This is a genomic window from Allorhizobium sp. NPDC080224, assembly GCF_050281005.1.
Classification (GTDB): Bacteria; Pseudomonadota; Alphaproteobacteria; order Rhizobiales; family Rhizobiaceae; genus Allorhizobium.
Genome location: NZ_JBNNWJ010000001.1, coordinates 3137834 through 3246034, shown reverse-complemented (window position 1 = coordinate 3246034; position 108201 = coordinate 3137834). Strand labels below are relative to the sequence as shown.

The window sequence follows — 108201 nt, the reverse complement described above, 5'->3', positions numbered from 1 at the left end:
ACGGGCTTCCGCTTCATTCCCATTCACAGGGAAAGTGTCGTAGGTCCGGCCGCCGGGATGGGCGACGTGGTAAACGCAGCCCCCGATCGACCGGGCAGACCATGTATCATAGATGTCGAATGTTAGCGGTGTGTTGACGGGCAGGACCGGATGCAGACCGGAGGCCGGCTGCCAGGCCTTGTAACGCACGCCGCCGACGGCCACGCCATTGACGTCGGATTTGCGCAGCGGCACCTGGCGCCCGTTACAGGCCACGACGAAGCGTTCCGGATTGGCTGTCTCCAGCTGCACCTGCAGGCGCTCGACGGATGAGTCGACATACCGGACGGTGCCGCCGATAGCCCCTTCCTCGCCCATGACATGCCAGGGCTCCAGCGCCTGGCGCAGCTCGAGCTTCGAGCCCTCGTAGGTGACTTCGCCAACGAAGGGGAAGCGGAATTCGAGCTGGGCGGCAAACCATTCCGGCTTGAAGTCGAAGCCGTTTTCCCGGAGATCCGCCAGCACTTCGAGGAAATCGAGCCAGAGGTAATGCGGCAGCATGAAACGATCGTGCAGGCTGGTGCCCCAGCGGACGAAACGGCCGCCGATCGGGTTCTTCCAGAAGCGGGCAATCAGTGCACGGACCAGCAATTGCTGGGCAAGGGACATGCGCGCATTCGGCGGCATCTCGAAACCGCGGAACTCGACGAGGCCGAGGCGTCCTGTCGGGCCATCGGGAGAGAACAGCTTGTCGATGCAGATTTCCGAGCGGTGGGTGTTGCCGGTGACATCGATCAGAAGATTGCGGAACAGCCGGTCGACGAGCCAAGGGAGGGGAGCTGCAGCACCACTGGCCGGCATCGGCACCTGGGCCATGGCGATTTCCAGCTCGTAAAGGCTGTCGTGACGGGCTTCGTCGAAGCGCGGCGCCTGGCTGGTCGGGCCGATGAACATGCCCGAGAACATGTAGGAGAGCGACGGGTGGCGCTGCCAGTGCAGGATCAGGCTCTTCAAAAGATCGGGACGTCGCAGGAAGGGACTGTCGCCGGGATTGGCGCCGCCGACCACCACATGGTTGCCACCGCCGGTGCCGGTGTGGCGGCCATCGATCATGAACTTGTCGGCGCCGAGTCGGGTCTGGCGGGCTTCCTCATAGATGGCATTGGTGGTGGCGACGCAGTCGTCCCAGCTGGATGCCGGATGGATGTTGACCTCGATGACACCTGGGTCCGGTGCAACGCGGATAACGTTGATGCGCTCGTCCTGCGGCGGCGCATAGCCTTCGATGTGCACCGGCAAGCCAAGCCCACGGGCGGCCGTTTCGGCCGCTGCTACCAGTTCCAGATAGTCCTCGATGGCTTCTACCGGTGGCATGAAGACGCAGAGGCGGCCGTCGCGGGGTTCGACGCTCATCGCGGTGCGCACGGCCCCTCTGATGTCGCCGGCAGAGCCCGTAATGTTCTGCTCGTTTCGGTCTTGCTGAGCCTCGCCGGTTCTGCGGGAGGCCTCGGGCATGGCGCGTCCTTCGCGGATCTGCGGGCCGAAATCCGGCAGGGGTGTGCGTGGGATCGAGGGGTCCGTGGTGTGGATATAGGGATATTGCGACGGCGGCACGTAAGGCAGGGTGCCAAGCGGCATGCGAAAGCCGATCGGGCTGTCGCCGGGGATGAGGAAAATCTTGCCGCGACGGGTGCGCCACTTCTCGCTCACCCAGCGACGGCCACCTGCCTTGGCGTTCCAGGCCTGGACCGGCAGGATATAGCCGGTCGGCTTGGTCAGACCGCGTTCGAAGACCTTGGCGATGCGGGCGCGTTCTTCTGCGCTTTCAAGCTTGGAATTCGAGGGATCGACATTTTCCGGCAGGCTGCCTTCCTTGATGATCCACTCGGCCGGATCCTCATAAGCCGGGATGATCATGTCGGTTTCGATGTCGAGCTCGGCCGCAATCCCGGCCATCAGCGCTTCGGCCTGTTCGTGGGTGACGCCGGTGTCCTTGTGTTCGGCGGCAATCAGCGCCGGATCATGCCAGATCGGCTTGCCGTCCTTTCGCCAGTAGAGCGAGAAGGTCCAGCGCGGCAGGCTTTCGCCCGGATACCACTTGCCCTGGCCGTAATGCAGGAAGCCGCCGGGGGCAAAGCGCTCGCGCAGGCGCCGGATCAGCTTGTCGGCGAGATCGCGTTTGGTCGGTCCAACGGCATCGGTGTTCCATTCGGCGGACTGGAAGTCGTCGATCGACACGAAAGTCGGCTCGCCGCCCATGGTGAGCCGCACGTCATGAGCCTCCAGATCGGCATCGACCTTCTGGCCGAGGGCATTCAGAGCCTCCCAGCTGTCGTCCGAGAAAGGCTTGGTGATGCGCGGATGTTCGGCAACGCGCTTCACCTGCATGTCGAAGGCGAATTCGGTATTGGCCTGACCGATATAGCCGCCGGAGATGGGCGCGGCGTTCTTGTAGTGGGGGGTGGCGGCGAGCGGAATGTGGCATTCGCCGGTCAAGAGCCCCGAGGTCGGATCAAGGCCGATCCAGCCGGCGCCGGGGATATAAACTTCTGTCCAGGCATGCAGGTCGGTGAAATCGACTTCGGTGCCGGAGGGACCATCGAGCGCCTTCAGGTCCGGCGCGAGCTGGATAAGATAACCGGAGACGAAACGGGCGGCGAAACCGAGGCGGCGCAGGATCTGGACGAGCAGCCAGCTCGAATCGCGACAGGATCCGCGTGCGGAAGTTAGCGTTTCCTCGGGCGTCTGGACGCCCGGCTCCATGCGAATGACATAACCGACGTCGTGCTGCAGGCGGGCGTTCAAGCCGACCACCATGTCGATGGTGCCTTGGCCCGGCGTCGTGTCGATGGTCGCCATGAAGGCGTCGAGCGCCGGGGACGAGGGTTCCGGCGTCATGTAGATCTTCAGGTCGTCGCGCAGGTCCTCTGGGTAGTCGAAGGGCCATTTGACCGCGATTTCCTCGGTGAAGAAGTCGAACGGGTTGTAGACCGTCATGTCGGCGACGAGGTCGACCTCGATCTTGAATTCGGTCACCGGGTCCGGGAAGACGAAGCGGGCGAGGTAGTTGCCGTAGGGGTCCTGCTGAAGATTGACGAAGTGGTTCTCGGGCGTGACCTTCAGCGAATGGGAGAGAACCTTGGTGCGGGAATGGGCGGCAGGCTTCAGCCGGATGATCTGCGGTCCGAGCTGGACCGGGTTGTCATACTTGTAATGGGTGAGATGATAGATGCTCGCCTTGATCGCCATTCGTTACCGCTTCGCTGTTCGCCCTGCCGGTTTTTTCCGGCTTGCACCGATCTTGTGCAATGCAGCGCCATAAAGCAAGCGGCCCGGACGGTGGAAGCCGCCGGGCCGCGCAGATGCGGTGTATGACCTCAACTCAGCTTCTGCCGAATTCGTCGACCAGGCGGATGATGTCGTCCTCGCCGAGATAGGAGCCGGTCTGGACCTCGATCACTTCCAGGCGGATCTTGCCGGGATTGGCGAGGCGGTGGACCGAGCCCTGCGGGATGTAGATCGACTGGTTCTCGTGCAGGACGGTCACCTTGTCGTCGATCGTCACTTCTGCCGTTCCCTTGACGCAGACCCAGTGCTCAGCGCGGTGGTGATGCTTCTGCAGCGACAGCTTCTTTTCCGGATGGACGAAGAGGCGCTTCACCTGGAAGCGGTCGCCGTTGAGGATCGAGGTATAGCCACCCCAGGGGCGAAGTGCCGTCGGGTGGTTTTCGGTGAGATGCGCCGTTTCCTTGTTGGCGGCGAGCATCTTCACGAGATTGCCGACATCTTGGGCGCGGTCGAGGCGGCCGACATAGACGGCATCTTCCGAAGCGATCACGGCGACGCCTTCCATGCCCTGGACGGCGAGGTGGGCGTTGCGGGACATGATCAGGGAATTGGTCGTATCGGAGACGGTGGCATTGCCATTGACCACATTGCCGTTTTGATCGCCTTCCGCGAGCTTCCAGATCGCATCCCAGCTGCCGAGGTCGGACCAAATGATCGGAGCCGGCACGACGGCGGCGTTCGGCGTCTTTTCCATGACGGCGTAGTCGATGGAGATGCTCGGGCTTGCCGCGAAGCTCTCCGCGTCGAGGCGGGTGAAGTCGAGATCGCTCTTGGCCTTTTCGATCGAGGTCCGGACGGCTGCAAGCACGTCGGGCGCCAGCGTCTCGAGCTCAGCAATCATCTGGCCGGCGGAGAAGACAAACATGCCGGAGTTCCAGGCATAGTTGCCGCTCGCCAGCATCTTTTCGGCGACCTCGGCCTTGGGCTTTTCGACGAAGCGCGAGACCTTGTGGACGCCACCTGCGAGATCGTCGCCGATCTCGATATAGCCATAGCCGGTCGCGGGCTCGGTCGGTGTGATACCAAAGGTAACGATCTTGCCGTTTCGGGCGGCACGGGCGGCTTTTGCCACACAGTCGCGATAGGTTTCGTCGACGGTGATCTCGTGGTCGGAGGGCAGGATCTGGATCAGCGTTTCGCTGCCATGGCGCTCACCGACGATCAGGGCTGCGGCGGCGACAGCAGCTGCGGTGTTGCGCGCCTCTGGCTCGAGGATGATGCCGTCGAGCGCTACACCGATCTCTCGGGCCTGTTCGGCGACGAGGAAGCGGAAATCCTCGTTGGTGACGATGATCGGGGCGTCGTAGATCGTCTCGTCCGAGACGCGGGCGAGCGTCTTTTGCAGCAAGGTCTCATCGCCAAGGAACCGGATGAACTGCTTCGCAGCGGCTGCGCGCGACAGAGGCCAAAGCCTTGTTCCCTTGCCGCCGGCCATGATGACCGGCACGATCTTGATGCTCATGTTTAATGCCTTTCGATGTCTTGCTGGGGCGGATCCGTCCCGGCTGATGTCGGAGCGACCACTTGATACCTCACGGGCAGGTGAACGCAGCTGCGGCGGATTTGTTACATGTTTGGCGGTTTGTTCCAAGCCCGGTCGACCATCCAGCTTTGACGATCAAGCCGGATGCATTGCCGCGCCTGGCCGGTTATGGTGGTGATCCCGCCGCCATGATTGGCGGGCTCGAGCCAATCAATCCAGAGAGAATGTCCTTGTCCGTCACCCGTCCGCTGTTTTCCGTTCCGACCGCCCCGCTTATCCCAGTTCATGGCATGGCGGAGGGCTTTCCTATTCACCGGATCTTCTGTGTCGGGCGAAATTACGCCGCCCATGCCGCCGAGCTCGGCAACACCGTCGATCGCGTCGCGCCCTTCTACTTCACCAAGCCTGCAACGGGTCTCGTTCTTGATGGAGGCGCGATCGCCTATCCGCCCGGCACGGCAGATTATCACCACGAGATCGAACTCGTGATTGCCATCGGAAAGCCGGTCTTCCGGGTCTCGACCGATGACGCGATGAAGGCGGTGTTCGGCTATGCCGTCGGGCTCGACATGACGAGGCGCGATCTGCAGAACGCCATGAAGGAAAAGCAGCGTCCCTGGGACATTGCGAAAGCCTTCGAGGAGTCGGCCGTCATCGGCGCGATTACCCCGGCCTCTGAATTCGCGCCCGATGCACAGCGCATCTCGCTTGTGGTCAATGACAGCCTGCGCCAGGAAGGCCATCTCAACGAGATGGTCTGGTCAGTCCCCGAGATGATCAGCCATCTGTCACGCTACTATCACCTGACGCCCGGCGACCTGATCTTCACCGGCACGCCGTCCGGCGTCGGCGCGCTTCAGCCGGGGGACCGGCTGACGGGTGCGGTTGAGGGCCTCTCGCCGATCTCCGTCACCATCGGTCCGGCGGCCTGAATGGCCCTGGCAGAGGCGGAGCAGGGGATGGGGGCCGCGCCCGCGCTCGTGCCGGGGCGCGACTGCGGAACCTGTTCGCTCTGCTGCATCCTTCCCGACATCGCAGAATTCGACAAACCGGCCAACGAACCCTGTCGCCACTGCCTCATCGGCGGTGGCTGCGACGCCTATGATGTCAGGCCTTCGACCTGTCGCGACTTCTTCTGTCTTTGGCGCACGGATGCGACTCTCGGGGCCGAATGGGAGCCGCGCGTCAGCCGCATGATGATGTATGCGCAGGGGCCGCAGCTGACGGTGCTGGTGGAGCCGGAGGCCGGCGCGATATGGCGCGAGGCGGCTTATCTGGGCTGGCTTGAGGCGCGGGCGCGAGCGCTGAAGCTGCAGGGTGGCTATGTGGTGGTCTATGCAGGGGAAGAGGTTTCGGTGGTGAAGGCGTGAGATCTCAGAGACCTGCCGCCTTCTTCAGGATGTCGTCGATCCTGCTTTGCCAGCCGGGGCCGGTCGCCCGGAAGTGATCGACGACCTCGGGCGATAGACGAATCGAAACAGGGATTTTTGTCGGCGCCTTCTGGGTGCCCCGTGTTTTCGGGAAGAAAGCGCGCAATTCTTCTGGCAGTTCCGATCCCGGCCGGGCGCGAGCGAAATCCGCGGCCGTCCATTCGGGGTTTTCAGGGTCATCGATTGCTTTCGACATAGCGCTCAAATTCCTTCTTGTGGGCACGGCGTAGGCTGATTGCTCTGACGTGGCCGTCGCGATAGGTGAAAGCCAGGCGGTGAGGCTGACCGTCAATCAGTCCCCAAGCTCGATAGCGGATTTCGCCATACGCGTTTCGATCATCCTGAAGCAGGGCTAGAATATCGAGTTCGCCAGCACGTTCGAGCGAGATGCCGTGCTTTTGCCTGTTGGCTTCTTCCTTCACCTGATCATATTCGACGATCATCAAATTGTATATGCGATTTGATGTGAATGATGAATTCCACCATCGATCGCATTGATTGAAATTGCAACCAAGCAAAAAGCTTTTTTGGAGGTTGCTGAAGGTCGTCTGATTCGACTGTCAAAGTGAGCCGTTCCGGTTCGAAATCCCAGAAACCAAAAAGGGCTCGCCGTTTCCGGCAAGCCCTTGAAAGAATTCGAATGGTGGGCGTGACAGGGATTGAACCTGTGACCCCTACGATGTCAACATTCCGCGCCCCACGGGAAAGCCCGGAATTCTGGGAAGTCTCCGCTTCGTAAAGCGGCATTTCCGGCATCATGTTTCATCTCCGTTCTCATTTTCAGGTTTGCCGAACCTCGGGAGCACTACGTAAAACGCTCCCTGTTTTCATTCAGGTTTTCGCTCTCGACGGGTCAACGGTTCGATACCTACGAGTTGCACCAGTTTGCGCAAGGTCCAAGGTCTGGGCCAGGTCCCTCAGATGGTCCGGCGAATATCGGGCGTAGACCTTCTCCGTGATCCGGCTGTTGGAGTGCCCGAGGAACTGCGCGATCCTCGTCATGTCGTGTCCGTCCTCTGCGAGCCACACTGCTGCCGAGTGGCGGAGCATGTGCGGCGACACCTCGTCGAGGCGAGCAGCCTTTGCAGCGGCCTTCAGGCCCTTCTTGATCGACTTCACCGGCGTCCCGGCCCACTCGATCACAAACGGTGACAGCGCGGCCTCCTTGGCTTCCAGAAGCGCGCCCTTCAGTGACGGGTTCATGGGCACGGTGGCCCGGCCTTTCCGCCTGGTGCCGTTGAACGGGTTCCTGAGGTTGATCAGTCCACGGTTGAAGTCCACCCGGTCCCACGTAAGCTCGAGAGCCGCCGCATTCCGCGCGCCGGTGCCGATCATCACCATGATCGCAAGCTTGATGTGCGGAACCTTCGCCCCTGCAATCAGGCGTGCCACTTCCTCCCGCTTCAGATACCCTTCCTTCGGGTCTGGCTTTGCCGGCCGCTCCACATGCGGGGCACGATTGATTAGGCCGTTCTTTTCCGCCCAGACCAATACAGTCCGCAAATGGCCGAGCTCAGTGTGGATCGTGCCGTCCTGGATGCCAGCCTTTCGCCGCTCTGCCGTATGCTCGCGGCAATCGATCACCGTCAGCGCCGATCCCTCCATCTGCCCGAAGCGGTCCTCGAGCGCCTTCCATGTGAATTTCATGGTGCCGAGGACCGCGCGTCCCTCGCGGTCGATCGTGTAGGCCTTCCAGAGGTCGGCTATCGTCGTGCCGCGCGGCCGGGTCAGTTCCGCGTATCGAGACGCGGCGAGGCGGGCCGCCTCTTTCGGGTCTGAGGTTCCAAGGCGATAACGTCGGCGGACGCCATCTGCTTCGTCCCATGTGACACAGAACTCTCCTCGGAGCCTGGTAAGTCGCCAGTCAGGCATTCGAACTTCTCCACGTCTTCGTGTTTGATCCTCAGAAGCTTTCCGCCAAGACGGAATGCGGGGAGCTTCCCGCTCGCAATCAGCTTGCGGATCTGACGTTCCGAGCAATCCCAGCGATCGGCTAGGCTTTTCGGGGTGAACGGCTTGGTCATGCGGCCTTCCCCCCGTTATTCGACTTTTCCACAGGCTCCTGCCCCAGCAGTGAGCGTAGCAGCACGGCAAGCATCGGCTCGCCCCCGGGGCCATAACAGCTCTCGACGCTGTCGAAAGCCATGTCGTCATCCAGCAGGAAGGCGACCTTCTCTCGAACCTCCTCGAGGCTGATGCATGGGTGCTTCTGGATCGCGTAGTCTGCCGCCTCATAGGCCTGCCAGAGCTCGGCGTTTCGCGGATCCTCTTCGTTGATCGCCCGATAGGCCGCCTGAATGGCGCGATAATCGTCGATGAGTTTGGTCAGCGTGCTCATCCGGCGACCTCCTCGATATTGTCGACCACTCCCAGAGCCTTCACGACTTCTTCCAGAGCCTTCGTGGCGAGAAGGTCCATTGCCGCGACGTCGTCCGTGCGCTTGAGGCCGTTGGAGGCGAGGCGGATCGCATGCAGGTAGCTCATCGCGTCGCCGAGCATGTCCGAGAGCATCACTCTCTCTGTCGTCTTCATGTCCGGATCCCCTTCTGGTCGGTCGCGCGTGCGGCGCTGAAGTTGTCGTTGACGTTGTCGGCGATATCGCGGGCGATCCAGGCCAGCGCCGCGATGCGATCGAGCTCGCAGTCTCGGCTGCCGTTTGGCTTCACGAAGTCGAGGTCGTTGATCTTGCTGACCAGCTCGTCGAGCAGGTGGCCGAGGTTCGTGACGTCACCCTGAATGGTGTCGAGGCTGATGGCTTCCCGGCTCATTTTGACACCTCTGCATTCTCGGCCTCGACGGTGGACGTGTGTGTCAGGTCGAAGACGTTGCAGCGATAATCCTCGACCATCTGCCATTGGCTCTGAGCCAGCGACACAAGGCGCTGCAGCGCGCCAACGTAATCGGCGTCGGCGTTCATGTTCGGCGCCATCAGGTCGATCGCGGTCAGGATGTCCTTGATCGTCCAAAGCGGAGTTTCCATTCGGCCGACGTGGAAGAAGACTTCCTTCTTGATCTGTGAAGTCATGTCCGGATCTCCCCGCGTGAGCCCGCATAGAAGCTGTCGCGCAGACGTTGGGCCCGGACCGCGACGTCATTGAGCAGGAAGTCGAAGCAGTCGCGCTCCCGCTTCGTGCAGCGGTAATAGATCGCGTCGCCTTCGATCTTTTGCGGTGGGCCGATGTTGTCCCATGCGTTTGCCGCGATGTCGGATATCAGCATGAGTTCGTGAACCTGGTTCTCGAGAGCAAGCAGCGCCTCTGCGATCTGCTCCCGTGTCGCCGCGGCGGGCATAGCTTCGCCGCCGGCCGTAATCGGTCGTTTCATGGTCGTTCTCCAATGGCTTAAATTGGGTTTGGGTTGGCCTCAGGTCTGAGGCTTATTCACTCGCGCCGCATTAGTTTAAACCGGCGGTCGATGTCGGGATGTGTTGCAGTTGTCGCCGTTGCGGCCCGGCATTCGCTGACGAAGCGCTTGAATAGCTTCGTGACCTCAAGGATCTGATACACCGCGAAGCTGCTCCCTTGAGCGTTCTCGTGGCTGTTCTTCACCATCGCAAACACTGGGGGTCGATAGGGGAAGCTGGTGAGGACGAGATCGACAACCCAAGGCGGGAGACCGTATTTTTTGCCTATCCGCGCCTTCGCTTCCGATTTAGTTTCGGTGTGCTGCGGCTTGATGGTCAGAGGAGCAGTCCGCTCGACGTGCGCCACCCGCGCATCCATTGCCTCGATCGCCCTCTGATGCTCCGCCTGCCGCCGCTCAAAGTCAACGAGGGCTTGAGCATTCTGGAGCACAATTTCCGCCGTCGTCATCTGCCGAGGCTGGCTTACAGCTTCCTCGATCGAGAGGAAGTATTTGCGGATGGCTCGGCCTCGCTCTGAGCGATCGACCATTCCCAACTCTTTACCCATGCCGATCGTGAGGAAGTATTCGCTGGTCGTCTGGGCGCGAGCTTTTGAGCTCCCCGATTTTGGGGAGCTCAAAACTCCGACCTTCACGTAGTCGACGTTTTCGACGAAGCCGAACCTTTGGATCCGATCCTTGATCCAAGTGGTGTAATCCTTCTTCGCACCGAGGAAGCGGTGAACTTCACGCGCGTCGACAGTTTTTACAACCTGCCCGGCGAGCGGCTTTTCCGTGATAGCGGGGAACTGGTTATGCGCGTTCATCGATGGCTACTCCGATATGTTGGGAGTAACCTTAATGCGAGATAAAAAGCCAGTCAATGGCAATGAGAGAAATATCCTACATATCAAGTTGGCGCGTCAATTGAACTACGACGCCCTCGATTAAGACGTCGCCGCCCTCAACCGTCTTGTATCGGTCGAACTGCTCTGATCTTTCCGCCACTTCGATGTCGGGATAAGTTGGGCCGCCCCAGTCGCTAGGGACGGTTGACAGGGCAAAACCCTTGACGCGCCGTTTTACCTTCCGAGCGCTTAACTCTTCCACTCGCGTGCCCGGCAGCCTGTGAGCAACGATCACCAGTGCGCCGTCTGGGGCGCTATCCGCATTAGGATCAGAAACAGCGGTAAGGAGGTCTCCCTTGGTGATAAAGAGGCCTTCGAGCGACTGGTCTCCCATCTTATAGAGATACAAGTCCCGATACATATATCGGTGTTCACTACGCAGCGGCTTTCGCTCTCGCTGCCCGAAGTCGTGGGCAAAGACGTTCTTCTCCACCTGTGGCGGTAGCTGCCTATAGACGCCGGCTTCAAGAATTCCGCTAATGTCGCTGGTTCTGGCGAAAACATCGATCAAGATGTCCGTCGGCTCTGCCAGGTGGAGCTTGTCGCTCTCGCCAGTAAGGTAACTGTAGCTGCACTCCAGCACGTCAGCTATAGCATGGATCGTCAGCATGCCGGGGTTTTTCGCCTTACCTGACAAAATGTCTCGGACCGCAGATCGGCTTAACTTTGCTTCTATGGCAACTGAGGACGGGTTTTTGCCCATCGCATCCATGCGTTCTCGAAGCCGCTCTTTGAGGGTGTCAGTCGTGAATTCGTCCATGCCGCAAATATCCATCACTTGAAGCTGTTTGCAAGCGAGACATATCACGCATTAGCCGTTGCAAATGCGAGAAATATCCATATACTTAACGAGCTATGGAAAACGAGCTCCGCAAAACACTCCTTGAGACAGCTGCTGCGTTCGCGAAAGCGAGCAACTGCGCCATGTCCACTGTCGGCCGCCGTGCGAAGAAAGATCCGAATTTCTTTAACCGCCTTGCCGACCATGAAAACACATTCACCGCACGTACCTTTGATGAGGTCATGCGGTGGTGCTCCGACAACTGGCCCGCCGGCAAGCAGATGCCGTTTGGCCTAATGAGGTGGATGGCCGACACAGGCCATCAGCCGGAGACGCTCTCCCTATGAGCGCCCCGATCAATGACACCACAACCAGCAGCGCGACGTGGAAATTCCAGTTCGAGAACACGGTCAATGCCGATCCCCGGGCCAAGGGCGCTTGCCTGAAGGTTTTGAGGGTTTATCTCGACTTTGCCAGCAAATCCGACCCTCGTGCTTTCGTGACCATGCCCGAGCTGATGCTGGCAACTGCCTGCACCCGACCGACGCTCAAGAAGGCGCTGCAGACAATGGAGCGTCTTGGCTACATGGTGCCTCTGTTTACCACAGAAGGGGGCGCTACCATGTACCGGTTGGTCAATGCTCGGCAGGAGCTCGTCGCTGATCACATTGGCATTGCCAGGACGTCCCTCGCGTTCGATCGCGCTGAACAGAAAAGGCGTTACCGGCTCCGCAGGAGGATGAAAGAAACTTTCTCCCCGCGCCCTTCGGAAGGTGAAAGAAACTTACCCCCCAAAGTGAAAGAAACTTTCCCCAATACCGTGGAAGGAAACCGTAGAGTTTCTTGCTCTGAGGGAAGAGGAGGATTGATAGAGGAAGATGCTCTGTCTTCATCCAGCTTCTATGGCCCTATTCCTGATGAGGTCCCCTTCGATATCCCATCGGACGAGCAGGAAGCCGAAATCATGCTCGACGAGATCCGGCCATTCATCGGGAATGTGAACGGCCCGGTGCTGGCATCGCTGAAGCGCATGCTCATGAGCGGCGAGCTCAGCCCGGCCTACCTGTCCCAGCAATTCGGAGGCGGCCATGGCGCAGCCTGAACAGCTCGACCTCCTGGAATGGGCGGAGACGCGGCCCACCGCAGAAGTCGTGGACATCGTCGATCAGATTGCCCTTCGCATCTGGTACCGGCGATACTGGCCGAAGCCGCAGAACCCATGCCAACAGCCCATCAATCTCCCAGAACGGAAACGAGGTGCAGCATGACGGATGAAATCAGCGACGACGAGCTCGAGCGCCGTATGCGCAAGAGCCTTTTCAACTCGACGAAAGTTGAAACACGGAAAAAGGGCGATCGGGAAAAGTCAAAGATCGACCCCGCGACGCTCGCAGCGCCTGGCAGCACCGAGGTAGTCCGGCGCCGGTCGAAGCTCAAGACCCACTACGAGTATTACCTCTACAGCCCGGAGTACGACGAGCCCTATTGGCTGATCCAGCGAGTTACCGGCGACAAGCGCGAAATTTACCGGAAGTGCGCCGACGAGGACGATCTCAACAGCGAAATTCGGGAACTCGAGGCGATGAGGCAGGAAGTGCGGAGGACCGATCATGGATGACCACATCGCCATCAGCCCGGGCCAGTGGGTCTTGGCCTGCGAGCGCTTCACGGGCCCAATAGACACGACCCTTGCGGAGCACCTGGAGCGCTTCGCTTTCCATCACTGGATGGACACGACGCCAGTCGATGATTTGTTGGCTGTCCTTCAGGTGGACAAGGTCATGCCCAACACTTTCACGGCAAAAGGTGGTAGCCGCCAGACCAGCGCCGGTCAGCGGCTTCCTCGTGCGTATGTTGTGGCGAGTTTCGAAACGGAAGCCGAAGCGGTAGCGCTCAGGGACAAGCTCTTTGGGATCGGTGATGAGGCCGGACGAAAGATCGAAGCGGAGATGTATCGACGCGTCGAGAAGTTCGCCGAACGGGAAAAGGCGAAAGCGCTGAAGAAGATCCACCGCGCCCTGCCACAGATTTTCGGGAGGGAGCTGAAATGATCCTCCTCAACATCATCAAGCTCCGCTTGCGCCTCCGCCTCTCACAATGGAGGGCAGGTCGATGACGCAGATCCTCAACGTCACCCGGAATGATGACGGGCAGTACGAAGTGACCGACCAGCGCGGCAAGCTGGTGGACGGACCCTTCGAAACGAATGCGGCCGCCTGGCGGGCGATCGATCGGCTCGACAGCGAAGCAGCAGTGCCGAAGCCCCGGAGCAACAAGCGCGTTCTGTGGGGCAAGCCCGAAGCGCCGGCCAAGGGAAAAAAGGCCCGAAGGAAGGAGAAGCAGCGGAGTGCAAAACAGGCGGAGCGTGACGAGCATCGTCTCAAGGTGAACGCTGCCAAGGCTCCGGGGTGGGTGCGTAGCGTGGCCGCGGCGAAGTTCGACCCAGCGGGGCAGCGGGCTTACCGCGACCACAAGCTCGGCACCTTCGGCGCGGCGTCCGAGGTGAAGCGGATTGACCCGGCCGAATACCTGGCGGCTCAGGCGCGAGGTGAGCGTTGATCAGAAGGAATGGCATCAACGTCCACGCCTTCTGTCAGGGGTTGGGCATCCGTGTTCGGCGACCGGCGGCGCTCAAGTTCCGTCGCGAGCCGAACACCATTTATGGCGGCCGAAACATCTCGCGCATGATCGCCTCAACGAGCGAGGAGCACGTCTACTGCGTTCTGCGCTGCATCCAGGCCTCGTCGCCGGATGCCTTCTATGGTGACGTGCTCTATGCGGTCCACCGCTACATCTCGAGCCATCGCTCGGCAGAAGCCGCTGGAGCGCTGGCGCAGTCGTTTGCGGGCATCGACCTTCTCCACCTCCGCAATCGCGCTCAGCGGCTCGCTCTGGGGCCGCACAAGGCCATGACGAAGCGAGCCGACGCGCTCGCAATCCTGATCGCAGACCATCTCGAGCATCGCGAGGACGCCGCATGAAGTTGACCGACAGCCATTCGATGATCCTTGAGCGCCTGATCGAGGCCATGGAGACGGACGACGCGCTACCGGTCAGCATCGGGCCGAAGATGTTCGGATCCTCGATGCCGGAGTATGTCCACACGGTCGCCGAGGAGAATGAGCGCAAGCGCGAAGACTATCGCCAGACCGGGGGCTTCCGTATCCGCGAAGACGAAGCAGCCGAGCGCCGGCGGACTGAGCGCCGCGCACGCTGCAGCCGGGCCCGGATCTCGCGCATGGAGGAGGCTTTCGCATGGGTGCAGGACGCAGTGCCCAACCAGCGGAACCGCAAATGTCTGCTTGCCTATGCTCTCGTGAAGGCCCGCGGCTGGGACTGGAGCCGCTACGTCACCAACCGGAACCGTCGCTTTTCCCGCGAAAAGGCATGGGTTCGCCAAAAGACATACGAATGGATTGCCAAGGCACTTCAACAGATTGAGAAAAAATTCCTGCAGACGAGCCTGCCGTGCATGGAAGGGGCCGATTTACAAACGGGACAGATCGGGCCAGAAAACACGGGCAAATCAATAAGATCGGATTTGCGTTCGTGGATCGCACCTGATGGAAAACCCTCCTATCGGAGGACGGCATAGCCAGGGCGGCCCAACTGGACACAAGCGAAGGCTACCGAGGCGCAATGCCTTCGTTTTGCCATGCCTCATAGATCTCTTTGATTTGCGGGAAGTCTACATGCCCGCAATCTTCCACCCACACCCGAACCACATAATGCTTGCCAGACGCTTCGGCGTCGATCGCGGCAGCAAATGCTTCAAGGGCGGTTGGAAACCTCGTCTCATCCATGCCGGAAAACTCCGCTGTGGATGCTGTGAGCATCTTGGCGGAGGCTTCTGGCAAAACGTCTCTATAGGCGATGATCTGGTTCATGTTCCTCTCCGTGCGGCTCTTTCGCGTTATAGCGGTGCTAGCCAGTATTCGACATAACGACTATCTGACTGTCTGTGCTCAAAGCCCAAAACCTTGAACCACTTGGGGACAGACGGGTGTGGCGAAAAGCTGGTCGAACAAACTGGCAGATTGCCATTGTCCGCTTGGATTTTTCTTATGTGTTCGAAGCAAAATCGCACACTGCGACTTGAGAAGAAGCTCTCTTTGGCCGCGAACGAAGTGTGAATGGCTACTTCGTCTATCGACCAACTGATCACCGCCAGTGCTTCGTTACCATGTGTCAAGGTGTGCGCTTGGCCCGCGTCTGCAAGCTGGGTGAAGATGCTTTTCACTTCTCTCAAGTTGAAACCAGCGTTCTCATACTCCGTGCGCATTCGTGGCGCACTGTCGCGAAACACTTTGGCCAGATCGCTCCGCGTCGTTGATCTGAATTGCATACGGTCCCCCATTCTCACCGGCGTCCTAATCAGCTGATTTGCTCGTAGCCATGCAGAGCCAGAAGGCAAGCCGCTTTTGCCTCGGATGTGGTCGGGGCAGAGCAGACAAACCACCTATCCCCTATCGCGTCCTCATAGGTTGGGCCGAGTTTGCAGCCTAGTAAAAGCAGGGTTTTCTGAAGCGCTTGTCGCTCTGATGAAGGGATCCGGTAATGGAGGTCAGTTTGAGGCTGCATTTAGGTACCTGCAATGCCGCAAATCCGGCGGAAATCGTGCTTTCTCTCCGCACTGGCTGAACCGTCGCCTACGACTGCTTCAAAAGCAATACCCTTCGCTTTCGCCCCATACTGCGTGCCGCGCCTCTGAGCGCTTTGTCTTTCCACAGGTGCACTCATGACAACCATCGCTTTCCGCGACGGCATACTTGCCGCCGATCGGGCAATCTTTGACCGCGACACCTATTGCGGCGAGACGCTGAAGATCCATCGGGCGGGCTGTGGCGCTATCGGTGGCGTTGCTGGCTGCTTCGGTGACGCCTCGACCTTCCGGGAATGGATGACTTCACTCGATGGCGTCGACCTTAGCGGCCCGCCGAATTTCGAGCACGAGAACAGCGAGGCCCTATTTCTAACGCCGGACGGGCAGTGCTTCTGGATCGGCCCCGGTAAGCGGTGGGTGCAACAGCATGGACCGTTCTTCGCCATCGGCTCAGGCTTCAGGATCGCAATGGGTGCGCTTGCTGCTGGTGCTTCTGCAGAGCAGGCCGTCAATATCTGCTGCGACCTGGACAGCTATACGCGCGGCCCGGTCGACACGCTAAAGCTGGAGGGCTGAGACAATGCCGGCTGGCCGCCCGAGCAAATACGACCCGAAATACTGCGAGATGGTCGTCGACCACATGAGGGAGGGCGCAAGCCTCACTTCCTTCGCCGCATCGATCGGCGTTTCGCGCGACACGATTACCGAATGGGGCAATGTTCACCGCGAATTTTCCTTAGCCATAAAAGAGGGCAAGGCTGTTTGCGCCTCTTGGTGGGAGGAAGTGGCGCGCAAGAACGCCAAGGACGGTGGAGGGAACGCGACGCTCGTGATCTTCGGGCTGAAGAACATGGCGGCGGACGACTGGCGCGAGCGCGCTTCTGTGGAGGTTTCCGGGCCCAACGGCGGAGCCATTCAGACGGAAGAGAAATCTGTCACTCCGCGCGCTCTGGCTCGTGAAATCGCTTTCGCCCTCGCGGCAGGCCAGAAAGAACAGCAGGGCGAGTGATGGGCTCCGCATCTGCCCTCGACGAGATCCTTCGGGCATATAACGCGCTGCCAGAGAATGAGCAGGCGAAGATCCTTTCAAACGCTCACACGATCCGGAACGGTCGGCGCTGGGTGCCGAACCCGGGCCCGCAGACCGATGCCTATTTCTCGGAAGCTGACGAGCTCTTCTATGGTGGTGGGGCAGGGGGCGGGAAGTCCGCTTTGCTCTGCGGTGTTTCCGTCAATGAGCACAAGAACGCGCTGATCCTTCGCCGGATCTCGAAGAACCTGAAGGGCATCAAGCGTGAGCTGCACACGATCCTCGGCAGCCATGACGGCTTCAACGATCAGGCGGGCGTTTGGCGTCACTCAAATGGCGTGATTGACCTCGGCCATTGTGAGCACGAGGGCGACAAGGAGAACTATCAGGGGGTCCCGCACGACCTGAAGGGCTTCGACGAGCTGACGCAGTTCACGGAAAGCCAATACACCTACATCATTGGCTGGAACCGCTCGGCCGATCCGAACCAGCGCTGCCGTGTGATCGCTACCGGTAATCCACCTACGACGGCTGAAGGCCAGTGGGTCATTAAACGGTGGGCGCCGTGGCTTGATCGCACGCACCCGAACCCGGCCAAGCCCGGCGAGTTGCGGTGGTTCACGACGATCGACGGAGAAGACACTGAGGTCGAGAGAGACTACGTCGGCCCGAACGGCCAGCGCCCGCGGTCGAGGACCTTCATCCCGGCACTGCTCGAGGACAACCCCGATCTCGCCGAGACTGGCTATGCTTCGGTAATTGAGGCGATGCCCGAGCCGCTGCGCACGATGATGCGGGAAGGCCGCTTCGACGTGGCCACGCAGGATGACCCGTGGCAGGCGATCCCGACGATGTGGGTTCAAGCCGCAATGGCGCGCTGGACGATCGATCCGCCGGACGGGCTGCCGATGACAGCAGTCGCCGCCGACGTCGCGCAAGGTGGCCCAGACAGAACGCAGATCCAGGCGCGCTATGAGCACTGGTATTCGCGCTTTGACAGCTACAAAGGGCACGAGACGCCAGACGGGCCGACTGTCGCAGGGCTCATCATCAAGAAGATGCGCGATCGGTGCCGCGTCGTAGTGGACGCCGGAGGCGGGTATGGCGGGGACACGCTGACCCAGCTCGCGCATGCCGACATTGATTGCTTTGGCTTCAAGGGTGGCGACGGTTCGCGATCATCGACAAGAGACGGGCTCTACCGGTTCAAGAACCTGCGAGCACAGGCGGTGTGGCAGTTCCGTGAGCAGCTGGACCCGTCATATGGCAGCAGGATCGCCTTGCCTCCTGATCCGGAGCTCCTAGCCGATCTCTGTGCCTTCCGATACGAGATCCGGCCCTCAGGCGGCGGCGAGATGATCGTGATCCTCCCGAAGGAGGACATGAAAGAAGCTCTCGGACGGTCCCCGGACAAAGGTGACACGACAATTATGCTTTCGGCGTCCTCACTGGGGGGGCTGAAGCGCCCGAAGGCCGCGCAGGAGCGGCGCGAACAATCCCGAACAAGGCTGCAGGCAGTGACCTCAAACGCTGCACTCAAGGCCAAACTGCGAGGTAAACGCTGATGAGTAAGCTATTCGGTGGCGGCAAGTCGTCAACGCCTGCACCACCAGAACCGGCGCCGCCGGCAACCATGCCTGACCCGGAAGACCCGATGGCCAAGCGCGAGCGCCGCAAGACGACCACGCTATCACCTTCCAGAACAAGCAGCGCGGCGGCTGATCGGCTGACGACTGTGCCTGGTACGATTGGCCGCGAGTTTTCGCGCGGAACTCTTGGGGCTTAACTGATGGCTGATCAAGCTGGCCGCGACCTGATGGATATCGATGCGCGCCTCTTCTCTGCGAAGGGGTCGCTTGATCATCTCTATCAGGAGTTGGCCGAATTCCTGTACCCCGAGCGGGCAGAGTTCACGACCGATATCATTCTCGGGCAGGAGTTTGCTTCGCACCTGACGGACGCTACGCCCGTCTTGATGCGTCGTGAGCTGGGCGACCAGATCGGCGGCATGGTACGGCCTGACGGTCGCCAGTGGTTTAAGGCAACGGCTGCAAACAAGTACGTTTCCCGTGACCGCTCGGCGGCTTCCTTCCTTGAGTTCATGACCGACGTTAATGCGGCCATCCTCAATTCGAAGGACAGCGGTTTTCGTCGTGCTGCTCAGTCCGTCGAACATGACTTCGTGACGTTCGGCATGGGCTGGCTTCAGGTCAGCTATAACAAGCGCCGCGATAACCTGCTTTTTCGCTGCCATCATCCGAAGCATATGGCGGGGCAGGAGGGACCGGACGGCCTCACCAATCACGTTCACCGCAAATGCAACATGGCTGCGCAACTTCTGGCGCACCTCTTCGGGGAAGAGAAGCTGCCGCAGAAGATCCGCGACGCGCTGAAGAAGAAGGATTTCAAGACGACCTTCGGCGCGCGTCATATCTTCGTGCCGCTGGATCTCTATGAGCCTTATCGCAAGTTTCCGAAGGGTGCTAAGTGGGCGGACATTTATCTGCTCGATGACGGCACCATCCTTCAGGAACTGCCGGCCTTCACCTTTGACTACGTGGTTCCTCGCTGGCAATTGCTGCCCGGCAAGTTCTATGCGCTCTCGACGGCTGCAAGCATCGGACTTGCTGAAAGCCGCATGCTCCAGCGCATGAAAATGACCATCATCGAAGCCGGGGAAAAGCAGGTTGACCCGCCGATGATTGCCACACAAGACGCGGTTATGTCGCCTGTGGACCTGACACCGGGCGGCGTGACCTACATCGACAGCGAATATGACGAGCGCCTAGGCGCTGCACTTCGCCCGATCGACCTCGGCAAGAATGTCGGTCTCGGTGTGGATCTGATCAACGACCAGCGCCGGCAGATTGCGGACGCTTTCTTCCTCAACAAGCTGCAGCCGATCGGCATGGCCGACAAGCAAATGACCGCTTACGAGGCTTCGCAGCGGGTAACGGAGTGGATCAGGAACGCTCTGCCTCTCTTCGGCCCGATCGAACACGAATGGACGGGCGCCGTCCTCGATCTGGCCACGGAAAAGGTCATGCGCGCCGGCGGCTATGGCCCGATTGATCGCAATGGCATTCCGGTGGACATGCCCGACGCGCTGCTCGGACAAAACATCACATACGAATTCAACAATGCGCTGAAGGAAGCCCGCGACCGGCAGACGTTGAACGCCTTCCAGGAAAGCGCCGGATTGCTACAGGCTGGCATGTCTCTTGATCCGTCGCTTGCCGGTGATGTGGACGCTCGGACCATGTTCCGCGACGCCTTCGGTGCGGTCCCTGGCGGGCGTGCTGACTGGCTTGTCGATGCTGAACAGGCCGTAGCCGCTCGCCAGCAGTTGCAAGACAAGATGGCACAGCAGCAGCAACTTCAGCAGGTCGGTCAAGTGGCGGACGTTGCCGAACGGGCAGGCGGCGCCGCTCAAGCAATCCAGCAGGCTTTGACCGCCTGACGCCGGCTGACCCGGTTTTCCATTTGAACGGTGATCCATGAAGAAACCACGCTATCGCCCGTGGCTACCCGTCACAGTGCGCTCTGACAATGAACTACCGGCCAATGATCTGGAGATCCGCAAGGCTGATTGTGTGGCTATCCAGGCAGTCGCGACCGGGACGGCCAACGAAGACCAGCAGAAACGGGCATTCGCCGCGATCCTGCACATTTCCGGCCTCGGCGGGCTCGCATGGATGCCGCACGAGCACGGCGGCGATCGAGACACGACCTTTGCAGCGGGCAAGCAGCATGTCGGGCACCAGCTCCGCAAGCTGACGAGCTTTTCCCTTTCGATTTTAACAGGTGAGAAACGATGACGGACCCAATCATGGCCCCGGATACGGGCGCACAGCCAACCGACATGCAGGCCCCTGTAGCGGCTCCCCCCGCTTCGGAGACGCCAGCACCCGTCGCAGGTGCTGAAACCGCTCCAGCGCCTCCCTCTGGCGGTTCTGACGCGGATCTTCAGGCTCTCCGCGAGAAGCTGGCCGGCGGTGACGCTGCATTCCTCAAGCAGCTCGAACGCTACAAGAGCGAAGAGGACATTTCGAAGGGCTTCCGGGAAGCCTACAAGGCGGCAAAGGCTGGCGGCAAGCCTGTTGAGTTGACGGACAAGTCCACGCCGGAAGAGGTCAAGGCCTACCGGGAAGCCATGGGCATCCCTGAAGACCCAACGGCCTACCCGGTTTCGTTCGCTGAAGACTTTGGCGCCTCAGAGTACGACACGGCCATCCTCGATGACTTCAAGGCCGCGATGCACGAAAAGAACGTGCCGCCGAAGGTCGCTGCCGCTGCCCTCGAATGGTATCAGGATTTTGCGACGGTCCAAGCTCAAGAGCTGAATGCGCAGCTCGCCAGGACTGCGAAGGAAACGCAGGCCACGCTGCGGGCTGAATGGGGCGGTGACTATGACGGTAACATCGGCGCCGCTCAACAGCTCATGAAGCAGCACCTCGGCGACGATGGGTTCATGTCCCTCATGGAAATGCGCCTGATGGATGGCTCACGCCTCCAGGACAATTTGCCGTTTGTGAAGATGATGGCCGATCTGGGCGGCGACTACTTCGGCTCGACGGCCATCTTTACCGGCGACGGTGAAGCGACCGGCAAGACATTGGAGCAGCAGAAGACTGAGCTTCTCCAGCTCCGCGTTTCAGATCCCGAAAAGTTCAAGTCTGACGATGTTCAGTCGAAGCTCACACGGATCTATTCACAACTTGAAAAGGTGAATGCCCGGTCTTGATCGGGCACACTAAACCAGCGGCACCCCGGCGACGGCCCCGCAACCTCTCGACAATCGAAGCTGATGCGACGCCCCGGAAACGGTGAATAGCGGCCCCTTGCTCACGCTCGGCACCCCGCAAAAGCCACGACCGGCACCCTGACCACGGCTGAAGGCAACCCCTCCCAAAATCAATCTGAGGAACTGTTACGATGGCTTACGTCATTACGAAACAGCAGTACCGGGATGAATGGGTCGTCGCATTTCAGCGCGGCGAAACCTATCTCAAGGACTGCACCACCCGCGAGCTGATGATCAACGGCCTCACGGCCAATTTCTCGGTTCAGGGTTCCGCTGACCGTATGACGGAACGCGGCACAAACGGCCTGATCCCCTCGCGCAACCGCACGGACAGCAACGTCCCTGTGACGCTCAAGGAGAAGCATTCGAAGGAAACCCGCACGGGCTTCGATGTCTTCACGGCCCCTGCCAACCTCCGCGAAGCGATGCAGAACGCCTCGGCAAAGACTGCCGCGCGTGAAATCGACTTCACCATCATCGATGCGCTGACCGCTGCAACCACGTCCTACGCCAGCGGCGCGGCTCAGACCCTCACCTATGGCAAGACCGTTGACGCGCTGACTGAGCTTTTCGAAGCCGATGTCATGTCCGGCGACGAAATCACTTGCCTGTGGACCCCGAAGGCTTGGGCTCGTCTCCTGACGTTCCAGGAATTCAAGTCGGCTGACTACATCGATGAAAAGCCGCTGGTCGGCCTTGCTCTCGACCGCCCGAAAATCTGGCTGGGCGCGAAGCACATCATGCACAACGGCTTGCCGGGCAAGGGCACGGCGACTGCATCCAACTTCATCTTTGCAAAGGGCGCTCTTGGTCATGCCGTGTCGAACGACATGGTCCAGGTCGCTGCCGGCTACAACGATGAGGATGACTATTCGTATGACCGCGCGACCCTCTACGACGGCGCGGCCATCCTGCAACAGGCCGGCGTGATCAAGGTCGTCACCGACGACACCGCCGCATTCACGTAAGGAGGCCGAACGATGGCTTATGTATCTGATGGCCTCAAGCTCCTGTCCGGCGGTCTCTCCGGCCCGGGCGTTTGCAATACCTGGCTCCTGGACACGACTGACGCAATTGCGACGGTCAACACGTCCAACTATGTCAGCGATGGCGTCACCAAGGGCATGCAGCAGGGCGATATCGTATGGGTTCGCACCCGTACCAGCACGCTCGCTGGCGCAATCACGGCGGTTCATATCTGCTGGGTGATCGATGTCGGTACTGGCACCGGCGCCAAGGGCATCGACCTGACAGATGGCCTCGCGGTCACTGCGACCGATACCGACTAATGGACGCGGGGAGGCGGCTGCGTGGTCGCCTCCCTTTTCCTTTTCCCTTTGAGGTAACTCACGATGAACAAGACCAAGCTTTCCGGCTCGCGTTTTGCGCAAGCTGACTATTCGATCGGTCGTTGTGCCGCTCTCGTCCCTGCTGAAACGACGCTGGAAGACGTGACGCACCCCGAATATTTCAACAACTTCCTCAACCTCCTGCGCCGGGGAATGACAATCGAAGTCCTGTCGGATGACGACAAGCTTGATTGCACCTTGAGAGTGCTGCGTGTGACAAAAACGTCTGCAGATGTCCGCGTGATCCGTCTGTTTGACGAGGCCAATGCGCCCAAGGTCCAGAAGGCCGAACTGTCGCCGGTGGAAGTCGGCCACGGCGGACCAATCCACAAGTGGCGTTTCATCCACAATGGCGAAGTGATCGAGAAAGGCTTCGAAACCAAGGCCGAAGCCGAGCGCGCCGCTGAGAAATACACCGAGCTGCTGAAGGGCGAATGAGCCGATGGCGACAAAGCTGCAAATCTGGAAGCAAGCGCTGGTCCACTTGGAAAAGGCGACCATTTCCACACTGACCGACGACGTCGAGGCTGTGAACGTCTTCACGAATGCCTGGGCTGGGTCTGTGGAAGAGGCGTTCAACTCCGGCGACTGGAATTTTGCGAAAGCATCTGTGGCTTTGTCCGCCAATGACGCGCTGACGCCTTCGATCGGTTGGAACTATGCGTTCAGCTACCCTGGAACGTGGCTGCGAACCGTGGCTATCAATGACCGGGCCGACTTCTCGACGCGCTTCTACGACTATGCGGACGAGGGCGGGCAACTGAGTGCCAACACTCCCACGCTTTATCTGCGCTACATCAGCTCGACCAATATGGTGGATGCCAATATCTCGACCTGGCCGACGATGTTCTGGCGCTATGTGGCGCTCCTCCTGGCCTATGACACCTGCGGCAAGCTGACGTCTGGCGACACGCTGGAAGAGAAGATCCGCCGCCGGCTTGAGATTGCCCGCAACAAGGCCAAGAGCATCGACGCGCGCAACGAGAACAACAAGGTTTTGGGCACGGGCTCCTGGCTGGCTGCGCGCCACGGAACCGGCACGGGTCGCGGACGCAATGGCGGAACGCTTGTCGGTGGCGAAATCACGTTCTCTGAAGGTGACGTCTAATGCCTCGGGTATCGGCTCCTCTTTATTCGCTCAACGGTGGCGAGGTAGGCGAAGAGGCTCTGTCTCGGCTCGATCTGGAGCGCCTGCAGTTCGCGGCAGCACTAGCTTCCAATACGCTGCCGCGCGTTTCTGGCGCTCTGACGCTGCGGCCAGGGCTTGAGCACATCTCTGATATCGACCTCGGGAATACGATGCCGCTGGAATACTCGTTTTCTGGCGGTGACGGCTCCGTCTTGGTGCCGGTTTTGTCGAATGGCGAAATGCGGATCATGCGGGACAACGCCTTTGTCTCGCGTGTCTCGGTTTCAACATCGATCACCAACGGCGCTTTCTCCTCTTTCACCGGCTGGACTGATGCGAGTGGTGGCGGCGCTAGTGCAACGGTTTCCGGCGGAAATCTGGTCCTGACGGGCACCACGCAGGCGCGCGCAGAAGCTCGCCAGACTTTCTCGGTCTCCGGGGGTGATCAAGGAAAAGAACACGGTCTGAGGGTGGTCGTCACTCGCGGTCCGGTTCTTGTCCGTATCGGCTCAAGTAGCGGCGGCGAGGATGTGCTTTCGCAGCAGATCCTTGACGATGGGGTTCACTCGCTCGCCTTCACGCCTACTACGTCCAGCGTCTTCCTGCAGCTAATTGCTGACGTGCCTCGGCAGGTTCTGATTGATAGTTGCCAGATAGAGGGCGCGGGCATTGTCATCTTACCAACGCCCTGGACCTCTGCAGATCTGCCCGAGCTCATCAGGTACAAACAGAATATCGACGTCATCTATGTGGCTTCTCGCGTCTACCAGCAGCGGCAGATCATGCGCCGATCGAACACAAGCTGGAGCGTTCAGCGCTACAAGGTGGACGACGGCCCCTTTATCACTTCGGACGGCACTGTTGCGCTCACCAACAGTGTCTACACTGGCAACGGTTCCCTGACCGCAAGCCGGGCGTATTTCACAGCCGGCATGGTGGGACGCCTCTTCCGTATTGTGCAGAGCGGGCAATCAGTCCAGGAAATCTTCACATCGGCTCCGGCTCAGGGTGCCTTCATCCGTATCGCAGGCGTTGGTGCGGATCGCTGGTTCAGCGTCTCAGTGACGGGCTCATTCACGGCGTCCGTTTCATTGCAGGTGGCGCTTGATAGCGGCGGCTCTCCGGGGTCGTGGTCTACTGTGGCGACCTACACCAATACGACTACCAGTTTTGTCTACCAGGACACGGACAACAACGTCGTCAAATACTTCCGGTTTGTCTGCACCTCGTTCACGAACGGATCTGTAACCGCGACACTCGCCTACGCTGGTGGAAGTGCAACTGGGGTTGCAAGGGTTACCGGCTTTAACAGCGCCACCTCGGTCAGCATTGAGGTTCTGTCGCGCTTCTATAACCTGACGTCCTCCTTCGAATGGGACTATTCAACGTGGTCCGATCATGACGGCTGGCCCTGGGCGGTCGAGACGTTCGGCGGGAGGCTCTATTGGGCCAAGGGTGACTTCATCCATGGTTCAGTGCCGGATGCATACAAGAGCTTTGACAACGAAGTGGAAGGCGATAGCGCGCCGATCTATCGCTCGGTCGGGTCTGGCACGGATCGCGGCATTTTGTGGCTTCTCGGGCTTCAGCGCCTGATCGCAGGGACGGATGGTTCTGAAGTATCCGTGAAGTCATCAAGCTTTGACGAGCCGTTGACTGCTGCGAGCTGGTTCCCGGTGGAAGGTTCCACGCAAGGCGGGTATGACCTTCGCGCGGTCAAGTGCGACAAGGACGGGATATTCGTTCAGGCAAGCGGCACGGCTGTTTTCTCTCTGTCCCCCGATGCTGGGACGCTTGATTACGGCGCGATGGATCTCACGCAGATGCACGAACGCATTTGCGACGGGTCGCCAGTGGTCAGCATTGCGGTGCAACGCCGCCCTGACAGTGTGGTGTGGTTCATCCTGGAGAATGGCGAAGCGCGCGCGCTGACCTATCGCCCTGTTGAAAAGGTCATCGCTTGGTCTCGGGTCCTGACCGACGGACAATTCAAGCAGGTCATTGCCTGCCGTGGCGCGGGTCAGGATAACGTCTACTTCGCCGTGGTCCGCAATGGGACACAGCGGATTGAACGCCTGGCGGATCTCAAGGACTGTCGGGGCGGTGCGCTCAACTGCCTGGCTGACGGCTTCTCTCGCTTCACGGCGACCAGTGGTCAGACGGCATTTTCCGTTCCTCACCTCGACGGGCTAGATGTCGTCGTTTGGGCCAACGGCGTGGCGCTGCATGATCAGGATAACCTTTATACGGTGACTAGCGGTCAAGTCGTTCTGCCGGCGCAAAGCCTCGGCAACCGCGTTGTCATTGGCCTGCCGTATGTCGGGCGCTGGAAGTCCACGAAGCTGGCATATGGGGCGGCGAACGGGACGGCTCTTTTCAAGAAAAAGCGCGTTTCGCAGCTCGGCCTTTATCTGATCAACACGATGCTAGACGGCTTGCGCGTCGGTCGGGACTTTGATGAGTTGCGGCGCCTGACGACGACGAAGGACGACAAAGCCATCCCGGCAAACACGCTCTGGGAGAGCTTTGACGCGGACATGATGAGCGTTTCCAGCGACTGGAACACTGACAGCCGTTTGTGCCTCGAGGCCCGTGCGCCGTATCCCTTCACTGCTGCCTCTCTTGTCATGGATGTGCAGACGAATGGCTGAGATCCGAAGCGCCGATGACGAAGATTTCGCCCGATTTTACGGCGGTGTTCAAGTTACGTCTGATTGGGTCGGTAAAGGCCTTTGGAAGCGCAGGAAGCTCGCCGCGTTCGGTTGCCTGATCGATATGGGCGACGGGGTCTGGCACGGCTTCCTTGACCTTCCTGTGGGTGTTCGGCGTCCATCGCTCTACCGGCATATCCTCGGCGCACTTTCCGAAGCCAAGAGCAAGGGCGCCCTTACCATCAAGGCGGCATGCCAGACGGATATCCCGCGCGCCAAAGAACTGATGGAACGGCTGGGCTTTGAGCCGACAGACGAGGAATTCCAAGGAATGAGGGTTTGGGTATGCCGCAATTAGCACCGGTACTGACCGCAGTTAGCGCCATCGCGACCGTGGGCGGAACTATACTTTCCGTCGCCGGGGCGATGGAGCAGGGCCGCGAGGAAAAAGCGCGCTTCGAATATCAGAAAAAGGTGAATGAGCAGCAGGCGGACGAAGCGCAAGCTGCAAGCCAGCGCGAGGCCATTGCACGCAACCGGGAAGGCCGGTTGCTCATGTCGCAGCAGCGGGCGGCGCTTGCCGGATCGGGTGGCAATCTGACTGACCCGTCCGTGATCGATCTGATGGACGACACCAAAGAGCAGGTGACGCTTGCCAGCCAAACAGACCTTTACAAGGGTGAGCAGCAGGCGAGGGGCTACAACGACGCGGCCAAGGTTGCGGGGTACGACGCAGGCGCAGCCATGCGTAAAGCCCGGCTGAATGCCATGTCCAACCTTTTCAGTGGCGTGTCCTCAATGTTTGACCGCTTCGGCCAGTCTTCCATGAAGCCGAAAGCCGGCGGGTCTTCCGTCGCTATGCCTTACGGGTGATCTGATAGATGGTGACCATCCCAACTTCCCGCGATGTCGGTTTCTCTAACCCGCGCTCTGGTCGGGTCGCGCCGTCTGGTCCCACGCCGATGGTGGGGCAGGCGATGCAGGGGCTTGGCCAATCGATCGTACAGGCCGGCTACAGCCTCCAGGCGCTTCAGGAACGCGAACAGAAGGACTTGATGAATAGTCGGTCCAACGACGTTTCAACCGCGCTCACGCGCTTCCAGGCGGAAGAGGAGCAGCGTTTTCTCAAAGCTCGAGAAGAAAGCAGCGAAAGCGGGATCGGCTTCACGCGGCAATTCATGGAAGGCTATCAGCAGCGTGCGAACGACTTCGCGAAGCAGAACTTCCAGGGGCTGTCTCCCGACGCCCAGACCAACTACCTCAACAATATTCTGTCGCGCGGTAACTCGCTGTTCGAAAAGGCCAACGCCTACGAGACGCAGGCGAAGACGAACTATTACGACCGCACGACAAACGGGAACTTGGATACATACCGGACGCAGATCAAAAGCAACGCTGCGAACTTCGATGATCTGAAGCGACAGGGGCTGGAAGCCATCAACTCGGCTGACATGCCGGAACCGTGGAAGGCAGAGCGCCGCCAACAGTGGGAAGCGGACGCAGCCGAAAGCAAATGGCAGTGGAAATATCAGCAAGACCCGCAAACGGCTATTCGCGATATCAAAGGCGTGAAGGTCGACGCGACGGGCCTGTCCTCGGCAATCCAGCAGACCGCGCAGCAGCTCGGGATTGATCCGCTCGACCTCGCCACGGTCATGTCATACGAAACCGGCGGCACGTTTGACCCATGGATCAAGGGGCCAACGACCAAATGGGGCACGCATCGCGGCCTTATCCAGTGGGGTGAACCTCAAGCCGCAAAGTATGGCGTGACGCAGGACATGCCGATTGAGCAGCAAGTCGCAGCGGCTGGCCGCTACCTGCTTGATGCTGGTGTCAAACCGGGTATGGGCCTGATCGATATCTATTCGGCAGTGAACGCCGGGGCTCCTGGCCGTTATGACCGATCGGACCACAAGGCCGGCGGCGCGCCGGGCACTGTGGCTGACAAGGTCATGTTTCAGATGGAAGGCCACAAGAAGAAAGCGGCGGCTCTTCTTGGGGGCTCCTATACTCCGGCGCCCGGCGATCCTGACCTAGACGCCATCCCGTTCGAACGACGGGAACAGCTCGCGGCCTGGGGCGAAACTCAGTACAGCCAACAGGTCACCCGCGAACGAGCCGCAACCAAGGACAATTACAGTCTCCTGATCGCCACGCAGCCGGAACAGGTGAAGGAAAGCGTTATCCTTGCCGATCCGGTGCTAGACAATGGCGAGAAAGCCGAACTGGTCAAATCGCTCCGATCGGCGGTCAAAGACAGTTCTGCCGTCAATGCCATGCTTGGGGCTATGGGCGCGGGCAATGTCTCGGTTAATCCATTTGATCCTGAGCAGGCGAAGGTTGCCGATGGGGCTTACAAGCGGCTGTCAGATGGTGCGCAGTCGGATGACGAGCGCGAAGCTCTGACGCGTGATTTCGTGGGGCGGACTGGCTATGTTCCGAAGCGGGTTCAGCAGGATCTCCGCAACGGCGCGATGTCAAACGATGCCAGCACGCTCGCTGCAACCATGGAAAGCGGTCTGGCGCTAGAGCGGGCGGCGCCTGGCGCTTTCCGTGCCTTTGAAGGCTCCGAGGCCGTGCGCAATCGCATGGACCTTTACCGGGCTTACACCCGCGATATGGGTTATTCGCCAGAAGAGGCGGCGGGCAAGCTGGTGAAAGCCAATGACCCGGAATATGCAGCGCGTCGCGAAACCCTTCTGAAGAGCGAAACCGTCAAGGAAGAGCTTAAGAAAATCGACGCCTCGACCATTTCGGCAAGCTTCGACACAAGCCCGCTCGGACTTGGTCGCAATCCGAAGCTTGGGCCGACGCCTGCGGCTGAAGCTGTCATGGTGTCGGAATATCGGGCGCTCTATCAAGAGGGCTTGGTTGACGCTGATGGCGATACCGTGGCGGCGAAGAAGTTCGCGGACGCTCGCTTCCAGCGCTCCTATGGCGTCTCGTCCTTCTCTTCCATGGGCCGAAACGTCGTGGTCAAGAACCCGCCGGAGAAGGCCTATCATCCGGGGCCTGATGGAACCCATGAGTACATTCGCACGCAGGCAAGCGAGGCGCTGCAGTCGGTCGGAATTCAGGCCGATGAAGTTTACTTGCAGCCCGACCTTGAGACTGAACGAGATATCCGCGCCGGCCGTCCTGCCTCCTATCAGGTCTTTTATTTGAAAGACGGCCAGATCGAGCGGCTTAACGGTCAGTTTGTGGCCGATCCTGCAGAAGCCAAGGTGAAGGCCGAAGCAGAGAACGCGGCGGCGTTGGCCGGCTCTGAAGCCCGCATGATCGACAATCGCTCCCAAGCTATCCAGGAAGGGCAGGCGGTTGACAATGCGCTGGCTGAGACTGTCGGGCCTGACTGGATGAAAGCGCGGGCGGCTGAAACTGCCGTTGACCAGATCCAGCAGCGACGCACGATGGAAGAACGCGGGGCGGCGAGGTCAAATCCCGGGCCAATTGGCGGCATGACCACGGAACAGCAGATTAACGACATGATCAATTCGGGGATTGCCAACTGATGCCATTGATCAATTATCAGCCCGGCGTTGGCATCCCTGCTGTCTCGGACTATGACGCTCCAGATCCGTCTTTTCTGGAAACGCTCGGCGCTGCTTTCCGGCAGGACAATATCATCGGATCGGCTGCAACGCTGGTCCGAAACAATATGGACGCGGGCAACGTCTCGGCGGTTGATCCGTCGTACAATGTCTACGATGACGCGGACATGGCCGATTATCTGCGCGAAAATCCGGCCCTCGGGGAAACTATCTTCAGCAAGCCGGCGGCGGATGCCAAGCGCGCACAGATCGACCAGGAGCGCAAGGACAAACAAACGCTAGAGGCAAGCGGCTGGACGGGCGTTGGGCTCTCGATGGTTGCCAGTGTGGCCGATCCTACTGTCTTGCTCCCTGGGGGCGCTCTGGCCCGTTCTGGCCGTGTCGGCTATTCGGTTGCTCGATCCGCTGCCGCTGTCGGTGTTGCTGCCGGTGCCGGTGCTGCGGTCCAGGAAGCGGCTTTGCAGGCCACACAAGAGACGAGAACGGCGGGGGAAACCGCTATGGCCGTGGGTGGCTCTGTCATCCTTGGCGGCATCATTGGCGGCGCTGCCTCTCGCCTGTTCTCGGGTGCCGAATGGTCGCGCGTGTCAAAGCAGCTTGAAGCCGATTTGGCCGATGATGTTCCGGACCCGACCGAAGTCACGCGAACGATTGTCCAGCGTATGCAATCGGCGGGCGCTGCTGCCTCGGATGATATCGATATGTCGGATCTGGGCATTGGCGGACCTCGGGCGGCTGATCTGGTCGCGCGGGCAACCGCTGCAGCTCGGATCAATCCCGGCGTCCAGACCATGCTTTCCCCCTCGGTGAAGGTGCGGGAAACCTACGGGCGCCTTGTCGATAACCCGATTTACACGACCATGAACATGGAAGGCCGCTCGCTCGGGGCCGACGTTGAAAACTCGGTCAAGCTCTACGAGCGCGGCGCCGTGGCCAAGTGGCTGCGGTCCTCGTCGGATCTCTACCGGAAAGCCCGGAAAGAGGGGTTCACCGGCTCGCGTGCTGAGTTCAATAAGGCGGTGGCCTATGCCGGGCGACGCGGTGACACGGATGTAAACGGCAACCAGTATGTGACGCAGGCGGCACAAGAGGCGCGCGCCGTGGTGTTTGATCCGCTCTTGGCCCGCGCGAAAGAGCTGGAGCTACTGCCGGAAGACGTGAAGACCACAACGGCTGCAAGCTATGTCACGCGCTTGTGGAACCGCCAAAGGCTGATTGGGGAGGAAGAGCGCTTCCGCCGGATCGCTCGCGACTACTTCGCCAAAGAGCTAGACCGTGCCGTCATCCGTCAGGAAGAAATCCAGGTCGGCAACAAGATTATCAGCGCCAACGTCGTTGACGACAAGTTGACGCGGGCAATGGACAGACTGTCGAACCTGGAAGAGCGCATGGCAAAGCGCACGCGGACCCGTGGCGCCATCCTGGGACGCGTCAAGGGTCTTGAGGCTCGCCGGTTCGATGTTCTCAAGGAACGGGCTCCCAAGCCTGTTCTTGAGGCGCTGCGTGAAGGTTCGGAGAATGACAATCTCGTCCGGTTTGTGCGTGAAGCTCGATCGGCTGAAAGGATCAAGGGCGCGAAAACTCCGGTGCTGTCTTTCCTGCGCAAGCGTGGCGGCGTGCGGATCGGCTCGCCGCTGGCCGGTGAATTGAACGCTATGGGCATTCAGCCGCAAAGCTTCCCTGGCCTGTTCAAGAAGGGTGGCGGGCGGGGCGCGGTTGACAACATCGTCCGCGAAGACTTCGACCTGTTCGACACGCTGCCGGTCGATGATAACGGCTATGTGGACCAGGGCGCCATTCTCGACGCCATCCGGGCCGAGGTTGCGGGAACCCCGCTTCGCTCCGGCGCCGATGAAGGCGCTATGGCAAACGCTGAAGCCATGGGCGAAAACGCTGCCGTCTGGCTGAAGTCTCTAGGCCTGAACGAAAACGCGACCATCAAGGAAATCCGGGAGTTTTTGGCTAACTCGCTGAAGGCTGAAAAGGTCTTGGACGAAACGGACGCGCAAATTGCCAAGCTCAATCAAGAGCTGGAAGAGTTCGACAAGGTCACGGACGCAATCACGAACGAACGGATCATCTCCGACGCTGAGACACGCAAGCTCGCTGCAGAACTGCGCGCGTTGGAAGACGAGATAAACGCCTCGGATGGGCTGACCAATGCTTCGCCTGCTGTCTCGCGAATGGTCGATTATGCCAAGGCTCGTCGGGACTTCGGCAAGGCTCGATATGATCAGGTGACCGCAAACAAGCGTTATGAAAAGCTCCGTCAGGTGGACAGTGAAGGGCGGTTGACGCCTGAGCTGGAAGCCGAAATGAACCGGCTTGATATCGAGATGCGGGAGATTGGCGCGCGGGTAAACAAGGCGCGGGCTAAATCCGAAAAGCTCAAGCCGATGCTGCCGAAGCAAAAGCAGGAAATCCCGGACTTTGTCAGCCCGGAAGACCGCGCGGACTATATCGAAGAAATCGTTACGTCTGTGTTCAACAATCTGACCGGTCGCGGCGTGGGTGATGTCCCTGAATGGCTTGTCCCTGTCACTCGTGGCCCGCTCAAAGACCGCGTCTTCAACATTGCTGACGACCAGGTGGAAGACTTCCTAGAAAATGACATGGAACTGGTCTTGCGGCGCTATGCCCGGACAATGGGCGCTGAAGTCGAGCTAGCCCAAAAGTTCGGGCGGGCCGATATGCGCGACCAGCTCGAAGAAATCACCGCTGAATATGACGCGCTGCGCAAGGCCGCGAAAACCCCGGAAGAGCGCTTGAAGCTGGATGCTGCCGAAAAGCGGGACATGACGAACCTGAAGGCATTCCGGGACATGATCCGGGGAACCTATCGGGCTTCCGACGAGGGCACCAGCTGGAGCAAGATTACGCGCACGGCTTTGACCTTCAACTATGTGCGCCTTATGGGCGGCGTTCTCCTGACGAGCATCACCGATACCGCCAACATTATCGGCAAGCATGGCGTGCGCGCCGCGATGCGTGAGGGCTTGCCGGCGCTGGTCAAAGGCACAAAGGCTGCGAAGCTCTCCAGACAGGAAGCCCAAGACCTGGGCGTTGTCGTTGACCGCGTGCTGCAGTCACGCCTTGCCACGCTCTCCGAGCTGCAGGACCCTTACCGCATGGGCTCGCCCTATGAGCGCTTCCTCTCCAATGCCTCTAACCTGTTTTCAAAGGCCACGGGCCTGGCTCTGTGGAATGACACGCTGCGCACTGTCTCGGCGGTCATGACGCAAAACCGGATCTTGAGGAACATCACCGAAGCGACGCGCGGGAACGCGATCGATTTCGCCAAGCTCGACAAATACGAGCGGGCCTATATGGGCTTCCTCGGCGTTGACGAGCAAATGGCGGCGCGGATCTCGTCACAGTTCCAGCGGTACGGCATTGATGACGGCGGCATCAAGGGCGCCAACTCTTCGCGGTGGGATGACGACGTCGCGCGGCGTGCCTGGGCGGCTGCTCTGAACAAGGATGTTGACCGCACCATCATCGTCAAGGGCGTCGCTGATAACCCGCTCTGGATGAAGACCAACACGGGCAAGTTGATTGCACAGTTCAAGAGCTTCGCGCTCGCCACGCATCAACGCATCTTGATTGCCGGGCTCCAGGAGCGACCGCACCGACTGCTCGAGGCGACGGCATGGGCTACCGGAATGGGTATGCTCATCAGTTACCTGAAGTATGCTGAACGCGGCGACATGGAAGAGGCAAACAAGCTGCTGGAAAATCCGGGCTTGTGGGTCGCCAACGGGCTCGATCGGTCGGGCATCCTGGCTATCCCGTTCGAAATCTCCAACACGCTGGAAAAATGGGGCTCGCCTGTTGGGATAACCAAGGGCATTTCGGTGCTCGCGGGTGATGGGGACCAAAGCGGCGGTGCCTCTCGCTATGCCAGCCGTAACAAGCTAGGCGCCATCCTTGGTCCGACTGCCGGTATGTTTGAGGATCTGGTTGAAATCGCCCGGCAGATGGGAACGGGCGACCTGAAGGAAAGCGGCGCAAATGCCATCATCCGGCAGGTTCCGGGGGGGACCCTCCCAGGCTTCCGCTCGGCGCTGCAAATCGGGGTTAAACCGGCCTTTGCAGATGCAGTTCAGTAAGTCTCTGAAGCGGCTTTGAGTTGGTCTACGTCGTCACGCAATTCGCGAACTTTGCGTTCCAGTTCATCAATGTACCGCTGTTGGCTCAGCATCTGTGAGGCCATGGCCGAGCGGGCTTCCTCCTGCTCGCTCACGACACACTCAACGTAGTACTGAAGCACCTCCACTCTCGCCTCCAGATCGCTGAGAGGCAAATAGTTACACGCCAGCGCGGGCGTGGAAGTCAGGCTTACGGCTACAGCGGCTGCAAAGACTGCGCGCATTCGATCTCTCCACATCATCTGACATCACGAAAGCACAGGGCTCGCCCCAAGACAAGGCAACGTCTTGGGGTTGTCCGCGAGGGACCGCACATGGCAACTGAATTTGATGACGGCGAACATTGGGGCTTCTTCCTTACCGGGCAGAAGCTCACCAGCGAGACAGGCAAATATGTGCGCATGTCGTCGCTGGTTCTGGCGGCTCTCCGATCGGCTGGTGTCTTCTCGACGATGGAAGACGGAACAGCGGCGCCAGCAACCGATAAGCTCTGGCTGGACAAGAACACAGACCCGCCAACGCTGAAGGAATGGGACGCAACAGGCGCCTCTTGGGTTCCCCTAACCTATGGCCGGCTGTTCGGGCGCGCTGCAATTGATAAGCTTACGGTGACCGGTGGAACGGAGAACGCCGTTGTCACATCGGCGCCTTCTGGCTTCCAGGCAAGCCGTTTGTATCTAATAACCCCGATAGCTACCAACACAGCTGCAACGACAATACAGGTGTCCGGTGTCGGCACGTTTGGTGTGAAATATGGGAGCGGGGCAGACATTGATGCCGGCGAGTTCACTGCAGCCCGCCAGGCGGTTCTCTACTTCACCGGCACGAGGTTTGAGGTCGTCTTTCCGGTTGGCGACCTGAACGCAGCTGTTACAGAGGCGCAGGGGTATGCCTCGGCAGCTTCCGGATCTGCGACGGCTGCTAACACCTTCGCAGGGGCTGCGGCACAGTCCGCGGCAGAGGCGGAGCAGGCAGCAGTAGGCGAGCTGGTAACGAGGAGTGCCAATTACACAGCCGTTGCGGGCGATATCAATACGCACATCCGGTTTACCGGGGCCTACACGCTTGCGCTCACGGCAGCCGCAACGCTCGGCGCAAATTGGAAGTGCTTCGTTCAGGCAGACGGCGGCGATGTCGTCATTGATCCGAACGGTTCAGAGACCATCAATGGCAGCTCGACACTGACCGTCCCCAACGGGACGTATGTAATTCTCTGGTGCAACGGCACGACCTTCTATGCGGCAGGGATTGCAAACGGCTCTCTTACAAATGCGAAGCTCGCCAACATGGCGCAAGGCACGGTTAAGGGGCGGGCATCTGGTGCGGGAACAGGATCCCCAACGGACCTATCTGCATCCGAACTGTTCACGATCATTAGCTCGCTGGTCACGCCAAAACCGCAGACGACGTCAGGCGTCGGCCAGGTTGTTGCGTGGGCGACCCCTACGAGCGGCGGATATAGTGCGCCCAGCAGCGGCAGTTGGCTGGTTATATGGTCAGGTTACGTCGCATCTAACGCAACATGGGCGGCGGGCATCAATGCGACAATCGTAGCGGGTGGTGCAGTGGTGCAGGGCGGACAAAGCGGGGTCGTCTTCACCGGCATTTCTTGGAGGATCGCATGATTACTCTTCAATACCGCAGGGCAGATGGGACGTTTGTCGCTTTGGTGGACGGCCTGCCGTATCACGTTGCGGAAGGAGACGCATTGCTGGGCATAGCGCAGGAAATTGCAGACGAATTAGGCGACAATCTGCAATTTGAGCCGGCGCCACCGGAACCGGAAGATCCAGGCCCTGTCGAGGTCGAACCGGTCCGCGTTGCTTGCGCGCTTCGCATCCCCATCATTGATGGCGAGGTACAGCAGATCGGCGGCGCCTTTCGCGTCATGGCAATGGTGCTGATGAATGAAGGCACGTTCCTCGCCATCTTCAGCCAAGACCTCGGCGCTGAGCCATATGTGATCCCGAACAATGGTGTCTGTGTCGACATCACTGATTGGGGCGGCGATTACGCCATGCTGGAAGTTCGCGACCATGCCGGAGGGTCGCTTATCACGCCCGCTTCTTTCGGCTTTTCCCTATATCAAATCTGAGGTCTGGAGATATGACCATGAGCCATCTCGTGCTTGAACGTACAGTCAACGGCAATGCATCCATTGAAAAGCTCACCTGCGTTCCTGGAACTGAGGGCGCGGTTGCCTTTCAGCGCCTCAAGAATGAAGTCGGCGGCGCTCCGGGGAAGCCGGTCTGGTGCTGGAACTCGACACCTCCCGGCCAGCCGATCGCGGTTGACTTCACCGGGGCAATCATCTGCGGCGCGACCGCTGCACAGACACAGGCGTTGATCAATGCCTTCAAGGCAAACCCGACCGTCGCACCGGAAGATGTGCTGACCTACGCCGAGTAAGCCCCTCCCGGCGGCGAGGTATAGCCGCCACACCAATCACAAGGACATCGCTATGAAGACCAGCACCGAAGGGCTTATGGCCCTGATCGCGCATGAAGGCATTGTGCTATCTCGCTACAAGGACAGTGTCGGCGTTTGGACGATCGGCGTTGGCCATACAAAGGCGGCTGGCGGGCTTAACCCCGAGACGTTCACCGGAACGCTCACGATGACCCAGGCTCTCGACATGCTCCGCGAGGACATCGTCAAGTACGAGGCCGGCGTCAACAAGGCCGTGAATGTTCCGCTGAAGCAGCACGAATTCGATGCGCTTGTATCCTTCCACTACAACACAGGTGCGATCGCGAAGGCTTCCTTCGTCAAGGCCCTGAACGCTGGCGACCGTGCTGCGGCGGCAAAAGGCATGATGGCATGGAACAAGCCCGCCGAGATCATCAAAAGACGGCAAGCCGAGCGCGATCTGTTCGAAAAGGGCATCTATCCAGCGCCCATCGCCACGATTTACCCAGCCACGCCAGCCGGCCAAGTTCTATGGGGCAAGGGCACCCGCGCCAATCTCCGCGATTTGCTGAACACCAAACCCGTTGTGGTCGATGATCCCGGCCCCAAGCCAGCCGTCGTCACCCGGCAGCCTGTCCAGTCTGGTAACTGGCTTTCCGCTCTTCTCGAAGCAATCATGAAGGCTTTCAAACGATGAACACGAACCTTCTGCACAACATCATCAACATTCTGCTGATCCTCATCCCTGCGCTCGAGGTGTTCGACTGGACGCCGTTTTTCTCACAGCAGATCGCGCTTCAGATCGTCGGCGGGCTCGGCCTGGCAAAGATCTTGATCAACCTCATTCGCGACGGGGTCACAGGGCTGGCCAAGCAACAGCCACCGGTGCAGTGATGCTGTCCGCTCTTCTCGCACAGTTCGCGCCTTATCTCGTCGGCGCGCTTGCCCTGATTGGCGGCATCGCCGCCGCCTACCTCAAGGGCCGTAGCCGCGGCTCCACAGACGCGAAGGCGAAGCTGGCCCAAGCAGACGCCAAGGCCGTAAAGACAGCTCGAAAGGTTGAAGACGATGTGCGCAAAAGCAGCGATCCTGATGTCGATCGGCGCCTTTCTCAGTGGATGCGCGACAAGCGGTAGCTACTGCGACGTAGCCCGCGCCATCCGTCCCAGCGTTGAGGACAACCTCACGACCGAGACCAAGCGGCAGATCCTTGCCGAGAATGAAAAGCTTGCCGCGCTCTGCGGCGTGAAGCCCTGACGGCCAAGGAATGCCACGTTGCACAACTTCCCCGACCTGAAGTTCTGGCTGGCTGTGGCCGGCGCGATCGTCCTCAAGCTCCTGACCAGCACCTGGCATTCCCCATTGCGGGCGCTGATCACGGTCATTGCAGCCGTCTTCATGGCGTGGATCTTCACTGACCCGCTGCTCGAGTTCATGAACTGGCCGAAGTCCTATCGGGAACCGGTCGCAGCGCTTCTTGCACTGACGGCTGACGGAACCATCAAGTGGATCATCCGCGTTACCCCTGAGAACATCCTCGACACTTGGAAGGATTTCAGGAAATGAAAACCGCTCTCTCCGAAAAGCAATGGGCTGCCATTATCGCGGTCGGCTGGGTGCTGGTCTCTGTTCATGCCAGCATGGCGAACTCAATCCCCGGTGAATTTATCGGTGAAGGGCGCCCCCTGGAACATATACGCCAAGTCAGAGCAGCCGATCCTGCAGGGCCTTTTCTCATCGCCATCCCTCGGACAGTTGGCCACCATCCGCATGAAGGCGTTCATGGTCATGTCTGGCCCATGACGCTCGATCGCTCGCTCGCGATTGTATCGGCCTCGGCGTCCGCATTCTGAACAGTCGATCTCGATCACCGGCAGCTTGAAGATGCCGAGGGTAGGGGTAACGGTGGTCACTGGCTTAATGCGGCTCATGAGAAAAGCCTCCAGATCTGCCCGCCGGCAGTGGATTTCGCACTTCCGACACTGAACATGGATCTTGCGGCCGGCAAAATAGGCGAGGGTGCGCGCCCTTTGGAAACTTGAATGGGCGGTCTCCACGGGCCGCCGCATAGGCCCGGATGTCTCAGTTCGCCGCCACCGGCTCTTTCGCATGGAATGCCGGTCAATTCCACCCACTAGAATGCGAAATCATCCGGAAGCTCGCCGTCATCCTGCGCACCAGTTCGGCGACTTTGCCGAGGCTTCAGATTTCGCTGGCGGCCGGCAGGTTCGTTCCCTCTTTCACTTAGCCCCTCCAGAGCATCAGCCCCAGCCTTCAACAGGCGAACGTGCTTCAACGACCGGCCGAGTTCAACCTCCGCTCGGGGGAGGGTTTCCTCCGTTTCGATAAAGCCTCGCGCCTCCAGCTTATCTTGGGTCTCCGAGCCGAGGCCTTTGACCGAATGCGCCGCAACCGTTGTGCCCACCCCGATAAAGCAAAGCTGCTCGAGGCAGGCCAACTCGCGTTTCCCGATCTTGGTGCCTGGGATCGATGCAATCCATTCGCGGTGAGCTTTTTCGCTCAAACGCTTCATGTCGGCGTCGCCCATCGTGTGTGGGTCGAAGCCAAGGCTGTCGTACCACTTCTGCAGAGGATGGTTCGGGTCGTCGGGTATGGCATACCCCGTCTTGCCAGTTAGCACTGGAAGAGCGGTTGCGCCGTCGAAATACGAAGACTTTGACTGTGTGGGGCGCTCCACTGGTTCTGCCTGGTCAGCTTCAGGGATGATGCGAATGCTGACGCCGTCTTTTACGACCTCGATCTGCACGCCTTCGCTCTTTGCAATAGCGGCGAACCGCCTCAGGTCTGCTTGAGATACGATCGATTTGCGGGTCATTTTTTGTTCGCCTTGCATTGGGTCGCCAACTGCATTGCCGTTCCAAAAGCCGCATCGTCGATGTCCGGGTTTTCCTCCGTCTCTGTCCTTTCCCAAGAAATCGATGAGCTGAGGAATTCCGCGTGAACAGCCAGGCCCTCCTTTGAGGCAATCTTTTCGACAACCAGGGTCCATCCGCGCCACTCGCTGAGGTCCACGGTGAAGTATCGCTGTTTGACCTCGAAGCAAGCCGGCTCCCAGTCAGGCGGCACGTCCTTTGTGATCACGTCGCCAACCGTTGGGCAGCATCCAAAATAGCCTTCTTCCGCATCGAACATATTCTCAAGCTTGCCGCTCTTGCCTCGAATGTAGAGCCGAATTTCCAGCGCCATTTCCGTGCCTCCGGTCGTCCCGTTGCGCCTTCATCGGGATATCTTGGCAGCGGGCGAGAGCACGCGCAATTGGGAAGTCTCAGGTTCGATGAACCTGCGGATCACAACGTAAAAAGGGCTCACCGTCACCGGCAAGCCCTTGATATCACTGAATTCGAATGGTGGGCGTGACAGGGATTGAACCTGTGACCCCTACGATGTCAACGTAGTGCTCTCCCGCTGAGCTACACGCCCATCCGATGAGCGGCTTAAGACCACAAAACCTGTTCGCCCGTCAATAGGCATTTTGCAGTTTTGTGAAGAGATTTTTTCGACCCCTTCGGCAGGCCTTACGCAGCAAGGAGTTTGTTCACTTCGTCGACGAGATCGCGAAGGTGGAAAGGCTTGGACAGGACCTTCGCGTCTTTCGGCGCCTTCGAGTCGGCGTTCAAGGCAACGGCTGCAAAGCCGGTGATGAACATGACCTTCAGGTCCGGATCGAGTTCGGTGGCGCGGCGCGCGAGCTCGATGCCGTCCATTTCCGGCATCACGATGTCGGTGAGGAGAAGGGAGAAGGGTTCTTCCCGCAGGCGGTCATAGGCTGAGGCGCCGTTGTCGAAGGAGGAGACCTTGTAGCCTGCCTTTTCGAGCGCCTTTACCAGGAACCGGCGCATGTCGTTGTCATCTTCGGCGAGAAGGATTTTCTGAGTCATTTAGGGACCGCTGTACTCGATTGCATAGGGAAGCTTGCAGCCGCTCACTTTAGGTTCGGCTCAGTAAAGAACCGGTGAACAACGAAAAAGTGAGCCTGCTCCGCCATTTCCGGGAGTATGGACTTTGCACCGGGCGACTGGCAACATGAGAGACGCAACAAGTTTGTGACTTGGTAAAGAAGAGGCCCTGGGAAGCGGATGACCAACGAAATCGAGCTGTTTGAGGTTCGAGAGCCCGCGATCCAGACCATTCCATTCGTCTATAATTCCCCGCATAGCGGCCGTCACTATCCGACGACCTTCCTCGGCGAGTCGCGACTCGACGAAATTTCGATTCGCCGGTCGGAGGATCATTATGTCGACGAGCTGTTCTCGGCTGCGCCCGGATTCGGCGCGCCGATGCTCGTTGCGCATTTCCCCCGCGCCTATGTCGACGTCAACCGCGAGCCCTACGAGCTCGATCCGCGGATGTTTTCCGATCCGCTGCCGCCCTTTGCCAACAGCAATTCCGCGCGTGTCGCCGGCGGGCTCGGCACCATTCCGCGCATCGTTGCCGAGAACATGGAGATCTACGAGCGGCGCATGCCGCTGTCGGTCGCCATGGAGCGGATCGAGAGTTGTTACAAGCCCTATCATGTCTGTCTGCGCCGGCTGATTGCCCGGACCCATGCGATGTTCGGTTTCGGCGTGTTGATCGACTGCCATTCCATGCCCGGCAATATCCGGGTCGCCGGAAGCGGGCTGAAGCCCGATTTCATCGTCGGCGACCGTTACGGGACGAGTGCTTCCGCCGAGCTCAGTCAGGCCGCTTTGCAGTTCTTCGAGGATCTCGGCTTTACGGCCGTGCGCAACAAGCCGTATGCAGGGGGCTTCATCACCGAGCATTACGGCCGTCCGGCCCGTGGGCTGCACGCTCTGCAGATCGAGGTCAACCGCTCGATCTATATCGACGAGACGACGCTCGAAAAGCGCTCGGACTTCGATGCGCTGGCCGGCTCGCTCGCGGTGTTCATGGAGCAGATGGCAGACTTCGTCGCCGACTATGCCGGCGACCGGGCCCTCGCTGCCGAGTAAGTTTTTCCCATTCCCGGATGTTGCGGCTCTCGGCGCTCTGTGCCGGGCAAAAAAAACCGCGCTCGTGGCGCGGTTAAGTCTAGGGAGGAAACACCCAAGGAGGGTATTTACAGTCAGAAGACTGTGATTGAGACGTTAGATGTTGCGGTGCACCATTGTCAAGTTGAATCTTGGTGCTTTTTTGAGCAGGGCCAAAATTTACGCAATTTTGCGATCGAGAGCCCTTCGGCGATTGGCCGCGAGGGGCGAAGAAGGCGGTCCTCGGTGGTTTTCTTTCCTTGCGACTGGCGTTAAGACGGAACTCCCTCCAGACGACGGATTTTCCCATGCGCCCTGATCGTGATTTCTTCTTTCGCTTGGCCGATGCCGCCAGGGCCGAGACCCTGCCGCGCTTTCGCTCGGGCCTGTCCGTGGTCAATAAGGAGAAAGCCGGTTTCGACCCCGTCACCGCAGGCGACCAAGCGGCCGAAATCGCCATCCGCAAGCTGATCGAAGCGGAATTTCCAACCCATGGCATTCTTGGCGAAGAGCACGAGAATATCCGCATGGACAGCGATCATCTCTGGGTCATCGATCCGATCGACGGCACGCGGGCCTTCATTTCCGGCGTTCCCGTCTGGGGCACGCTGATCGGCTTCCAGGAAAAGGGTCGCTCGGTCATGGGGCTGATGGAGCAGCCCTTCACCGGCGAGCGCTACTATGCCGATGGCGAGCGCTCCTGGTACTCAGGTCCCGATGGCGAACGGCAGAATCAGGTGCGCGATTGCGGATCGCTCGAAAACGCGATCCTCTTCACCACTTCGCCGCATCTCTTCAAGGATTGGGAAGTCGAGCGCTTCCAGGCCGTGCAGGACAAGGTCAAGCTCTTCCGCTACGGCGTGGATTGCTACGCCTATTGCCTGCTCGCAGCCGGTCATGTCGATCTCGTCATCGAGACGGTCCTGAAGCCCTATGACGTCGGCGCGCTGATCCCGATCATCGAGCAGGCCGGTGGCGTCATCACCACCTGGGACGGCGGTCGTCCGGAGGCTGGCGGTTCGATCATTGCGGCCGGCTCCAGGGCCGTGCATGCTGAGGCCATGGACATGCTGAAGCGCGGCTGAGCCCTTTCACTCAGGCTTCCAGGGTGGAGACTGTCAGTTCATCGGCTGGATCTGCCGCGTCGGGCTCGCCGCCCGGCATGAAGGCAAAGATCGCGGCTAGCGCCTGTTTGCGGTAGCGATCCTGCTCCTGCAGGATTTCGTGGCGTGCGCCGGGGACCGGCACCAGCTGGCCGGCGCGAAAATATTGCGCCATGGACTCCTGATAGTGATACGGCACGATCGGGTCATTGCCGGGCGCGATGATCACCGTCGGCACCGTGATCGATGCGAGATGGCCCGGCTTGCGGATGGCGTCGATCGCCTTCTGGCTCTCGTAGAGCCAGCGCGCGGTGGGTGGGCCAAGGGCCAGTTCCGGATGGTCGAGCATGATCCGCTGGTTGCGGGCAAAGCGCAGGGCATCCGATGTCAGCGGATTTCCCTCGAAGGGCTTCAAGGGCTCGTCCTTCGTCAGCGAAATGCCGCCGAAACCGGTAAAGCTTGCGAGGGTCGCAATCCGGCGGATATTCTCCGGCGATGTCTTCTGGCCGCCGAGGCCGACAAAGGGGGCCGCCAGCACCATGCGCTCGATGCGGTTGGAAAGACGTGGAGCCGCCTTCAAGGCGATTAGGCCACCGGTGGAGTGGGCGAGCAGGAAGAAGGGCAGACGGGTGTCGGGCAGCACGATCTGTTCGAGGAAGATCTCGAGGTCGCGGACATAATGGTCGAAGCGGCCGACATGTCCTCGGCGCGGATCCTTCTTCAAAAGCCGTTCTGATCCGCCCTGGCCGCGAAAATCATAGGTCGCAACCCAGAAGCCACTTTCATTGAGTTCGCGGATCGTCTCGAAATACTTTTCGATGCTCTCGTTTCGTCCATGCACGAGGACGATCGTGCCCTTGATCTTCGGGGCACTCGACCGGAAGACCGCGTAACGCAGGCGGATACCGCGATGGCCCTCGAAGTAGCCGACCTGCGGCGTGCCGGGAATCGGGTTTCCGGGGGTGGCGTGAAGAATGGCGTCCATGCCTGCAACTGCCTGTCGGTTGAAGCCGCGTCTCGTTTCTTGGGGATAGGCCGCAGCCCCTGCCCAAGTCAAAGAAAAAAGCCGGAACCGCAGACGGAGGGCTGCGGTTCCGGCGAAGTCCGGCCGAAGTGGAAGGGACGATATCTCCGGCCCGGTCGGTCGAGACAACCGATGATCCAAACCTAGATGAGTATGCTTGAACCCGGCTTGAACCAGGCGTTCATCCGCAGTTCATCGCGGGATGAGCGGCGCTTGAACGGAAGATCTTGAATTCGATCTAGGCATTTCCCACATCGGTTCTGCGGACGCCAGAAGGGTCCGCAGACCGCCGCCAGCATCGCCCCAAGCGGGATGCCAGCGGCCTCAAGAGAACGCCAACGTCGCTTCAAGGAGGACACAATGCGTCACGTCGATTTTTCCCCGCTCTACCGTTCCACCGTCGGTTTCGATCGTCTGTTCACCATGCTGGACAGCCTCGGTCAGCCGGAGCAGGCCCAGAGCTATCCGCCCTATAACATCGAACGCACCGGCGAGAACCTCTACCGGATCACCATGGCCGTTGCCGGCTTCGACGAAAGCGAGCTTTCAATCGAGGCGCATGCCCATGTGCTGACCGTCAAGGGGGAGAAGGCCGAGGACGAGAAGGCCGAGCAGAGCGAATTCCTCTATCGCGGCATTGCCAAGCGCGCCTTCGAGCGCCGCTTCCAGCTTGCCGATCATGTGGAAGTCACTGCAGCCTCGCTGAAGAACGGCCTGCTGCACATCGATCTGCTGCGCAACATTCCCGAAGCGATGAAGCCGCGCCGGATCTCGATTGCCGCAGAGCCCCTCGGCAGCGCGCCCAAGGCGATCGAGGCGCATGTGAACTGATCGTCTCCCAGACTATCTGCCTCCCAGTCAGGCGGTCGGCGAAAGCCGGCCGCTTTTTTCATGCGCAGCCATCCGTTGGGTCCAGATTGTGCAAAGCAGCTTGTCGAGGGAGAGCAACCCCGCACCCTTTACGACAAGGTAGGCCAGCGGAAAGATCCAGAGCAGGCGCTGATCAAGGATGACGCTGTCGGGAAAGCGGTCGAACAAGGCGCCGATCGTGCCGGCATCGACACTGTGGACGAGGATGTCGGTCAAGCTCTGCACCACGATGAAGGCGATCATGCCAAGGGCGGCCATGCGGGTGAAAAGGCCGGCGACGAGCAGCAACGGCAGAATGATTTCGCCATAGGAGCCGACGAAGACCATCAGCCCCCAGGGGAAGAAGGATACGGCCGAGACATCGCCGCCGGCTGCGTCCACGGCCGGCAGGGCGATCTGGTAGTAGGCGCTATCGGCAATCGAGAAGGGGCCGTCGAACTTGGTCAGGGCCGAGTTGATGTAATAGGGCACCAGCACTGCCAGGAAGACGAAGCGCGCGAAGAGCCCGAGCAGCCAACGGTCGAGCATGGGCTCCATCCGACGGATCGTGCGGCGGTAGTATTCGATGATTGTGATGGCAGATGTCATGGTCTTTCGCTTTCCGGGAGAAGGTCGATTGCGGCAAATGCGCCAGAGGTGAGGGCAATCCCGATAAGTGCGGGGATGTCGGCGGCTTGGTCTCCTGCCGCGAGACACGCGTCTCCGAGCGCATGGCCGTCGAGAAGTTTTTCGAAGAAGGTCGCGCCGCCCGAGGGCAGGATTTCGATCGAAACATCGAAGGCGGGGCGGGTGATGAGAACGGCCTCAGGCAGAAATGGGTTCACGCCGTCCAGCGGCATGCCGGCTCGGTCAAGACGGCATATGGTGCCGGCTGCGTGTCGCAGTCGGATCATGCGGGTGGCCGGATGAGCTTGGAGCCGGGTGCTGGCGAGATGTTCGGGGGAAATCTCTCCAAGCGCTGCCGGGTCGAGCGGGGTGGCGTCCGCTGCGTGATAGGCATCGAGCCAGAGGCGCTCGACGCGGGCGACATCCGCGAGGAAGGGCAGGTCCGCCGCCGGCTGGAAGCCCTCCAGGAAAGCCGGAAAGCTTTCTCCATAGCTAAAGAGCAGCGGAGATGTTGGCGGATGCGCGGCCACGTAGAGGCGCGCCATGGCGCGGAAGAAGTCTTCGCCGACGAGGTTCTGAACGGTTGGGAATATCGAAGCGAGGGCATCGACCAGCGAGACCGTGACATTGTTGCGGTAGACCGAGAAGCGGCGTTGCGGTCGCGTCTCTTCGCGACCCTTCAGCCCTTCCGGCGACGGCAGGTCCGGTGCGAAAAGCGCCTCGGCGAAGGCGCCGCTGGAGACCGGGTCAGGACGCATGGCGAAGTCCCAGATCGGCCGCGACATGGCGGTCGAGGATCGCCTCGGCCAGTTGCGCCTCCCGTTTGAGGACGGACCAGTCGGGCACTTCGTTGTCCCACTCGATCAGGGTCGGAAGGGGGCCGAGCTTGCCGATGACATGGGCGTAGAGATCCCAGACGAGATCGTCCACGGGGCGGTCATGGCTGTCGATCAGCAGCGGGAGACCGGCATCGTCGAAATCTTCCGCATGGCCCGCGAGGTGGATTTCCGCCACCTCAGAGAGTGGGAAGTCAGCGAGATAGTCGCGGGCCCCGTAACCATGGTTGGTGGCCGAGACATGGACATTGTTGATGTCGAGCAGCAGGCCGCAGCCGGTGCGGCGGGCAATCGCTCGGATGAAGTCCGTCTCTGACATGGTGGAGGCTTCGAAGCCGAGATAGGTCGATGGGTTTTCGAGCAGGATCCGGCGTCTGAGCGTCTCCTGCACCTGATCGATATGGTCACAGACCCTGTTCAGCGTCTCGTTGTCATAAGGTATGGGCAACAGGTCGTTCAGGAAGTGGCTGTCATGGGTGGACCAAGCGAGATGTTCCGAGACTTGTTCCGGCTGATAGCGGTCGACGACTGTTTTCAGGCGTGCGAGATGCTCCGGGTCCAGGCCGGTCGGGCTGCCGATCGAGAGGCCGACGCCGTGGATCGAAAGCGGGAAGTCCTCGCGCATGCGGGTCAGGATGCGGTGTGGATGCCCGCCGGCGCCCATGTAATTTTCGGCATGGACTTCGAGAAAACCAATTCGGAAATCGTCCGCAAGGATTGGGTCGGCATGCTGAGGCTTGAAGCCTGCGCCTGCACGGCTAGGGAGGCGGCCGGCAGTGCCGTGACGGTTGGTGATCTCTAAGGCGTGGTGGACAGACACGGCCGGCTCCTCAAGCATTCGTCCTGGAAAGGAAAGCGGGACGGCACCTGCGGACGAGCCGCAGGTGCCGTGCTGTCTCAAGCCTTCGGAAGGTCGCGGTCGAGGGCTTCGAGCGAGCCCATACGGCCATCCGGAAGCGCCATCGCGGTGCAGGTGCCCTTGGCGACATAGGTCCAGGCATTGCCCTGATAATCGACCTTGGAGGTGCCGGCGCAGGTGGTGCCGGGGCCGGCGGCGCAATCGTTCTTGCCGGCCATGGAAACGCCGAAGCACTTTTCCTTTTCCTGGGCGACGGCCGGGCCGGACAGAAGGGCGGCGCTGCCGATGGCCATGGTGACGGCGGCGGCGAGCGCGGCCGTATTGATGGTGGTCTTGGTCATGAAATGTCTCCTCGGATCGTGATGCGTGGTGTCGTTGAAGCCCTCAACGGGGCTGGCAAACGCATCATGTCGAGGAGTTGTGTCTTTGAAAAATCAAGGTTTTTTGTGTAAAACGTGCGCGATTTATTTGTAAGAAACCTTGGGCTCAGACGACTTCTAAGAATTGATCTACGTCTTCTACTGTCGTTGCAAAGCTGGTCACCAGTCTAACTAGGACCTCGTTCTCGGCCGGCAAGGGAAGCCATCCGTGCGGGGGCTGCCATTCATGGAATTTCGCCCCCTTGGCACGGGCACGTTCGGCAGAGGATTTTTCGATGACGGCAAAGACCTCGTTCGCTGTGGTGTCCCAGGCAAGGCGAGCGGTGTTCTTCGCTGCGAGACCCGATCGCAGGCGGTCGGCCATGGCATTCGAATGGCCCGCGAGATCCAGCCAGAGGTTGCCGTCGAGATAGGCCTCGAGCTGGGCCGAGATGAAGCGGCTCTTGGAAAAGAGCTGGGCGGAACGCTTGCGGATGAAGGGCATGTCGGCCGCCATTTCGGGATCGAAGAAGACGATGGCTTCGGCACACCAGCAGCCGTTCTTGGTGCCGCCGAAGGAGAGAATGTCGACCCCGCGCTTCCAGGTCATCTCTGCCGGCGTTGCATCAAGTGCGACGAGGGCATTGGCGAATCGCGCGCCATCCATGTGCAGCGGCAGGTCACGCGCTTTCGCGATCGCGGCGATCCTGTCGAGCTCGTCGAGCGTGTAGACCGTGCCGACTTCGGTCGCCTGGGTGACGGTGACGGCCATGGCACGGCCATGATGGGGAGACGCCGGCTCGAAGCGCGCTATCGCCGCCTCCAGTGCCTGTGGATCGATCCTGCCTTCTGCGCCCTCCACGCCGAATAGCCGTGTACCGCCTGTCAGGAATTCCGGCGCGCCGCCTTCGTCGGCGTTGACGTGGGCATCGGCGTGACAGAAGCTGACGCCACCAGCTTTGGCGACGCTTGCGAGCGCCAGCGAATTGGCCGCGGTGCCGGTTGCCACGAAGAAGACGGCAACCTCGCGTTCAAAAATGGTGCTGAACTGGTCTTCCACTGCCTTGTCCAGGTCGCTCGTGCCATAGGCGGAGGCGAAGCCCTGGGCATGGCGGGTGAGGCTTTCGGCGATCCTGGGATGGGCGCCGGACCAGTTGTCTGAAGCGAAGTGCATGGCATTATCCTGAGGGGGGAGATGATCGGAGGGACTTTAACGCTTTCCGCATCGCTATCAATCCGGCCCGGACGCAGGGCCGACAAAGAATGTCAACTCCGCAAGAAGGTGATGTGGCTTTGATGGTTGGTGTAATAAAATTTCGCGCTCTGCCTCTGTGTCGTAATTTCGCATCCTTTGCCCGGTTAATTTTCCTGGGCATCTCTTGCATGAGCGTTTACTTTCTGTCATAGGAACAACAGAAATTAGGTCAGATTAGTTGACCTAATTCCGGTTTCGAAGGCGATGCGTTTTCGGGCGTCATGGGGTGGTCAAGCGATCCGCGTAGGATTGGGTGGCCGTCGCTGGCGCCCATCGGTGCCTGAAATGGGTCCAATCAGCCCGGCCAGTCCGGCTTCAACGGAGGTAAAGGTCATGACGAAGGTTCCGTCATCCGAAGAGATCATGCGGTCCGCCAGTGCGGAAGCAGTCGCCGAGACGGCGATCGCGCGCGCCGGTCTGCCTCCGAAGCAGGGTCTTTACGATCCGAAAAACGAACACGATGCCTGTGGCGTCGGCTTCATCGCCCATATGAAGGGGCAGAAGTCGCATCAGATCGTCAAGGACGGCCTGTTCATCCTGGAGAACCTCACCCATCGCGGCGCCGTCGGCGCAGACCCGTTGATGGGCGATGGCGCCGGCATTCTCGTGCAGATCCCCGATCGCTTCTTCCGCGAAGAGATGGCCGCCCAGGGTGTCACGCTGCCGAAGGCGGGCGAATATGCCGTCGGTCACTTCTTCTTCCCGCAGGACGAAGAGCAGATCGCGCATTTCAAGCAGGTGATCGCCGAGGTCTGTCAGTCCGAAGGTCAGCGCTTGCTCGGCTATCGCGACGTGCCGGTCGACAACTCGTCGCTGTCCAAAGCGCCCGAGATTGCTGCAACCGAGCCGCGCCAGATCCAGGTCTTCATCGGTGCTGGTCGTGATGCCGCAACCCAGGACGCCTTCGAGCGTCGCCTGTTCCTGCTGCGCAAGGTGATCTCCAACCGCATCTACGACCAGTATGGCGGCCAGGAAACCGGCTTCTATCCGGTTTCGCTGTCGTCCTCGACGATCGTCTACAAGGGCATGTTCCTCGCCTATCAGGTCGGCGCCTATTACAAGGATCTGGCCGATCCACGCTTCGAGTCTGCCGTTGCCCTCGTGCATCAGCGCTTCTCGACCAACACCTTCCCGTCGTGGAAGCTTGCGCACCCCTACCGCATGGTCGCCCATAACGGCGAAATCAACACGCTGCGCGGCAACGTCAACTGGATGGCGGCGCGTCAGGCGTCCGTGTCCTCGCCGCTGTTCGGTGATGACATCTCCAAGCTCTGGCCGATCTCCTACGAAGGCCAGTCGGACACTGCCTGTTTCGACAACGCGCTCGAGTTCCTGCAGCGCGGCGGTTATTCTCTCGCGCATGCCGTGATGATGCTGATCCCGGAAGCCTGGGCAGGCAACCAGCTGATGAGCCCTGAACGGAAGGCCTTCTACGAGTATCACGCCGCTCTCATGGAGCCGTGGGATGGCCCCGCTGCCGTCTGCTTCACCGATGGTCGCCAGATCGGCGCGACGCTCGACCGCAACGGCCTGCGTCCGGCCCGTTATCTGGTGACTGACGACGATCGCGTCATCCTGGCTTCCGAAGCCGGTACTCTGCCGGTGCCGGAAGAGCGCATCGTCAAGAAGTGGCGTTTGCAGCCGGGCAGGATGCTCTTGATCGACATGGCGGAAGGTCGCATCATCTCGGACGAAGAGGTGAAGTCGAGCCTTGCCAAGAGCCATCCGTATCGCGAGTGGCTGGATCGCACCCAGCTGATCCTCGAAGACCTGAAGCCGGTAGAGCCGCGCGCGCTTCGCCGCGATGTGTCGCTCCTCGATCGCCAGCAGGCCTTCGGCTACACCACCGAAGACACCAAGCTTCTGATGTCGCCGATGGCCACCACCGGTCAGGAAGCGATCGGCTCGATGGGGACCGATACGCCGATCTCGGCGATGTCGACGAAGTCGAAGCTGCTCTACACCTATTTCAAGCAGAACTTCGCCCAGGTCACCAACCCGCCGATCGATCCGATCCGCGAAGAGCTCGTCATGAGCCTCGTCTCGTTCATCGGTCCGCGCCCGAACATTCTCGACCATGAAGGCATGGCGAATGCCAAGCGTATGGAAGTGCGCCAGCCGATCCTGACCAATGGCGATCTGGAGAAGATCCGCTCGATCGGTCATGTCGAGGATCGCTTTGATACGAAGACGCTCGACTTCACCTATGATGTCAGCCGTGGTGCCGAAGGCATGCCGGAAATGCTCGATCGCCTGTGTGAGCGGGCGGAAGCGGCTGTGCGCGGCGGCTACAACATCATCGTGCTCTCCGACCGTCAGATCGGCCCCGATCGCATCGCCATCCCGGCGCTTTTGGCGACCGCTGCCGTCCACCATCACCTGATCCGCAAGGGTCTGCGCACCTCGGTCGGCCTCGTGGTGGAATCCGGCGAGCCGCGTGAAGTGCATCATTTCTGCTGTCTCGCGGGCTTCGGCGCCGAGGCGATCAACCCTTATCTCGCCTTCGACACGCTGCTCGACATGCACAAGCATGGCGAATTCCCCAAGGAAGTGTCGGAAGACGAAGTCGTCTACCGCTACATCAAGGCTGTCGGTAAGGGCATTCTGAAGGTCATGTCCAAGATGGGCATCTCGACCTACCAGTCCTATTGCGGCGCGCAGATCTTCGACGCGATCGGTCTCTCGTCCGAACTGGTCGACAAGTATTTCTTCGGTACCGCGACGACCATCGAGGGCATAGGCCTCGAAGAGATCGCCGAGGAGACCGTTGCCCGTCACCTCTCTGCCTTCGGCAAGGATCCGGTTCTCGCCAGCACGCTCGATGTCGGCGGTGAATATGCCTACCGCATGCGTGGCGAAAACCATGCCTGGAGCCCTGACTCCATCGCGTCGCTGCAGCATGCCGTGCGCGGCAACAGCCAGGACCGATACCGCGAATTCGCCGAAATGGTGAATGACAGCAATCTCAGGATGAACACCATCCGTGGCCTGTTCAAGATCAAGAAGGCCGAAGACCTCGGACGCAAGCCTGTATCGATCGACGAGGTCGAGCCTGCTGTCGATATCGTCAAGCGCTTCTCGACCGGTGCCATGTCCTTCGGCTCGATCAGCCGCGAGGCGCATACGACGCTCGCGGTTGCCATGAACAAGATCGGCGGCAAGTCGAACACGGGTGAGGGCGGGGAAGAGAGCGATCGTTACCTGCCGCTCGCTGACGGTTCATCGAACCCCGAGCGTTCGGCGATCAAGCAGATCGCGTCAGGCCGCTTCGGTGTGACCACCGAATACCTGGTCAATGCCGACGTGCTGCAGATCAAGGTCGCGCAGGGTGCAAAGCCCGGCGAAGGCGGCCAGCTGCCGGGCCACAAGGTCGATGCGACGGTTGCCAAGACCCGTCACTCGACCCCGGGCGTCGGCCTCATCTCGCCGCCGCCGCACCACGACATCTATTCGATCGAAGATCTGGCGCAGCTGATCTACGACCTGAAGAACGTCAACCCGGTTGCCGACATCTCGGTCAAGCTCGTCTCGGAAGTCGGCGTCGGGACGGTTGCTGCCGGTGTCGCCAAGGCGCGTGCGGATCATATCACAGTCTCCGGCTTCGATGGCGGCACGGGTGCATCGCCGCTCACCTCGCTGAAGCATGCCGGTAGCCCATGGGAAATCGGTCTTGCCGAGACCCAGCAGACGCTGGTGCTGAACGGTCTGCGTTCGCGCATCGCGCTGCAGGTCGACGGCGGTCTGAAGACTGGCCGTGACGTCATTATCGGTGCGCTGCTGGGTGCCGACGAATTCGGCTTTGCGACGGCTCCGCTGATTGCGGCCGGCTGCATCATGATGCGCAAGTGCCATCTCAACACCTGCCCGGTTGGCGTCGCCACCCAGGATCCGGTCCTGCGCAAGCGTTTCAAGGGCACGCCCGAGCATGTGATCAATTACTTCTTCTTCGTTGCCGAAGAAGTGCGCGAGATCCTGGCGTCGCTCGGTGTTAACAAGCTCGATGAGATCATCGGCGCTTCGGAGCTTCTCGAGAAGGACGAGATGCTTGCCCACTGGAAGGCCAAGGGGCTCGATTTCTCGAAGATCTTCCACAAGGTCGATGCGCCGAAGTCCGCCACCTACTGGACCGAGCGTCAGAACCACCCGATCATCGACATTCTCGATCGCAAGCTGATCGAGAAGGCGATGCCGGCGCTGGAAAGCAAGCAGCCTGTCGTCTTCGACGTCGATATCAAGAATGTCGACCGCTCGGCCGGTGCCATGCTGTCCGGGGAAGTCGCCAAGCGCTACGGCCACAAGGGTTTGAAGGATGACACCATCCATGTCACGCTGAACGGTACGGCGGGGCAGTCCTTCGGTGCCTTCCTGTCGCGTGGCATCACCTTCGACCTCGTGGGCGATGGCAATGACTATGTCGGCAAGGGGCTTTCGGGTGGTCGAATCGTGGTGCGTCCGCCGGAGAATGCCCGGATCGTCGCGGAGAACTCGATCATCGTCGGCAACACCGTGCTTTACGGTGCGATCTCGGGCGAATGCTATTTCCGTGGCGTGGCCGGCGAACGTTTCGCTGTCCGCAACTCGGGTGCGATCGCCGTCGTCGAAGGCGTGGGTGACCATGGTTGCGAATACATGACCGGCGGCGTCGTCGTCGTGCTTGGCGAAACGGGCCGCAACTTTGCGGCCGGCATGTCGGGCGGTGTGGCTTACGTGCTCGACGAGAGCGGTGACTTCGCCAAGCGCTGCAACATGGCCATGGTCGAACTCGAGCCGGTTCCGGAAGAGGACGACATGCTGGAGAAGCTGCACCATCACGGCGGCGACCTCATGCACAAGGGTCTGGTCGATGTATCAGGTGACATGACTCGGCACGACGAGGAACGCCTTTACCAGCTGATCTCGAACCATCTGCACTACACGGGCTCGAACCGCGCCAAGCAGATCCTCGATAGCTGGGCCGAGTATCGCCCGAAGTTCCGCAAGGTCATGCCGGTCGAGTACCGTCGTGCGCTGGAGGAGATGGAACGCATGCGCATGGGCGTGGCTGCGGAATAGTTCTACAGGTCCAAATGGTGTGATATGCTGTCAGCATATCACAAACGTGGGGTCCGATATGAACGAGCATGTGAAAGACGCTGGTGAAGGTGGCGAGGTTGCAGTCGCCATCTTCAAGAATGGTCGAAGCCGGGCTGTTCGCATCCCGAAGGAATTCGATCTTGAAGGTGATCGCGCCATCATGGTGCGGCAACCGGATGGTTCAATCCTGATGCGGACGGCAGTGACTGCCGGGTTGATCGAGTATCTCAAGCAGGCGGAAGCCTGGAACGGAGAAGACTTCGTCGAAAATAACGATGATCTGGCACCGCTCGGCGAGGTCGAGATCTGATGCGGTACATGCTCGATACCAACATCGTTTCGGCGATCGTGAGGGATCCGCGTGGAAAGGTGCTCGAACGGCTTCTCGAGGTTGGCGAGGAGAACGCCTTCATCAGCATCATCACCCATGGTGAGATCTGGTACGGCGTGAAGAAGAATGGCTCCGAGGAGCTATCACAGAAGGTGTCGGCGGTAACGCGGCGCCTCTATGTGGCGCCCCTTCAACTGCCGACAGACCAACGGTATGCCGATGTCCGGCTGGCGCTGCGGCAGGGCAAAAATATAGGTCCAAATGACCTTTGGATCGCGGCACATGCGCTGGCGCTGGATGCTGTGCTGGTGACGAACAACGAAAGTGAGTTTTCCCGGGTTCCGGGATTGCAGATCGAGAACTGGCTGCGATAGCGGCGGAGATTGAGGAAAGTAGACATGGGCAAGGTTACAGGTTTCATGGAAATCGACCGGCAGGTGGCGAAGTATCAGCCGGCCTCCGACCGCATCCGCCATTTCCGCGAATTCACGATCCCCATGTCGGATGCCGAGGTGACGAAGCAGGCGGCGCGCTGCATGGATTGCGGCATTCCCTATTGCCACGGTCCGACCGGCTGTCCGGTGCACAATCAGATCCCTGATTGGAACGACCTCGTCTACAACAACAAGTGGGAGGAGGCGATCCGCAACCTCCACTCGACAAACAATTTCCCGGAATTCACCGGTCGCGTGTGCCCGGCGCCGTGCGAGGAAGCCTGCACGCTGAACCTCGAAGATGCGCCGGTCGCCATCAAGACTGTCGAACAGGCGATTGCCGACAAGGCCTATGAACTCGGCTTCATCGTGCCGCAGCCGGCAACGATCCATACCGGCAAGAAGGTGGCGATCATCGGCTCCGGTCCGTCGGGTCTCGCCGCTGCCCAGCAGCTCGGCCGCGCCGGTCATGAGGTGCATGTCTACGAGCGCGAGTCGAAGCCCGGTGGTCTGCTGCGCTACGGCATTCCGGACTTCAAGATGGAGAAGAACTTCATCGATCGTCGCGTCGAGCAGATGCAGGGCGAAAACGTCACCTTCCAATGCGGTGTCAATGTCGGCGTCGACGTGACCGTCGAGAAGCTGCGCGCCGATTACGACGCAGTCCTCTATTGCGGTGGTTCGGAAACGCCGCGCGAGGCGGGCATTCCCGGCGTCGAGTTCCATGGCGTCCATGATGCCATGCCCTATCTCGTGCAGCAGAATCGTCGCGTTGGCCGTGAGAACATCGACAGCGTCGGCTGGCCGGCCGATCCGATCCTCGCCGGCGGCAAGCATGTCGTCGTCGTCGGTGGTGGTGATACGGCCTCCGACTGCGTCGGCACCGCCTTCCGCCAGGGCGCCGTCAAGGTGACCCAGCTCGACATCCGTCCGCGTCCGCCGCAGACGGAAGACAAGCTTGCGATCTGGCCCTTCTGGGCGACCAAGATGCGCACCTCGTCCAGCCAGGCCGAAGGTGCCAACCGCGAGTTCCAGGTGGCGACGCTCGAATTCGTCGGCGAAGACGGCGTGTTGACCGGCGTGAAGTGCTGCCAGGTCGATGAGCGTCGCAAGCCGATCCCGGGCACCGAGTTCATCATCAAGGCCGATCTTGCCTTCATCGCCATCGGTTTCTCCGGCCCGTTTACCGACAGCGTGCTGAAGGAACTCGACGGCAAGCTCGAACTCGCCACTGACCGCCGCGGCTCGACCAACGTCGTTGCCAACGACAAGGACTACCGTTCTTCGATCGACAAGGTCTGGGTCGCAGGTGACGCCCGTCGCGGCCAGTCGCTGGTCGTCTGGGCGATCCGCGAAGGACGCCAGGCCGCTCGCGCCATCGACGAGGCGCTGATGGGTGAGAGCGTGCTGCCGCGCTGAGCCTTGGCAAAGTCGCGATAGTTTAAAAGGGGCTGCTTTCGGGCAGCCCCTTCTGCTTTGGATGTTTTGATTGGATCAGGGTGTCGCCGTAACCGGTGTGGCGGAGGCTGAAGGTGTCGCCTCAGCTGGCCGCTTCACATAGTCCACTCGACCAACCGGTGGATCCGGCAGGCGGCCGTTCTGGACGAGCTGGTCGCGCGGCGTGGGGAAGGTCGAGGATGCCGGGACAGTGCCGCCCAGCAGTTCGTCGGCGCCGTCGAGCTCGGGGTCGAAGAGATCGATCGGCGGGGTGGTGACGATGGCCTTGTTTTCCGACGGCGACAGGGTTACCAGCTCGGGCAGATTGCTGGCATCGAGGCGGACGAGATCCGGGCTTGTCATGTCGCCGAGATAGCGGCGCAGGGATTTTTCGACATAGAAGGCGAGCTTGCGTTTGCCGGGGCCGGTAAAGCCGATGCCGTCATTGCCGCGCAGGCGGACCGGCTGCCCGTTGATGTCGGAGCCGGTGACGCCCGTCGCGGCCAGTCGCTGGTCGTCTGGGCGATCCGCGAAGGCCGCCAGGCCGCGCGCGCCATCGACGAGGCGTTGATGGGAGAAAGCGTGCTGCCGCGCTGAGCCTTGGCAAAGTCGCGATAGTTTAAAAGGGGCTGCTTTCGGGCAGCCCCTTCTGCTTTGGATGTTTTGATTGGATCAGGGTGTCGCCGTAACCGGTGTGGCGGAGGCTGAAGGTGTCGCCTCAGCTGGCCGCTTCACATAGTCCACTCGACCAACCGGTGGATCCGGCAGGCGGCCGTTCTGGACGAGCTGGTCGCGCGGCGTGGGGAAGGTCGAGGATGCCGGGACAGTGCCGCCCAGCAGTTCGTCGGCGCCGTCGAGCTCGGGGTCGAAGAGATCGATCGGCGGGGTGGTGACGATGGCCTTGTTTTCCGACGGCGACAGGGTCACCAGCTCGGGCAGATTGCTGGCATCGAGGCGGACGAGATCCGGGCTTGTCATGTCGCCGAGATAGCGGCGCACGGATTTTTCGACATAGAAGGCGAGCTTGCGTTTGCCTGGGCCGGTAAAGCCGATGCCGTCATTGCCGCGCAGGCGGACCGGCTGGCCGTTGATATCGGAGCCGGTGACGATGAAGCGCCCTTCCTGGTCGACGAATCCTTCCCAGATATCGACGAATTCGCCGTTCACCTTCTCGATGCTCGATCGATAGATGGTGTTCAGGCGCAAGGCGTCTGCGGTCATGTTTTGCGGGCGGAAGGCCGGCAGCCCGACCCAGATGATCGGGACACGCGTTTCCGCAGCGACGCTGGCCAGGCGCGCGACCCGGTCGCCATAGGCGGTGAACCAGGGATCGGTCCGGAAGTCGAGGCGGCCCGTTGGCGTCACCAGCTGCTGGCGATCGTTGGCGCCGATCTGGATGACCACGACGCTTGGTTTGAGATCGTTGACGAGTGCCGGCAACTGGCCCGGCCAATCGTAGAAATCGTCACGCACCAGGCCGGAAGATCCGTTGGTGCGGTTTTCCACGACGACGCCGGGTGACTCCTCGAAGGCGGTCTTCAACCCATCGCCAAGGGCACTTGCCACGAAGTCGCCGAGGACCAGGACCGTCTTTGCATTGTCGAGCTTGGGCGGCGGTGGGAGGGCTGCGACCGCGCGGGTCGATTGCGGCCGGGTGTTGATCGTGGTCACGCTGCCACTGGTCTTCTTGCGGGTATTAGTTTCGCGCGGCCGCTGCACGTTCTGTGGCGGGACATAGGCCGGCTGGCGTTCGCCGAAGAGCAGGTCGAGGAGGGTGCGGCGGCGTTCCGGCTGCTGGGCTTCGGCAGACGTGGTAATGAATGCGGTCGCGACGACTGTCAGCGCCAGACCGAGCGTCATGAGGCGGGCGAAGGTTCCGCGCGGGCTCGTCAAGTCACACTCCATGGGCGAAAGCGGCGGGCACAAAATGCATTCGCCGCGCTCTCCTGTTTGTGGAGCGCGGCGGATGCCAAGTCAACAGGTGCGCTTGCTGCGGACCCCGGATCAGTTGCGCAGCTTGTCGAGCAGGACGCGTGAAGGCTGGCCGTCCACGGACATGCCTAGCCGCTGCTGGATGGCGGTGATTGCAGCCTTCGAGCCAGAGCCGAAATTGCCGTCGATCTTGCCATCGTAATAGCCAAGCGCCTGAAGACGGGTCTGGAGCTCGAACTTTTCCTTGACGTCGAGCGAACCGTCGGGGCGCGGCCAGCGCTGCTGCATGCCGCCATAGCCGGCAATCTCGTCCGCCAGCAGTCCGACACCAAGGGCGTAGCTATCGGCGGCGTTGTAGCGCTTGATGACGAAGAAGTTCTTGGTCATCAGGAAGCCCGGCCCGTTGGCGCCACCGAGCATCTTGAGCTCGGCGCGTTCGCTGCCGTTCCTGAAACCCTTGCCGGATGGACGGGCGAAGCCCAGCGCCTGCCACTGCGCAACCGTCTTGGTCTGGCCCGCATATTTGTGGCCCCCTCTCGGGACGGCGATCTCGTAGCCCCAGGTGCGGCCGGTCTGCCAGTCATTCTTGGCAAGCAGATTGGCGGCAGTGGCGAGTGCGTCCGGGATCGAATGCCAGATGTCCTTGCTACCGTTGCCGTCGGCGTCAATGCCGTAAAGCAGGTAGCTCGTCGGAATGAACTGGGTATGGCCCATCGCCCCGGCCCAGGAACCCATCAGGTTTTTGTTGGTAACGTCACCGTTCTGCAGCATCTTCAAGGCGGCAACCAACTGGGTACGCGCGTATTTTGCCCGTCTCTTGTCCGCATAAGCCAGTGTCGCCAGGGAACGCGGCACGTTGTGCAGTCGATCGGGACGCTCCAAGGCGGCGCCGTAGTTTGATTCCATCGACCAGATCGCCAGCAGCACGTGCTTGTCGACGCCGAAGTGGTTTTCCAAGGCTGTCAGCAGGCGCCCGTGCTTGGCCAACATCTCCTGGCCGACCTTGACCGTGTAAGGGTTCACGCGGCTATCCAGATAGTCCCAGATCTGGGACCTGAACTCTGGCTGGTAGGCAGCCTTTTCCAGTACAAACTGGTCTGGTTCGGTCACGCCGTTGAATGCCTGGCGATAGGTCCGCTCGGTGATGCCTTCCTTGGCGGCGACGGGATAAAAGTCGCGGATCCACTTCTGGAAACCGGCGTCCGCGAAGGCTTCCATGGGGATGAGCGCTGTCGTCAGCGTCAGCGCGATGGCGCCGAGCAGGCTGGGGCGGTGTCTTTTCATGGGCATCTCCCGTGCATTCTTGAGTTAGCAGCCGGAACAAGGCTGTTCACCACAGGTTAATGCTGTTCAGTCAACAAACCCTTTACCACGTTGTCCGACCAAGCTTTGCCTTTGCCATTTTGAAGCAATTGTATGTTACTGGGCGTGACCGCGTTATGAAGACGTTAATCGATTTAGATCCTCGAGGAGGAATGAGTGGTTCAGACTAAAAAGCTCCGTAAAGCCGTTTTTCCCGTCGCCGGTCTCGGTACGCGTTTTCTTCCCGCCACCAAGGCGGTTCCGAAAGAAATGCTTACCGTCGTCGACAAGCCGGTCATCCAGTATGTGGTTGACGAGGCCATCGAAGCCGGGATCGAGCACTTCGTCTTCGTGACCGGCCGTGGGAAAGCGGTCATCGAGGACTATTTCGACATTCAGTTCGAACTCGAACAGACCCTGAAGGCCCGCAACAAGAACGCTGAACTTTCGCTTCTCGACTCACTCCAGCCGACCGCCGGTCAAACCAGTTTCACGCGACAACAGGAGCCGCTGGGCCTCGGACACGCCGTCTGGTGTGCTCGCGACATCGTAGGGCACGAACCCTTCGCGCTTCTGCTGCCTGACATGATTATGCGCGGCGAAAAGGCTTGCCTCAAGGGCATGGTCGAACTTTATGAAAAGACCGGCGGCAACATTGTGGCGGTCGAGGAATGCGCGCCGGATCAGGCCCACAAATACGGCATCGTTGGCGTCGGTGACGCGCTCGAAGGCGGCTTCAAGATTACGCAAATGGTCGAGAAGCCTGCCAAGGGGACTGCGCCCTCCAACTTCTTCATCAACGGTCGTTACATCCTGCAGCCGGAAATCTTCGAGATCCTGTCGACCCAGGAGCGTGGCGCCGGCAACGAGATCCAGCTAACCGACGGCATGCTGAAGCTTGCCCAGAACCAAGATTTCGCCGGTTACCACTTCAGGGGGCAGACCTTCGACTGCGGTTCCAAGGACGGCTTCATCCTGGCAAACGTCGCCTTTGCCATCGAGCGAGCCGACATTCGTCCGGCCATCGAGGACAATTTGAAGGCACTGCTCGCCGCACTGAAGTAAAATGAAATCCCTGACCGCCGGGCTCAGCGCTTGGCGGTCAGGCCCACTAATGCCGTCACCGTGCTATTGTCGGTGCCGGTCTTGTAGTTCGTCCGCTCGTAAGCGAGATCAGCCGTCGCATCGAGATAGCGATTGACCTTCCAGGTCAGGCCAGCGCCCGCGAGATAAGCCGTCGTATCGCTCGCACTGGCATTCCCGTCATAGTTGGTGAAGGTTGTCCCGCCGGTCAGGCGTGCGACGAGATTGGTGCGCAGGTCGTGGGAGAGGGCGGCGTTGACACGATGGATCGTTGCGCCGTTGACGCCCGCCGTGGTCGATGGATCGATGCTTGTGTCGAGAGAGAGATCGATGCTGGTGCCGTCTCGCGGCGACCAGAAGATGTTGCCATCCACCGTCATCGCTGACAGTTCCGCCAGGCGCGCGTCCTCGAAGGTCTGGTGCTCGTAACCCAGGGCGATTTCGCCGCGCAGCTTCTCTCCCAGATCGACGGCCACCCCCGCTTTTGCGCCATAGAGATCCGCCGAGCGCCGGTACCCTGACGAATCCTCCGCTTCGTCATAGTCGATCCGCCCGATCGTGCCTTCTATGAAGGGCGTGAGAGCCGGCGAAATCTCGTACCCGAGACGGCTGCTGAGCGTATAGCGATTGCGATCGCGATCACTGCGTTCGAGGATGCTGCCATTGGAAAGCTTGGCATCGGAATACTGGAAGCGGGTGAAGTCGCCGGCGATCGAGCCGCGGATCACACCGAAATCCCGCTCGACAGACAGGCCGGTCCCGAACTGGTTGACGCCGGACTGGACCCTGGCGCCTGATACGGCGTTCGGATCGTCGCTATCCTCGCGGCTGAAACTGTAGGAGCCGGAAAGTGTGGCAATGGTGTCATCGGCCAGATCGAGACGCAGGCGCGCGTCGATATTGGCGCGGGGCTTGTCGTTGTCCGCACCAGACAGCGTTTCCTGCCAGGCCCCTTCGGCTCCGACATTCAGCTCATGTCTCGACCAGTCCGAGGTCAAAGTACCCTTCAGCCCGGTTTCGGAGAATGTGCGGTTGGCTTTGACACCGCCGGATTTTTCCCGCTCGGTCCCCAATTTCTGGCTGATCGACGGCCGCAGGATCATGCTGCCGAGGCGAATGCCGGTGCCGTCTTCGGCGTCCAGTGCATCGCGGCGAATGCGGGCGGCCGTCGGGTCGTCGAGCCGGGTCTCGCGCATGTTCTGGCGACCGATGTCGTCGTCCAGCGGCACGGCATCGGGATCCGCAAGCGGTTCCATGGCGAAGCTGTTCGGCGCGATCGTGGCTGTCGTGGTCGGATCGGTCGCCACTGCGGGGGCTGATGTCGACATCTCGCTCGCGCGCGTCGCAATGCCTTCCGGGCCGATCCCCAGTGGCTGCGTGCCGCTTGCCGACATGCCTTGAGAGGATTGCGCCGTGGGGCGTGTCTCTTGGGCAGCGAGCAGCGAGGGATGCACGAGCGCCGACAGCGCAAGGGCGCTGGCGAAAGCGCGCAGTCCCAGGCGGCCTGCGCCGCGCGTGTCCCGATTTTCGACTGAAGTCATGCTTGCGCCTGGCGATCTGTAATGCTTACCCAATCGTAAAGCCTGGTGGTTAATGATTGGTTTCGGCGGTCTTTGACGACCGGGCACGCTTTGCCGCAGGGGCGGCATGCGCCACAAGAATTTACAGCAGCCGACAAACGCAGTATGGGACGCCATGATCAAGCGCGCAGTCAATCTCGTTGAAGCCAGTGCCACCGAATCCGCTCTTCGCGTCATCTCGACCGAGCGGGAGGGGCTACGTGTCCTCGAAGAGGCCTTGGCCGGGCCGCTCGCCGCTCCCTTCTGCAATGCGGTCAAAACGATCGGCGGGATCGGCGGTCGCGTGATTGTCACCGGTGTCGGCAAGAGTGGCCATATCGGTTCGAAAATCGCGGCCACCTTCGCCTCGACCGGCACGCCCGCCTTCTTTGTCCACCCATCGGAAGCCAATCACGGCGATCTCGGCATGATCGCGCAGGATGATGCGATCCTGGCGATCTCCTGGGGTGGCGAAACGACCGAACTGCAGGGTATTCTCAGCTTCTCCCGCCGTTTCTCGATCCCGCTGATTGCCATCACTGCGGGTGAAAGCTCCACGCTCGCCCGCAATGCCGATGTCGTGCTTCTGATGCCGAAGGTTCAGGAGGCCTGCCCGCACGGGCTGGCGCCGACGACCTCGGCTATGCTGCAGCTTGCGGTCGGCGACGCGATTGCGATTGCGCTTCTCGAAGCGCGCGGGTTTTCGCCGTCGGACTTTCGCACCTTCCATCCGGGCGGCAAGCTCGGCGCGGCACTCACCCATGTGCGCGACATCATGCATACCGGCGATCGCCTGCCGCTGGTGGCGCTCGGTACGCCCATGCCCGAGGCGGTCAAGACCCTGTCGCACAAGCATTTCGGCTGTGTGGGGATCGTGGATGAAGCCGGCAAGCTCTGCGGCATCGTGACGGAAGGCGACATGGCCCGCAATCTCGCGCGGGATCTGTCGATCCTGAACGTCGATGACGTGATGACCCGCAATCCGAAGGTCATCAAGGGCGATGCCCTCGCGACGACCGCCGCGGCGATGATCAACAAACATGGCATTGGTGCACTGATCGTCGTCGATGACGAGAACACGCCCGTCGGCCTCATTCACTTCCACGATCTGCTGAGGATCGGGGTCGCCTGAGGGGGACTCAAGCCTCTTCTACTGTCAGATCGCGACCATCGCTGGAAACAATCCGCACGCGAGCGCCACCGGGCAGGTCCGGGCCGGAGACCAGCCAGAAGGTGTCATCCAGCCGGATGCGGCCGCGGCCCTCGCGGATGGGCTCGGCCAGCACGGCGGTGCGGCCGACGAGGCTTGCACCACGCTGATTGAGCAGTGGTTCATCGCTCGATGTCTCGAGGCGGGTGAAGAGACGGCGACCGGCGAGGGTGAAGGCGACGGCGCTGGCGGCGAAAACCAGCGACTGGATTTGCCACGACCAGAAGCCTGCATCCCAGAGCAGCAGAGACAGAACGCCGGTCAGGATTGCGCCGAGGCCGATCCAGACCAGGAAGACGCCAGGCACAACCAGTTCGGCCGCAAGCAGCAGCATGCCGAGAACCCACCAGCTCCAGGGACCGAGTTCGGCCATGATGCGCGCCAGCATGGCGGTCACTCGCCGTTCGGGTTGAACGAGCTGATCGGCGGCGTGGTGCGGGGTGCTGCGGCCGGACGCGGCGGGGCAGGGCGCTTGTCGTCGCCGAAGACTTCCCGCGCAATCGCACCGATGCCGCCGAGCGAGCCGATCAGGGATGTGGCTTCCATCGGCATCAGCACCACCTTGGAATTGCTGGCGGTGCCGATCGCGGCCATGGCCTCGGTGTATTTCTGGGCGACGAAGTAGTTGATGGCGTTGACGTCGCCAGCGGCGATCGCTTCCGAGACGAGGCGGGTGGCCTTGGCTTCGGCTTCCGCCAGACGCTCACGGGCTTCGGCCTCGCGATAGGCGGCCTCACGCTCACCTTCGGCCTGAAGGATGGCGGCCTGCTTGGCGCCTTCGGCTCTGAGGATCTGGGCATTTCGGAAGCCTTCGGCTTCCAGGACCTGAGCGCGCTTCTCACGCTCCGCCTTCATCTGGCGACCCATGGCATCCACTAGGTCGGCCGGCGGCTGGATATCTTTGATCTCGACGCGTGTGACCTTGATGCCCCAGGGGCGGACGGCCTCGTCGACGACGCGCAGCAGGCGATCGTTGATGACCTCGCGGTTGGAGAGCAGTTCATCGAGATCCATCGAGCCCATCACCGAGCGGATGTTGGTCATGGTCAGGTTCAGGATGGCATTCTCGAGATTAGAGACCTGATAGGCGGCTTCTGCGGCGTTCAGCACCTGGTAGAAGGCGACGGCGTCGGCGGAAACCGAGGCATTGTCCTTGGTGATGACTTCCTGGGTCGGCACATCGAGTACCTGTTCCATGACGTTCATCTTCGCGCCGATCCGTTCGAAGAACGGGATGATCAGATTGAGGCCCGGCTCGAGCGTGCGAGTGTAGCGGCCGAAACGCTCGATCGTGTAGCGGAAGCCCTGCGGCACGGTCTTGATACCGGCAAAGAGGACCAGGATCACGAGCAGTACGAGTGCGATGACGACGATGTCCGGACCGGTGACGGGCATGAATTCCTCCAGCATTGGCGCAAACGGAGATTGCGCCCCCTTCGTCTAACATCGTGGCGTGACAGGGTAAATGCAAGGGATCCGGGTCACACACGGCGTGGTTTGCATTCGGACTGGTGGACTGCAAGAAGAAGAAAAGCGGCGGGATCTCTCCCGCCGCCCCGGTTTTCAGGCTGATCAACCTGAGCTTAAAACTCTTCCCAGTTGTCCTGGGCCACTGCCGCGTTGCCATGGCTGCGTGGTCCGGGGGCGGCATGCCGGGCGACTTCGGCGGCGCGTGGTGCAGGAGAGCGGCTTGCCGATACCGAAGGCTGGGCCATGACACGGGCGGTTTCGCGGAGTGCTGATGCCTGGGTCTGCTGCACGCCGTCGATGCTGAAGTGCGAGATCAACTCGCGTAGCTTGGCGGCTTCGCTCGCAAGTGCTGCGGAGGCAGCGTTGGATTCCTCGACCATGGCAGCGTTCTGCTGGGTCGTCTGGTCCATCGAGTTTACCGCATTGTTGACTTCCGAGAGGCCGGTTGCCTGTTCCTTGGCGGAAAGGGCAATCGCATCCATGTGGGTGTTCATCTCGGTGATGAAGCCACCGATGGTACGCAGTGCTTCGCCGGTCTTGCGAACGAGATCCACGCCGCCGGCAACCTCGGTCGAGGAGTTCTGGATGAGGGCCTTGATCTCCTTCGCAGCATTGGCAGAACGCTGGGCGAGTTCACGGACTTCCTGGGCAACGACGGCGAAGCCTTTGCCCGCTTCCCCGGCGCGCGCTGCTTCAACACCCGCATTGAGCGCCAGAAGGTTGGTCTGGAAGGCGATTTCGTCGATCACGCCGATAATGTTCGAGATCTGCTGCGACGAGTTTTCAATCCGGCGCATGGCTTCTTCGGCGCGGGACACGACTTCAGAGGATTGGTTGGCAGAGGTGTTGGCATGGGCCGCCACACCGCGGGCCTCTTCTGTCCGCTTGGTCGAATTGACGACGTTGGCGGTGATCTCTTCGACTGCGGCTGCCGTCTGCTCAAGGGCGGCTGCCTGCTGCTCGGTGCGCTTCGACAGGTGATCGGTCCCCGACGCAATCTCGCGTGTGCCGGTCTCCATGGTCGCGACGCTGTTGTTGATCGAGGCCATGGTCTGGTTCAGCTGGCGGACAGACTGGTTGAAGTCGTGGCGGAGTGCCTCGAAATCGGGCGCGAAAGCTTCGTTGATCTGGAAAGCGAGATCGCCGGAGGCGAGGCGCTTCAGGCCAGCGGCCAGACCCGACGTAGCGATGCGAAGACGTTCGGCTGCATCGGCTTCGGCACGCTGCTGGGTCGCAATGCGCTCGGCTTCGGCGCGCTGGCGATTGCCTTCCGCTTCCGATTCCAGACGCTTGTTGGCGATGGCAGCCTCACGGAAGATCTGCATCGCGGCGGCCATCCGGCCGATCTCGTCCTTGCCACCCTGATCGATCGTGACGTCGAGGTCGCCATTGGCGAGGCGCGTCGTGTTGTCGGCGAGCTTGCCGAGCGGACGGGAAACGAGCTGGAAGTTGAGGAAGCCGAGCAGAACGGCAGCGATACCGACGACGATCGATGCGCCGAGGCTGACCGTTACCACAAGCGAGAGGGCTGCGGTCTGGTTTTCAGCGGCTGCGGCGGCGCGCGCCGAAAGAGCAGACTTGATCTCGCCAAGGCGGGCTTCGAAGGCCTTGACCAGGGCCTCGCCTTCACCCGTCACTTCGATGGCGCGGGCCAGTTCAACCGTTGCGGGGTCTCGCATCAAGAGAATCTGCCGTTCCATGAAGTTCGTCTTCCAAGTCTCAAAGGCGTTGATCGCCTCCTTGAACTTCGAGAGCTCACCGGGAGCAGACGTCGAGAGCATCGCTTCGATATTGGGACGGTCTGCGCCCATTTCCGCAGCGACCTCCTTTGCGCCATCCGCGTAATCGCGGTTGCCAGTCAACAGGAAGGTTTTCAGTTGGAGGTCCGCGATGTAAAGGTCGGCGGAGAATTCTTCGATGACCTCCAGGGCGCGATTCATCGTTGCGGTTTCCGCGACCTGCTCACTCGCCGTGATGGCGCGGTTGTGCATGAAGGTGGAGGCTGCGATCGCGATAGCGGCAAGGAGTCCGAAAGCGAGGAAGCCTTTGGCGCTTACGGATAAATTCTTGAGCATGGTAAAATCCTGTCCCGGTCGGGGTCGAATTGGATCATGGTTTACAGGACGGCCGCCATCATGGAGCCGTGTCGACGGATCAGCTGCCGGCTAGCGCCCGGCGCTCGAGTTCCGTCAGGTTGAGTTCGACGGTGACGGCGCCGATCTTCTTCTTGGCGCTGTCGACCAGCGTCAGGCTCACCTGGTTTCGCCAGATCTTCATGTCGTCGTCCCACTCGGCTTCATCGATGAAGATCGCGTCCTCCGAGACGTCATATGTCTTCTGGAACTTCGCCTCGTCGCCCTGCCAGAAGTCGCTGGTGATCGAGCTCTGGCCGACGTTCAGGCCGTTCTGGTCCATGACGAAGATTTCGGGATAGAGGCCGAGCGACTTGCCCTGGATGCGGGCGAGATAGACGGAGAGCGGGTTGGAGAGCGTGGCGGCAATCAGCGGCTTGTCGGTCGCTTCGCGCTCGGCCTTCCATTGATTGTCCAGCTCGTCGATCTTCTCCTGGGAGAGCTCGGTCAGCCGGGCGTTTTGCGCTTCGACCGATACGGTGACGATCTCGGCGGAAATAAATTCCTGGATCTGCTTGATCAGCTCTGGCGAGACGAGCTTGGCGACATCAGGCTGTGCCGGTTCTGCATGGGCAGTGGCGAGCGACGCGACGAGGAATGTCGATGCCAATGCGGTCGTGACGAATTTCATGGTGGTCTCCTTCAACTCCCCCTAATTCTAGGGATCATTACTAAATGGAACCTTAATATAAGAAATCGCCTATCTAAAATTATATTGAAATCCAACCATTTAGGGAATTTTTCCCATTCTAGATCTGCGCGGGTGGGCAGCTTGAGGTTGTCTCTGCGGTTGTGCTACTTCGGAACTCCGGCGCGCTAAGCAAATGAAAAGATGCACTAAAATTGAGCACATGTACCGAAAATTGGGCTTTTTCTCATCGGCTCGCCATGCGTGTTCATCGTCTCGGTTGTGTCGCTGCCGTAGCTCAAATGCCCCTCTAGAGGGCACGGCTATGCGAAGAGACATGGATACAAAGGAAAAGGGGACCGCCTTCCGGCAGCCCCCTTCATCATCTCGTATGTCACTTAGCCTATTGAGCTTCAGGCCCAGCCCTGGAGTTCCCGGCGCACGACGTTCTCGATGACGCGCATCCCGTCGTCGCTGTCGTTGAGACAGGGAATATGGGTGAACTTCTCGCCGCCATTGTGGAGGAAATCCTCGCCCGCTTCACCGGCGATTTCTTCCAGCGTCTCCAGGCAGTCGGAGACGAAGCCGGGGTTCATGATGGCGATGCGCTTGACGCCGTCCTGGGCCAGCTTTTCGACCGTCTTGTCGGTATAGGGCTGCAGCCATTCCTCGGGCCCAAAACGGGACTGGAAGGTCACCATCAGCTTTTCCTTCTCCCAGCCCAGATGCTCGCGCAAGAGACGCGTCGTCTTGTAGCACTGGCAGTGATAGGGGTCTCCCTTCATGAAGTAGGACTTCGGAATGCCGTGATAGGATGTGATCACCAGTTCCGGTTCCCAGTCCAGGGTCGCAAGGTGTTTGTTGATCGAGTTGGCGAGCCCCTCGATGTAAACAGGGTCGTCGGCATATTGCGGCACCGTGCGCAGCGCCGGCTGCCAGCGCATCTTGAGAAGCGCCTTGAAGGCCTCGTCATTGACGGTTGCCGTCGTCGCGGCTGCATATTGCGGATAGAGCGGATAGACGAGAATGCGCTCGCAGCCCGCCTTCTGCATCTCGTTCATCTTCGCCTGGATCGCCGGCTGGCCGTAGCGCATGGCCCAGTCGACATGCACGTTCGGCAGATCCTTCAAGGCAACCGCGAGCTTTTCTGCCTGGCTGCGGGTGTAGGTGCGCAGGTAGCTTTCGTCGAGATCCTTGTTCCAGATCTCTTCATAGGCCTTGCCGACCTTCTGCGGGCGGCGGTTGAGAACAATCCCGTATAGAATGGGGTACCAGAACCACCGCGACCACTCGATGACGCGCTTGTCCGTCAGGAACTCTTCGAGATAGCGGCGCATAGACTTGTAGTCCGTGCCATCAGGCGTTCCGAGATTGACGAGCAGCACGCCGACCTTGCCGAAATTGACGGGCGGATGGTCGGAGGGCCAATGGGCAGGCAGTACATTCATCTTGATATCCTGGTGATGAGATCTCGACCGTTACGTGGCGAAGGCCAGTTGAGATCATCTGATAAAAGCAAAAGCCGGCCCGGGGAAGCCCGGACCGGCTTTTGGGATGCGTCAAACGGTCTTACTTCGGCGGAAGCTGCAATTCCCGGCCGATCGAGATGACGTTCGGATTGCGCAGCGCATTCGCCTCGGCAATCTTGCTCCACATCATGCCGTCGCCATAGGTGGCCTGAGCGATCTTCCAGAGGCTGTCGCCGGCAACTACCTTGTAGACGGTTTCGGCCGTCGCCATGGCCGCATCCGTCGCGGTAGCAGCCGGAGCTTCTGCCGCAGCAGGCGTTTCTGGAGCCGCTGGCGCCTCGGTTGCAGCCGGAGCCCGGGCTGCCGGTGCTTCCGTCGCAGGTGCTGCCGGAGTAGTCGCGTCAGCCTGTGGCGCGGTCGTGTCGTCTGACGGAGCTGCGGTCGCCGAGATCACGGTGATGCGACCGTCGGTGTAAGGCGTGTAGGGGCTGTTCTTGGCGATGTAGTCGGCCACCACGGTCTCGAGGCCCGGGCCGAAATCGTAGGCGTTCTGTCCGCCGCTCTCGAACACGCCATAGCCGTCACCACCGGTGCGCATGTAGTTGTTGGTGGCCACGCCGTAGAGCTTCTCCGGGTCGATGGCGACGAAAGCGTCACCTTCCTTGACCTCGACGGAGGAGATGCGGCTGCCGGCCGGCTTGCTGAGGTCAGCGGTGAACTTCAAACCGGATACCTGCGGGAAGCGGCCAGCCGCTTCCTCGACCTGGCTCACGCCATTCTCGAGAGCTGCAACAATGTCGGAGCCCTTGAGCTGGAAGGAGGCAAGTGTGTTCTGGAAGGGCAGGACTGTCAGGACTTCGCCCATGGTGACCGTGCCGGCATCGATCGACGCGCGCAGACCGCCGCCGTTCTGGATGGCGATGGTGATGCCCTGATCGCTCAGGCGGTCCACCATGGCATCGGCCACGAGATTGCCCATGGTGCATTCGACTGCACGGCAGGTTTCGCGCGAGCCGTCGATGGCCTCGGCAGTCTCGCCGATTTCCTTCAGCTTCAGCTCTTCGATCGGTCCGCCGAGTTCGGCCACCTTGGCGACGAAGGCTTCATCCGGGGTTACCGAGGCGTCAAGCAGCTTGGGTTCGCCGGTCGCGGTCTTGACGACGCCTGCATCATCGAAAACGACCGTCAGGTCGCCGAGATACTTGGAATAGGCATAGGCCTGGACGATCGGAACATCCTGGCCGGCTGGGTTCTTCACCATGGTCGGGTAAGGGCCCGCTGCCTTTTCGTCGGTGTTGGACAAAAGCGTGTGGCTGTGACCGCCGACGATCACGTCGATGCCGTTAACGGCTGCCGCGATTTCCTGATCCTTGACGTAGCCGACATGCGAGAGCAGCACGATCTTGTCGATGCCCTGTCCTTCGATTTCGGCCACGGCTTCCTTCAGATAGGTGATCTCGTCGGCAAAAAGGATCGTGTCACCAGGCGAGGAGGTCTCGTCCGTGTCGGTTGCGAGGACCGAAACGATTGCGACCTTCTCCTCGCCGAATTCCTTGACGATGTAGGGCTTGAACTTGTCGGCGACCGGAGAGTTGAGGCCGGCCAGCGTGTTACCGGAGATCAGCGGGAACTGCAGCGCATCGATGAACTTTGCGAGCTCTTCCGGGCCGTCATCGAATTCGTGGTTGCCGATGGCCATGGCATCGAAGCCGATGGCGTTCATGAACTCGGCAATCGGGGCGCTCTTGTAGGTGGTGTAGAACAAGGAGCCCTGGAACTGGTCGCCAGCGTCGAGTGTCAGTACGTTCTTGCCCTCAAGTTCGGCACGACGGGCGTCGATTGCGGCCTTCACGCGGGCAATGCCGCCGAAGCATTCGTTCTTGGCAGCATCATCTGCCGAGCAGGTGGAATCGGATTTGCTGATGGCTTCGATGCGGGAATGCAGGTCATTGATGTGCAGGATGTTAAGTTCGAAATCGGCCAGAGCGGTTCCGGCGGTCAGGGCCAGCACCGAGGCGCTGAAAAGGCCAATCTTCAAATGTCTGAACATCTTATCTCTCCTGTTGCAATCGATCACCCACAGTCTGGCATGCATTGATGACAGTCACGCGCCAGAATTCGGATGGCGGATGTTTTCATCTAGACCGGGAGAGGGCAAGCAAAAATCACTTGAGGTCCGCATGTTAGCAGGGCCAGAAACGAAAGAAGCGGCCGCTTGGGCCGCTCCTTAATCCGCATATCGTGATGCGCTGCTCAGCCGCGTCGGGCGAGCGAGAACTGGGCGCCGCTGTCGGAGGTGCAATTGAGCTGCGACGGCGTCACGAGGGCGCAATTCACCTTCTGCTGCGTGTTGCGAACGAGCGATGTCATGTTGATCTCGACCAGGCGATCGTTGACGAGCGTATAGGTGCCGGATGCGAGGATCTGGTTGGTGTCGGTCGTCCGTGTGGTGAAGGTGCCGCCCTGGAATGTCGAGGAGATGCCGTTCGGATCAACCCATGCGCCTTCGATCGACGGGCCCTGCTGAACGGCCGGCAACTGGCGGGGAGGGCTGGAATAGCAGGACGAAAGGGCTAGGCTCATCGCCGTTACAGCTACCAGGGATCTGATTTTCATTCTTGTCTCCCACCATCTCGGCGGTTCGGTCCGGCCGCCCACCGTTTGCGTTGTCGTCGAGAACATGCCGTGAAGCCTCGGCCAAAGCAAGGCGAAAGCCTTGTATTGCCGGGGTTATCCCGTCCTTGCTTGCAAGGAGAAAGGCCCGCCGCAGGCGACGGGCCTTAAGTTCATTCCTGAAACCGTTTAGCGGACCAGGATGTTCCGGAACTGCCACGGATCCTTTTCATCGAGATCTTCCGGGAAGAGGCCCGGGCGACCGTCGAGCGGGGTCCAGTCGGTGTAGTGGCCTTCGACCGGGCCGAGATAGGGCGTCTGCACTTCGAGGCAACGCTTGTAGTCCATCTCGTCGGCTTCGACGATGCCGGCCTTCGGGTTCTCGAGTGCCCAGACCATGCCGGCGAGCACAGCCGAGGTTACCTGCAGGCCGGTTGCGTTCTGATAGGGCGCGATGCGACGGGTTTCCTCGAGCGACAGGCGCGAACCGTACCAGTAGGCGTTCTTCTCGTGGCCGTAGAGCAGCACGCCGAGTTCGTCGACGCCGTCAACCAGTTCGTCTTCGTTCAGGACGTGCAGCACCGGCTGCTGCGTGCCGCCATTGCCGAACATCTCGTGCAGCGACAGCACGGCGTCGTTGGCCGGATGGTAGGCATAGTGGCAGGTCGGGCGGTAGACGACTTCGCCATCCTTCTCGACGGTGAAGTAGTCGGCAATCGAGATCGACTCGTTGTGGGTGACGAGGAAGCCGTATTGCGGACCTGGCGTCGGGCACCAGGTGCGAACGCGGGTGTTGGCGCCCGGCTGCTCCAGATAAATCGCGGCCTTGCAGCCCTTCTTGTGCTTCTTGGCGTTTTTCGGCATCCAGTTTTCATGGGTGCCCCAGCCGAGTTCGGAGGGCTGCAGGCCTTCCGAGATGAAGCCTTCGGCCGACCATGTGTTCCAGAAGACGTTGAGCGGCTTCGGGTTCTTCGTGCGCTGGGTATCGCGTTCGGCGATGTGGACGCCCTTGACGCCAACCTTCTTCATCAGCTTGGCCCAGCCGTCGCGATCGTTCTGGTCGGGCTCTTCGAATTTCAGGCCGATTTCATGGGCGAGGTTGACCAGGCCCTGCTTGACGAACCAGGAGACCATGCCCGGGTTTGCGCCGCAGGTGGAAACGGCCGTCGTGCCGCCCGGATTCTTCGCCTTTTCCTGGCGCACGGTTTCGCGCAGCGCATAGTTGGTGCGCTCGGAATTCTTCATGCTCTTGTCGAAGTAGAAGCCGAGCCAGGGCTCAACGACGGTGTCGATGTAGAGCACGTCGAGCTTGCGGCAGAGCTTCATCAGGTCGAGCGAGCCGGTGTCGACCGACAGGTTGACGCAGAAGCCCTGGCCTTCGCCTTCGGTCAGAAGCGGCTTCAGGAGCTTCTTGTAGTTGTCCTTGGTGACATGCGCCTGGATGTGCTTGATGCCATGCTTGGCGAGAAGTTCAGCCTCGTCGTTGCGCGGGTCGATGACGACCATCCGGCTCTTGTCGAACTTGAAGTGGCGTTCGATCAGCGGCAGGGTGCCGCGGCCGATCGAGCCGAAACCGATCATAACGATCGGGCCGGTGATCTCGCCATAAACCGGGTAGGTCATTTCGCTCATTTCCGTCTCCTTGGAGGCCCGGTCATTATGCCTGGGCCATGTTTCCGGCCTGTGTTTTGCGGCCGGAGCGATACTGCCGGTTCTAGATCACAAAACTCTGACACAATAAAGGGTAGGGACATGGGGGTGAGCGGCGTCACCGCTGATTTTCGAGTGCTGTATCTTGCCGCAGATAGGCGACGAGCCGCTTGCGCTGGATGTCGAGCCCCTTGTATCGGAGCTGATCGTTGGCCAAACCCTCCAGCTGCTCGGCCAGGGCTGCGCGGAGCCTCGGGCCGTCCGGGTGGTTCCTGAACGCCGTCACTGGATCCAGATAGATGCGGATCGTGAAGACGATCGCGCCGGTTTCCGGCAGTTTCGTCAGTGTCTGGCGCTCGACGCGCACCACGGCCTCGTCCGGTTTCGCGGCGTCGTTACGGCCGGTTTCCGGGTGAAAGAGCTTCTCTTTCCAGTTGATCGACCAGTTGAAACGTTCTGCGGGCAGGCCGGGCGCGAGATTGTCGAAGATGCGGTTGATCATTGCAGCGTTGCGCGTGCCGCCCTGGAAACCCGGCACATGCTCGTGGACCGCTTCCATCGGCCGGTCGAATTTCTCTGCAAGCGACCAGGAGGAAGGGAAGGAGAGATGGGCAGCGGCGATGGACCAGCCGGCCTCGCGCTTCATCATGATGACGAGATCGTCCTGCACGAGCATGCCGGCCCGCAGAAGCGGCGGGACAGCCTCGTCCGCAAGATCGACCGTGTGACCGGCGACGTGGATGGTCTGGTGCTTTCGGCGATAGAGCCCGGGTTGATGCTTTGCGAGATGCGCGAGGAGAGCCGCGAAGCACTCCCGCTGGGCCTCAAGGCTGTCATCGGTGGCCCGGAAGACATCGCCCAGCCGGGTTCTCGCAAGCTCCTGCTTTTCCGTGAGGTACCGGCCGAGCGCCGCGTCGGGCTCGATCCAGCGGCGAGGGTCGAGCGCCGACAGGCCGATGGTGAAGGGGCGGGTGGCGCCGGCATAGGGCGTATGGGTGAAGGGCATGGGCTCAGGCTCCAGCGGATCGCCGTCCGTGTCAATCTCGGCCAGCCATGAATACGCAGTCAGTCACCGCTTCAGGTAGTCCACAAGGGCGCGCAATTTCGGGGCCATGTTTCTGCGGCTTGGATAATAGAGGTAGAAGCCGGGGAAGGTCGGACAGTAGTCCTGGAGGACGCCGACCAGTTCGCCGCGCGCGAGCGGTTCCGCAAACGAATCCTCCATGCCGAAGGTGATGCCCGCACCGGCGACGGCAAGCTTTACCATCAGGGTCATCTCTGTCGTGGTGATGCTATCTGCAACGGCCACGGAAAACTCCTTTCCGTTCTCGGCGAATTCCCAACGATAGGGTGCGACGCGCGGGCTGGTTCGCCAACCGATGCAGCGATGGTTTGCAAGCTCGCGCGGATGGGCCGGCGTTCCGAATTCCTCGAGATAGGCCGGCGAAGCGACCGCCAGCTGTCTCAGGTCCCCTGAGACGGGAACCGCGATCATGTCCTGTGCAATGACCTCACCGAGCCTGACACCGGCGTCATAGCCTTCGGCGACGATGTCGAACTCCTCGTCGGTGACCGTCACATGCAGTTTGACCTCGGGATGTTGCCTGGCGAAGCGCGCGAGCAGAGGTCCGGAGAGAAAGCTTTCGGCAATCGAGGAGACCGCGAGATTGAGTTGTCCGCGCGGTCTTCTCTGCAGATTGGCCGCGGCCTCCAGAGCATCGGTCATCTCGACCAGCGAGGGGGCGATCTGGGTATACAGGCGTTCGCCGGCTTCCGTGAGGGCGACGCTGCGGGTGGTGCGGGCCACGAGTGCGATGCCGAGCGCTTCTTCCAGCTTGCGGATCGACTGGCTGACAGCCGATCGGGTGACCCCGATGCGATCTGCTGCCGCGCGGAAGTTCTTTTCCTCTGCAACCAGGGCGAAGACGGAAAGTGCGTTCAGATCGTGCAGCATTGGTTAGTGTTCCTTCCCGGTGAGGAAAGTTTTCAGCAGCTTATCGCGACAATGGCGCAGCCTTATCTTCCTGACAAGCGCATCAGGCGCGAAGCAAGAAAGGAAATGTCATGGATAAGGTCGTCTTGATTACCGGCGCATCGAGCGGGATCGGGGTGGGCATCGCCCACGAATTGGCGAAAGCCGGAGCAACCGTGGTTCTCGGTGCGCGTCGCATCGACAGGCTGGAGAAGGTGGCGGATGAGATCCGCTGGGCCGGCGGTCAGGTGATGACGCGCAGCCTCGATGTCACCGATCGCGCCAATGTGGCAGCCTTTGCCACGGCCGCGCGGCAGGAATACGGACGCGTCGATGCGATCGTCAACAATGCAGGCGTCATGCCGCTTTCGCTGATGTCGTCGCTGAAAGTCGACGAATGGGACCGCATGGTGGACGTCAACATCAAGGGCGTCCTCTACGGGATCGCGGCCGTGCTGCCCGAAATGACCGAGCGGGGTTCGGGCCATATCGTCAACATCGCCTCGATCGGCGCGCTGACGGTCTCACCGACGGCGGCCGTCTACTGCGCCACGAAGTTTGCCGTGCGGGCGATCTCCGATGGCCTTCGCCAGGAGAACGACAGGCTGCGTGTCACCTGCATCCATCCCGGCGTGGTCGAGAGCGAACTGGCCGATACGATCTCGGACCCTGTGGCTGCCGAAGCGATGAAAGGCTTTCGTGCCATCGCCTTGACTCCCGACGCCATCGGCCGGGCTGTCCGCTATGCGATGGAACAGCCTGACGACGTCGATGTCAGCGAAATCGTCGTGCGCCCTGTGCGTTCGCCTTACTGATGGAGGCCAAAATGAAGCGTTTTCACCCCATTGCTCTTGGCACCGTCATCGCACTGGCGACGGCGCCGGTTTATCTCCTCAACGTTCTGGCAGAAGAAAACATGGCTCAAACATCGAAGACCGAGCAGTCCCATCCTTACGTCGGCATGTGGGTTACCGAAGACGGCAGGATCCGGCACGAACTCCTGCCGAATGGCCGTTACGATGAGGCCCGAGGACCCAGAGAGAGCGCCTATCAGGGACGATATGTCGTCACCGGCAATCACATCGACTATTGGGACGATACGGGCTTTACAGCCGACGGTACCTTCGTCAGCCAGGATGTGCTGCACCACGGGGGAATGATCTTTTACCGACGAAAGTAACCGGGCTCAGCCGTCCACTAGTTCCGCGCGGATCAGGCCGCGCAGAGAGTTGCCGACAAAAAGCTTGCGCTGGCGAAGGTCGTCGAGTTTCAGCACTTCGCCACGCGCCTTGCGCTCCCGGATCAGTTCGGCGCGCAGCACGCCTGGCAGGAGACCGCTGGTCAATGGCGGGGTGAGCAGCATGCCGTCGGCGGCTTCGGCAAACAGGTTGGTGATCGTGCCTTCGCAGACTTCTCCCCGCTCGTTGAGCAGGAGTACTTCGTCGGCCTCATCCTTGGAAAATTCGGCGCGGGCGGCCTCGTAAGGCTCGCGCCGGGATGTCTTGTGGCGGAAGAGGCTGTCCTCGGACTGCAGCCTTGTCTTTGCGACCTTCAGCCGCCAGACCGTTTCTTCCGGGATCGGCTCGAAGGGCGTCGCCGTCACCTCCATCTTGCCGCGATAGGTCATGACGAGGCGCACGCGCAGTGGTGTATCGCCGGACACTTCCCTCTCGAGTTTGCCTTTTGCGTCCTGCGGCTGGCGGAAACCCAGCGCATCGGCAGAACGGGAGAGACGGCGCAGATGCTGGTCGAGCCGCAGGAAACCTGCGTCCGGCTGCCAGCGCATCGTCTCGATCAGCGAGAAATCCATTGATCACCCAGGGCAAAACGCGCCTTCAGCAGGCATTCCTCGTATTCGGCCTCAGCCTTCGAATCGAAGACGATGCCGCCGCCGACATTGAAGACGGCGCGCCCCTCGTTGAAAAGGGAGATGGTGCGGATTGCCACTGAAAAACGCATGGGGCCTGCCGGGTCGAACCAGCCGATTGCCCCGCAATAGACGTCGCGCGGGCCGGCTTCCAGTTCATGCAGGATGCGCATCGCCCACATTTTTGGTGCGCCGGTCACCGAGCCGCAGGGAAAGAGGGCGGCCATGATCTCGGGCAGTCCGATATCGGGCAAGAGCTTGGCGCGCACATAGCTGACCATCTGGTGGACCGTCGGATAGGTCTCGATGGCGAAGAGCTTGGGGACCGAGAGCGTGCCGACCTCCGTGATGACGGAAACGTCGTTGCGCAGGAGGTCGACGATCATCCGGTTTTCGGCTTGCGTCTTCTCGTCGGCGAGCATCGCTTCGATGATCGCGTTGTCTTCCTCGGGACTTGCGCCGCGTGGCGCGGTGCCCTTCATCGGCCGGGTTTCGATCCAGCCATCCTCATCGACGGAGAAGAAGAGCTCGGGCGAGCGGGAGAGGATCACGGGACCGATGCCGTAGTCGATCAGAGCGCCGTAATGCACGGGCTGGCGACCGACGAGCGACCAGAAGGCGGCGCGGGGATCGCCCTGCCAGCGGGCTTCCACCGGCATGGTCAGGTTCGCCTGATAGCAGTCACCCTTGCGCAAGTGATGATGCAGGCGGTCGAAGCGGCGGCGATAGTTTTCAAGATCCCAGCCCGCGCGCGGGTCGCTCAAGAGCGGCGCGTTCGGAATGTTCGAGGGCGCTTGTGCCAGCGGGTGCTCGACTGATGCGGGAGCGTCGAAGACCCCCATCGCGATCAGCGGTGTTTCGCGCCCGTCCTCAACAAGCGGCCTCAGCTTCGGTTCGAAGACGAAGCCTGCTTCATAGGAAATATAGCCCGCCAGCCACTTGCCGGACTTACGGTGCGCTTCCAACTTGGCGAGCGCAGGCTCGACCTCCTCCGCCGACCGGGCGACGACGAGCGTCTCCGGGTCGGCAAAGAGGAGGCTCGTCCCCGCGCGGTCGTCGCGGAAGAGCGCATAAGGCGCGTGGTCACGCATGGGATGTCGGCAGCTCCGGTTCAGGCGGCCTTATCTAGCGCTTCCAGCTCGTCGATAAGCCCCTCGATCATCGACAGACCCTTGGCCCAGAACGACGGATCGGTGGCATCGAGGCCGAAGGGGGCGAGCAGCTCGGAGTGATGTTTGGTGCCGCCAGCCTTCAGGAGCTCGAAATACTTGTCCTGGAAGCCCTGGTCGGCGTTCTGGTAGACGGCATAGAGCGAGTTCACCAGGCAGTCGCCGAAGGCATAGGCATAGACGTAGAATGGCGAGTGGATGAAATGGGGGATATAGGCCCACCAGTTCTCATAGCCTTCCGAGATCTTGATCGCCGGCCCCAGGCTTTCCTGCTGCACGGAAAGCCACAATTCGCCGATCTTCTCGGCCGTCAATTCGCCCTCCTTGCGGGCGGTGTGGATCTTACGCTCAAACTGGTAGAAGGCGATCTGGCGTACGACCGTGTTGATCATGTCCTCGACCTTCTGGGCGAGCATGGCCTTTCGTTCGCGTTTATCGGTCGTCTTGTCCAGAAGCGCGCGGAAGGTCAGCATTTCGCCGAAGACGGACGCGGTTTCTGCGAGCGTCAGCGGGGTCTGGCACATGAGGGCGCCCTGGCCGCCGGCCAGCACCTGGTGCACGCCGTGGCCGAGTTCATGGGCAAGCGTCATGACATCGCGCGGCTTGCCGAGGTAATTCACCAGAACGTAGGGGTGAGCCGAAGGCACTGTCGGATGGGCGAAGGCGCCAGGGGCCTTGCCGGGGCGGGCAGGCGCATCGATCCAGCCGCCGTCGAAAAAGCGGCCGGCGATCTCGGCCATTTCGGGCGCAAAGCCGCCATAGGCTGACAGCACCATGTCCTTGGCTTCATCCCAGGAGATCAGTCTGTCAGGCGTTTCGGCAAGCGGCGCATTGCGGTCCCAGAAATTCATCTGGTCCATGCCGAGCCACTTCGCCTTCATCTTGTAATAGCGATGTGACAGGCGCGGATAGGCTTCGCGGACCGCTTCGGCCAGCGCATCGACGACTTCGCGCTCGACCCGGTTGGCGAGGTGGCGACTATCGGCGATGTCCTCGAAGCCGCGCCAGCGGTCGGAGATGTCCTTGTCCTTGGCGAGCGTGTTGGTCACCAGAGTGAAGATGCGGATATTGTCCTTGAAGGTCTTCGACAGGGCTTCGGCAGCGAGCTTGCGCTTGGCCGGGTCGGCATCCTGAAGAAGCGTCAGCGTCGGTTCGAGCGGCATCTCGTCCTCGCCGACCTTGAAACGAAGTGCGGCAAGCGTCTCGTCGAACAGGCGGTTGAAGGCCGCAGCACCCGTCTGCGACTTCTCAAGGAAAAGCTGTTCGATGCGGTCGTCGAGCTGGAAGGGCTTGTCCTTGCGCAGGTCGACGATCCAGGGGCGGAAGTGGCCGAGAGCCTGATCGCGGTCCATGGCCGCATCGACAGCGTCGTCGGGCAGGCGGTTGAGTTCCAGCGGGAAGAAGAGAAGGCGGGACGACATGTCCGTCAGCTTCGCCTGGATATCACCGAAGAACTTGCCATTCGCCGGATTGGTCATGTCGGAATAATAAGTGAGGCCGGCATAGGAGGCGATGCGACCGAGCAGGTCTTCCAGTGCTTCCATCTCCCGCAGCGCTTCGGCCAGCGAGCCTTCCCCGACAGTTTCGAGAGATGCTGCAAGCTTGCCCTTCCACTTCGTCTCAAAGGCAAGCGCATCGGCGCCGGCCTTCTCGACGGCACCGAGAAATTCCGACGAGGTCTGGCCGGGATAAAGGTCTTCGAGTTTCCAGACGGGAAGGTCGCCGAGGTTTTGATCCCTGCTCGCGGAGGCCTGGGTGAGGGAGCTTAAGGCTGGGCGGCGGTCGATCATCATGGTGACGTCCTTTCTCTCGTTCGTTCGGGAGATGTAGTCAGTCGTCTGCCGATGGGCAAGCAGCCGGGTGTGCCGGTGTGGGGCGACCAGAGCGAGCCGATTGCCGCAGTGCCGCTGTGGATTGTGCCATAAACGGTTAAGGACCGTTAAAATGTTAGGTTTTCTCCCAAGAACATCTTCAGGCCTTTCTGCCAGTCTGCCCGCGATAACCCAGGAGCGCGAACGCGCCGAAACAGCCTCGGGGAGCGCAAGTTGACCGCACAGATTCTACTCATCGATGAAGATGCCGCCGAGCGCCGCAGCATGAAGGCTGCGATCGAAGCGCACGGCCATGCCGTTCATGTCGCCGACACCGCGCCTGCGGGTGTCGAACTCTTCCGCCGTCACGCCGAGCAGATCGGTGTCGTGGTGCTGGACGTGACAGCCGCAGACGGCCTAAATCCCAGCGTCATCCCGATGCTTGCCGAGATCAATGCGGGCGTGCCTGTCATTGTCTGTACGACGGAAGGCGCGACCGAAACCGCGCTCAACGCCGTGCGTGCGGGTGCTTTCGACTTCCTCGTCAAGCCGATCGCCCAGGAGCGGCTGATCGGTGCGATCGAATCGGCTTTGAAGATCCATCGCACCAGCCAGCAGGGCCGTACGCCGCGCCGGGCCCGGAGCGGTTCGGTCAGCTTTTCCGACGTCGTTGCGGCCAGTGCGGCCATGTCTCGCGTGGTGGAGCTCGGCCGCCGTGCAGCACAATCGATGATCCCCGTGATGCTCGAAGGCGAAGCAGGCGTCGGCAAGGAGCTCGTGGCACGCGCCATCCATGCCGCCAGCGATCGGTCGTCCCGTCCCTTCGTTTCGGTTAATTGCAATGCCATCACGCCTGCGCAGATCGAAGACGTGCTGTTCGGCAGCGAAACCCAGATGGGCAAGGTCGCCGAGGCGGAAGGAGGCACGCTCTTCATCGAGGAAATCAGTGAGTTGCCACCGGTCGGCCAGATGCGCCTGCTTGAAGTCGTCCAGTCCGGCGAGGTGCATCGTAGCGGACAGGCGAAGCCCTTGAAGGCCAATGTGCGGCTGGTTCTGGCGACCAACAAGGATCTGATCGAGGAGGTCAAGGCCGGACGTTTCCGCGAGGACCTCTATTACCGCGTCAACGTCTTCCCGATCACCATTGCAGCCCTGCGGCGCCGCAAGGAGGATATCCCGCATCTGATCCGGGCCTTTGTCGAGCGCTTTTCGCTCGAGCAGCGCCTGCCGCGGACCCTGCAGATCGAATCCTCCGCACTCGCCCTACTGACCTCATTCGACTGGCCCGGCAATACGCGCCAGCTTGAGAACGCGATCTTCCGCGCCGTGGTTCTGGCCGAGGGCTCTAGTCTCAAGGAAAGCGGCTTTCCGCAGATTGCAGCGCAGGTCACCGGCCATCGAAGCGCGACTGTCGGTAGCGAGGCGCAGGCCGCTGTGTACGAGCCGAGCCCGATCGCCAAGGTTCAGGCCGCCCTTGCCGAGCGTGCAGCGAGCTTCAGCGGCGGTCCGTCGGCTCCATCCACAGGTTTCAATGGGTCGGCCTCCGGCAATGTCATCGTCAGTACCGACGAGGCCGGCAATGTGCGCAAGCTGGCGGAGATCGAGGAGGAACTGATCCGCTTCGCGCTGAAGTTCTATCGGGGCCAAATGAGCCAGGTCGCCCGAAAGCTCGGTATCGGGCGGTCGACGCTCTACCGCAAGCTCAAGGATTACGGAATCGATCCCGACGATCCGCAGAAGGATGCCGCTTGATTTGCCTCAACCGTTCGATGTTAACTCTGGGGTAAGCTTAATCGCTTACCCAAGGAGCTAAGCATTTGTTAGGCAAGCGTTCACCATAAAGTGACAGCTTGTGCGGATGTGGCAAATTTGCCATGGTATGACCGCATTTGACGTTCATTTCGGTTGGCGTGGGACGTAGTCTTTCGGACGGGGATTGCATTGCAGGCATCGCAGGACATCAGCGCGCTCTATGGACAAAACGAGCGCAAAATCCGGCTTGCGTCTGCGCAGCCGGTGAACCGGCTGTTGTCTTCGCTTTTTGCCGCCCTTCTCATGAGCTTATGCTTCCTGTTTGGAAATGCCGCCGCTGCGCGTGCTGAGACCCGTACGCTCAACATTGAATTCGTTCATACCGGCGAGAAGGCATCGATCACGTTCAAGCGCAATGGCCGCTATGACCCCAAGGGTCTGAAACAACTCAATTATATTCTCCGTGACTGGCGCCGCAACGAGCCGACGAAGATGGACCCGCGCCTCTTCGATCTTGTCTGGGAAGTTTATCGCCAGTCGCGTGCCAAGGGATACATCAAGGTCGTCTCGGCCTATCGTTCGCCTGCGACGAACAACATGCTGCGTTCGCGCTCCCAGGGTGTCGCGAAGGAAAGCCAGCACATGCGCGGCACGGCGATGGACTTCTACATCCCCGGTGTTCCGCTGAAGACGCTGCGCGAAATCGGCGTGAAGATGCAGGCTGGCGGCGTTGGCTTTTATCCGAATTCCGGCTCGCCTTTCGTTCACATGGACGTTGCCGGTGTGCGTGCCTGGCCGCGCATGAACCGTCAGGATCTCGTGCGTCTCTTCCCTGATGGCAAGACCGTCCATATTCCCTCCGACGGCAAGCCGCTGCCGGGCTACCAGCAGGCGCTCGCCGAATACAAGCGCCGCGTCGCGTCCGGCAATACCGTCATGATCGCCGAGGAGAAGACCCGCGGGCGTCCGCGCAATTTCCTCGCCATGCTGTTTGGCGGCGGCGACGAGGACGAGGTCGAGGATGTGCCGCAACCCGCAGCCCGTCCGGCCACGGCGCAGCCAGCTCCGGCCGCGCCGCGCCAGGAACCCGTCGTGACGGCGTCCGAGCCTGTGATGGTCGCCAATACGCTTCCTGGCGTCGACGCCGCGGATGCGCCAGTTCCCCAGGCGCGGCCCTCGCTGCGTCCGGCCGACAACAGCCTTGCCGTTGCGCTTTATCAGCCACCGCGCAACGCCGCCGAAGATGCGCTGCAACAGGTGGCAAGCGGCGTGCCCACAGCGCCGGCGAGTGAATTCGCCGACCTTGCGGCCCTGAACGTACCGGTTCCGACGCTCCTGCAGGCACGGCCGCAGGCTGGCGCAGCGGAAGGCGTCATGACTGCCTCGATCGATCCGAATACGGCAAATGCGATGATGCTTGCGGATGGTATGACTGTTCCTGTGCCAGCAGCCCGCCCGCAGGTCGCCGAGGCGCTGCTCGCCTCCGCCCAGGCGGAAGCCGAAGCGGAAGTGGATGAAGTCGAGCAGGCGATCCTGTCGCCGGAAGCCGCTGCCGCCCTCGAAGACAGCACCATGCCGGAAATGGCCGCTCCGATCCCGTCGAGCGCGCCCGCTCAGGCCGAGCTCCGTGCCGCACCGGCGCCGGCTGCAAAGCCTGTCGAAATGGCGTCGATCCCGTCACAGCAGGAAGCCAGCGTCGAGTCGACCACACAGTTCGGCGACATGTTCGATGCACCGTCCGAGCCAGTGGCAGACGCCGATGCAGTCGTGCCGAAGAAGGGCGGTCGTCCGGGACAGGAAGATGCAGAGCGCGCACACATGGCCATGTATGGTGGCACCCAGCTCACCAAGAACATGATCGAGCAGTGGGCGCTAAACCAGGGCAAGTTTGAATCCGTCGCCAAGCCGGTGAAGGCCCCGCGCGTCGTGTCGCGTTCGCTCGTGGCACCCCCGACCGCTGTTCCTGACGGTTTCCGCCTCGATGCCACCACGGTCGATCCGAGCCGCTTCGGCGCTCCCTGATCCCAGGCTTTTCCAGATTGCAGGCAAAAAGAAACCCGCCGGATCGGCGGGTTTTTTGTTGGTCGCGATGCGCCTGCCTCAGCCTTCCGGCGGGCTTTCGATCATGCCGAGCGCGTGAAGGTAGGTGTCGAGGATCAGATCCTCTTCCATGCGCTCCTGGTCGTCCTTCTTGCGAAGCGCGATGACCTTCTTGAGGATCTTCGTGTCGAAGCCCATGGACTTGGCTTCGCCGTAGACATCCTTGATGTCGTCGGCGATGGTTTTCTTTTCTTCTTCCAGGCGCTCGATGCGTTCGACAAAGGCACGGAGCTGGTCGCGGGCGACGCCGTGAGCGGCATCAGTCATGGGCAATCTCCTTCATTGCGGGGATGGCATTCTCGGGATGGTTTTCGTGGCGTCCACGTGCCGCGAAGCAGCGTCCGCGTCAAGTCCCAAAGCTTGTGGAGCGCGTCATTCATTCGGGCGGTTCTCTTCGAATGCTTGACGCTGCTCGGCGCTTGCTTCGCGCTGATGGAGCGACTTCCAAGCGTCATAGGGCATGCCGTAGACGATCTCGCGGCTTTCGTCCTTGGTGAGGTCGATACCGCTTTCCTTGGCGGCGTCCAGATACCAGTTCGACAGACAGTTTCTGCAAAAGCCGGCGAGGTTCATCAGATCGATGTTCTGCACGTCAGGCCGATTGCGCAGATGGGAAACGAGCCGGCGAAAGGCGGCCGCTTCGAGTTCGGTCTGCTGGTCCTTTGTGGGGAGCGTCATGCTGTCCTCCTTCAGGGCGTGATGGGCTGCGCGGGGTAGGGGCCGGTCCGCGAGGCGTGGATTTCATACTCGTGCAGCTTCGGGTCGGCATTGAGGCGTTCGAAGATCGGTGCGAGGCGATCGGCCCAGGCGGTGACGCCGGCCTCATCTGCAATCAGATCCTGCCGCACTTCGAGAAGCGCATGCGGAATCCCCGTGATCATGCAATGGCGATACATGGTGTCGCCCTTCAGGGCGCCGTCATAGGGTTCGTTGTCGCCGACTAGAATGTCTCCTGCGGCTTCCAGTCCGTCAATCAGGGGGCGGACAGCCCGTCCATCTGTGTCCCAAAGGACGGCCGCATGCCATGGGCGAGGCACGCCCTTCCAGGCTGGGGTATAGGAATGCAGCGAGAGAACGAGCGGCGCCTTGCCCGACGCTTCGGCGACCTTGGCGATCACATCGGAGACCGCACCGTGGTAGGGCCGATGATAGGTCTCGATGCGGTGCTGCCATTCCTCTGACGTGATCGGATGGTTCCCTGGCACGATGGCGCCGTCAGAGATGCGCATGATGATCGTCGGGTCATCCTCGCCGCGATTCGGATCGATCAGCAGGCGGGAGAAGCGCGACATGACGGCGGGGACGCCGAGGCGGGCGGCCAGCTGCCGCGTCAGCGGCTCGATACCGATGTCATAGGCAATGTGACGGCCGAAGGCGCTATCGGGCAGGCCAAGTCTGCCATAGGGCTCGGGCACGATATTCGTCGCGTGGTCGGCGAGGAGCACCAGGCCGGCGTCTAAACGGCCATCCAAAATCTCGAAAACGGAGGAAACATTCATCAGTTTGAAGCCATCGTCTGGTACAAGCGCTTGATCGCATGGGGAATGGGGGAGCGCAAGCTTTCATGGCTGTCACGTTTGTGCCAAGATCGAACATATAGGTTTTGAGACTGGCCAAAGGCAGAAAATATAATCGATTAGAGTTGCGTTGACATTCTCTGGTCAGCATCGCAAGAAGGCATCCCATGCGCATTTTTGGAGTTCCGGCGGCAATCGTGCATCACCCGATCAGACAGACTTTTGACCGTGCTGCGGCACGTTTTCTGAAGCCCCTCCTGATCGCGGGTGCGCTATTTTCGCCCATGCTGGCAGCCTCTGCTGCCCAAGCCGAGTTTCGTGTCTGCAACGGCACGCAGAACTTGGTCGGGGTCGCAGTCGGCTACCGGGCAGAAGAGGGCTGGATCACGGAAGGCTGGTGGCAGGTCCCTGCCGGCACCTGTGCATCCCTCATCGAGGGCGAACTCCAGTCGCGCTATTATTATCTCTATGCTGAGGATGCCGCTCGCGGTGGTCGCTGGACCGGTGACATCAACATGTGTGTCGCCGAAAACGAGTTCAAGATCGTTGGTGTGAAGGACTGCTTCGCACGCGGCTATCAGCAGATGGGATTCAAGGAATACGACACCGGCAGGCAGGGGAGCTGGATGGTCCAGCTGTCTGATACGTCGGGCACCCAGGAAAGCCAGAACTGATGAAGCGAAACCGCAAAGTAAAGATCCTCGCCACGCTTGGTCCCGCCTCTTCCGATGAGGCGATGATCCGGAAACTGCACGAAGCAGGGGCCGATCTTTTCCGCATCAACATGAGCCATTCGAGCCATGAGATGCTGCGGACGCTCATCCAGCGCATTCGTAACGTCGAGGCCGCCTGTGGTCGCCCGATCGGTATCCTTGCCGACCTGCAGGGTCCGAAACTGCGTGTGGGCAAGTTTGCCGAAACGACCGTCGAGCTGAAGCCCGGCCAGACCTTCACGCTCGACAGCAACGAAGCGCCCGGTGATGCAAGCCGCGTCTACCTGCCGCATCCGGAAATTCTCGAATCGGTCAAGGTGGGGGACCGTCTGCTCATCGATGACGGCAAGCTGCATCTGAAGGCTGTCAAATGCGACGGCAAGACGATCGTCACGGAAGTCGTCTCGGGCACGAAGATTTCCGACCGCAAGGGTGTGAGCCTGCCCGACACCATTCTCGCCACCGGTGTTCTCACCGACAAGGACCGCGCCGACCTTGATGCCGTGCTCGCCACCAATGATGTCGACTGGGTGGCACTCTCCTTCATCCAGCGTCCGGAAGATCTGGCGGAAGTCCGCAAGATCGCCAAGGGACGTGTTGGCTTGATGTCGAAGATTGAAAAGCCGCAGGCCATCGAGCGCATCGACGAGATCATCGCGCTCTCCGACGCCCTGATGGTCGCCCGCGGTGACCTCGGCGTTGAAATGCCGCTCGAGCGTGTGCCCGGCATCCAGAAGCAGCTGATCCGCGCCTGCCGCCGCGAAGGCAAGCCGGTTGTCGTGGCCACCCAGATGCTGGAATCGATGATCACGGCACCGGTCCCAACCCGCGCCGAAGTCTCTGACGTCGCGACCGCCGTCTTCGAAGGCGCCGACGCCATCATGCTGTCGGCTGAGTCTGCCTCCGGCCAGTATCCGGTCGAGGCTGTCGCCACCATGGCGTCCATCGCCCACACTGTCGAGCGCGAGCCTCACTATCCGGGCATCATCTATGCCCAGCGCGCCCAGCCGGAAGCGACCGGCGCCGACGCCATCTCGCTGGCTGCCCGCCAGATCGCCGAGACGCTGCGTCTGCAGGCGATCGTCTGCTACACGTCATCGGGCAATACCGGTCTGCGCGCCTCGCGCGAGCGTCCCGAAGTGCCGATCATCGCGCTTTCGCCGGTCATCCACACCGCGCGTCGCCTGTCGGTCGTCTGGGGCCTGCATTGCGTTGTCTCTTCCGAGCCGACGGATCTCGACGACATGGTCAACCGTGCCTGCCGCATCGTCGTTGAAGAGGGTTTCGGCAAGCCGGGTGACCGGATCATCATGTCGGCCGGCGTGCCGCTTGGTACGCCCGGTTCGACCAACATGCTGCGCATTGCCTATATCGGTTCCGACGGTCAGTCGGGCGTCTGAGCCCGACCGCTCCCTGATCTGGAAAAGCCGCCTTCGGGCGGCTTTCTTCATTGCGGCTACTGGCCAGCCTGAAGGGAAGGGGCGGCTCCCGTCGGTTCCACGCGTGTCGCGGCGAGCCTCGGCTCGGCTGCGCGCGCCATGGCTTGCAGATCGCGTGTTTCGCCTGCGATCTTTTCCAGGGCAGCGATCGCGATATCGGTCACGATGTAATCCGGCTTGTGGCCGAGGCCTTCGATCCAGACCAGTTCAGAGCCCGAGATGTCGCGAGCGAGGCCCTTCGAATGGATCTCCTCCAGTACGATTTCGTCAGCGTCGCCGGTGATCACTACCGTCGGCTTGGCGATCTCGCGGTAGCGCGGGGCGAAGGTGCTCACATAGGCATGGAGGCCGGCGACATCCTTTGCGTTGGATCGGAAGGTTGAGGGGCGCAAGACGAGGGCCGGGCCGCTGTCTTCGAGATAGGTGTCCGGGCGTGGATTGGGTGCGAAGACATGCTCCGTCGCCGGCTCGATACGCATCATGCCCGCATGCAAAGCCAGCGTGTGGCAGAAGATCTGTCCGATCACGGGTGCAGAGGCGAGGTGGTAATACCAATCGACGCCGCCCGGCCAGGGATGCGTGGCCGCTGCCAGGAAGACGAGGCCTTCAACCTTGTCGGGATGCAGAACGCCGAAACTTGCGGTGATCGCGCCGCCGAAGGAGTGGCCGACGATGATCGCCCGCTCGATGCCCTTTTCCTCCATCAGCCGCGCGATGGCGTTGGCTTGTCCGTCCGGCGTGTCGTTCTCCTTGCCGCCGCGCTCCGAATAGCCGTGACCCGGGCGATCGACGAAGAGAAGCTCAGCGCGGCCCCTCAAGGGCTGCAGGAAGGCGCCCGCCTGATCCCTGAGGTTTCCTGAAGCGCCGTGGATGAACACGATCGGCGGCAGGTCGGCCTCGGGGCTTGCGGGCACGTGAAGAGCGTTTAGACGAAAGCCGCCGACATCGATGAGCTCACCGATGTTCGGTGTCTTCGCCTCAATGGCTCGGGCACGGAGTTGCGTGGCAATGGCGAGCGCCGCGAGCACGGCGATGAGGACCAGAAGGATGACGAGCAAGACGAAACCGATACGGGGGAGGAGCAAGAGCGAAGCTTCCGGGCTGGACGATATGGCAACAAGATCGTGCGGCTGTGCCGTTCGTCAAGGGAGGTCGATGCTACCTCACGTCCGCTGGCCGGCCAGTTCTTCCGACAGCTTGGCGACGATCTCCTGGGCCTCGCGGTCGGCGGGGAAGACTTCGAGATAGCGTTCCCAGGCCTTGAGTGCTGCATCCTTGCTGCCGCGTTCGGTGAGGATGCCGGCAAGGCCGGCGATGGCGCCGAAGTGGCGGGGCTCCAACTCCAGCACCTTTTCAATATCGGAGACGGATTTCTTGTAGTTGCCCATGGTGAAATGCAGCGTTGCGCGCTGATTCCACGCGCCGACGAAATCCGGTTTCAGGATGATCGCCTGGTCGATGAAGTCGAGGGCGGCCGCGTTGCGCTTCTCGGCGGCGGCCTTCGCAGACCACTGCATCAGGAGGTTGACCGTCGGGCTAGACGAGTCGCTCCAGGTCGCCATCGTGGAATTGGCGATCTGGCGGGCCGCCTGCGGGTTGCGCTCTCTTTTCAGTTCGGCGAGCAGATCATCGACAGTCTTCGGCTTTGCTGGCGGCCTGAGCGGGATCTGTTCGACAGGCATCTCATTTGCCTGCGTGCTCCCTTGCTCTTCCGGCGCCTGTGCGGCGACGGTGCCTGCAAAGAGCAGGGCGGGCAGAAGCGGGAGGGTGAGGGCGAGTCGCAAAGAAAAACGGCGCATGAAGGGAAGTTAGTCCCTCAGCGCCGTCTTTCAAACTCAAATTTCCGATATCAACACGCCGCAGATGCAGCGGGCAGTCCGTCCGGCTCATGGGATCCGGAGATCCCGGGGCATCAGCCCTGGCGAGCCTTGAAGCGCGGGTTCTGCTTGTTGATGATGTAGATACGGCCCTTGCGGCGAACCAGACGGTTGTCGCGATGACGGGCCTTAAGCGCTTTCAGCGAGTTCTTGATCTTCATTTTTCTGGTCCACAACGATTGTCGGGGAATGTGTCATTCACCCACTGTTCTAAACAATCAAAAGCGCGCCGCTGGGCGCGCCCCTGAAGAGTTGGCGGCAATTAGCCCGAGGGAGGCCGCCATGTCAACATCTCAGGCCGAAAATGCGGGACGCATCCTGCTAAAAAACCGGGAAAATCAGTCGCGAAACGGCAGGATTTCGGTCACATGACCCATCTTGCGGCCAGGGCGGGCTTCCGTCTTGCCGTAGAGATGGACGAGCACGTTCGGCTTTGCGAGCCATGCCGGCACAGAATCGATGTCGTCGCCGATCAGATTCGTCATCACGCAATCCGAGTGGCGCACGGTGTCGCCGAGCGGCAGACAGGCGACCGCGCGGATGTGCTGCTCGAACTGCGAGACGATGCAGGCAGCCTCCGTCCAGTGGCCGGAATTGTGTACGCGGGGCGCGATCTCGTTGGCGATCAGGCTGCCGTCTTCAAGCACGAAGAACTCCATGCCGACGACGCCGACATAGGCCAGGGCGTCGAGCAGCCTGGTCGCGGCCTCGCGGGCGGCCTTGGCCGTGTCCTGCGTGATCGCGGCAGGCTGGGTCGAGGTGTGCAGGATGCCGCCCCGATGAACATTCTCGGTCGGGTCGTAGCAGCGGACTTCGCCATCAGTGCCGCGGGCGGCGATGATCGAGATCTCGCGAACGAAGGGCACGAAGCTTTCGAGAATGAGCGGTACCGAGCCGAGTGCCTCATACCCGCCGTCTGAGCTGTCGCCCTTGCGATAGACCCTCTGGCCCTTGCCGTCGTAACCGAGGCGGCGGGTCTTCAGCACGCCTTCACCGCCGAAATCGGTGAGGGCCGCTTCGAGGTCGGCCTGGCTGTCCACGGCGTGGAAGCGGGCGGTCTCGATGCCGGATGCGTTGAGGAAACGTTTTTCCGTCACACGATCCTGGGCAACCTCGAGAGCCTTTGGCGGCGGATAGACGGGCACGCTGGCAGCCAGCGTCTCGGCGGCCGAAACGGGGACGTTTTCGAATTCATAGGTGATGACGTCGCAAAGGCGGGCGAGTTCTGCCAGCGCTGCCGGATCGTCATAGGCGGCCGTGATCTGCTGATTGGCCACCTGCTCAGCGGGGCTGTCGGCCTGCGGCTCGAGAATCACGGTGCGGAAATTCAGCCGGGCGGCGGACATGGCCAGCATGCGGCCAAGCTGGCCCCCACCGATGATGCCGATGGTGCGGATGGTCATGGGGCCTCGTCCACGGGGTATTCAGCGACCGATGCCGTTTGGCGCTCGACCCATTCGTCGAGGCGGTCGGCCAGTTCTTCGTCGAAGGCGGCGAGCACGCGGGCGGCGAGCAAGGCGGCGTTGACGGCGCCAGCGCGGCCAATGGCAAGCGTTCCGACGGGAATGCCGGCGGGCATCTGGACGATGGAATAGAGGCTGTCGAGGCCGGACATCGTTTTCGACTGAACGGGCACGCCGAAGACGGGCAGATTGGTCATCGAGGCGACCATGCCCGGCAGGTGGGCAGCGCCGCCGGCGCCGGCGATAATCACCTTGAAGCCCTCGTCGCGGGCGCCCTTGGCAAAGGCCACCATGCGATCGGGCGTGCGATGTGCCGAAACGATGCGGGCTTCATAGGAGACGCCGAGTGCGTCGAGCGTGTCGGCGGCATTCTTCATGGTTTCCCAGTCGGACTGGCTTCCCATGATGATGGCGACGGGCGGGCACTCAGCTGTCATCTCGTATCCTTGTGCCTTCAGGCGATGATGTCGGGAATGATCTGGTCTTCCAGCGCGGTGATCTTGTCCTTGATGGATAGTTTCTTCTTCTTCATGCGCTGAATCCGAAGGGCGTCGCAGCCGGTCGTGATCATGGCATTGATCGCCGCATCATAGTCTTCATGTTCCTGGCGAAGCCGTGCCAACGAAAGCCTGACGTCGGCCTGTTCCTGATCGGCCATGCTTGTTCCCCATTATCGCCGTGTGGCCCATCCTTTAAGGATGCCCCGAAGATTCGCGCAAGCTCCTATCACCAAATACCGGTAACGGGAAGTTATCCTTGTCTCCGATTTTCGAGGTCGTTTTTGGCCAATTCGCCTTCGACAAACCGCATTTCTCGTGTCACATTATCTTCGCAAAGCCTGAAACTCCAGCGGATGAGGGCTGGAGGTAGGCGATAAGGAAGGACGCATCAAATGACCATACAGGCTCATCTTGAATCGCTGCAGAAGAAGCATGGAGCCCTCGAGGAAAAGCTCCATGACGCGCTTGCATCCCCCTCCATCGATGACCGGCACATTGCCGAACTGAAGCGCCTGAAACTGCGTCTCAAGGATGAAATGGAACGCCTGAGGGCCTCCACACGCCACTGATCCCACCCTTCCGGCTGCGCCGGGATCTGGCGGACCCAAAGACCGATCCCGATGTATTCATGAAGCAGCCAAGACAGCACCCTCAGCCCCGGAGTTCACATGACTTCGGGGCTTTTGTTTTGCGTTGAAGAGTGTTTTCTGAGTTTCAGGACCAGAACTGGTCGAGCCACATGTTCATGCGGTCGAAGCCGGGTCGATTGATCACATAGATCCGCCGCGTGCCTTCGGAGCGGACATCGACGAGGCCGCTGTCGAGCAATGCTTTCAGATGTTGCGAGACCGCAGGGCGGCTGATCGGCAGCTGCGCGGCAAGTTCGTTCACGGTCTTTTCCCCCCGACGCAGATCCTCGAGGATATGCCGCCGGTTCGGGTCTGCGATCGCCATGAACGGGTCTGCGTTCGTCATGCCGGAAAGGTTATGTCAAAGGCCCCTCCGCGGCAAGCGCCGATGTGCGCTGCAGCAAGCCATGGCCGAACACGAAATCGCGTGTCAAATGCCGAAAAGCCCCCGGGTGCCGTCCCAGGCCAGCTTGCTGCCGGCGATCAGGACCATGCCGTACATCAACGGATAGAAGATCGCCGGTCTCAGGTAATGCACGAGGCGGGCTCCGGCGAGCGTCGACACCAGCGCAATCGGCAAGAGGGCAGCCGACAGGCTGAGATTGGTCGCGTCCAGTTCTCCGAGCGCAAAATAGGGGATGACCTTGATCGCGTTTAGGATGGCGAAGAAGCGTGTGGAGGTTCCGGTATAGGTCAGCGGATCGAGCTTCAGCGGCAGGACATAGATCTGGAAGGGCGGGCCGCCAGCATGGGCAACGAAGCTCGCATAACCGGCAAGAGAGCCCCAGAAGGAGCCCGCGACAGGGCGCTGGGCTGCGGGTGCCGTTTCCTGTCCCTTGTAGGCCGCCCAGCTTTCGAGGAAATATTTGAGCGAAAAGACGATCGAAATGCCGCCGAGAACCAGGCGCATCGCATCCGCCGAAACATAGGTCGATGTCGCCCAGCCAAGTCCGATGCCGATGACGGCACCCGGCAGCATGGCAACGAGCGTTGCGCGATTGTTGTGATGGCGCCAAGCCCATAGTGCGACGGCATCCATGACGAGAAGGATCGGCAGGAAGATGGCGGCGGCCTGCATCGGCGGTACGGCGAAGGCGAGGAGGGGCACGCCGATCAGCGCAAAAGCGCCGCCAAGGCCGCCTTTCGACAGGCCGACAAGGGCAACCGCGGGAATGGCGACGGCATAGAAGTTCGGGTCTGTCAGCATTGCGCGGTTGATCCTTTCGGAAGAGCGGTCTATCGGATTTGTCTAGAGAAAACGAGGACGAAATCCTGAGAAACGGACCTGTCCCGCACACGGAAACACCGCGCATGATCGATAATCGCTGCCGCCTGGTCCTCATCGTTCCCGATATGGCGGATCCCGCCGAGCGCGCCGAAGTGCTCGGCAATGCGCTGCGCGGCGGCGATGTCGCATCGGTCATCATCCCGCAATACGGGCTCGACGACACCGTCTTCCAGAAGCATGCCGAGATGCTGGTTCCGGTCATCCAGGAGGCGGGTGCTGCAGCGCTCGTCGTCGACAACAGTCGCGTCGCGGGTCGGGTCAAGGCGGATGGACTGCATGTCAGCGGCAATGCCGAAGCCCTTGCCGAGGCCGTCGAGAAGCATGCGCCGAAGCTGATCGTCGGCGGTGGCAATGCCATGGACCGCCACCATGCGCTGGAAATGGGCGAGATCCAGCCCGACTATATCTTCTTCGGCAAACTCGACGGCGACATCAAGCCGGAGGCGCACTCGAAGAATGTCGCGCTCGGCGAATGGTGGTCGTCGATGATCGAGATCCCGGCCATCGTCATGGGCGGAACCGACCCCTCCTCGGCCGTCATCGTTGCCGAAAGCGGCGTGGAATTCGTGGCGCTCGGCAAGGCCGTCTTTGCCGATCCGGCACAAGCTGCCGCGATTGTGACCCGGGTGAATGCCGAGCTTGACGAAAAAGCGCCACGGTTTGAAGATTGAACCGCCTCATGCGTTCAATCTCGTCCCATCATCGCCTGATTCTCGCCGCGCTCGCCGGGGCATGCCTTGCCTTGGCCAGCCCGGTGCTCGGACAGGAGAGCGAGGATGGTCTGGAGATCGGCGACGCACCGGCGATCCTGCCGGCCGATCCCGACGAAGCGGGCGAGATCGAACGCGGGGCACGACCCAGCAGCAGCGCGGGCGACGCCAACACGCTCGATCGCGGTGACCGGGATTCCCTGCCGCCTGTCACCAAGGGCGGCAAGCCGACCGCGGACGATAAGCCGGACGAGTTGCAGGGCATCAATATCTACCTGCGCATGGGTGCACCGCTGCCGGAACTGCCGCCGGAAAAGCCCTATGATGGAAAGCCCGACGAGGCCTATGGCGCTTTCCAGCGCGGGTTGTTCCTGACGGCCGTCGACAAGGCGCTGCCGCGCGCTCAGCTCGGTGATCCCGCGGCGCAGACACTGCTTGCGGAAATCATGTCACGCGGGCTCGGTGTGAAGCGTGACCTGAAAGGCGCTGCTTTCTGGTATGGTCAGGCTGCCCAGGGCGGCGATCCGTCTGCCATGTTCAAATATGCGCTTCTCCTGATGGAGGGTCGCGAAGTGCCGCAGGACAGAGCCAAGGCCGATGATTACATGCGGCGCGCGGCCGATGCCGGCAATGCCTCGGCGCAGTTCAACTGGGCGCAGATCCTGGTGTCGGGCACGCCCGGCGTGCGCGGCCTGACCGCCGCCATGCCCTATTACGAAAAGGCTGCCGAGCAGGGGATTGCCGATGCGCAATATGCGCTGGCGCAGGTCTATTCCGCGTTGAAGGACGTGCCTCCGGAAAAGAAGGCGCGCGCTCGCGAATGGATGATGCGGGCGGCTCGCGCCGGTTTCGACACCGCCCAGCTCGACATGGGGCTATGGCTGGTCAACGGCTATAACGGCCCCCGCGACTACGAGGCCGGCTATCGCTGGCTGAGCATTGCAGCTGCGCGTGGGAATGTGGTTGCCCAGAATCGGATCGCCCATCTTTATATCAATGCGCTCGGAACTGGCCCCAATCCGGTCGAAGCCGCCAAGTGGTATGTGCTGTCGCGTCGCGCGGGGCTGAAGGATCCGGCGCTTGAGGACTTCTATCTGGGACTGAACGAAGAACAGCAGAAGCAGGCGATCGATCTCGCCAACCGCTTCCGTCGGATCTGACGAGACCAGGTTCTGCCGCTGTATACCAAGTCTCTATAATAGATGCGTATAGGATGGCCGTCAGAGGCCATCGGCGAGGTGCGGCGCGCCTAGCCGATCTCTCTTGGCCTGCAGGATAGGTGGGGCCGATCCCATCGGTTCCTGCTGTCGAGATCTGGTATCAAGGGAAGGGCGGCGGTCATGGATCTCATCGATGTCTTTCAACGTCTCGGGCTTGCGATCGCCATCGGTGCCGCCATCGGCGTCGAACGCCACTGGCGCGAGCGCGACGAGCCCGAGGGGGCGCGCATCGCCGGGATCCGTACCTTCACGCTAATTGGAATGACCGGCGGGATCGGCGGGCTTCTTGATCAAGGCATGACGCCGTCCGGACTGTCCGGGCTCATTATTGCGAGCTTCCTGATCGTGATTGCCGTGGTTCTCCTGCTGTTTGGCCTGATGGAGGCGCGGGCCGAAGGCTCGTTCAGCGCGACGACCGTCATTGCCGGCATCACCACGTTTGGCCTCGGTGCGCTTGCTGTTGCGGGCGATATGTCGGTTGCCTCTGCGGCGGGCGCTGCCACGGTCACGATCCTTGCCAGCCGCGAGTTCCTGCATGCCGCGATCCGGCGGCTGACGTGGATCGAGCTCCGCTCGGCGGTCGTGCTGCTTGCCATGGGCTTCGTGCTCCTGCCGCTCATTCCGGCTGATCCCTATGGCCCGTTCGGCGGGGTCTCGCCCCGCAGTCTCGTGATCCTGGTCATCATGCTCGCCTCCATTTCCTATGTTGGCTACGTCGCCGTCCGGCTGATCGGTGGCGGGCGCGGGGATCTCATCGCCGGTGCCGTGGGTGGGCTTGTCTCCTCGACTGCAACGACGCTCGCCATGGCGCGCCAGAGCCAGAACACGGCAGTGGCCGCCGGTCCCGCAGCCGGTGCGATCGCTGCCGGCAGCGTCTCACTTTTCCGGACGGCGCTTCTTCTCCTCGCGCTCGCTCCGGCGCTCGGCTGGCGCCTGTTGCCCGGCCTACTCGTTGCCGGTGGAGTCATGCTGGCAGGAGCCATGACGGCCATCGCTCGCGCCGACACGGCCTCAGAGGCAGACCTGCCCGGTAATCCGTTCGAGCTGTCGCAGGTCATCAAGATGGCTGTTTTGATCACCGTCATCGCTTTCATCGCGCGTGCGGCAAGCCAGATCTTTGGTGACGGCGGCCTTTACGTGGTCTCGGGCCTGACGGCGCTTGCCGATGTCGATGCGGCAACGGTCACGGTCGCCGGCATGCTGCCTGCGCTCTCGCTCGACGTGGCGCTCATGGCAGTCGGGATTGCTGTGACCGCCAACATGGTGGCGAAAGTGGCCTATGGAGCGATCGCAGGTAGCCGCGGTTTCTCGCTTCGGCTCGCAGCCGCATCGGCGCTTGCCGTCGCTGGCGGCCTGATCGTCACCTTTGCTGCAGGGCACGTCTGAGCCGCGTGCATGAGCCGAAAGGGCCAAGCCCCTTGAATTCCGGCGGCATTTGTGGTCTTGAACCGGCCAAACATCGCCGCCGACGCGCGCTCGCCCGTCGCCGCCTTCCGGCGTCTCCCAGTTTCAAGGAATTCGATCTATGGCCCGCTCCGCCCTTCTCAATGTCATGGTCCAGTCTGCACTCAAGGCCGGCAAGTCGCTGTCGCGCGATTTCGGCGAAGTGCAGAACCTGCAGGTCTCGGTGAAGGGCCCCGGTGACTTCGTCTCGCAGGCCGATTTCCGCGCCGAGAAGATCGTGCGTGAAGAGCTGCTTAAGGCCCGTCCGACCTATGGCTTCCTCGGCGAGGAAGGCGAAGAGATCAAGGGCACCGACGGCGCGCATCGCTGGATCGTCGATCCGCTCGACGGCACCACCAACTTCCTGCACGGCATTCCGCAGTTCGCGGTGTCGATCGCGCTCGAGCGCAATGGCGAGATCGTCGCGGGCGTCATCTTTAATCCGGCGACCGACGAACTTTACACGACGGAAAAGGGTGGCGGCGCCTTCCTCAACGATCGCCGTATTCGCGTCGGCGCCCGCAAGGTGCTGTCCGATTGCGTCGTCGGCTGCGGTGTGCCGCATCTCGGCCGCGGCCAGCACGGCAAGTTTCTCATCGAACTGCGCCATGTCATGGGCGAAGTCTCCGGCGTGCGCCGCATGGGCGCTGCAGCCCTCGACCTCGCCTATGTCGCTGCCGGTCGTCTCGACGGCTTCTGGGAAGCCCAGCTCAATGCCTGGGATATCGCGGCCGGTATTCTCCTGATCAAGGAAGCCGGTGGCTTCGTCTCCGACATGAAGGGCGGCCAGGAGATGTTCGAGAACGGCACGGTGCTTGCCGGCAACGAATATATCCGCAAGGCGCTGGAAGAGGTCGTGAACCGTCCGGTGCCGCAGGCCTGATTTTGGCCTCGGGGAAAATTTTCCCAAAGGCCGCGGCTTCAATTCGTCTCAATTTTGCACTAGCCTCCGGGTCAAGATTCCCCGGAGGTTGAGCGTACCATGGCGAAAGTGAAGTTGGAGGATCTCGAGGTGGGTGAGACCCGTCCGGGAGCATACGGCCAGAAGCTCTCCAGCCCGATGCCCTTCTTCACGACGATGGTGATCTTCCTGATCATCGTGTGTTTCATCGCGGCAATCCTCTATCGGCAGGCGCATGCCGCCTTCATCACCAATCCCGGCCTGAACGGCCTGATCCTCGGCGTTCTCGTCGTCGGCATCATCCTCGTCTTTGCCCAGGTTTTGGCGCTTCGACCGGAAGTGCGCTGGTTCAATTCCTTCCGCGCGGCTGGCGACAATGCCATGCTGGTCGGCCGCGATCCGAAGCTGTTGGCGCCGATGCGGGCGCTGATCGGTGGCCGCCGCTCGATGGCGATTTCGACGGCCGCGCTGCGCTCCATTCTCGATTCGATCGGCACACGGCTAGACGAGTCGCGCGACACCACCCGCTATCTGATCGGTCTGCTCGTCTTTCTCGGTCTTCTGGGAACGTTCTGGGGACTGCTCGGCACAATCGGCTCGATCAACGAGGTCATCGGTTCGCTCGATCCTGCGTCGGGCGACGGCAACGACATCCTTCAGTCGCTGAAGGCAGGGCTTACGGCGCCGCTCGCTGGCATGGGCACGGCCTTCTCCTCGTCGCTGCTCGGTCTTTCCGGTTCGCTGATCCTTGGCTTCCTCGATCTCCAGGCTGGTCGCGCGCAGAACAGGTTCTATACCGAACTCGAAAACTGGCTGTCCTCCGTCACCGATCTCGATTCGGAGCGTCCTGTCGCCTCCGCTTCAAACGGCGCTGTTGCGAGTGACGATATCCGCCTGCTGGTCGAGGAAATCCAGAAACTCGCCAGTCGCGAGGGCAATGATCGCTCGGTCGCGGCCATTGCCGGTCTCGCCGAGGGGATTCAGGGGCTGGTCAAGAACATGCGCAACGAGCAGCAGATGCTGCGCGACTGGATCGAAGCCCAGCAGGAAGACGCGCGCGCCATGCGCAAGACGCTGGACCGGTTGAATGACAAGATCGGCGGGGCGAAGTAAATGGCGCTCGGGCGCAACCGCCGCCGCGAGCGCGGTGTCGACTACTGGCCGGGCTTTGTCGATGCCCTGTCGACGCTCCTGCTCGCCATCATGTTTCTGCTCACCGTCTTCGTCATTGCGCAGTTCATCCTGGGTCGGGAGATCTCGGGCAGGGACGAGGTGCTGAACCGGCTCAACAGCCAGATCGCCGAACTCACACAATTGCTGGCACTGGAGAAGAGCGGCAACCAGGATCTCCAGGATACACTGGCATCGCTGCAATCCTCTCTCTCCTCGTCTGAAAGCGAGCGCACCCGGCTGCAGCAATTGCTCGACAGCGGTGCAGGCTCGGCAGATGTCGCCAATCAGAAGGTTGGCCGGCTGACCGATGAACTCGATGCCGAAAGGCAGGTCAGCGCACGGGCCATGAGCCAGATCGAGCTCTTGAATCAGCAGATCGCCGCGCTTCGCGCGCAGATCGCCGCCATCGAAGGTGCGCTCCAGGCCTCCGAAGCCAAGGATCAGGCCTCCCAGGCGCGCATTGCCGATCTCGGCCGTCGCCTCAATGTGGCGCTTGCCCAGCGTGTCCAGGAACTCAATCGCTATCGGTCGGACTTCTTCGGACGGCTGCGCGAAATCCTCTCCGACCGTGAGAACATCCGGATCGTCGGCGACCGTTTCGTCTTCCAGTCGGAGGTGCTTTTCCCCGTCGGCGGCGCCGATCTCGATGCGGCCGGGCAGGGGGAAATGGACAAGCTCGCTGCGGCGATCCTCGAGCTCGCTCAAGAAATCCCTGATGAGATCAACTGGGTGCTCAGGGTTGACGGGCATACCGACGCGTCGCCGCTCACCGGCACGGGTCGCTATCGCGACAACTGGGAGCTCTCGTCCGCGCGTGCCACTTCGGTGGTCAAATACCTGATCTCTAGAGGTGTTCCCGCCAATCGCCTGGTCGCTGCCGGCTTTGGCGAGTTCCAGCCGATCGCGGAAGGCGACACGCCGGACACTTTGGCCCAGAACCGTCGCATCGAACTCAAGCTGACCGAACGCTGATCTCATCCGCAACTGTTTGTGTGTCCGACAACTTGCGGCTTTGCTTACGTGCGCGTAAAAGTAAGAAAAAGCTTGTCGGGAGGAAGGCATGCGGGAATTCGATGTACTCGTCATCGGGGGAGGGCTGGCCGGTCTCGTGGCTGCAACCGAGGCTGCTGATCGTGGTCTGAAGGTCGGGCTGATCGATCAGGAAGGCGAGCAGAACCTGGGCGGACAGGCCTTCTGGTCGCTTGGTGGCTTGTTCTTCATCGACAGTCCCGAACAGCGGCGGATGCGGATTCGCGACAGTCTGGACCTGGCACGCCAGGACTGGTTCGGATCCGCCGCCTTCGACCGCACGGAAGATTTCTGGCCTCGCCAGTGGGCGGAGGCCTATCTGCAATTTGCCGCAGGCGAAAAGCGCAGCTGGCTGAAGGCCCAAGGTGTCAGTTGGTTTCCTGTGGTGGGATGGGCCGAGCGTGGCGGTGGTCATGCCGATGGACATGGCAACTCGGTCCCGCGTTTCCACGTCACCTGGGGCACAGGCCCCGGCGTGCTTGCGCCCTTCGTGCGCCGCGCCAAGGCGGCATCGGAAGAGGGCAAGCTTGCCTTTCTTTTCCGGCACCAGGTCGACCGTCTTACTGTCACCAACGGAGCGGTGACGGGTGCCACTGGCGTTCTTCTGGCCGGTGATGCGACGCCGCGCGGCGGATCGAGTTCCCGCAACGTCGTCGGCGAATTTGAGGTCAAGGCCGGCGCCGTCATCGTGGCTTCAGGCGGCATCGGTGGCAATCACGATCTCGTCCGCAAGAGCTGGCCGGTCGAGCGCCTGGGGCCGCCGCCGAAGCACATGGTCGCAGGCGTACCGGCTCATGTCGATGGTCGCATGCTGTCGATCACTCAGGCCGTCGGTGGCGAGATCATCAATGGCGACCGCATGTGGCACTATACGGAAGGCCTGAAAAACTGGGATCCGATCTGGCCGAACCATGGTATCCGCATCCTTCCGGGGCCGTCCTCCTTCTGGTGCGATGTGGACGGCAACCGTTTCCCGGCGCCGGCCATGCCCGGCTTCGACACGCTCGGGACCCTGAAGGCAATCCGGGCGCGCGGGCATGAATATTCCTGGTTCATCCTGAACAAGGCGATCATCAAGAAGGAATTTGCGCTCTCCGGGTCGGAGCAGAACCCCGATCTGACGGACAAGAACTATCCGCTGCTGTTGAAACGCCTCGGCAAGAACCCGCCGGGCCCGGTGCAGGCCTTCATGGACAAGGGCGAGGATTTTGTCGTGCGCGACAATCTCGAAGATCTCGTTGCGGGCATGAACGAGCTTTCTGGAGAGTATCGGCTCGGCGTCCATCATTTGCGCGCGCAGATCGAAGCGCGTGACCGGGAGATGGAAAACAGCTTCTCCAAGGACGCGCAGGTGACTGCGATCCGTGGCGCCCGCAATTATCTTGGCGACAAGCTGATGCGGACTGCCAAGCCCCACCGTCTGCTCGATCCGGCCGCTGGTCCGCTGATTGGCGTCAGACTGCATATCCTGACGCGCAAGACGCTGGGCGGCTTGCACACGGATCTCGAGGGGCGCGTGCTCAACCGCGAGAACAAGCCGGTGCCGGGGCTCTACGCGGCCGGCGAGGTGTCCGGCTTCGGCGGCGGCGGCATGCATGGCTATAATGCGCTCGAGGGGACATTCCTCGGCGGCTGCCTGTTCTCCGGCCGCGTGGCGGGAAGAAGCGTCGGGCGATAAGCCCGCTGCGCTTACTGCGCGGCCGCGGTGAAGTCGCGGCCGCCGGTCTCGAACTGCAGACGCGCGAGCTTGGCGTAGAGGCCGCCCTGCTGGATGAGGCTCTGATGGGTGCCTTCCTCGGCGATGCGGCCATCATCGAGCACGAGAATGCGGTCGGCCTTCAGCACCGTCGCAAGTCGGTGAGCGATGACGATCGTGGTGCGGTCGCGCATCAGGCCGTCGAGTGCCTTCTGCACGAGCGTCTCGCTTTCGGCATCAAGGGCGGACGTTGCTTCATCTAGCAGCAGGAGAGGGGCGTCGCGCAGCAGGGCACGGGCAATCGCGATGCGCTGGCGCTGGCCGCCCGACAAGGTCACGCCCCGTTCGCCAACGATCGTATCGAAGCCGTTCTCGAGGCGGCCGATGAACTCGCTCGCCTGGGCCGCTTCCGCTGCAACTTCGACCATGCCGCGACAGGCGTTCGGCGTGCCGAAGGCGATGTTGTCGTGGATCGACGAGGCGAAGATCGTGGTGTCCTGCGGGACGATTGCGATCCGGGCGCGTACGGCCTCGGGATCGGCTTCGCGAATGTCGATGCCATCCAGCCGGATGGTGCCGGATAGCGGATCATAGAAGCGCAGGATCAGCGAAAAGATCGTGCTCTTGCCCGCGCCGGAGGGGCCGACGATTGCGACCGTCTCGCCATGGGCGACCGAGAAGGAAAGACCGTTGAGTGCAGACTTGGTTCGTGCCGAGGGGTAGCTGAAATGCACGTCCTCGAAGCGGACACTGCCCTGGGCGGGTTCGGGGAGCGCCTTCGGTACGGCGGGTGCTGCAATGGCCGGGTGTTCAGCAAGCAGTTCATGCAGGCGTTCGGCGGCACCGGCGGCCTGGGAGAGCTCGCCCCAGACCTCCGAAAGCGTGCCGAGCGAGCCGGCGGCAATCAGCGAATAGAGAAGGAACTGGCCGAGCGTGCCGCCGCTCATGGTGCCTGCAAGCACGCTTTGTGCGCCGTACCAGAGGACGCCGACGACACTGCCGAAGACCAAGGCGATGGCAACGCCGGTCAGGAGAGAACGCGAGCGGATGGCGGAACGTGCCGCTTCATAGGCGCTTTCGACGGAGGACGAGTAGCGTGTGCGTGCGGCTTCCTCGGCGTTGAAGGCCTGGAGGGTGCGGGCGGCGCCAATGACTTCGCCGGCATAGGACGAGGCTTCCGCGAGCGTGTCCTGGGCGGCCCGCGAGCGCTGGCGGACCGAGCGCCCGAAACCGACCAGCGGGAAGACGATGACGGGAATCGCCGCAAGCACCATGATCGAAAGCTTCGGGCTTGTCGCGATCATCATGACGACGGCGCCGAGACAGAGGATCGTGTTGCGGAGCGCCAGCGACGCCGTGGCGCCGACGGCCGACTTCAGCTGAGTCGTGTCCGCTGTCAGGCGTGAGACGATCTCGCCCGACTGGTTGATGTCGAAGAAGGAGGGCGACAGTTTCGTCACATGGGCGAAGACGTCGCGGCGCAGATCCGCGACCACGCGCTCGCCGATGGTGATGACGTAGTAGTAGCGAAGGGCGCTTGCGACTGCGAGGACGAGCGCCATGACGATCATCATGGCGAAGTATGCGTTGATAAATTCGCTGTCGGCGGCCTGGAAACCGTGGTCCAGCATGCGGCGGATGGCGATCGGCAGCGCCAGCGTCGTCGCGGCTGCGAGGCAGAGGAAGATCAACGCGCCGGCAACGAGACCTCTGTAGCGCTTGAGGTAAGGAAAGAGGCTGGTCAGAGGCTTCAGAGAGCGTCGTTTCTTGTCTGTTGTGTCGGCTTCCAAGGTCACTCTGTCATGCTCCTTCAGTGCCCAGTTGCTTTCGCGCCATGGCACTTGTTATCCCTGCGTCCTTCATGTATAGGCACGGCATCGAATTGGGAAGCCGTAGCTCAGACGGACTGCGGCTTCATCTATTGAATAGGTCCTGCCGAGGCAATTGCGGCATTTGGACCCCACGGCACAGCAGGAATAGAGCGATGAAGGCTGACATCCATCCCGACTACCACGTCATCAAGGTCGTCATGACCGACGGCACCGAATACGAGACCCGTTCGACCTGGGGTTCGGAAGGCGCCGTCATGAACCTCGAAATCGACCCGACCTCGCACCCGGCCTGGACCGGTGGCAACCAGCAGCTGCTGGACCGCGGTGGTCGCGTTTCGAAGTTCAACAAGCGGTTCGGCGGCCTCGGCCTCTGATCGTTTCGAACGATATCATACAAAAAGCCCGGCCGTTGTGCCGGGCTTTTTGCATTTGCGCCTGATTTCTGCCGAGTGGATCAGATAGCCGCCAGACGATCGGCGATCTCTTCGAGCGCGAGATCGTGTTTTTCAGCGAGCGTCAGGCCGAAGCGCTCCAGCTTCGAAATGTTGTCGGGCGTGGCATCATCGAGCGCGTCGTTGACCCCGACGAGCGGTGCATCCAGCCGAAAATAGTTGAGCGTCTTCCGGTTGGCTGTCGTGACCACCGTCGCACCATCGGAGAAGCGGGGCGGGTCGACGTTCAACAGCTTGTTCAACTGGTAGGATGTCGTGCTCGACTGTCCCTGCATCAGCACGGAAATCAGCGGCGTGTCATTGGCCGGGTTGATCCAGCCACCCGCGCCCCAGCTCTTGGCCTGCTGGTAGGGGATCTTGCGGTTGGCCGATCCCGTTCCCAGCGACAGGATGACGAGGTCATTGTCACGCCAGCCGAGCTTGCAGCCCTCGACATAGGCGGCCATGGCTGGATCGTTGGCGAAGACGCCGCCATCGATCAGCGGGATGGCCGGGATCTGTACATGACTTTGACCGGCAAGGTCCTCGACCATGGCCGGCTCGAAGTAGGTTGGTGCGGCCGACGAGCCACGCACAGCCTGCCAGAAGAGGAAGCGCTCGTGATCCTTGTCGGCATTGGTCATGAAGACCGCACGCCGCGCATGGATGTCATAGGCGGTGATCAGAACCTTCCCGAGTGCGTCCTTGATCTCGCTTTTCTCCCCAAGCATCTGCCGCAGGATCTTTTCGAGCGGAGCCGCATCGTAGCGTTCCTCGAACAATCCGCCGAAATTGGCGATCTTGCGGAAGAGGCCGATGTTGAAGATTTCCGCGCCCTTGCGCCTGTAGAGATCGAGCAGTGTCCTGGGGTCGGCGGCCGGCTCTGCGGGTTTTCCCGGCTTCGGACAGGTCAGACCCGCCGCGATGATCGCACCGGTCGACGTCCCGGCAATCAGATGGAAATAGCGATGCAGTGGCAGGCGCTTGTCCCGCTTCTCGAGCTTGTCCTTGAGGACGGTCAGTACAGCGGCTGGGATAGTGCCCCTTATGCCACCGCCATCGATCGAAAGAATGAACCTTGCCATGTGCTCAACTTCCCCTGTTCAGGAGAGTGTCGCATAATATTTAAAGTTGTAAATGCTAATCTTTGCAATCCACTTGGTTCAAGCATGAAAAAACCCGGCGCAGCTTTCGCTGGCCGGGTCGAGGTCGTGCTTAAGGCGTGATCAGCCTGCGTTGAAAGCGGTGCGCAGCAGATTCAACTGGGCCTGAACGCTGTTTTCGTTGTCAGGCTGGAATTCTTCTTCGCTGGCCGGACGATATATTTCACGGTCGAGGAGGGCGATGCGGTTCTGCAGTCGCAGCGAACGCTCGACGAGATCGCGGAAAGCTTCCGGCAGGTCGTTCCAGCCGGGTGCGGCGCGATCGACGTTGAAGCCGTCGAGACGAACCTTGCTCTTTTCAGAGAGGACCTGATCGCGGCTCATTTCGCCGTTGTTCACGGCGCGCTGCAGAAGAAGCCAGGAGGCCATCTGCATGAGGCGGGTGGTCAGGCGCATCGATTCCGCTGCGTAGAGAACGGAGGCCTGGCGGGGCAATACCTTCGCGGCTGCGCGACCCGGGCCATCGAGATAAGCTGCGGTTTCTTCGACAAGGCCCATGCCCTCGGCATAGGTCGCCTTGAACTGGCTGGACGCTGCCACACGACCGGCAAAGCTAACCGTATTGATACCGAGTTCAGACATGGATGTTTCCCTGTAAACGCATCACTTAGGCATGTAACGACAGTGCTACGAACTTGTTCCTGCCGCATTTTGTGAGGCTACGATGCTACCAATAGCCCAAATCCGCAAGGTGAAACTTAAGGAAGGGTTAATTCCCACACTTTCGTGAAACCTTTGCCCCTTTGGACAAAAAAAGAGCCGCAGATGCGGCTCTCAAGGTAAAACAGGGAGAAATCAGAAGGAGTTTCCATGAAACGAACCAGCTGAGCCCGAAGATCGGGGTGACTGTAGTTTCCCTCAAATGCGTTAACGAAGAGTAAACGCCAAGTTGAGATTCAGATCGTTTCAAGACATCACGAGCGCCTCACCGAATATTGACGGTTAGGATCTCGGTCCAAACAGGCTATCGGCGGCCTTCCGGCCCGCTTCCTTGCGGTCGATCTCACCCCTGATTCGATCGATCTCGGCTTCCAGAAGCGCAATGCGGTGGCGAAGTTCGTCAGCTGAGATTGCCGAGAGCTCGCAGCCAAGCTCGTGGCCTGTGCTACTTTTGCGGGGTTCCTCGTCGATAATCATGTGCGTGCCTCCATTTCCGGAGTGTCCTCCAATTCATCCTGCTCCGGCAAGGGGGCAGCACGCGGATCGAGGCTCAGGCCTTCCGGCGTGCTGCTCATGGGCGACGCGGAGATCGGGAGGTTCGGCACGTTTTCACGATCCTCGGCCGGGATCGCGGCGCGTGTGCGGCTGCGATAGATCGCATAGGCTGAAATCAGCAGATGCGCGATCGCGGTCACCGCAAAGAGCGCATAAGGGCCCGCAGCCGTCATGACCGGACCGCCGAGGGTCGGTCCGATGATCGTGCCGATGCCGAAGAGCAGCAGCAGGCCACCGGAGACCTTCACGAACTCGTCGGGTTTGGCGAAGTCGTTCGCGTGGGCCACGGCGATCGGATAGAGCGCGTTGGCGGCGGCCCCGTATACGCCGACGAAGATGAAGATCCAGAGCGGATCTGACGGCGTGATCGCGACCATTGCGAGGGCGGCGAAGGCGGCGAGCGCCGAAAGTGCTGCCAAGACATTGCGGCGATCGATGCGATCGGAGAGCTTGCCGGCCGGAAACTGCATGATGGCGCCGAGGAAGATCGTGACCGACAGGAGTAGCGCGATGGTCGACGGGTCGAGACCGACACGGGATCCGAAGACGGCCCCGAGCGTGCCATAGGCACCGTTGGCGATGCCGATCATGAGGATGCCGACGAAGGAAACGGGTGAGTTGCGATAGAGCAATGGCAAGTCGAGCTTGATGGACCGGAGCGGCTGCGGCGTGGCTGCCGTCGACATCAAGGTTGGCATGATCGCGAAGCCGTAGACGATGCCGCAGATCATGAAGAGAATGGTCGTTGCTGGGTCAAAGGCACCGACCAGCATCTGTCCCGCTACCACACCGATCAGCGTGATCGAGATGTAGAAGGAGAAGATCATGCCGCGGCTCTCATTGGTCGCGCGCTCGTTCAGCCAGCTCTCGATGATCATCGACGTGCCTGCGGTGCAGAAACCTGTGATGACGCGCAGCGCGACCCACCAGGTCGCATCGACAACGATGCCGGTCAGGAGCGCGTTCACCAGAATAAGGGCAACGAAGGTCGAGAAAGCCCGGACATGGCCGACCCGCACGACCAGCTTGGGTGCCACGAAGCAGCCGAGCACGAAGCCGGCAGCCCAGGTGGTTCCGAGCAGGCCGAGGACTTCGTTGGAATAGCCTTCGGCTGCCCCACGCACGGGCAGGAGCAGACCATGCAGGCCGTTTCCGAGGAAGAGGAAGAGCGTGCCCAGAAGCAGGGCCATTACCGGCAGAAGATTACGTCTCATGGCATTCTTGTCGATTGGTGTGGAGGGCGCCCGAATCGGAGGAGCACGGCAGAATCACAATAGAAGGATCTTCCTACCGTTGTCTGAATGCGACCTTGGTGCTTGCAGGATCAAGTTCTGGCGGGCAAAAGTGACAGCGGTGTGGCTGTCCCGCCGCATCAAGAGCCGTCGGCGCGGCATCCCGTCCGGGCTCCACAGGGAAATTCTATGACCAAGGCCATATCCGCCTTCCTGATCCTCGCCATGATCGTGCAGATCATCAAGCCGCTCGGCCTTCCGGGTCTGAGGCGACGCAGCGATTTCTGGAAACTCGCCATCGTCGCCTTCGTCACCTGGTCGGTTACGCTTCTGATTCGACCCTGAGATCTCTTGTCACTGGGGCGCTGGGGCCTTCTCCGTCTTCCACTCGGGCAAGGGGAAGACGCGGTCATAGGCCCAATTGAAGACGAAGGCGTAGACCAGATAGAAGAGGGCAAAGGCGACGTCCATGACGAAGGCCTGCCAGAGGCTGATCTGCAGATACCAGGCGATGAACGGCATCAGGATCATCAGCAGGCCGGCCTCGAAGAGGACAGCGTGAACGATGCGGACGGACACGGTCTTCAGCGTCGTGCCAGTGAGGCGGCGCAGAAGGTGGTCGAATCCGAGATTGTAGATATAGTTCCAGAAGGTCGCGAGGGTCGCGCCGACGACACCGACGACACCGATGTCTTTCGCTGGCATTGCGAATGCCAGGGTGCCGAGCGGAATGACCAGGCCCAGTCCGATGAGTTCAAAGCTTATTGCGTGACGAATACGATCTGCGGTCTTCCGCATGTTCTTCCCTCCGGGAAAACAGGCGGGTCGTCCCGCAGTCAATCAGGCCCATTGTGGGGAGGTCGTCCTCGGGCACTGATATAGTCA

118 protein-coding genes, 1 tRNA gene and 2 pseudogenes (1 of these 121 running past the window's edge) are annotated in these 108201 nt (G+C 61.0%); 60 read left to right on the top strand and 61 right to left on the bottom strand.

What is annotated here, in order from left to right:
* Together ACQKP1_RS16025 and ACQKP1_RS16020 are read right to left on the bottom strand one after the other, a co-directional pair.
* Positions 1–3228: the 5' portion of a DUF2126 domain-containing protein gene (locus ACQKP1_RS16025; RefSeq protein WP_427276018.1), read on the bottom strand. It extends 117 nt beyond the left edge of the window; 3228 of the gene's 3345 nt are visible here — the first part of the coding sequence; its start codon is at positions 3226–3228; its stop codon lies off the left edge, out of view.
* Positions 3229–3361: 133 nt separating this feature from the next.
* Entirely contained in the window at positions 3362–4789 is a 1428-nt protein-coding gene (locus ACQKP1_RS16020) for a mannose-1-phosphate guanylyltransferase/mannose-6-phosphate isomerase (RefSeq protein WP_427276017.1), read from the bottom strand.
* 245 nt (positions 4790–5034) lie between these two features.
* On the opposite strand from ACQKP1_RS16020, the gene ACQKP1_RS16015 reads away from it, so the two are divergent.
* Complete coding sequence (locus ACQKP1_RS16015; RefSeq protein ID WP_427276469.1) at positions 5035–5742, top strand: fumarylacetoacetate hydrolase family protein; 708 nt, start codon at positions 5035–5037, stop codon at positions 5740–5742.
* A complete protein-coding gene (locus ACQKP1_RS16010; RefSeq protein WP_427276016.1) occupies positions 5743–6180 on the top strand; it encodes a hypothetical protein in 438 nt (145 codons plus the stop codon). It abuts the gene before it with no gap.
* A gap of 4 nt (positions 6181–6184) precedes the next feature.
* On the opposite strand, the gene ACQKP1_RS16005 is transcribed toward ACQKP1_RS16010, so the two are convergent.
* The 12 genes and pseudogenes from ACQKP1_RS16005 to ACQKP1_RS15950 form a co-directional block, all read right to left on the bottom strand.
* Positions 6185–6436 (bottom strand): BrnA antitoxin family protein, encoded by a 252-nt coding sequence (locus ACQKP1_RS16005; RefSeq protein ID WP_427276015.1) that lies wholly within the window; start codon positions 6434–6436, stop codon positions 6185–6187.
* Positions 6417–6683, bottom strand: coding sequence for a BrnT family toxin (locus ACQKP1_RS16000; RefSeq protein ID WP_427276468.1), 267 nt, complete (start codon positions 6681–6683; stop codon positions 6417–6419). The genes ACQKP1_RS16005 and ACQKP1_RS16000 overlap by 20 nt, the downstream gene beginning before the upstream one ends.
* Positions 6667–6999, bottom strand: coding sequence for a hypothetical protein (locus ACQKP1_RS15995; protein WP_427276014.1), 333 nt, complete (start codon positions 6997–6999; stop codon positions 6667–6669). The genes ACQKP1_RS16000 and ACQKP1_RS15995 overlap by 17 nt, the downstream gene beginning before the upstream one ends.
* A 72-nt stretch (positions 7000–7071) precedes the next feature.
* Positions 7072–8112: a tyrosine-type recombinase/integrase gene (locus ACQKP1_RS15990; RefSeq protein WP_427276013.1), complete on the bottom strand. Its 1041-nt coding sequence runs from the start codon at positions 8110–8112 to the stop codon at positions 7072–7074.
* Positions 8113–8126: 14 nt separating this feature from the next.
* A pseudogene (locus ACQKP1_RS15985) lies at positions 8127–8264 on the bottom strand (helix-turn-helix domain-containing protein); the annotation flags it as partial.
* Complete coding sequence (locus ACQKP1_RS15980) at positions 8261–8578, bottom strand: hypothetical protein (RefSeq protein WP_427276012.1); 318 nt, start codon at positions 8576–8578, stop codon at positions 8261–8263. The gene ACQKP1_RS15980 and the pseudogene ACQKP1_RS15985, both read right to left, overlap by 4 nt.
* The gene (locus tag ACQKP1_RS15975) at positions 8575–8772 is read right to left on the bottom strand and encodes a hypothetical protein (RefSeq protein ID WP_427276011.1); all 198 of its coding nucleotides are present in this window, start codon (positions 8770–8772) and stop codon (positions 8575–8577) included. The genes ACQKP1_RS15980 and ACQKP1_RS15975 overlap by 4 nt, the downstream gene beginning before the upstream one ends.
* On the bottom strand, positions 8769–9008 hold the full coding sequence (locus ACQKP1_RS15970; RefSeq protein ID WP_427276010.1) for a hypothetical protein: 240 nt from the start codon (positions 9006–9008) through the stop codon (positions 8769–8771). Before ACQKP1_RS15970 ends, ACQKP1_RS15975 begins: the two co-directional genes overlap by 4 nt.
* Positions 9005–9265, bottom strand: a complete 261-nt coding sequence (locus ACQKP1_RS15965; protein WP_427276009.1) for a hypothetical protein — start codon at positions 9263–9265, stop codon at positions 9005–9007. Before ACQKP1_RS15965 ends, ACQKP1_RS15970 begins: the two co-directional genes overlap by 4 nt.
* Entirely contained in the window at positions 9262–9564 is a 303-nt protein-coding gene (locus tag ACQKP1_RS15960; protein ID WP_427276008.1) for a hypothetical protein, read from the bottom strand. Before ACQKP1_RS15960 ends, ACQKP1_RS15965 begins: the two co-directional genes overlap by 4 nt.
* Before the next feature lie 56 nt (positions 9565–9620).
* On the bottom strand, positions 9621–10409 hold the full coding sequence (locus ACQKP1_RS15955) for an antA/AntB antirepressor family protein (protein ID WP_427276007.1): 789 nt from the start codon (positions 10407–10409) through the stop codon (positions 9621–9623).
* Positions 10410–10485: 76 nt separating this feature from the next.
* Positions 10486–11250, bottom strand: a complete 765-nt coding sequence (locus tag ACQKP1_RS15950; protein ID WP_427276006.1) for a helix-turn-helix domain-containing protein — start codon at positions 11248–11250, stop codon at positions 10486–10488.
* Between the two features lie 164 nt (positions 11251–11414).
* Here ACQKP1_RS15950 and ACQKP1_RS15945 point away from each other — a divergent pair, with 164 nt between their 5' ends.
* The 8 genes from ACQKP1_RS15945 (at position 11415) to ACQKP1_RS15910 (ending at position 14866) form a co-directional block, all read left to right on the top strand.
* Positions 11415–11618 carry a hypothetical protein gene (locus ACQKP1_RS15945; protein WP_427276005.1) on the top strand — a complete coding sequence of 68 codons (204 nt, stop codon included), beginning with the start codon at positions 11415–11417 and terminating at the stop codon, positions 11616–11618.
* A complete protein-coding gene (locus ACQKP1_RS15940; RefSeq protein ID WP_427276004.1) occupies positions 11615–12373 on the top strand; it encodes a hypothetical protein in 759 nt (252 codons plus the stop codon). The genes ACQKP1_RS15945 and ACQKP1_RS15940 overlap by 4 nt, the downstream gene beginning before the upstream one ends.
* Positions 12360–12539, top strand: a complete 180-nt coding sequence (locus ACQKP1_RS15935; RefSeq protein WP_427276003.1) for a hypothetical protein — start codon at positions 12360–12362, stop codon at positions 12537–12539. Before ACQKP1_RS15940 ends, ACQKP1_RS15935 begins: the two co-directional genes overlap by 14 nt.
* Positions 12536–12889 (top strand): hypothetical protein, encoded by a 354-nt coding sequence (locus tag ACQKP1_RS15930; protein WP_427276002.1) that lies wholly within the window; start codon positions 12536–12538, stop codon positions 12887–12889. Before ACQKP1_RS15935 ends, ACQKP1_RS15930 begins: the two co-directional genes overlap by 4 nt.
* Positions 12882–13322, top strand: coding sequence for a hypothetical protein (locus ACQKP1_RS15925; protein WP_427276001.1), 441 nt, complete (start codon positions 12882–12884; stop codon positions 13320–13322). Before ACQKP1_RS15930 ends, ACQKP1_RS15925 begins: the two co-directional genes overlap by 8 nt.
* 61 nt (positions 13323–13383) lie before the next feature.
* Complete coding sequence (locus tag ACQKP1_RS15920; protein WP_427276000.1) at positions 13384–13830, top strand: hypothetical protein; 447 nt, start codon at positions 13384–13386, stop codon at positions 13828–13830.
* Positions 13827–14252, top strand: a complete 426-nt coding sequence (locus ACQKP1_RS15915) for a hypothetical protein (RefSeq protein WP_427275999.1) — start codon at positions 13827–13829, stop codon at positions 14250–14252. Before ACQKP1_RS15920 ends, ACQKP1_RS15915 begins: the two co-directional genes overlap by 4 nt.
* Positions 14249–14866 (top strand): hypothetical protein, encoded by a 618-nt coding sequence (locus tag ACQKP1_RS15910; RefSeq protein WP_427275998.1) that lies wholly within the window; start codon positions 14249–14251, stop codon positions 14864–14866. Before ACQKP1_RS15915 ends, ACQKP1_RS15910 begins: the two co-directional genes overlap by 4 nt.
* Positions 14867–14897: 31 nt before the next feature.
* Here the strand turns inward: ACQKP1_RS15910 and ACQKP1_RS15905 are convergent, their stop codons facing one another.
* Together ACQKP1_RS15905 and ACQKP1_RS15900 are read right to left on the bottom strand one after the other, a co-directional pair.
* On the bottom strand, positions 14898–15158 hold the full coding sequence (locus tag ACQKP1_RS15905; protein WP_427275997.1) for a hypothetical protein: 261 nt from the start codon (positions 15156–15158) through the stop codon (positions 14898–14900).
* A gap of 26 nt (positions 15159–15184) precedes the next feature.
* Entirely contained in the window at positions 15185–15628 is a 444-nt protein-coding gene (locus ACQKP1_RS15900; protein WP_427275996.1) for a hypothetical protein, read from the bottom strand.
* A gap of 381 nt (positions 15629–16009) precedes the next feature.
* Here ACQKP1_RS15900 and ACQKP1_RS15895 point away from each other — a divergent pair, with 381 nt between their 5' ends.
* The 16 genes from ACQKP1_RS15895 (at position 16010) to ACQKP1_RS15820 (ending at position 34500) form a co-directional block, all read left to right on the top strand.
* Complete coding sequence (locus ACQKP1_RS15895) at positions 16010–16450, top strand: hypothetical protein (RefSeq protein WP_427275995.1); 441 nt, start codon at positions 16010–16012, stop codon at positions 16448–16450.
* A gap of 49 nt (positions 16451–16499) precedes the next feature.
* Positions 16500–16883 (top strand): hypothetical protein, encoded by a 384-nt coding sequence (locus ACQKP1_RS15890; protein WP_427275994.1) that lies wholly within the window; start codon positions 16500–16502, stop codon positions 16881–16883.
* Complete coding sequence (locus ACQKP1_RS15885) at positions 16883–18469, top strand: terminase (protein ID WP_427275993.1); 1587 nt, start codon at positions 16883–16885, stop codon at positions 18467–18469. The genes ACQKP1_RS15890 and ACQKP1_RS15885 overlap by 1 nt, the downstream gene beginning before the upstream one ends.
* Positions 18469–18690, top strand: coding sequence for a hypothetical protein (locus tag ACQKP1_RS15880; RefSeq protein ID WP_427275992.1), 222 nt, complete (start codon positions 18469–18471; stop codon positions 18688–18690). The genes ACQKP1_RS15885 and ACQKP1_RS15880 overlap by 1 nt, the downstream gene beginning before the upstream one ends.
* Positions 18691–18693: 3 nt before the next feature.
* On the top strand, positions 18694–20364 hold the full coding sequence (locus ACQKP1_RS15875) for a portal protein (RefSeq protein WP_427275991.1): 1671 nt from the start codon (positions 18694–18696) through the stop codon (positions 20362–20364).
* Positions 20365–20401: 37 nt separating this feature from the next.
* Positions 20402–20722, top strand: coding sequence for a hypothetical protein (locus ACQKP1_RS15870; RefSeq protein ID WP_427275990.1), 321 nt, complete (start codon positions 20402–20404; stop codon positions 20720–20722).
* Complete coding sequence (locus ACQKP1_RS15865; RefSeq protein ID WP_427275989.1) at positions 20719–21648, top strand: hypothetical protein; 930 nt, start codon at positions 20719–20721, stop codon at positions 21646–21648. The genes ACQKP1_RS15870 and ACQKP1_RS15865 overlap by 4 nt, the downstream gene beginning before the upstream one ends.
* Positions 21649–21839: 191 nt before the next feature.
* Positions 21840–22676: a phage capsid protein gene (locus ACQKP1_RS15860; protein ID WP_427275988.1), complete on the top strand. Its 837-nt coding sequence runs from the start codon at positions 21840–21842 to the stop codon at positions 22674–22676.
* A 12-nt stretch (positions 22677–22688) separates the two neighbouring features.
* Positions 22689–22997, top strand: a complete 309-nt coding sequence (locus ACQKP1_RS15855; RefSeq protein ID WP_427275987.1) for a hypothetical protein — start codon at positions 22689–22691, stop codon at positions 22995–22997.
* 63 nt (positions 22998–23060) lie between these two features.
* Complete coding sequence (locus ACQKP1_RS15850; RefSeq protein WP_427275986.1) at positions 23061–23495, top strand: hypothetical protein; 435 nt, start codon at positions 23061–23063, stop codon at positions 23493–23495.
* A 4-nt stretch (positions 23496–23499) separates the two neighbouring features.
* Positions 23500–24165: a hypothetical protein gene (locus ACQKP1_RS15845; RefSeq protein ID WP_427275985.1), complete on the top strand. Its 666-nt coding sequence runs from the start codon at positions 23500–23502 to the stop codon at positions 24163–24165.
* On the top strand, positions 24165–26837 hold the full coding sequence (locus ACQKP1_RS15840) for a hypothetical protein (RefSeq protein ID WP_427275984.1): 2673 nt from the start codon (positions 24165–24167) through the stop codon (positions 26835–26837). The genes ACQKP1_RS15845 and ACQKP1_RS15840 overlap by 1 nt, the downstream gene beginning before the upstream one ends.
* The gene (locus tag ACQKP1_RS15835) at positions 26830–27195 is read left to right on the top strand and encodes a hypothetical protein (protein ID WP_427275983.1); all 366 of its coding nucleotides are present in this window, start codon (positions 26830–26832) and stop codon (positions 27193–27195) included. Before ACQKP1_RS15840 ends, ACQKP1_RS15835 begins: the two co-directional genes overlap by 8 nt.
* Positions 27183–27710, top strand: coding sequence for a hypothetical protein (locus tag ACQKP1_RS15830; protein WP_427276467.1), 528 nt, complete (start codon positions 27183–27185; stop codon positions 27708–27710). Before ACQKP1_RS15835 ends, ACQKP1_RS15830 begins: the two co-directional genes overlap by 13 nt.
* Positions 27711–27718: 8 nt before the next feature.
* Positions 27719–30352: a hypothetical protein gene (locus ACQKP1_RS15825; protein ID WP_427275982.1), complete on the top strand. Its 2634-nt coding sequence runs from the start codon at positions 27719–27721 to the stop codon at positions 30350–30352.
* Entirely contained in the window at positions 30352–34500 is a 4149-nt protein-coding gene (locus ACQKP1_RS15820; protein ID WP_427275981.1) for a hypothetical protein, read from the top strand. Before ACQKP1_RS15825 ends, ACQKP1_RS15820 begins: the two co-directional genes overlap by 1 nt.
* On the opposite strand, the gene ACQKP1_RS15815 is transcribed toward ACQKP1_RS15820, so the two are convergent.
* Entirely contained in the window at positions 34494–34763 is a 270-nt protein-coding gene (locus ACQKP1_RS15815; RefSeq protein WP_427275980.1) for a hypothetical protein, read from the bottom strand. The two genes, ACQKP1_RS15820 and ACQKP1_RS15815, sit on opposite strands and share 7 nt — an antisense overlap.
* Before the next feature lie 90 nt (positions 34764–34853).
* On the opposite strand from ACQKP1_RS15815, the gene ACQKP1_RS15810 reads away from it, so the two are divergent.
* From ACQKP1_RS15810 to ACQKP1_RS15775, 8 genes are all read left to right on the top strand, one after another.
* The gene (locus ACQKP1_RS15810; protein ID WP_427275979.1) at positions 34854–36164 is read left to right on the top strand and encodes a hypothetical protein; all 1311 of its coding nucleotides are present in this window, start codon (positions 34854–34856) and stop codon (positions 36162–36164) included.
* Complete coding sequence (locus ACQKP1_RS15805) at positions 36161–36634, top strand: hypothetical protein (RefSeq protein WP_427275978.1); 474 nt, start codon at positions 36161–36163, stop codon at positions 36632–36634. The genes ACQKP1_RS15810 and ACQKP1_RS15805 overlap by 4 nt, the downstream gene beginning before the upstream one ends.
* Positions 36635–36651: 17 nt before the next feature.
* Positions 36652–36948 (top strand): hypothetical protein, encoded by a 297-nt coding sequence (locus ACQKP1_RS15800; RefSeq protein WP_427275977.1) that lies wholly within the window; start codon positions 36652–36654, stop codon positions 36946–36948.
* Between the two features lie 52 nt (positions 36949–37000).
* On the top strand, positions 37001–37645 hold the full coding sequence (locus ACQKP1_RS15795; RefSeq protein WP_427275976.1) for a lysozyme: 645 nt from the start codon (positions 37001–37003) through the stop codon (positions 37643–37645).
* Entirely contained in the window at positions 37642–37842 is a 201-nt protein-coding gene (locus ACQKP1_RS15790; protein WP_427275975.1) for a hypothetical protein, read from the top strand. The genes ACQKP1_RS15795 and ACQKP1_RS15790 overlap by 4 nt, the downstream gene beginning before the upstream one ends.
* Positions 37842–38084, top strand: coding sequence for a hypothetical protein (locus ACQKP1_RS15785; protein WP_427275974.1), 243 nt, complete (start codon positions 37842–37844; stop codon positions 38082–38084). Before ACQKP1_RS15790 ends, ACQKP1_RS15785 begins: the two co-directional genes overlap by 1 nt.
* A gap of 139 nt (positions 38085–38223) precedes the next feature.
* Entirely contained in the window at positions 38224–38514 is a 291-nt protein-coding gene (locus tag ACQKP1_RS15780; RefSeq protein ID WP_427275973.1) for a hypothetical protein, read from the top strand.
* Entirely contained in the window at positions 38511–38801 is a 291-nt protein-coding gene (locus tag ACQKP1_RS15775; protein ID WP_427275972.1) for a hypothetical protein, read from the top strand. Before ACQKP1_RS15780 ends, ACQKP1_RS15775 begins: the two co-directional genes overlap by 4 nt.
* Before the next feature lie 281 nt (positions 38802–39082).
* Here ACQKP1_RS15775 and ACQKP1_RS15770 read toward each other — a convergent pair whose 3' ends face one another.
* The 4 genes from ACQKP1_RS15770 to cpdR1 form a co-directional block, all read right to left on the bottom strand.
* Positions 39083–39784 (bottom strand): hypothetical protein, encoded by a 702-nt coding sequence (locus ACQKP1_RS15770; protein WP_427275971.1) that lies wholly within the window; start codon positions 39782–39784, stop codon positions 39083–39085.
* On the bottom strand, positions 39781–40155 hold the full coding sequence (locus tag ACQKP1_RS15765) for a hypothetical protein (RefSeq protein ID WP_427275970.1): 375 nt from the start codon (positions 40153–40155) through the stop codon (positions 39781–39783). The genes ACQKP1_RS15770 and ACQKP1_RS15765 overlap by 4 nt, the downstream gene beginning before the upstream one ends.
* Before the next feature lie 159 nt (positions 40156–40314).
* Positions 40315–40389, bottom strand: a tRNA-Val gene (locus tag ACQKP1_RS15760).
* A gap of 95 nt (positions 40390–40484) precedes the next feature.
* Positions 40485–40847 (bottom strand): response regulator CpdR1, encoded by a 363-nt coding sequence (gene cpdR1 / locus ACQKP1_RS15755; RefSeq protein ID WP_006726917.1) that lies wholly within the window; start codon positions 40845–40847, stop codon positions 40485–40487.
* A 198-nt stretch (positions 40848–41045) separates the two neighbouring features.
* Between cpdR1 and ACQKP1_RS15750 the strand changes: the two genes are divergently transcribed.
* The gene (locus ACQKP1_RS15750) at positions 41046–41921 is read left to right on the top strand and encodes an N-formylglutamate amidohydrolase (RefSeq protein WP_203017544.1); all 876 of its coding nucleotides are present in this window, start codon (positions 41046–41048) and stop codon (positions 41919–41921) included.
* Between the two features lie 326 nt (positions 41922–42247).
* Positions 42248–43024 carry a histidinol-phosphatase gene (hisN, locus tag ACQKP1_RS15745; protein ID WP_427275969.1) on the top strand — a complete coding sequence of 259 codons (777 nt, stop codon included), beginning with the start codon at positions 42248–42250 and terminating at the stop codon, positions 43022–43024.
* A 10-nt stretch (positions 43025–43034) separates the two neighbouring features.
* Here hisN and ACQKP1_RS15740 read toward each other — a convergent pair whose 3' ends face one another.
* On the bottom strand, positions 43035–44027 hold the full coding sequence (locus ACQKP1_RS15740; protein ID WP_427275968.1) for an alpha/beta fold hydrolase: 993 nt from the start codon (positions 44025–44027) through the stop codon (positions 43035–43037).
* 399 nt (positions 44028–44426) lie between these two features.
* Between ACQKP1_RS15740 and ACQKP1_RS15735 the strand changes: the two genes are divergently transcribed.
* Complete coding sequence (locus ACQKP1_RS15735; protein ID WP_076393979.1) at positions 44427–44897, top strand: Hsp20 family protein; 471 nt, start codon at positions 44427–44429, stop codon at positions 44895–44897.
* A gap of 27 nt (positions 44898–44924) precedes the next feature.
* Here the strand turns inward: ACQKP1_RS15735 and ACQKP1_RS15730 are convergent, their stop codons facing one another.
* The 5 genes from ACQKP1_RS15730 to ACQKP1_RS15710 form a co-directional block, all read right to left on the bottom strand.
* Positions 44925–45524 carry a DoxX family protein gene (locus tag ACQKP1_RS15730; RefSeq protein ID WP_427275967.1) on the bottom strand — a complete coding sequence of 200 codons (600 nt, stop codon included), beginning with the start codon at positions 45522–45524 and terminating at the stop codon, positions 44925–44927.
* Positions 45521–46300, bottom strand: a complete 780-nt coding sequence (locus tag ACQKP1_RS15725; protein WP_427275966.1) for a putative DNA-binding domain-containing protein — start codon at positions 46298–46300, stop codon at positions 45521–45523. The genes ACQKP1_RS15730 and ACQKP1_RS15725 overlap by 4 nt, the downstream gene beginning before the upstream one ends.
* On the bottom strand, positions 46290–47216 hold the full coding sequence (locus tag ACQKP1_RS15720; RefSeq protein ID WP_427275965.1) for a DUF692 domain-containing protein: 927 nt from the start codon (positions 47214–47216) through the stop codon (positions 46290–46292). The genes ACQKP1_RS15725 and ACQKP1_RS15720 overlap by 11 nt, the downstream gene beginning before the upstream one ends.
* A 59-nt stretch (positions 47217–47275) precedes the next feature.
* Positions 47276–47578 carry a BufA1 family periplasmic bufferin-type metallophore gene (locus ACQKP1_RS15715; RefSeq protein ID WP_006726909.1) on the bottom strand — a complete coding sequence of 101 codons (303 nt, stop codon included), beginning with the start codon at positions 47576–47578 and terminating at the stop codon, positions 47276–47278.
* A gap of 145 nt (positions 47579–47723) precedes the next feature.
* Positions 47724–48770, bottom strand: coding sequence for a threonine aldolase family protein (locus ACQKP1_RS15710; protein WP_427275964.1), 1047 nt, complete (start codon positions 48768–48770; stop codon positions 47724–47726).
* Between the two features lie 414 nt (positions 48771–49184).
* Here ACQKP1_RS15710 and gltB point away from each other — a divergent pair, with 414 nt between their 5' ends.
* From gltB to ACQKP1_RS15690, 4 genes are read left to right on the top strand one after another with little or no spacing between them, the layout of a single operon-like run.
* On the top strand, positions 49185–53903 hold the full coding sequence (gltB, locus tag ACQKP1_RS15705; RefSeq protein ID WP_427275963.1) for a glutamate synthase large subunit: 4719 nt from the start codon (positions 49185–49187) through the stop codon (positions 53901–53903).
* Between the two features lie 58 nt (positions 53904–53961).
* Positions 53962–54234 (top strand): antitoxin, encoded by a 273-nt coding sequence (locus ACQKP1_RS15700; RefSeq protein ID WP_427275962.1) that lies wholly within the window; start codon positions 53962–53964, stop codon positions 54232–54234.
* An 8-nt stretch (positions 54235–54242) separates the two neighbouring features.
* Complete coding sequence (locus ACQKP1_RS15695) at positions 54243–54629, top strand: type II toxin-antitoxin system VapC family toxin (RefSeq protein ID WP_348649885.1); 387 nt, start codon at positions 54243–54245, stop codon at positions 54627–54629.
* A 24-nt stretch (positions 54630–54653) separates the two neighbouring features.
* Positions 54654–56108: a glutamate synthase subunit beta gene (locus ACQKP1_RS15690; protein WP_427275961.1), complete on the top strand. Its 1455-nt coding sequence runs from the start codon at positions 54654–54656 to the stop codon at positions 56106–56108.
* A gap of 75 nt (positions 56109–56183) precedes the next feature.
* On the opposite strand, the gene ACQKP1_RS15685 is transcribed toward ACQKP1_RS15690, so the two are convergent.
* Entirely contained in the window at positions 56184–56489 is a 306-nt protein-coding gene (locus tag ACQKP1_RS15685) for a hypothetical protein (RefSeq protein ID WP_427275960.1), read from the bottom strand.
* Between ACQKP1_RS15685 and ACQKP1_RS15680 the strand changes: the two are divergent.
* Positions 56475–56723, top strand: a pseudogene (locus ACQKP1_RS15680) (hypothetical protein); the annotation flags it as partial. The gene ACQKP1_RS15685 and the pseudogene ACQKP1_RS15680 sit on opposite strands and share 15 nt — an antisense overlap.
* Positions 56724–56798: 75 nt before the next feature.
* Here the strand turns inward: ACQKP1_RS15680 and ACQKP1_RS15675 are convergent.
* Together ACQKP1_RS15675 and ACQKP1_RS15670 are read right to left on the bottom strand one after the other, a co-directional pair.
* Positions 56799–58019, bottom strand: coding sequence for an SGNH/GDSL hydrolase family protein (locus ACQKP1_RS15675; RefSeq protein WP_427275959.1), 1221 nt, complete (start codon positions 58017–58019; stop codon positions 56799–56801).
* Positions 58020–58130: 111 nt separating this feature from the next.
* On the bottom strand, positions 58131–59342 hold the full coding sequence (locus tag ACQKP1_RS15670) for a lytic murein transglycosylase (RefSeq protein ID WP_203017525.1): 1212 nt from the start codon (positions 59340–59342) through the stop codon (positions 58131–58133).
* A 195-nt stretch (positions 59343–59537) separates the two neighbouring features.
* Here ACQKP1_RS15670 and galU point away from each other — a divergent pair, with 195 nt between their 5' ends.
* Positions 59538–60425: a UTP--glucose-1-phosphate uridylyltransferase GalU gene (gene galU / locus ACQKP1_RS15665; RefSeq protein ID WP_427275958.1), complete on the top strand. Its 888-nt coding sequence runs from the start codon at positions 59538–59540 to the stop codon at positions 60423–60425.
* 23 nt (positions 60426–60448) lie between these two features.
* Here galU and ACQKP1_RS15660 read toward each other — a convergent pair whose 3' ends face one another.
* Positions 60449–61984 (bottom strand): outer membrane beta-barrel protein, encoded by a 1536-nt coding sequence (locus ACQKP1_RS15660; protein ID WP_427275957.1) that lies wholly within the window; start codon positions 61982–61984, stop codon positions 60449–60451.
* Between the two features lie 154 nt (positions 61985–62138).
* Between ACQKP1_RS15660 and ACQKP1_RS15655 the strand changes: the two genes are divergently transcribed.
* Complete coding sequence (locus tag ACQKP1_RS15655; protein ID WP_427275956.1) at positions 62139–63134, top strand: KpsF/GutQ family sugar-phosphate isomerase; 996 nt, start codon at positions 62139–62141, stop codon at positions 63132–63134.
* A gap of 7 nt (positions 63135–63141) precedes the next feature.
* On the opposite strand, the gene ACQKP1_RS15650 is transcribed toward ACQKP1_RS15655, so the two are convergent.
* The 10 genes from ACQKP1_RS15650 to ACQKP1_RS15605 form a co-directional block, all read right to left on the bottom strand.
* Complete coding sequence (locus ACQKP1_RS15650; RefSeq protein ID WP_427275955.1) at positions 63142–63600, bottom strand: NfeD family protein; 459 nt, start codon at positions 63598–63600, stop codon at positions 63142–63144.
* A gap of 5 nt (positions 63601–63605) precedes the next feature.
* The gene (locus ACQKP1_RS15645; RefSeq protein ID WP_427275954.1) at positions 63606–64607 is read right to left on the bottom strand and encodes an SPFH domain-containing protein; all 1002 of its coding nucleotides are present in this window, start codon (positions 64605–64607) and stop codon (positions 63606–63608) included.
* Positions 64608–64795: 188 nt separating this feature from the next.
* Positions 64796–66757 carry a methyl-accepting chemotaxis protein gene (locus ACQKP1_RS15640; protein WP_427275953.1) on the bottom strand — a complete coding sequence of 654 codons (1962 nt, stop codon included), beginning with the start codon at positions 66755–66757 and terminating at the stop codon, positions 64796–64798.
* 79 nt (positions 66758–66836) lie between these two features.
* On the bottom strand, positions 66837–67445 hold the full coding sequence (locus ACQKP1_RS15635; RefSeq protein ID WP_203017518.1) for a hypothetical protein: 609 nt from the start codon (positions 67443–67445) through the stop codon (positions 66837–66839).
* A 410-nt stretch (positions 67446–67855) separates the two neighbouring features.
* Entirely contained in the window at positions 67856–68890 is a 1035-nt protein-coding gene (hemH, locus tag ACQKP1_RS15630; protein WP_427275952.1) for a ferrochelatase, read from the bottom strand.
* Between the two features lie 121 nt (positions 68891–69011).
* A complete protein-coding gene (locus ACQKP1_RS15625; RefSeq protein WP_427275951.1) occupies positions 69012–70961 on the bottom strand; it encodes a 5'-nucleotidase C-terminal domain-containing protein in 1950 nt (649 codons plus the stop codon).
* A gap of 203 nt (positions 70962–71164) precedes the next feature.
* Positions 71165–71527: an outer membrane lipoprotein Omp10 gene (gene omp10 / locus ACQKP1_RS15620; protein WP_040300272.1), complete on the bottom strand. Its 363-nt coding sequence runs from the start codon at positions 71525–71527 to the stop codon at positions 71165–71167.
* A 186-nt stretch (positions 71528–71713) separates the two neighbouring features.
* Positions 71714–73156: a homospermidine synthase gene (locus tag ACQKP1_RS15615; protein ID WP_427275950.1), complete on the bottom strand. Its 1443-nt coding sequence runs from the start codon at positions 73154–73156 to the stop codon at positions 71714–71716.
* Between the two features lie 136 nt (positions 73157–73292).
* Positions 73293–74180, bottom strand: a complete 888-nt coding sequence (locus ACQKP1_RS15610) for a heme-dependent oxidative N-demethylase family protein (protein WP_427275949.1) — start codon at positions 74178–74180, stop codon at positions 73293–73295.
* 63 nt (positions 74181–74243) lie between these two features.
* Positions 74244–75128 carry a LysR family transcriptional regulator gene (locus ACQKP1_RS15605; protein ID WP_427275948.1) on the bottom strand — a complete coding sequence of 295 codons (885 nt, stop codon included), beginning with the start codon at positions 75126–75128 and terminating at the stop codon, positions 74244–74246.
* A gap of 110 nt (positions 75129–75238) precedes the next feature.
* On the opposite strand from ACQKP1_RS15605, the gene ACQKP1_RS15600 reads away from it, so the two are divergent.
* Together ACQKP1_RS15600 and ACQKP1_RS15595 are read left to right on the top strand one after the other, a co-directional pair.
* The gene (locus tag ACQKP1_RS15600; RefSeq protein ID WP_427275947.1) at positions 75239–75961 is read left to right on the top strand and encodes an SDR family oxidoreductase; all 723 of its coding nucleotides are present in this window, start codon (positions 75239–75241) and stop codon (positions 75959–75961) included.
* Positions 75962–75972: 11 nt separating this feature from the next.
* Positions 75973–76326, top strand: a complete 354-nt coding sequence (locus ACQKP1_RS15595) for an Atu4866 domain-containing protein (RefSeq protein WP_427275946.1) — start codon at positions 75973–75975, stop codon at positions 76324–76326.
* A 6-nt stretch (positions 76327–76332) separates the two neighbouring features.
* Here ACQKP1_RS15595 and ACQKP1_RS15590 read toward each other — a convergent pair whose 3' ends face one another.
* The 3 genes from ACQKP1_RS15590 to ACQKP1_RS15580 are packed head-to-tail and all read right to left on the bottom strand — an operon-like array spanning position 76333 to position 79972.
* Positions 76333–76956: an aminotransferase class IV family protein gene (locus ACQKP1_RS15590; protein ID WP_427275945.1), complete on the bottom strand. Its 624-nt coding sequence runs from the start codon at positions 76954–76956 to the stop codon at positions 76333–76335.
* Complete coding sequence (locus ACQKP1_RS15585; protein WP_427275944.1) at positions 76941–78104, bottom strand: aminodeoxychorismate synthase component I; 1164 nt, start codon at positions 78102–78104, stop codon at positions 76941–76943. The genes ACQKP1_RS15590 and ACQKP1_RS15585 overlap by 16 nt, the downstream gene beginning before the upstream one ends.
* A gap of 20 nt (positions 78105–78124) precedes the next feature.
* Positions 78125–79972 (bottom strand): M3 family oligoendopeptidase, encoded by a 1848-nt coding sequence (locus ACQKP1_RS15580; RefSeq protein WP_427276466.1) that lies wholly within the window; start codon positions 79970–79972, stop codon positions 78125–78127.
* Between the two features lie 255 nt (positions 79973–80227).
* On the opposite strand from ACQKP1_RS15580, the gene ACQKP1_RS15575 reads away from it, so the two are divergent.
* Together ACQKP1_RS15575 and ACQKP1_RS15570 are read left to right on the top strand one after the other, a co-directional pair.
* Positions 80228–81745: a sigma-54-dependent transcriptional regulator gene (locus ACQKP1_RS15575; RefSeq protein WP_427275943.1), complete on the top strand. Its 1518-nt coding sequence runs from the start codon at positions 80228–80230 to the stop codon at positions 81743–81745.
* Positions 81746–81934: 189 nt separating this feature from the next.
* Positions 81935–83767, top strand: coding sequence for a DUF882 domain-containing protein (locus tag ACQKP1_RS15570; protein WP_427275942.1), 1833 nt, complete (start codon positions 81935–81937; stop codon positions 83765–83767).
* A gap of 78 nt (positions 83768–83845) precedes the next feature.
* Here the strand turns inward: ACQKP1_RS15570 and ACQKP1_RS15565 are convergent, their stop codons facing one another.
* From ACQKP1_RS15565 to ACQKP1_RS15555, 3 genes are all read right to left on the bottom strand, one after another.
* The gene (locus tag ACQKP1_RS15565; protein WP_006726882.1) at positions 83846–84112 is read right to left on the bottom strand and encodes a DUF2312 domain-containing protein; all 267 of its coding nucleotides are present in this window, start codon (positions 84110–84112) and stop codon (positions 83846–83848) included.
* A 105-nt stretch (positions 84113–84217) separates the two neighbouring features.
* Positions 84218–84523 carry a DUF1244 domain-containing protein gene (locus ACQKP1_RS15560; protein ID WP_427275941.1) on the bottom strand — a complete coding sequence of 102 codons (306 nt, stop codon included), beginning with the start codon at positions 84521–84523 and terminating at the stop codon, positions 84218–84220.
* Positions 84524–84534: 11 nt separating this feature from the next.
* Positions 84535–85344, bottom strand: a complete 810-nt coding sequence (locus tag ACQKP1_RS15555) for an N-formylglutamate amidohydrolase (RefSeq protein WP_427275940.1) — start codon at positions 85342–85344, stop codon at positions 84535–84537.
* 302 nt (positions 85345–85646) lie between these two features.
* Between ACQKP1_RS15555 and ACQKP1_RS15550 the strand changes: the two genes are divergently transcribed.
* Positions 85647–86036, top strand: coding sequence for a DUF1036 domain-containing protein (locus tag ACQKP1_RS15550; protein WP_246754067.1), 390 nt, complete (start codon positions 85647–85649; stop codon positions 86034–86036).
* The gene (pyk, locus tag ACQKP1_RS15545) at positions 86036–87475 is read left to right on the top strand and encodes a pyruvate kinase (protein WP_203017489.1); all 1440 of its coding nucleotides are present in this window, start codon (positions 86036–86038) and stop codon (positions 87473–87475) included. Before ACQKP1_RS15550 ends, pyk begins: the two co-directional genes overlap by 1 nt.
* Before the next feature lie 56 nt (positions 87476–87531).
* On the opposite strand, the gene ACQKP1_RS15540 is transcribed toward pyk, so the two are convergent.
* From ACQKP1_RS15540 to ACQKP1_RS15515, 6 genes are all read right to left on the bottom strand, one after another.
* Positions 87532–88572: an alpha/beta fold hydrolase gene (locus ACQKP1_RS15540; RefSeq protein ID WP_427276465.1), complete on the bottom strand. Its 1041-nt coding sequence runs from the start codon at positions 88570–88572 to the stop codon at positions 87532–87534.
* A 105-nt stretch (positions 88573–88677) separates the two neighbouring features.
* The gene (locus ACQKP1_RS15535) at positions 88678–89313 is read right to left on the bottom strand and encodes a tetratricopeptide repeat protein (RefSeq protein WP_203017486.1); all 636 of its coding nucleotides are present in this window, start codon (positions 89311–89313) and stop codon (positions 88678–88680) included.
* Positions 89314–89426: 113 nt separating this feature from the next.
* The gene (gene ykgO, locus ACQKP1_RS15530; RefSeq protein WP_006726873.1) at positions 89427–89552 is read right to left on the bottom strand and encodes a type B 50S ribosomal protein L36; all 126 of its coding nucleotides are present in this window, start codon (positions 89550–89552) and stop codon (positions 89427–89429) included.
* A gap of 177 nt (positions 89553–89729) precedes the next feature.
* Positions 89730–90794: a 5-(carboxyamino)imidazole ribonucleotide synthase gene (locus ACQKP1_RS15525; protein WP_427275939.1), complete on the bottom strand. Its 1065-nt coding sequence runs from the start codon at positions 90792–90794 to the stop codon at positions 89730–89732.
* Positions 90791–91291, bottom strand: a complete 501-nt coding sequence (gene purE, locus ACQKP1_RS15520; protein WP_203017482.1) for a 5-(carboxyamino)imidazole ribonucleotide mutase — start codon at positions 91289–91291, stop codon at positions 90791–90793. Before purE ends, ACQKP1_RS15525 begins: the two co-directional genes overlap by 4 nt.
* Positions 91292–91308: 17 nt before the next feature.
* Positions 91309–91512 carry a YdcH family protein gene (locus ACQKP1_RS15515; protein ID WP_006726870.1) on the bottom strand — a complete coding sequence of 68 codons (204 nt, stop codon included), beginning with the start codon at positions 91510–91512 and terminating at the stop codon, positions 91309–91311.
* 234 nt (positions 91513–91746) lie between these two features.
* Between ACQKP1_RS15515 and ACQKP1_RS15510 the strand changes: the two genes are divergently transcribed.
* Positions 91747–91923 (top strand): YdcH family protein, encoded by a 177-nt coding sequence (locus ACQKP1_RS15510; protein WP_069043460.1) that lies wholly within the window; start codon positions 91747–91749, stop codon positions 91921–91923.
* Positions 91924–92068: 145 nt separating this feature from the next.
* On the opposite strand, the gene ACQKP1_RS15505 is transcribed toward ACQKP1_RS15510, so the two are convergent.
* Together ACQKP1_RS15505 and ACQKP1_RS15500 are read right to left on the bottom strand one after the other, a co-directional pair.
* Positions 92069–92329 carry an ArsR/SmtB family transcription factor gene (locus ACQKP1_RS15505; protein WP_040300270.1) on the bottom strand — a complete coding sequence of 87 codons (261 nt, stop codon included), beginning with the start codon at positions 92327–92329 and terminating at the stop codon, positions 92069–92071.
* Positions 92330–92413: 84 nt separating this feature from the next.
* On the bottom strand, positions 92414–93190 hold the full coding sequence (locus ACQKP1_RS15500) for a sulfite exporter TauE/SafE family protein (RefSeq protein WP_203017481.1): 777 nt from the start codon (positions 93188–93190) through the stop codon (positions 92414–92416).
* A gap of 104 nt (positions 93191–93294) precedes the next feature.
* On the opposite strand from ACQKP1_RS15500, the gene ACQKP1_RS15495 reads away from it, so the two are divergent.
* The 7 genes from ACQKP1_RS15495 (at position 93295) to ACQKP1_RS15465 (ending at position 101425) form a co-directional block, all read left to right on the top strand.
* Positions 93295–93942 carry a thiamine phosphate synthase gene (locus ACQKP1_RS15495; RefSeq protein WP_427275938.1) on the top strand — a complete coding sequence of 216 codons (648 nt, stop codon included), beginning with the start codon at positions 93295–93297 and terminating at the stop codon, positions 93940–93942.
* 8 nt (positions 93943–93950) lie between these two features.
* Positions 93951–95141 carry a tetratricopeptide repeat protein gene (locus tag ACQKP1_RS15490; RefSeq protein ID WP_427275937.1) on the top strand — a complete coding sequence of 397 codons (1191 nt, stop codon included), beginning with the start codon at positions 93951–93953 and terminating at the stop codon, positions 95139–95141.
* 180 nt (positions 95142–95321) lie between these two features.
* Entirely contained in the window at positions 95322–96587 is a 1266-nt protein-coding gene (locus ACQKP1_RS15485) for an MgtC/SapB family protein (protein WP_427275936.1), read from the top strand.
* 139 nt (positions 96588–96726) lie between these two features.
* Positions 96727–97527: an inositol monophosphatase family protein gene (locus ACQKP1_RS15480; RefSeq protein WP_006726863.1), complete on the top strand. Its 801-nt coding sequence runs from the start codon at positions 96727–96729 to the stop codon at positions 97525–97527.
* Positions 97528–97626: 99 nt separating this feature from the next.
* On the top strand, positions 97627–98658 hold the full coding sequence (locus ACQKP1_RS15475) for a flagellar motor protein MotA (RefSeq protein ID WP_203017472.1): 1032 nt from the start codon (positions 97627–97629) through the stop codon (positions 98656–98658).
* Positions 98659–99690 (top strand): peptidoglycan -binding protein, encoded by a 1032-nt coding sequence (locus ACQKP1_RS15470; RefSeq protein WP_427275935.1) that lies wholly within the window; start codon positions 98659–98661, stop codon positions 99688–99690. It begins immediately after the preceding gene.
* Positions 99691–99778: 88 nt separating this feature from the next.
* Positions 99779–101425, top strand: a complete 1647-nt coding sequence (locus tag ACQKP1_RS15465; RefSeq protein ID WP_427275934.1) for an FAD-binding dehydrogenase — start codon at positions 99779–99781, stop codon at positions 101423–101425.
* Positions 101426–101436: 11 nt separating this feature from the next.
* Here ACQKP1_RS15465 and ACQKP1_RS15460 read toward each other — a convergent pair whose 3' ends face one another.
* Positions 101437–103239, bottom strand: a complete 1803-nt coding sequence (locus tag ACQKP1_RS15460; RefSeq protein WP_427275933.1) for an ABC transporter transmembrane domain-containing protein — start codon at positions 103237–103239, stop codon at positions 101437–101439.
* A gap of 188 nt (positions 103240–103427) precedes the next feature.
* On the opposite strand from ACQKP1_RS15460, the gene rpmE reads away from it, so the two are divergent.
* A complete protein-coding gene (gene rpmE / locus ACQKP1_RS15455) occupies positions 103428–103649 on the top strand; it encodes a 50S ribosomal protein L31 (RefSeq protein ID WP_006726858.1) in 222 nt (73 codons plus the stop codon).
* Between the two features lie 80 nt (positions 103650–103729).
* Here the strand turns inward: rpmE and ACQKP1_RS15450 are convergent, their stop codons facing one another.
* The 4 genes from ACQKP1_RS15450 to ACQKP1_RS15435 all read right to left on the bottom strand — a co-directional run bounded on the left by ACQKP1_RS15450 (position 103730) and on the right by ACQKP1_RS15435 (position 107298).
* A complete protein-coding gene (locus tag ACQKP1_RS15450) occupies positions 103730–104791 on the bottom strand; it encodes a patatin-like phospholipase family protein (RefSeq protein WP_427275932.1) in 1062 nt (353 codons plus the stop codon).
* 141 nt (positions 104792–104932) lie between these two features.
* Entirely contained in the window at positions 104933–105451 is a 519-nt protein-coding gene (locus tag ACQKP1_RS15445) for a DUF1465 family protein (RefSeq protein ID WP_427275931.1), read from the bottom strand.
* A gap of 360 nt (positions 105452–105811) precedes the next feature.
* Positions 105812–106006, bottom strand: coding sequence for a DUF1192 domain-containing protein (locus ACQKP1_RS15440; RefSeq protein ID WP_427275930.1), 195 nt, complete (start codon positions 106004–106006; stop codon positions 105812–105814).
* Positions 106003–107298, bottom strand: a complete 1296-nt coding sequence (locus tag ACQKP1_RS15435; RefSeq protein ID WP_427275929.1) for an MFS transporter — start codon at positions 107296–107298, stop codon at positions 106003–106005. Before ACQKP1_RS15435 ends, ACQKP1_RS15440 begins: the two co-directional genes overlap by 4 nt.
* 207 nt (positions 107299–107505) lie before the next feature.
* Here ACQKP1_RS15435 and ACQKP1_RS15430 point away from each other — a divergent pair, with 207 nt between their 5' ends.
* Positions 107506–107661, top strand: a complete 156-nt coding sequence (locus tag ACQKP1_RS15430; RefSeq protein WP_006726853.1) for a hypothetical protein — start codon at positions 107506–107508, stop codon at positions 107659–107661.
* 9 nt (positions 107662–107670) lie between these two features.
* Here ACQKP1_RS15430 and ACQKP1_RS15425 read toward each other — a convergent pair whose 3' ends face one another.
* Positions 107671–108114, bottom strand: coding sequence for a PACE efflux transporter (locus ACQKP1_RS15425; RefSeq protein WP_427275928.1), 444 nt, complete (start codon positions 108112–108114; stop codon positions 107671–107673).
* Positions 108115–108201 lie beyond the last annotated feature (87 nt).

Excerpts from the sequence above, each read along its gene's own strand:
- ACQKP1_RS15485 (WP_427275936.1), top strand. The coding sequence starts at position 95,322 with ATGGATCTCATCGATGTCTTTCAACGTCTCGGGCTTGCGATCGCCATC.
- ACQKP1_RS15865 (WP_427275989.1), top strand. The coding sequence starts at position 20,719 with ATGACGGACCCAATCATGGCCCCGGATACGGGCGCACAGCCAACCGAC.
- ACQKP1_RS15695 (WP_348649885.1), top strand. The coding sequence starts at position 54,243 with ATGCTCGATACCAACATCGTTTCGGCGATCGTGAGGGATCCGCGTGGA.
- ACQKP1_RS15650 (WP_427275955.1), bottom strand. The coding sequence starts at position 63,600 with ATGCTGGCGCGCATCATGGCCGAACTCGGTCCCTGGAGCTGGTGGGTT.
- ACQKP1_RS15670 (WP_203017525.1), bottom strand. The coding sequence starts at position 59,342 with ATGAAAAGACACCGCCCCAGCCTGCTCGGCGCCATCGCGCTGACGCTG.
- ACQKP1_RS15585 (WP_427275944.1), bottom strand. The coding sequence starts at position 78,104 with ATGCGTGACCACGCGCCTTATGCGCTCTTCCGCGACGACCGCGCGGGG.
- ACQKP1_RS15860 (WP_427275988.1), top strand. The coding sequence starts at position 21,840 with ATGGCTTACGTCATTACGAAACAGCAGTACCGGGATGAATGGGTCGTC.
- ACQKP1_RS15645 (WP_427275954.1), bottom strand. The coding sequence starts at position 64,607 with ATGCCCGTCACCGGTCCGGACATCGTCGTCATCGCACTCGTACTGCTC.
- ACQKP1_RS15940 (WP_427276004.1), top strand. The coding sequence starts at position 11,615 with ATGAGCGCCCCGATCAATGACACCACAACCAGCAGCGCGACGTGGAAA.
- ACQKP1_RS15505 (WP_040300270.1), bottom strand. The coding sequence starts at position 92,329 with ATGACGAACGCAGACCCGTTCATGGCGATCGCAGACCCGAACCGGCGG.
- ACQKP1_RS16015 (WP_427276469.1), top strand. The coding sequence starts at position 5,035 with ATGTCCTTGTCCGTCACCCGTCCGCTGTTTTCCGTTCCGACCGCCCCG.
- ACQKP1_RS15955 (WP_427276007.1), bottom strand. The coding sequence starts at position 10,409 with ATGAACGCGCATAACCAGTTCCCCGCTATCACGGAAAAGCCGCTCGCC.
- hemH (WP_427275952.1), bottom strand. The coding sequence starts at position 68,890 with ATGAATGTACTGCCTGCCCATTGGCCCTCCGACCATCCGCCCGTCAAT.
- ACQKP1_RS15765 (WP_427275970.1), bottom strand. The coding sequence starts at position 40,155 with ATGGCGCTGGAAATTCGGCTCTACATTCGAGGCAAGAGCGGCAAGCTT.
- ACQKP1_RS15710 (WP_427275964.1), bottom strand. The coding sequence starts at position 48,770 with ATGCACTTCGCTTCAGACAACTGGTCCGGCGCCCATCCCAGGATCGCC.
- ACQKP1_RS15750 (WP_203017544.1), top strand. The coding sequence starts at position 41,046 with ATGACCAACGAAATCGAGCTGTTTGAGGTTCGAGAGCCCGCGATCCAG.
- ACQKP1_RS15490 (WP_427275937.1), top strand. The coding sequence starts at position 93,951 with ATGCGTTCAATCTCGTCCCATCATCGCCTGATTCTCGCCGCGCTCGCC.
- ACQKP1_RS15870 (WP_427275990.1), top strand. The coding sequence starts at position 20,402 with ATGAAGAAACCACGCTATCGCCCGTGGCTACCCGTCACAGTGCGCTCT.
- ACQKP1_RS15960 (WP_427276008.1), bottom strand. The coding sequence starts at position 9,564 with ATGAAACGACCGATTACGGCCGGCGGCGAAGCTATGCCCGCCGCGGCG.
- ACQKP1_RS15825 (WP_427275982.1), top strand. The coding sequence starts at position 27,719 with ATGGTGACCATCCCAACTTCCCGCGATGTCGGTTTCTCTAACCCGCGC.
- ACQKP1_RS15635 (WP_203017518.1), bottom strand. The coding sequence starts at position 67,445 with ATGAAATTCGTCACGACCGCATTGGCATCGACATTCCTCGTCGCGTCG.
- pyk (WP_203017489.1), top strand. The coding sequence starts at position 86,036 with ATGAAGCGAAACCGCAAAGTAAAGATCCTCGCCACGCTTGGTCCCGCC.
- gltB (WP_427275963.1), top strand. The coding sequence starts at position 49,185 with ATGACGAAGGTTCCGTCATCCGAAGAGATCATGCGGTCCGCCAGTGCG.
- ACQKP1_RS15625 (WP_427275951.1), bottom strand. The coding sequence starts at position 70,961 with ATGTTCAGACATTTGAAGATTGGCCTTTTCAGCGCCTCGGTGCTGGCC.
- ACQKP1_RS15805 (WP_427275978.1), top strand. The coding sequence starts at position 36,161 with ATGATTACTCTTCAATACCGCAGGGCAGATGGGACGTTTGTCGCTTTG.
- ACQKP1_RS15730 (WP_427275967.1), bottom strand. The coding sequence starts at position 45,524 with ATGACATCTGCCATCACAATCATCGAATACTACCGCCGCACGATCCGT.
- ACQKP1_RS15500 (WP_203017481.1), bottom strand. The coding sequence starts at position 93,190 with ATGCTGACAGACCCGAACTTCTATGCCGTCGCCATTCCCGCGGTTGCC.
- omp10 (WP_040300272.1), bottom strand. The coding sequence starts at position 71,527 with ATGAAAATCAGATCCCTGGTAGCTGTAACGGCGATGAGCCTAGCCCTT.
- ACQKP1_RS15475 (WP_203017472.1), top strand. The coding sequence starts at position 97,627 with ATGGCGAAAGTGAAGTTGGAGGATCTCGAGGTGGGTGAGACCCGTCCG.
- rpmE (WP_006726858.1), top strand. The coding sequence starts at position 103,428 with ATGAAGGCTGACATCCATCCCGACTACCACGTCATCAAGGTCGTCATG.
- ACQKP1_RS15440 (WP_427275930.1), bottom strand. The coding sequence starts at position 106,006 with ATGATTATCGACGAGGAACCCCGCAAAAGTAGCACAGGCCACGAGCTT.
- ACQKP1_RS15435 (WP_427275929.1), bottom strand. The coding sequence starts at position 107,298 with ATGAGACGTAATCTTCTGCCGGTAATGGCCCTGCTTCTGGGCACGCTC.
- ACQKP1_RS15810 (WP_427275979.1), top strand. The coding sequence starts at position 34,854 with ATGGCAACTGAATTTGATGACGGCGAACATTGGGGCTTCTTCCTTACC.
- ACQKP1_RS16005 (WP_427276015.1), bottom strand. The coding sequence starts at position 6,436 with ATGTCGAAAGCAATCGATGACCCTGAAAACCCCGAATGGACGGCCGCG.
- ACQKP1_RS15565 (WP_006726882.1), bottom strand. The coding sequence starts at position 84,112 with ATGACTGATGCCGCTCACGGCGTCGCCCGCGACCAGCTCCGTGCCTTT.
- ACQKP1_RS15785 (WP_427275974.1), top strand. The coding sequence starts at position 37,842 with ATGCTGTCCGCTCTTCTCGCACAGTTCGCGCCTTATCTCGTCGGCGCG.
- ACQKP1_RS15945 (WP_427276005.1), top strand. The coding sequence starts at position 11,415 with ATGTCCACTGTCGGCCGCCGTGCGAAGAAAGATCCGAATTTCTTTAAC.
- ACQKP1_RS15615 (WP_427275950.1), bottom strand. The coding sequence starts at position 73,156 with ATGAGCGAAATGACCTACCCGGTTTATGGCGAGATCACCGGCCCGATC.
- ACQKP1_RS15720 (WP_427275965.1), bottom strand. The coding sequence starts at position 47,216 with ATGCTTGAGGAGCCGGCCGTGTCTGTCCACCACGCCTTAGAGATCACC.
- ACQKP1_RS15935 (WP_427276003.1), top strand. The coding sequence starts at position 12,360 with ATGGCGCAGCCTGAACAGCTCGACCTCCTGGAATGGGCGGAGACGCGG.
- ACQKP1_RS15980 (WP_427276012.1), bottom strand. The coding sequence starts at position 8,578 with ATGAGCACGCTGACCAAACTCATCGACGATTATCGCGCCATTCAGGCG.
- ACQKP1_RS15550 (WP_246754067.1), top strand. The coding sequence starts at position 85,647 with ATGCTGGCAGCCTCTGCTGCCCAAGCCGAGTTTCGTGTCTGCAACGGC.
- ACQKP1_RS15950 (WP_427276006.1), bottom strand. The coding sequence starts at position 11,250 with ATGGACGAATTCACGACTGACACCCTCAAAGAGCGGCTTCGAGAACGC.
- ACQKP1_RS15495 (WP_427275938.1), top strand. The coding sequence starts at position 93,295 with ATGATCGATAATCGCTGCCGCCTGGTCCTCATCGTTCCCGATATGGCG.
- ACQKP1_RS15875 (WP_427275991.1), top strand. The coding sequence starts at position 18,694 with ATGGCTGATCAAGCTGGCCGCGACCTGATGGATATCGATGCGCGCCTC.
- ACQKP1_RS15835 (WP_427275983.1), top strand. The coding sequence starts at position 26,830 with ATGGCTGAGATCCGAAGCGCCGATGACGAAGATTTCGCCCGATTTTAC.
- ACQKP1_RS15425 (WP_427275928.1), bottom strand. The coding sequence starts at position 108,114 with ATGCGGAAGACCGCAGATCGTATTCGTCACGCAATAAGCTTTGAACTC.
- ACQKP1_RS15770 (WP_427275971.1), bottom strand. The coding sequence starts at position 39,784 with ATGACCCGCAAATCGATCGTATCTCAAGCAGACCTGAGGCGGTTCGCC.
- ACQKP1_RS15800 (WP_427275977.1), top strand. The coding sequence starts at position 36,652 with ATGAGCCATCTCGTGCTTGAACGTACAGTCAACGGCAATGCATCCATT.
- ACQKP1_RS15595 (WP_427275946.1), top strand. The coding sequence starts at position 75,973 with ATGAAGCGTTTTCACCCCATTGCTCTTGGCACCGTCATCGCACTGGCG.
- ACQKP1_RS15580 (WP_427276466.1), bottom strand. The coding sequence starts at position 79,972 with ATGATCGACCGCCGCCCAGCCTTAAGCTCCCTCACCCAGGCCTCCGCG.
- ACQKP1_RS15890 (WP_427275994.1), top strand. The coding sequence starts at position 16,500 with ATGGTCGTCGACCACATGAGGGAGGGCGCAAGCCTCACTTCCTTCGCC.
- ACQKP1_RS15590 (WP_427275945.1), bottom strand. The coding sequence starts at position 76,956 with ATGGATTTCTCGCTGATCGAGACGATGCGCTGGCAGCCGGACGCAGGT.
- ACQKP1_RS15715 (WP_006726909.1), bottom strand. The coding sequence starts at position 47,578 with ATGACCAAGACCACCATCAATACGGCCGCGCTCGCCGCCGCCGTCACC.
- ACQKP1_RS15880 (WP_427275992.1), top strand. The coding sequence starts at position 18,469 with ATGAGTAAGCTATTCGGTGGCGGCAAGTCGTCAACGCCTGCACCACCA.
- ACQKP1_RS15930 (WP_427276002.1), top strand. The coding sequence starts at position 12,536 with ATGACGGATGAAATCAGCGACGACGAGCTCGAGCGCCGTATGCGCAAG.
- ACQKP1_RS15970 (WP_427276010.1), bottom strand. The coding sequence starts at position 9,008 with ATGAGCCGGGAAGCCATCAGCCTCGACACCATTCAGGGTGACGTCACG.
- ACQKP1_RS15445 (WP_427275931.1), bottom strand. The coding sequence starts at position 105,451 with ATGTCTGAACTCGGTATCAATACGGTTAGCTTTGCCGGTCGTGTGGCA.
- ACQKP1_RS15605 (WP_427275948.1), bottom strand. The coding sequence starts at position 75,128 with ATGCTGCACGATCTGAACGCACTTTCCGTCTTCGCCCTGGTTGCAGAG.
- ACQKP1_RS15735 (WP_076393979.1), top strand. The coding sequence starts at position 44,427 with ATGCGTCACGTCGATTTTTCCCCGCTCTACCGTTCCACCGTCGGTTTC.
- ACQKP1_RS15975 (WP_427276011.1), bottom strand. The coding sequence starts at position 8,772 with ATGAAGACGACAGAGAGAGTGATGCTCTCGGACATGCTCGGCGACGCG.
- ACQKP1_RS15850 (WP_427275986.1), top strand. The coding sequence starts at position 23,061 with ATGAACAAGACCAAGCTTTCCGGCTCGCGTTTTGCGCAAGCTGACTAT.
- ACQKP1_RS15690 (WP_427275961.1), top strand. The coding sequence starts at position 54,654 with ATGGGCAAGGTTACAGGTTTCATGGAAATCGACCGGCAGGTGGCGAAG.
- ACQKP1_RS15510 (WP_069043460.1), top strand. The coding sequence starts at position 91,747 with ATGACCATACAGGCTCATCTTGAATCGCTGCAGAAGAAGCATGGAGCC.
- ACQKP1_RS15795 (WP_427275976.1), top strand. The coding sequence starts at position 37,001 with ATGAAGACCAGCACCGAAGGGCTTATGGCCCTGATCGCGCATGAAGGC.
- ACQKP1_RS15640 (WP_427275953.1), bottom strand. The coding sequence starts at position 66,757 with ATGCTCAAGAATTTATCCGTAAGCGCCAAAGGCTTCCTCGCTTTCGGA.
- ACQKP1_RS15685 (WP_427275960.1), bottom strand. The coding sequence starts at position 56,489 with ATGACAAGCCCGGATCTCGTCCGCCTCGATGCCAGCAATCTGCCCGAG.
- ACQKP1_RS15830 (WP_427276467.1), top strand. The coding sequence starts at position 27,183 with ATGCCGCAATTAGCACCGGTACTGACCGCAGTTAGCGCCATCGCGACC.
- ACQKP1_RS15910 (WP_427275998.1), top strand. The coding sequence starts at position 14,249 with ATGAAGTTGACCGACAGCCATTCGATGATCCTTGAGCGCCTGATCGAG.
- ACQKP1_RS15790 (WP_427275975.1), top strand. The coding sequence starts at position 37,642 with ATGAACACGAACCTTCTGCACAACATCATCAACATTCTGCTGATCCTC.
- ACQKP1_RS15895 (WP_427275995.1), top strand. The coding sequence starts at position 16,010 with ATGACAACCATCGCTTTCCGCGACGGCATACTTGCCGCCGATCGGGCA.
- ACQKP1_RS15845 (WP_427275985.1), top strand. The coding sequence starts at position 23,500 with ATGGCGACAAAGCTGCAAATCTGGAAGCAAGCGCTGGTCCACTTGGAA.
- ACQKP1_RS15925 (WP_427276001.1), top strand. The coding sequence starts at position 12,882 with ATGGATGACCACATCGCCATCAGCCCGGGCCAGTGGGTCTTGGCCTGC.
- ACQKP1_RS15480 (WP_006726863.1), top strand. The coding sequence starts at position 96,727 with ATGGCCCGCTCCGCCCTTCTCAATGTCATGGTCCAGTCTGCACTCAAG.
- ACQKP1_RS16000 (WP_427276468.1), bottom strand. The coding sequence starts at position 6,683 with ATGATCGTCGAATATGATCAGGTGAAGGAAGAAGCCAACAGGCAAAAG.
- ACQKP1_RS15995 (WP_427276014.1), bottom strand. The coding sequence starts at position 6,999 with ATGATGCCGGAAATGCCGCTTTACGAAGCGGAGACTTCCCAGAATTCC.
- ACQKP1_RS15560 (WP_427275941.1), bottom strand. The coding sequence starts at position 84,523 with ATGACGCTCCCCACAAAGGACCAGCAGACCGAACTCGAAGCGGCCGCC.
- hisN (WP_427275969.1), top strand. The coding sequence starts at position 42,248 with ATGCGCCCTGATCGTGATTTCTTCTTTCGCTTGGCCGATGCCGCCAGG.
- ACQKP1_RS15855 (WP_427275987.1), top strand. The coding sequence starts at position 22,689 with ATGGCTTATGTATCTGATGGCCTCAAGCTCCTGTCCGGCGGTCTCTCC.
- ACQKP1_RS15535 (WP_203017486.1), bottom strand. The coding sequence starts at position 89,313 with ATGCGCCGTTTTTCTTTGCGACTCGCCCTCACCCTCCCGCTTCTGCCC.
- ACQKP1_RS15820 (WP_427275981.1), top strand. The coding sequence starts at position 30,352 with ATGCCATTGATCAATTATCAGCCCGGCGTTGGCATCCCTGCTGTCTCG.
- ACQKP1_RS15655 (WP_427275956.1), top strand. The coding sequence starts at position 62,139 with ATGATCAAGCGCGCAGTCAATCTCGTTGAAGCCAGTGCCACCGAATCC.
- ACQKP1_RS15740 (WP_427275968.1), bottom strand. The coding sequence starts at position 44,027 with ATGGACGCCATTCTTCACGCCACCCCCGGAAACCCGATTCCCGGCACG.
- ACQKP1_RS15430 (WP_006726853.1), top strand. The coding sequence starts at position 107,506 with ATGACCAAGGCCATATCCGCCTTCCTGATCCTCGCCATGATCGTGCAG.
- ACQKP1_RS15610 (WP_427275949.1), bottom strand. The coding sequence starts at position 74,180 with ATGCCCTTCACCCATACGCCCTATGCCGGCGCCACCCGCCCCTTCACC.
- ACQKP1_RS15725 (WP_427275966.1), bottom strand. The coding sequence starts at position 46,300 with ATGCGTCCTGACCCGGTCTCCAGCGGCGCCTTCGCCGAGGCGCTTTTC.
- ACQKP1_RS15555 (WP_427275940.1), bottom strand. The coding sequence starts at position 85,344 with ATGAATGTTTCCTCCGTTTTCGAGATTTTGGATGGCCGTTTAGACGCC.
- ACQKP1_RS15515 (WP_006726870.1), bottom strand. The coding sequence starts at position 91,512 with ATGGCCGATCAGGAACAGGCCGACGTCAGGCTTTCGTTGGCACGGCTT.
- ACQKP1_RS15600 (WP_427275947.1), top strand. The coding sequence starts at position 75,239 with ATGGATAAGGTCGTCTTGATTACCGGCGCATCGAGCGGGATCGGGGTG.
- ACQKP1_RS15450 (WP_427275932.1), bottom strand. The coding sequence starts at position 104,791 with ATGGCAAGGTTCATTCTTTCGATCGATGGCGGTGGCATAAGGGGCACT.
- ykgO (WP_006726873.1), bottom strand. The coding sequence starts at position 89,552 with ATGAAGATCAAGAACTCGCTGAAAGCGCTTAAGGCCCGTCATCGCGAC.
- ACQKP1_RS15470 (WP_427275935.1), top strand. The coding sequence starts at position 98,659 with ATGGCGCTCGGGCGCAACCGCCGCCGCGAGCGCGGTGTCGACTACTGG.
- ACQKP1_RS15965 (WP_427276009.1), bottom strand. The coding sequence starts at position 9,265 with ATGACTTCACAGATCAAGAAGGAAGTCTTCTTCCACGTCGGCCGAATG.
- ACQKP1_RS15920 (WP_427276000.1), top strand. The coding sequence starts at position 13,384 with ATGACGCAGATCCTCAACGTCACCCGGAATGATGACGGGCAGTACGAA.
- ACQKP1_RS15990 (WP_427276013.1), bottom strand. The coding sequence starts at position 8,112 with ATGCCTGACTGGCGACTTACCAGGCTCCGAGGAGAGTTCTGTGTCACA.
- ACQKP1_RS15525 (WP_427275939.1), bottom strand. The coding sequence starts at position 90,794 with ATGACCATCCGCACCATCGGCATCATCGGTGGGGGCCAGCTTGGCCGC.
- ACQKP1_RS15815 (WP_427275980.1), bottom strand. The coding sequence starts at position 34,763 with ATGCGCGCAGTCTTTGCAGCCGCTGTAGCCGTAAGCCTGACTTCCACG.
- ACQKP1_RS16010 (WP_427276016.1), top strand. The coding sequence starts at position 5,743 with ATGGCCCTGGCAGAGGCGGAGCAGGGGATGGGGGCCGCGCCCGCGCTC.
- ACQKP1_RS16020 (WP_427276017.1), bottom strand. The coding sequence starts at position 4,789 with ATGAGCATCAAGATCGTGCCGGTCATCATGGCCGGCGGCAAGGGAACA.
- ACQKP1_RS15700 (WP_427275962.1), top strand. The coding sequence starts at position 53,962 with ATGAACGAGCATGTGAAAGACGCTGGTGAAGGTGGCGAGGTTGCAGTC.
- ACQKP1_RS15660 (WP_427275957.1), bottom strand. The coding sequence starts at position 61,984 with ATGACTTCAGTCGAAAATCGGGACACGCGCGGCGCAGGCCGCCTGGGA.
- purE (WP_203017482.1), bottom strand. The coding sequence starts at position 91,291 with ATGACAGCTGAGTGCCCGCCCGTCGCCATCATCATGGGAAGCCAGTCC.
- ACQKP1_RS15775 (WP_427275972.1), top strand. The coding sequence starts at position 38,511 with ATGAAAACCGCTCTCTCCGAAAAGCAATGGGCTGCCATTATCGCGGTC.
- ACQKP1_RS15900 (WP_427275996.1), bottom strand. The coding sequence starts at position 15,628 with ATGGGGGACCGTATGCAATTCAGATCAACGACGCGGAGCGATCTGGCC.
- ACQKP1_RS15885 (WP_427275993.1), top strand. The coding sequence starts at position 16,883 with ATGGGCTCCGCATCTGCCCTCGACGAGATCCTTCGGGCATATAACGCG.
- ACQKP1_RS15840 (WP_427275984.1), top strand. The coding sequence starts at position 24,165 with ATGCCTCGGGTATCGGCTCCTCTTTATTCGCTCAACGGTGGCGAGGTA.
- ACQKP1_RS15465 (WP_427275934.1), top strand. The coding sequence starts at position 99,779 with ATGCGGGAATTCGATGTACTCGTCATCGGGGGAGGGCTGGCCGGTCTC.
- cpdR1 (WP_006726917.1), bottom strand. The coding sequence starts at position 40,847 with ATGACTCAGAAAATCCTTCTCGCCGAAGATGACAACGACATGCGCCGG.
- ACQKP1_RS15905 (WP_427275997.1), bottom strand. The coding sequence starts at position 15,158 with ATGAACCAGATCATCGCCTATAGAGACGTTTTGCCAGAAGCCTCCGCC.